Source organism: Streptomyces sp. F001 (genome assembly GCF_004187715.1).
Classification (GTDB): Bacteria; Actinomycetota; Actinomycetes; order Streptomycetales; family Streptomycetaceae; genus Streptomyces; species Streptomyces flavusporus.
Window position 1 is genome coordinate 57,233 of sequence record NZ_QZWF01000004.1, and the last position, 115,343, is coordinate 172,575.

The window sequence follows — 115,343 nt, forward strand, 5'->3', positions numbered from 1 at the left end:
GCCGCTTCTCCAGGTCCTCGACGACCTTGCGCACAACGGCTCGTGCCGTCTCCTTCGTCGTCTCCGGCATCGCCTTGTTCAGCGACAGCAGCGTGCCGACAAGGTGCACGTCCGCCTCCACGGCCTCCAGCATCTCCGGCTCCAGCAGCAGGGCGGACAGCCCGAGCCGGTCGATGGCGTCGCGCTGCATGACCTGCACGACGGACGACGGGAAGTACGTACGGATGTCCCCGAGCCAGCGGGCCACGGACGGCGCCGACGCCCCGAGCCCCGCCGAACGGTCCTTCCCCGTCTGCGGTTTGTCCCCCTTGCCGTAGAGCGCGGCGAGCGCCCCGTCCATCGCGGCGTCCCGCCCGCCGAGCGCACACCCCGTACCGTCCGCCGCCTCGCCCCCCAGCACCAGCCGCCAGCGCCGCAACCGCTCCCGGGCGGCGTCGTCCGACTCGGCCACGGCCGTGGACTCCGTCGTCATACGTGCTCCTCCCCCACGCGCTCCCCCGCCCGGTCCACCGGTGCGGCCGTTCGACTCGTCCTGCGTCCGCCGATGCTCCTGCTCATCCCGCCACCTCCACCAGGCCGGCGCTTTCGTCTGCTCCCGACCCGTCCAGCCCCAACAGCAGCCGCACCAGCGGCTCCACTGCTGTGGCGCGTTCGGCGTCGAGACCGGGCCCGAACCCGGGTATGCCCGCTCCCGCCGCCTGTGTGTTCCCCCGCTGTCCCGGCCCGCGCCGCACCAGCTCGCCGAGCGTTCTGCGCACCCCCGGTTCGTACGCCGAGAAGGTGCGCCGCAGCAGGGGCAGCACGTCCGTGAACGCTTCTGCCGGCACTCGGGTCAGCCAGCCGTCGACCAGTCCGAGCAGCCGCTCGTCGTGGACGAGCAGCATCCCGCCCCCGCCGCCTCCGCCGACGAAGCCCTCGATCCACGCGGCCGCATCCGCCGGCGCCGTCCCCGGGGAGAGCGCCAGCCCCATGAGCCGCGCCGCCTCCTCCTGGGCCAACTCCCCGTCGTCCAGCAGCAGCCGCACCGCCCGCCCCTGGATGACGCCGGGCACGGTGTCCCGAGCGGACAGGACCCGCAACACCGCATGCCAGCGTCCGCGCAGGCCATCGTGTTCCGGTGTGCCGGCCTCGCCGAGCAGCCCCACGGCGGTGTGCACCGCGTCCACATGGCCCCGCATCTCCTGGGCCGCGTCCGCGTCGAGAGCGGCACAGGCTGGGGGCAGGCCGACGAAGATCCGCTCGGCGAGGCCGGCGGCGACCTCGGTCAGCGCTCCCGTGTCGGTGCCGCGCACATCGCCGTAGCGCAGCGAGCGGACCAGGGCTGGCAGCGCCTGGGCGAGGTGGCCGACGTCAGTGTCGAGCGCCGCGCGGTCGGCGAGGATCCGCATCACCGCCGGGAGAGCGTCGGGCAGTTCGGCCAGCAGACAGCGTTCGGCGAGCCCGGTGACCTCGACGAGGCCCTGTGCCGCGGTCGCGTCGGCCTCCGCCTTGGCGGTCGCCGCGGCGAGCACGGTCGTCCCCCACACCCCGGCTTCGGCGACCCGCACGGACAGCTCCGGCTCCCAGCGCAGCCGCCACGTCTCCCGGAAGGTCCCGGTGCTGCCGCGCGACACCGTCGGCTCGCCCCAGGCGACGCCGAGCAGCCGCAGCCGGTGCAGCAACCGACTGCGCCCGGCGTCGGTCTCCTTGCGCAGGTCGAGCTCCAGCTCCCGCTCCAGCGCCTCCGGTTTGAGCCGCAGCCGCCGCTGGAGCCGGGCGAGGTCGCGTTGCAACGGCACCGCAGGCGCCGCCTCCGGCACCTCCCCCAGCACATCCCCCACGACCAACCGGTCGTGCACCAGCGCCAGCGGCACGTCCGAGCCCTCACACATCACGGCGCGCACGGCGTCGGTGGTTTCGCCGAGGCCGGCCAGCGGACGCCCGCGCATCGCCGCGAGCGTCTCGGCCAGCCGCACCGCCTCGATGACATGCGCCGAGGAGACGATCCTGTCCTCCGCACGCAGCAGCCCCGCCACCTTGGTCATCCATCGCTCCACCGGGCGGTCCGGCGCCGCGAACAGATGGCCGTACCATCCCGGCGAGTCAATGCCCGCGCCGTATCCGCTCGCCCGGGCCAGCCGGCGGTACGTCCACGGCACCCAGGTCATGTCGGCCTTGACCTTGGGCAGCCCCTTCACCAGAGCCCGGTCGGCGGCGACGGTGGCCTTCTGCCGCAGTGCGGGCACGTGCCACGCCCCGCACACGACCGCCACGCCACCCCCGAACTCCCGCTGCGCGGCCCGCACCTGGAGCCGCATGTACGCCTCCCGCACGAGATCCCGCTCGTGCCCGCCGCTCCCGTACGCCTCCCGCAAGGCCCCCATGGCCTCCTCGAGCACGCCGAACGGAGCGAACGCATCCCTCTCGCCCAACCCCCGGTGCTCGACGACGTCCTCCCACCAGCGCTCGGGATCGTCATAACCTGCGGCATCGGCAAGCACGGCGAGCGGATCGACCCGAACGTCCGTCTCGGTCATCTCCGGTTCGGCGGCGTCGCCGGCATCCGCCTCGTCCGCCTCCGGTACGGCAGCGCCCCCGGCATCCGCCTCGTTCGCCTCCGCTTCCGCGACGTCGGTGGCCTCCGCCTCCCCCTCGGGATTCGTCACCGTCTCCCCGCCCCACACCAGCGTGTGCGTGACCGGAAGATCGATGAAGCGAGCCGGCACCTCGTGCTCCAGGGCCCACCGGATCGCCACCCACTCCGGCGAGAACTCGGCCAGCGGCCAGAAGGCCGAACGGCCGGGATCGTCCACGGCGTGGGCGAGGAGGGCGACCGGTGGGCGCATGTCCTCGTCGGCGGCCAGCGGGATCAGCGTGTCCGCCTCGGGCGGGCCCTCGATCAGCACCACCTGCGGCCGGGCCGCGTCCAGCGCCGCCCGCACGGCCCGCGCCGAACCCGGCCCGTGATGCCGCACACCGAGCAGCAGCGGCTCGGCCCCGGGCCGCCTGCTTCCTGCCCTCTCAACGCCTGTCACGCCGTCCCCCTCGCCTGCGAGGCCACCCCAGGTCGTCGTCGACCGCTGCCCGGACGTCCCCCGTCACCTCCATCGATCCGCCCGCCGTCGAACTCCCCTGCGCGAAATCCCACCGGTTGTCGCTCACGCGCTCACCTCCCGGCAGGCCCGGTAGAAGTCCTTCCAGCCGTCCCGCTCACGGACGACCGCCTCCAGGTACTCCTGCCAGACGACCCGGTCGGCCGCCGGATCCCGGACGACGGCGCCGAGGATGCCCGCGGCGACGTCGCTCGGTCGCAGCACGCCGTCGCCGAAGTGCGCTGCCAGCGCAAGGCCGTTGGTGACGACGGAGATGGCCTCGGCGGTGGACAGCGTGCCGCTGGGCGACTTCACCTTCGTACGACCGTCGGACGTGACACCGTCGCGCAGCTCCCGGAAGACCGTCACCACACGACGGATCTCGTCGACGCCGTCAGGCACAGCGGGCAGATCGAGGGAGCGGCCGATCTGGTCGACGCGGCGCGAGACGATGTCGACCTCGGCCTCGACGCTCTCCGGCAGCGGCAGCACCACGGTGTTGAAGCGCCGACGCAGTGCGCTGGAGAGGTCGTTGACCCCTCGGTCGCGGTCGTTGGCCGTGGCGATCAGGTTGAAGCCGCGGACCGCCTGCACCTCCTGGCCCAGCTCCGGTATCGGCAGTGTCTTCTCCGACAGGATCGTGATGAGCGTGTCCTGCACATCGGCCGGGATGCGGGTCAGCTCCTCGACGCGTGCGGTCATTCCCTCGGCCATGGCCCGCATGACGGGGCTGGGCACCAGCGCGTCCCGGCTCGGGCCGTGGGCAAGCAGCTGCGCGTAGTTCCACCCGTACCGGATCGCCTCCTCCGGCGTGCCGGCAGTGCCCTGCACCAGCAGGGTCGAGTCACCGCTGACCGCTGCGGCCAGATGCTCGGACACCCAGGTCTTCGCGGTGCCGGGCACGCCGAGCAGGAGCAGGGCGCGGTCGGTGGCGAGCGTGGTGACGGCGACCTCGATGATGCGGCGCGGGCCCACGTACTTCGGTGTGATGACCGTGCCGTCGGGCAGGGCGCCGCCGAGCAGGTACGTCGCGACAGCCCACGGCGACAGTTTCCAGCGGGTCGGCCGCGGCCGGTCGTCCTGCGCGGCCAGCGCGGCAAGTTCGTCCGCGAAGGCGTCCTCGGCGTGCGGGCGCAGCGCTTCTGCCGCGGGCGCGGATGTGCGCGCGCCCGCGCTCGCGGTTGTAGGTGTCTCCACGCCCGTGTTCGCGGGCGCGGACCCGTTCTGGCTCGGGTCGACGGACGTCGGTTCTACGGACACAGGCATGGCTGAGTCCCCCTCCAGCTCGGCCGGTTCGGTTCTGGCATCCACGGTGCACCACACCACTGACAATGCGATATGACCTGCGAAAACGTGCCGGCGGCCGCGCTCGCGAGACCGATTGTCAGTGGGGGGATCTACCTTCGATGCCATGACTCAGCAGGGGGTGCGCTGGACTGCAGATCAGGTGCTGGCACTGGCGCCGGACGCGGCATCGCGCAAAGCGGGAAGCAAACTCGGTGCGGCGGGGCCGTGGTCCGAGGCAGGCAGTTCTGACGAGGGGACGCTGTGGGGGCTGTGCAAAGGCAGCGGCAGCAAGCCGTATCAGACGGTCATCGACATCGCGGACGCGTCCGGTCCCGCGTACAAGTGCAGTTGCCCGAGCCGCAAGTTCCCGTGCAAACACGCGCTGGGGCTGCTGCTGCTCTGGGCCGGCGGCGACGGCGCGGTGCCACCGGGCAAGGCGCCGGACTGGGCCGAGCAGTGGACAGCGGGGAGAAGGAAGCGTGCTGCGGAGAAACGAACGGCGAGCGCGGGCGGTTCCCCGTCCGGCTCCGCTGATCCGGAGGCGGCGCGGCGCCGGGCGGAGCGCCGGGCCGAGCGGATCACAGCGGGGACGACCGAGCTGGAGCAGCGTCTGACGGACCTGCTGCGCGGAGGGCTGGCCGCGGCGGAGCAGGCGGGGTACGGGCTGTGGGAGGAGACGGCGGCCCGCATGGTCGACGCCCAGGCTCCCGGACTGGCCGGCCGCGTAAGAGAGTTGGGTGCGATCCCGGCGTCGGGTCCGGGCTGGCCGGTGCGGCTGCTGGAGGAGTGCGCGCTGCTCCATCTCCTCGACCAGGGCTGGCTGCGTCGCGACGGGCTGCCCGAGGGACTGGCGGCGACGGTCCGTTCCCGCATCGGTCTGCCCGCCTCGGCGGACGGCCCGCCGGTGCGCGACCGCTGGCTGGTCCTGGCCCAGTACGACAGGGCGGACGCCCGTCTGACGACCCGCCGGATCTGGCTGTACGGCGCCGAATCCGACCGCACCGCTCTCCTTCTCTCCTACGGCGCCGCCGGCCGGGCCCCCGAGCTCGCACTGCCGGTGGGGCTGACCCTGGAGGCGGAGGTGTCCGCCTACCCGGGCGGGAGCCGGCAGCGCGCCGCCCTGGGGGAACGGTTCGCGACGCCCACGTCCACCTCGATACGTCCACCAGGAGTGACGACGACGCAGGCGGTAGCCCGCTACGGCGACGCCCTCCGCGCCGACCCGTGGCTCGACTCGGTCCCGGTGACGCTGGACCGGGTCATACCGACCCCGGACGGCGACTCATGGCAACTGGCGGACGCCGACGAGAACGCGGCACTGCCGCTCACGCCCACCGCCCGCTCCCGCCCCGGTCTCTGGCGGCTTGTAGCCCTGTCCGGCGGTGCTCCTGTCAAGGTCTTCGGCGAGTGCGGTCACCAGGGCTTCACCCCACTGACGGCCTGGCCGGCGGGCGCGGGCGAGGCGGTCCAGCTGTGCTGAGCCGCGGCCTCTCGGCGCCTCCGACCCGGCTCCAGGGGAAACGGCCCCCAGTGACGCCGCCCGCTCCGAACTGACCCACTCCGAACCACCGCACGGCATCCGCCCTTGAAAGGACCCTTGTGAACAGGACTTCCGCTCCTGTGGATTCGCCCACGTCGGGCGTCTGGGAGGAGCTCGTCACCACCGCACTGCTCGGCACGGACCGGCGTACGCCACCCGGCGCCGCGCCCGGCCGGGAGGCGCCCGTGGCGCTGCTGAACGCCGCGGCCATGGAGACCGTACGTCGCCGAGCCGGACTGCGCCCGGCGCGGCCGGCCCAGCGCCCGGCAGCAGCCCCCGAGGACCCGCGCCCTCCGCTGCCCGCACCGGCGGCCCACAGGCTCGCGATGCTGCTGGCCGACCGTCCCGGCACCGCGGGCGGCGGACGCAGAGGCACCGCACCGGACCTCATGGAGCTGCTGCCCCAGTGGCTCGCAACAGCGAACGCCCGCGGTTTCATGGCACCCCCGGAGGCCCTGCCCGCCCTGCTGGACGCGGCCCGGGGCCGTACGGATCTGCGGCCGGCGGCGCTGACCTTCGCCGGCCCACGTGCCCTGTGGCTCGCCCGGCTCAACCCGGACTGGCGATTCGCGCTGCGCGCGACACCGGGCGGAGGCACGTCGCTGCCGCACCTCGACGACACGGACAAGGTGCAACAGCTGTGGCAGGAGGGCCTGTTCGCCGAACGCGTGGCTCTCCTGGCAGCCATACGCGCCCATGAACCCGGCACCGCACGTGAGCTGCTCGCGACAACCTGGGCGACGGAGCGGGCCGAGGACCGGCTGATGTTTCTCGACTCACTGCGTACGAATCTCGGCGACGAGGACGAGGCGTTCCTGGAACAGTCCCTGTCCGACCGCAGCCGCAACGTCCGGGCGACGGCGGCGGAGTTGCTGTCGGCGCTGCCCGGCTCGGCGCTGGCCGCACGCATGGCGGTGCGGGCCGGTGCCTGCGTGGCCGTCGACCACACGCGGGACACCCCGACGATCACCGTCGAGGCGCCGCACGAGTGCGACGCGGGCATGGAGCGGGACGGGGTCGTCGCCAAGGCGCCGGCAGGACGGGGTGAACGGTCCTGGTGGTTCGGCCAGTTGGTCGAGGCGACCCCCCTCGAAACGTGGCCGGGCCGGCTCGGCGGCCGGACGCCCGAGGAGATCGTCGCTCTGCCGGTCACGGACGACTGGCAGGGCGAACTCCACGCCGCCTGGTGCCGGGCGGCGGTAAGACAGCGGAACGCCGACTGGTCGCGGGCCCTCCTGGGGGCGCCCCGGGCACCCGAGGCCGGCGGCCCGGGGGCGGTGTCCCTGGCCGAGCGGGCCAAGCTGCTGAGCACGCTGGGCACCGACGAACGCGCCGAGTGGGTGGCCGGCTTCATCGCGACGCACGGTCTGTCCGAGGCGTTTCAACTGCTGGGCGTGTGCGACGTGCCATGGGCGCCGCAACTCGGGCGCGCGGTCGTCGACGCGCTCAACATCGCGCGGGACGCCGGGAGTTATCCATGGAGTTTCAGCGGAGTGATGGGCCTGGCCGAACGCTGTCTGTCCCCCTCCGAGGCCAACCGCCTCGACGGGCTGCTGGCGGTACCGGACGAACCCGAGAACGCGTCACCAGGAGCCGGCGGCTACTGGGCCGAGGCCTTCCAGCGCCTGGTCACCACGCTACGTTTGCGTGCCGCCATGGCCGAGGAACTGGGAGCGGAACAGGAGGAGGGGCTGCGGGGCCTTGCCTGAGCGGCGGACCGGCCGCCATCCGGATCCGCACCCGCAAACAGGCCGGCACCCAGACACGCCCCCAAACGGACCGCTGTCCGGCCACGAGCCACTCCCACGGCTCATCACCCGCACACCGTCACTCCAACGGCCCACCGCCGAAACCGAGCCACACCAACAGACCACGCCCGGACACACCACACCAACGACCCACCGTCCAGGCCCGGCCCACGCCAACGACCCACCGTCCGGACCCGGCCCACACCAACAGACCACGCCCGAACACACCACACCAACGGCCCACCGTCCAGGCCCGGCCCACACCAACAGACCACCGCCCAAACCCGAGCCACACAACCAACGCGAACGCCACCCACGTCCGCCCCGGGCCTACGCCCCCGTCGTCTGCCGTACGTTCGCCCGTACCCAGTCCACGATCGACGCGGTCGTGGCCCCCGGCGTGAAGATCTCCGCGACGCCCTTCTCCTTCAGCACAGGGATGTCCCCCTCGGGGATGATCCCGCCGCCGAACACCAGGATGTCCTCCGCTTCGCGCTCCTTGAGCAGGTCGATCACGGCTGAGAAGAGCGTGTTGTGCGCCCCGGAGAGGATGGACAGCCCGATCGCGTCCGCGTCCTCCTGGATCGCGGTGTCGACGATCTGCTCGGGCGTCTGGTGGAGGCCCGTGTAGATGACCTCCATACCGGCATCCCGCAGCGCCCGCGCGATCACCTTCGCCCCCCGATCGTGGCCGTCGAGTCCCGGCTTGGCCACCACCACGCGGATCGGACCGGCTGCCACACCCATCACTGCCTCCAAGAAGCGATTACATCCACCCGTACCGACAAGTACCGGCCACTATCGACAAGTACCGCACAGAACGGCGCCCACCAGAACAAGGCCACCCACCCCGCAACCACCGGGGAAGTGAACGAACGTTATCTCCAGCATCCCGCAACCGGCAGTTTCGCGAGGCAGACCGAGGGGGAAATCACACAGTGGGACATATTCGCCGCGCAGTGTTCCAAGTCTCCGCGGCCACCCCCGCGCACCCACGCGGACCAGGGGGCGTGGAGGGGAACACGCGCAAAGAGAGCCGCAACGAGGTCGCCGTACCTCCACGCCGCAGGCCGCGCGGCGTGGGGTGCGGCGCATCGACCGGAAACGAAGGGCACGACAAGCAGACAGGGCACGTAGGGCAGGCCCCCCACCCCATCCCCAACGGCGCCGTATACGCCGTACCGGGGCCGGCCCCACTCACCCACCGGAACAACCCCACTCGCGCCCCGTCACCACCTCCGTCGCGGCTCGCACGGGCGCACACGGGGGACAGAGCCGTCCTCCGCGTGCCGACAGGAGGTCGGCCATGAAGGTCACGCAGGTCACCAGGGCACTGCTGCCCTTTCAACCGCTCTGCCACCGCCTGCTCCCGAACAGCCTGGCGGGGCTCTCACTGGCCATCCTGAAGGCGGCCGCCCTCGAGGTCGCGATCCTCGCGGGCCACCTCCTCCTCTACCCCTCCGGCATCATTCAGGAGCGCCGGACGCCGCCCGCCCTGGTCCCCTCCCAGGACGGCGCGGCGCGCCTGCCGACGCGGGCCAAACCCCCGGTGGTCCTCCTGCACGGTTTCATCGACAACCGCTCCGTCTTCGTTCTGCTGCGCCGTTCCCTCGCCCAGCACGGCAGGCAGCACATCGAGTCACTGAACTACTCCCCCCTGACCTGCGACATCCGTACGGCGGCCAAGCTGCTCGGCCGGCACATAGAGGAGATCTGCGAGCGCACGGGCAGCACGCAGGTCGACATCGTCGGACACAGCCTCGGCGGACTGATAGCGCGCTACTACGTCCAGCTGCTCGGCGGCGACACCCGCGTCCGGATCCTGGTCACGCTCGGCACCCCGCACTCCGGCACCCGAGTGGCCCCCTTGGCGAACGCGCACCCCATAGTGCGCCAGATGCGCCCCGGCTCAGCCGTCATCGAGGAGCTGGCCGGCCCGACACCCGGTTGCCGTACGCACTTCGTCAGCTTCTGGAGCGACCTCGACCACCTGATGGATCCGCTGGAGTCCGCCTGCGTCGACCACCCCGACCTGCTGGCGCAGAACGTGCGGGTGAGCGGGATCGGCCATCTGGCCCTGCCCGTGCACCCGGCCGTGGCGGCCGGAATACGGCAGGCCCTGGACGGCGCCTACGACACCACCCCGCAGGGAAGCGGGCCTGCAGCGCACTCCGACGACCTCACCGTGGCCTGACAACACGACCGTGGCCGGCCAGTACGACCTCGAACAATCTTCGAACACAAACCCAAACCCGTGCCCGCAGTCCCCCGAAACACGGCCGATTGCCCGTTTCCTGCGCGCGCGAAACCTGCCGAAGATTGTCGCGCCCGCGTACCGCCGGGTACAGTCGCCGCACTGCTCTGCCAGCCCCTGTTGTCGAGGCGAAAGAGAAGTTGGTGAACGACCGTCACCCGTCGGGGACCATGACCACCCCGGCTCCGGCTTCCGAAGCCGCCTCGGCGTCTTACGCGCCGTACGGCACGCAGGAAGCCCAGTACGGCGACCTCACCACGTACGGCGCCTACACCGCCAACGGATTTGACACCGGCAGCCACGCCACCGCGGCCACCACCACGACGTTCGAGACCGACCCCCTCTTCGGCGATCTCACGGGCAGTGGTCACGACACCGGCGCGTACGACGCCACGCAGTGGTCCACCGGCAGCCACCAGACCCTCCACTACGACCCGTACGCGGCCCAGCATCATGCCGCCTACGACACCGGCGCCTACGACACAACCGCCTGGACCACCGGCCATCAGCAGCTCCCTCTCATCCCGCAGCAGGCGGGAGCGCCCGACGCCAGCGGCCAGTGGGACGCGAGTGCATGGGTCCAGCCGGAGCAGCAGCCCGGCAGCCCCGCCGACCAGACCCACCAGTGGGAATGGGGCACGCAGACCTTCGACTCCGGCGCGTACGACGCCACGCAGTGGAACTCCGACGGCACCACGGCCGACGCCTACGAGCAGCACGCCGAACCCTTTCCGCAGCAGGCCGAGTCCTACGAGCACCACGCCGAGAACTTCGGCTCGCACGCCGAACCCTTCGACCAGCAGGCGACCGCCACCTTCGAGCACGTCGACTACGACGAACCGAACGCGGGTGACGGCGAGTCGGGCGTGACCGGCGAGATGCCCACCACGACCCCGTCCCTCCTCGACGACCAGGAGGAGGTCACCCCGGCCCCGGTCTCGCGGGCGGCCTCCCGCAGCGGGGCCCGCTCCCGTCGCCGTACGCCCGCGAAGCGATCCGCACTGCTGACCGTCGCCGTGCCCTCGGCGTGTGTCATGGGCGTGGCGGGCATCGCCGCCGCCTCCGTCGGCAACCTCGGCGGCGACGACCAGGAGGCGTCGACGACCGCGGCGGACGCCCCGGCGGTGAAGCCGTCGGCCGCCAACAACCAGTTGGACACCCAGCTCGAGAGCCTCACGGCGGAGGCCGACGACTTCGCCGACCGGGCCAGCCGTACCCAGGAGCGCATCGACCTCAAGGCGCAGCAGGCGGCCGAGAAGAAGAGGGCGGCGGCGGAGGCAGCCCGCAAGGAGCGGCTGCGTCCCAAGTACGCCCTGCCGGTCGCACAGCACGGGCTCAGCGCCTACTACGGCCAGGCCGGCATCAACTGGATGTCCGTGCACACCGGCATCGACTTCCCGGTCTCGTACGGTTCGACCGTGATGGCCGCGACCGACGGCACCGTCCGTACGGAGTACAACAGCGCGTACGGCAACATGATGATCGTGACGGCGATGGACGGCACGGAGACCTGGTACTGCCACCTCTCCAGCTACCAGGTCGCCTCCGGTACGACCGTCAAGGCCGGCGACCCGATCGCGCTCTCCGGCAACTCCGGCAACTCGACCGGACCGCACCTGCACTTCGAGGTGCGGCCGGGCGGCGGTTCGGCGGTCGACCCGCTGGCCTGGCTGCGCAGCCACGGCCTCGAGCCGGCGTAAGCACCGAAGCTTCCCCTGAGCCCCCGCCGATTGAGCGGGGGCTCACTTCGTACCGCCCGGAACAGCTACAGCTTCTCCACCGGTGCGTACCGCAGAAGCAGTCGCTTCGGCTTGGTGTCCCCGAAGTCGATCGTCGCCTCCGCGTTCGCGCCGGTGCCCTTCACCGCGACGACGGTCCCGAGCCCGAACTGGTCGTGCGTCACCCGGTCCCCCACCGCGAGGGAGACCACGGGCTTCTCTGCGGTCCGGCGCGTGGCGAACCCGGACGCGCCCGACGCCGACGAGCGGGACGACGACAGCGACGCCGCCACGCCCGAGACCGGGCCCGCCGGAGCCAGGGAACCACCCGTGCGCTTCCAGTCCACATGCGCCGCCGGGATCTCCTCCAGGAAGCGGGAGGGGGGGTTGTACGAGGGCTGCCCCCAGGCGCTCCGCATTGCCGAGCGCGTCAGATACAGCCGCTCACGCGCGCGCGTGATGCCGACGTACGCCAGGCGGCGCTCCTCCTCCAGTTCCTTGGTCTGGCCGAGGGCACGCATGTGCGGGAAGACGCCGTCCTCCAGGCCGGTCAGGAAGACGACCGGGAATTCGAGGCCCTTGGCGGTGTGCAGGGTCATCAACGTGATGACGCCGTCGCCCTCCTCCTCGTCCGGGATCTGGTCGGAGTCGGCGACCAGCGCGACCTGCTCCAGGAAGTCGGCCAGCGTGCCCTGCTCGCCCTCGCTGCGCTCCTGCTCGAACTCCAGGGCCACGGCGGCGAGTTCCTGGAGGTTCTCGATCCGGGTCTCGTCCTGCGGGTCGGTGGAGGCCTGCAACTCGGCGAGGTAGCCGGTGCGCTCGAGCACTGCCTCCAGGATCGTCGCGGGGCCGGCGCCGGACTCGACGATCGTCCGGAGGTCCTCCATGAGCGTGTTGAACCGCTTGACGGCGTTCGTGGAGCGCGCGGCCATGCCGTACGCCTCGTCGACGCGCTTCAGTGCCTGCGGAAAGCTGATCTTCTCCCGCTGGGAGAGGGCGTCGATCATCGCCTCCGCGCGGTCGCCGATGCCCCGCTTGGGGACGTTGAGAATACGGCGCAGCGGGACCGAGTCCTCCGGGTTGGCCAGCACGCGCAGGTAGGCCAGTACGTCCCGGACCTCCTTGCGCTCGTAGAAGCGCACGCCGCCGACGACCTTGTAGGGCAGGCCGACGCGGATGAAGATCTCTTCGAAGACACGGGACTGGGCGTTCGTCCGGTAGAAGACGGCGACGTCCCCGGCCTTCGCCTCGCCCGCGTCTGTGAGGCGGTCTATCTCGTCGGCGACGAACTGGGCCTCGTCGTGCTCCGTGTCGGCGACATAGCCGGTGATGCGCGCGCCCGCGCCCGCGTTGGTCCAGAGGTTCTTCGGGCGGCGGGACTCGTTGCGCTCGATGACGGCGTTGGCGGCGGAGAGGATCGTCTGGGTGGAGCGGTAGTTCTGCTCCAGCAGGATCGTCGTCGCGTCCGGGTAGTCCTCCTCGAACTGGAGGATGTTGCGGATGGTCGCCCCGCGGAAGGCGTAGATCGACTGGTCGGCGTCACCCACCACGCACAACTCGGCGGGCGGCAGGCCGCCCTCGCTGGGTGGTACGTGCTCGCCGTGCCCGCCGGTGCCGACGAGTTCGCGTACGAGGGCGTACTGGGCGTGGTTGGTGTCCTGGTACTCGTCGACGAGTACATGACGGAAGCGGCGGCGGTAGTGCTCGGCAACATCCGGGAAGGCGCGGAGCAGATTGACCGTCGTCATGATCAGGTCGTCGAAGTCGAGGGCGTTCGCCTCGCGCAGTCGCGACTGGTACAGGGCGTAGGCCTGGGCGAGGGTCTTCTCGAAGCCGTCGGTGGCCTGGGCGGCGAAGTCCTCCTCGTCGATCAGCTCGTTCTTGAGGTTGCTGATCTTGGCGCTGAAGGACTTGGGCGGGTAGCGCTTGGGATCGAGGTCCAGGTCGCGGCAGACCAGGGCCATGAGTCGTTTGCTGTCGGCGGCGTCATAGATCGAGAACGACGACGTGAAGCCGAACTTCTTGCTCTCCCGGCGCAGGATGCGCACGCACGCGCTGTGGAAGGTCATGACCCACATCGCGTTCGCACGCGGACCGACGAGCTGCTCGACGCGCTCCTTCATCTCGCCGGCTGCCTTGTTGGTGAAGGTGATCGCGAGGATCTGGCCCGGGTGCACGCCCCGCTCGGCGAGGAGGTGGGCGATGCGGTGGGTGAGCACGCGGGTCTTGCCGGAGCCGGCGCCGGCCACGATGAGCAGGGGGGAGCCGGAGTGGACGACGGCGGCGCGCTGGTTGTCGTTCAGCCCCTCCAGGAGCGCTGCCGCGTCCATGGCCGGACGCGCGGCGCCGTCGCGGTAGTACATGTCCCGGTCCGGGGGCACGTCGAACTTCCCGCCGAACAGATCGTCCGGGATCGGCTCCGGAACGTGATCGTCCTCGGGCGGCGGCGGGTGCTCCTCGTGGGCCCGCTGGGCCTGGAGGTCCGCCAGGAAGCTGTCGTCAAAGAGGCTGCTCATCGCTCTCCGAGTCTAGGGCGCCCCACCGACAACCCGCGGCCGCCCCGAGAACATCCCCGGCCCGGAATACCGTCGATCTTGGTGGTGCGACCGGAATCACATCGGATGCAGCGGCCGGCGACCTTCCATCCCTACCCACCCCACGTCGGCTCACTCTCCGAGCCCACCCCGATACCACCCGCGACCACTGACTGAAAGTCACGAAAATGTATCGGGCATATCACCCACCAACCTTCACACGCACCACACGAGTTGGCTACCGTTCCGGGCAGGCCGTACGACCCCCACCGGCGAACGTCGCCGGGCCGCACGGCCTCCGCCGAGTCCGGTGCGCCCCTGTGGCTGCCGGAGCCGGGGACCCAACCGACTCTGGGGTGAATCGGTCCGACTCCCTTTCCGGGAGGGGACCGTAGGGCAACCCTTCCGAACCACCCGCCCGAACCCGACAGCTAACCCGGTAGGCGGCCCATGGAAGGAGTCGCCTCCCTTGGCGTCGCACCGTAAGTCGCGTCCCACGGGCGCGCGCGTCGCAGGCATACGGACCCCCGCGCTTGCCACGGCTGCCCTCACGTCTGTGGCCCTGCTCTCCCAGACGGCCAATGCCACCCCCTCGGCCGACGACAAGCCGAGCCTGGAAGAGGTCGAGAAGAAGGTCGACGACCTCTACCGCCAGGCGGAGTCGGCGACCGAGAAGTACAACGCAGCCAAAGAGAAGACCGAGAAACAGCGCAAGCAGGTCGACACCCTTCTCGACGACGTCGCCCAGCGCACCCAGAAGCTCAACGAGGCGCGCGAGGAGCTGGGCTCGTACGCGGCGGCGCAGTACCGGACCGGCGCCTCCGCCCCCGACACCGCGACCTTCCTGCTCGCGGACTCGCCGCAGGACTACTTCGACCAGACCCAGCTGATGGGCAGGCTGACCAGTCGTCAGAAGGGCGCGGTCGACGACTACTTCACCCAGCAGTCCGCGACGGTGGAGAAGCGCCAGGAGGCCACCGAGAGCCTCGAGACGCTCACGGAGTCGCAGAGCGATCTGAAGACGGCCAAGGCCACCGTCCAGAAGAAGCTCGCCGACGCGCGCGAACTGCTGTCGCAGCTGACCGCCGAGGAGAAGGCGCGACTGGCGGCGATCGAGAAGAAGAAGCAGGAGGAGGCCGAGCGCAAGGCCGCGGAGCTCGCCCGGCAGCAGGCGGAGGAGGAGCGGCAGCGCCAGGAGGCCGCCGCGCAGCAGGAGCAGGAGGCCGGAAGCGGCTCCTCCACGGAGACGGGCACAGGAACCGAGTCGGGCTCCGGCACCTCGGCCCCCGACTCCTCGTACGCCACCAAGGCCGAGAAGGCGCTCGCCTTCTCCCGCGCGCAGATCGGCAAGCCGTACGTCTGGGGCGCGACCGGCCCCGACTCCTACGACTGCTCCGGCCTCACCCAGGGCGCGTGGAAGGCTGCCGGCGTCTCCCTCCCGCGCACCACCTACGACCAGGTGAACGCGGGCACCACGGTCTCCCTCGCGGCCGCCCAGCCCGGCGACCTGGTCTTCTTCTACGACGACGTCACCCACGTCGGCATCTACATCGGCAACGGCATGATGATCCACGCCCCGAAGCCCGGCACGTACGTGCGCGAGGAGTCGATCTACTACGACGGGGAGTCGTCCATCCACAGCGTGGTACGACCGGCCTGACGGGCGGAGGCAAGGGGCGGGCGGGACGGCACGCCCCGGGGGGACTTCCGTGGGCACGCGCGCGTGGTGGCGTTTTTCGCAGGCACGCGCGCGTGGGGGTGCTGTCAGGCAGGCGCGTACGAGAGGCGCGCCTGCAGGCTCGCGCGCCCGCCGAAACGGCCCACGCTCGGTGTGAGCCCGTTGCCGCGCGCCCGCGTGGTTTTCCACGTGCCCGCGCGCGTGGCCCGCTCACGCGGCGCAGGGGGCTCCTTAGCATCGGCGCATGCCCGGCTCCTCCTCCCTCCGCGCCTGGTGGGCGCAGCATCCGCCGGCGGCCGGGGCCGCCGTCATGGCGACCGGTACCGTCTCGGTCGGCCTGCATCTGACGGGCTACGAGGTCCTGTCCCGGATCCTCCTCGTGGCGGCCTGCGCGGCATGGCTGGCCCTGGCGGCGGACGTCGTCACACGGCTGCTGCGGCAGCAGGAGCGCTGGATGACGGAGGCGGGAACACCGGCGGTGCTCACCGCCGTCGCCGCGACCGCCGTGCTGGGGACCCGTTTCTCCGCGCTGGACCGGCAGCCCCTGGCCGCGGCGCTGCTGGCGCTGGCGACGCTGCTGTGGCCGGTGCTGCTCGTGCCCGTCGTGCGGCACCGGCAGCGGCGGCGTATGCCAGGGGCGGTGTTCCTCGGGACGGTGGCGACACAGGGACTCGCCGTGCTCGGTGCGACCCTCGCGCAGGCCGAATCGGCGGCGTGGCTCGCACGTGCGGCGCTCGTACTCTTCTGGCTGGGCCTCGTGCTGTACGGCCTCGCCCTGGCCCGCTTCGATCTGCGGCAGGTGATCGAGGGGCCGGGGGACCAGTGGGTCGCGGGCGGCGCGGCGGCGATCTCGGCGCTCGCCGGGGCCCAGCTCATCGCCGCCGACGGACCGGGCCTGTACCTCTGGAACGACGACAACAGCGGCGTCCTGCGGACCGTGACCGTCGCCCTGCTGGTCCTCGGCCTGGGCTGGTACGCCGTACTGCTCGCCGGCGAGGTGGTCCGGCCGCGTCTGCGCCACGACGTGCGCCGCTGGTCCACGGTCTTTTCGATGGGTATGGCGGCAGTGGCGGCCCTGGCTGTCGCCGCCGCTGTCAACATCTCATGGCTCGAGTGGCCCGGGGAGATGCTGCTGTGGATCGCGGTGGCGGCGTGGCTCGCGGTCGCGGTCGGGGCGGTCGCGGCCGCCCGGGAGGCCGTACGCCCCACGGCGCCCGGGCACCCCGGACCGTGAGCCGCGGCCCTCGGCCGGGGCTCAGGTCCAGAGCACCGCGATGAAGACGTTCGCCGTGGTCAGCAGGCCCACCAGGCCGAACAGACCCTTGTCCACCTGCTCCTCGTCCCGCTTCACGTAGACGAGACCGAGGATCACGATCAGCAGAGCCAGCTTCACACCGATCTTGATGTTGTTGACGGACTGGTCGTCGGCCTGGTTGAGACCGACCAGGATCACACCGGTGACCAGCATGGTCAGCGCACCGTGCAGCATCCCCGGGCCGAATCGGGCGGTGCCCTCACCCATCGCCTTCATCTGGGAGAAGAAACCGCCGAGCAGGGCGGCGATGCCGATGATGTGCAGGCCGACGAAGAGGTTGATGAGTACGTCCATGGAGCCGGAGCCTAATCAGGGCCCGGGCACCACTCGGCACCGGCCTGCCGACCCGGCGCCCGGCGGCCGGCGGCCTGGGACGCGGGACGCGGGACGCGGATGCATATATGCGCGCCATAGCACCTCCGCATGCACGCATGCCCCGTAAATCGCACATCGGTCATCGCGCTGCGTGAAGGCGACGGCCACGGATCGGGATCACGGTCATATCCGGTCGCCCCGCGGTCCCCTCATGTCAGTTCCGCACAATGCGTTACCGGTCCGACACACCCAGGTCTAGCGTCCTGCATCAGGTGACCGGCTCCCCACCGCCGTCCGGGCCAGGGGCGGCAGCCGGACACCTCCGCCGAGAAGGTCCGGCGGCGGCCCCACTCCCCCTGCGCGGGGCGCCGCCGGACGCGGAGACCGCATCGGAGCGGTCAGCACGGTCCGCCCGGTGGCCGTACGGACCAGCGGTCGTCCAGGTCGTCCGAGTCGTACGAAAGGACGTGCAGTCCAGTGGCAGCGCATCGCAAGCCCCGACAACGCTCGGCGGGCGGAACCAGGGCCCGTACGGCGGCGACGATCGCTATCGCGGGAGCGGCGAGCGCGACCGGCGTCAACAGCATCGGGCACGCCGAGCCGCAGCTGACGCCGGGGCAGGTCAAGGCCAAGGTGGACAAGCTGTACCAGGAGGCCGAGGTCGCCACCGAGAAGTACAACGGGGCGAAGGAGAAGGCCAAGACGGCGGAGGAACGGCTTCAGTCGCTGCAGGACGAGGCCGCCCGCAAGGAGGAGCAGCTCAACTCGGCGCGGGCTGCGCTCGGTTCGTTCGCCGCGGCGCAGTACCGGAGCGGTGGCCTCGACCCTGCGCTGCAACTCGCGCTCTCCGAGAACCCCGACCGGTACCTCGAGGGTGCCACGTTCGCCGAACGTGCGGGCAACCGGCAGTCCGCCGCCGTGGCGCGGGTCCGCAGACAGCTGCGCGAGATCGAGCAGTTGCGCGGCGCCGCCCGCGTCGAGCTGACCTCACTGCAGTCGCGGCAGGCCGAGCTGAAACGCCACAAGAAGACCATCACCGGGAAGCTGGACGCGGCTCGGCGGCTGCTGTCCCGGCTGACGGCCGAGGAGCGGGCGCGACTCGCGGAGGGCGAGGGCACGGACCGCGCCTCGCGGGCCGCCACGCCCGGACGCGACAGCCTCTCCGCCACGGCCGCGGCACCCAACTCCCGTTCCGCGGCGGCAGTCTCGTACGCCTACCAGAAGCTCGGCAGCCCCTACGTCTGGGGCGCGACCGGCCCGGACGCCTTCGACTGCTCGGGCCTGATCCAGGCCGCGTACCGCTCCGCCGGTGTCTCCCTGCCCCGCACCACCTACGCCCAGATCGATGCCGGCCGCCGCGTCTCCCGCTCCGAACTCCTCCCCGGCGATCTGGTGTTCTTCTACTCCGGCATCAGTCACGTCGGCATCTACGTCGGCAACGGCCAGATGATCCACGCCCCGAACCCCTCGGCGCCGGTACGGCTGGCCCCGATCGACGAGATGCCCTTCGCGGGGGCGACCCGGGTCGTGTGAGGGAGTCCGGCGCTGCTAATGAAGCATCGACAGGGCTCACCAAGCTGCTGTTCTCAGGCAGTGCCCGTCTCTACGATCTGCCCGAGCCACAACCGTCGACCAAGGTCGTCGAGCTCCATCTTCCTCGCATCACAGTCCGGGATGGCGCACCTGAGAAGAGTCCACTCGACGTGATCGTGCCCAGAGCGGCCTCCGATCCGCTCGCGGCGACGAGCAACTGCACAGGTGCGAAGAACTCGGGCACTCCGCTCGACCGGTCGTGCGGCTCCCGCGTGTCGTCCAACGACACCCCGGCGTAGGCCCGAAGATCCTGGATGGCGGAGCCGATCGGGTCCTTGCGGTCCGGGCTCTTGTACTCGACGACGGCGACGGGGATGCCGTTGACGAAGAGGACGAGGTCGAGCAGGATGTCCGCCCCATCGGCGGCGCGGACCCTCAGCTGGTCGACGTGGATGTGCTGCCACCCCATCGTCTTCAACTGGTCGATGATCGGCTGCTCGACCTCGTCCCGCTCGACCGTGCCCCGTGCCATGCGCTCGCGTCTCTCCCCATGTGCCCCTGCCGCCGACTGCTCTGATCTGTTCTGGGTTGTTCCATTCTGCGCCGGGCGGAGCGAAAACAAAGTGGGGAGATGGCAGGCCACACGCTGATCTACGGAAGCCAGTCCATATGGGGCGGGGGAAGAACTCACGCTCCTGTCACGGGCAGCAAAGGCGCGCCGAGGCCGTGATACTCCTTGGCCTCCAAGGTGGCGACCTCCCAGCCGGTGGTCATGCTCACCGCAGCAGCGTGCAGGATCGGCCACCCCTGCTCAGGGAAGAACGAGGCGGCGATCCGCCCCATGGTGTCGGCGACGATCCGGTCGATCGACGCCACCTCCACTGCAGGAAGCTGCGCCAGATGGGTCGCGATGCCGGGGCGGCTCCTCGTCGCCTCAGCCAGACACAGAGCCGGGACGATCACCGTGTAGAGCGGATCCTCATGGGCCGCCACAATAAACCCGGACAGCACGCGGTGCCCCCGCCCCAAGGCCAGCAGGGCGTGATGGTCCAGGACGATTCCGTCGCTCACGCCGCCGCGCCCCTGCGGCGGGCGTCGGAGCGGGCTTTGCTCGCGGCCAGCATGCCGCGCGCCTCAACGAGTTCCTCGTCTGTCAGCGGCCGCCCGCCCAGCAGATTCTCCTCGACGTACTGCCGCGCCTGCTCGGCACGCCGCTGCCGCTCGACGCGGCTGCGCATGGTCTCGTTGATCAAGGCGGACAGAGACGAGGCCTCGCCTGCCTCGACAAGCCGCTGCAGCTCCTCGAGCACTTCGGGGTCGAGGGTGACGGAGATCGGCTTCTTGGGTGCCATGATGCGAGGGTATCGCATAGTCATCGGAGGTACTCCTATTGCGGGTAGGGCGTGGAGGGCGGCAGGTTGCGTACGGGAGTGCACCGGCCGCCGGAGGGGTGGCGGAATCAGGTCCGCTGCGGCGCGCGGATCGAGGCGCGGATCTGAGCGGCGAAAGCGCGTACGACTGCGGGTGACATCCCCGTCGGCCCTTCGGGGGCGAGCCCGTTCCAACCATCACAGGCACGGCAAAGGCCTCCGGGCAAGGCTTCTGGTCGGCCGGGTACGCCGCAGTTGGTGCACTCCATGAGGGTGCGGGTGCGCGGGCTTCGGGGGTGGGCAGTTCGGGAGGCAGCTTGTCGACGAGCCTGCGCCGGACAAATGCTCGAGGTGAGTGCACCTGGTCGGGAAGGCCGGCGACGAGGACCTGCGTCAGGCGCTCGGGGGTGGTTCCGCGGGCCAGCCAGTCGGCGGCCAACTGCTCCAGGGCGGAGCAGTCGGCGGAGGAGAGGGCCAGGCGGGGGTCGTGGAGGCCGAGTCGGGCGAGGGTGATGTAGGCGGTGGAGAGGTGGGGGTCGCCGGGCGAGTGTGACGGTTTGGGTTGCGCTGGTACGTCGGTGGGGGCGGCCTCGGGCGATGAGGGCGGCAGCGTCTCGGTGGGCGATTCGGAGGTCACGTCACCGTCGAGGAACCGGGCCCACCATTCGTTGTCCCGCGCGGTCCGTGACCAGTAGGTGTGGAAGACCCAGCGGGTTCCGCTCTCGCCTTCACAGGGCTCAATACGACGACGTACGCGGCGCAGGTGCCCCACCCTGCCGAGCTCGTTGAGCGCGGAGCGGACGGCCTGCTGGCCGTACAGGGGCTGTGCCTTGGCGATGGTCTTGGCGTCCATGGCCGCGTTCTCGAAGAGCTGGTCGAGCAGGCTCGCGAGGTACGCCTCACGGGCGGGGAGGTGATCGAAGTCACCGGGCCGGGGAGGCAGCTGGTCCGGGGCGGAACGCTTGCCGTAGCCGGGCTTGGCCATGGGATGCGCTGCGAGCGACAGCAGAGCAGCGCTAGAGTTTTCGTAAGCCACGAGATCGCCCAATCCGATCTTGAGGTGAGACCCCGGCGGGTGTTGGTAGCACCCGACCGGGGTTGTTTGTTGCCGCGAACGCTAGACGGTCGCGACGGCGCGTCGCAAGCCGATCACGAAAAGTCACGTGCGTAGGCCTGCACGGCAGTTGAGGCGTTGGGAGAGGAGGGAGGGTGGGTTGAGTCTTTCCGCCCGTTCCTTGGAAAAGGGGCTCGAGTCTCGCAGCCCGGAGCCCGAGGCTCAGGCCTCCCGAGAGGCGTACGCCAGGAACGCGGTCCAGGCTCCGGCGGGGACGGCGAAGCGTGGGCTTCGAGCGCCGAGCTTCGAGTCGCGGACATGGACGGTGTGAGGGCAGGCGGCGACTTCCACGCAGGCGTCCTCGAAGTCGCTGCTGTGGCTGGACTTGCGCCAGGTGTAGGCGACTTCGAGACAGGCGCTGCCCGACGAGTCGCTGTAGCTGGACTTGAACCACGACAGTTCGGCGCTCATAGCTCCTCCGCCAATTTCTTGATGAACCGGGCAGACTCCTCAACGCTAAGCGCCTGCATACGGATCATGCCATGCCGTTGAGTGAGGATGCTGAGCTTGTCCCCACCGCCGTACAGCGCGCCTGTCTCCTGCCCGTCGGCGAACGCATACTGCTCGTGGTCGGCTGTCTCGACCAGCACGATTGGCCCGCTGAGCGCTGCCGGCGGGGCGGACTTGAAGGGCAACACCTGGATCGAGACGTTGCGTTGTTGCCCCTCCTCCAGCAGGTGCTCAAGCTGCCTGCGCATCACCCCTTCATCGCCGACCACGGCGCGTAGCGCGGCCTCATGGACGACGAAGCTGAAGAGCGCGAGCGGCTTACTGGTCAGCTTTTCCTGTCGCTTGAGCCTCGCTGCGACCCGTTCCGCCACCGTTTCCTCATCGAGCGGTGGGCAGTCGTTACCGATCAACTCCCGCGCATACTCCCCCGTCTGCAACAGCCCTGGGATCAGCATCGGCTCGTACCACTGCACTGTGATCGCCTCGGCCTCCACCAGCACGTAGTGCTGTGTACGCTACGGAAACGGCTCCGGCTTCAAGTGCTCGTGCCCAGCGATCAACTTCCCTCTCGCACCGCACAGTTGATCAGCTGCCTGCAACAACCTGAGCGTCGGCCTCCGCCGCCCACACTCCATCGACTTGATGTACTCGTAGTCGTAGCCGGCCTCGTTGGCCAGGTCCTGGCGACTGACCCCGGCCTCCTCCCGCCACAGCTTGATCTGCCCACCGCAGTACCGCCAGTTCTGCTGCGCCTGCTGAGACTCCCCCGAGGCCACGCGCTCATCCGCCCTCCCGTCGACACACCGTGTACAAGCACGCTGTGTACCCAAGCCGATACTCCCGAGGCTAGGCGCCAACCACCAGCCTGATCTCGGCAAATGACGGAGAATCACACGCAAGGAACCGCACACGCATGCCGATGTCATCGAGAGGCCCCGTTCCCTACCCCTCCCCCTCCGCAATCCCCCAGGACATCGAGTGGCGCTTCCCCCGCCACGCCCGCAGCGTGGGCCGGGCCAGAACCCTCCTCCGCGAACAGGCCTCGTCCTGGAAGCTCCCGGACGAGGTGACGGAAACGGCGGTGCTCCTGCTCAGCGAGCTGATGACGAACGCGTACCGCCACGCGAAGGTCTCCCCCGGCCGCGAGATCTGGGCCCGCTGCGTCCTGGATGCTGACCGCCTTCGCGTCTCGGTGGCGGACGCGAACGACACGCTGCCAACACCACGAGACGCCTCACTGAACGACGAATCCGGCCGTGGCCTGGCCTTGGTGGCCTCGCTGGCGGACGAGTGGGGCGCGGAGCCTCGTACCGTCGGCTTCGGCAAGACGGTCTGGTTCGAGCTGGTTCACCGCCAACCGTGCGAACCGCGTCCCCGTCTGACGGGGTCAGACGGTGAGAGCATGCGTCAACGCTTCTCTGATCAGTCTTAGACGCCATCCGCTTATCGATCACGGGGCTGGTTTGGTCGAACAGGGTTCCTGTTCGGGTGATCGCGCGAGAACCGGCGCATGACAGCAGGGCCTCTTGGTAGCTCGGGGGTGCGAACCAAACCGATCACCAGGAGGCCCTGTTGTCGCAGTCTTTCGCGCTCGCGGGTGTGGAGTCCAACTCGCCTTCCCCGTCGTGTGACTGCCTCGCGCACAGGTTCGGCAATGCTGCAGACCGGCCGGACCGCACCCCGTGCTACGTCTCCGACATGACGGACGCGGAGTGGCAGGTCGTCCGGGCGGTGCTGCCGGTCCCGGCCTGGCTGGAGGGGCGGGGCGGGCGGCCGGAGGGCTTCTGCCACCGGCAGATGATCGACGCAGTCCGCTACGTCGTCGACAACGGAGTCAAGTGGGCCAACCTGCCCACGGACTTCCCACCGTATCGACGGGTGCACGCCTTCGCCCGCCGCTGGCAGGTGACGGGCCTGCTCGCCGAGCTCCACGACCGGCTGCGGGACCGCGTCAGGCAGAAGGAGGGCCGCACGGTGGACCCGAGTGCGGCGATCGTGGACTCGCAGTCACTGCGGGCGGCGGCGAACATCCCGCGCTCGACATCCGGTTGGGACGGCGGGAAGAAGGTGGGCGGCCGCAAGCGGCACCTGGCGGTCGACTGCCTCGGCCTGGTTCTGGTGGTGTTGGTGACCGCGGCGAGCGTGCAGGACCGGGACGCCGCAGTGCCGCTGCTGGAACGGCTGCGCAAGCTGTACTTCTCCGTCCGCCTCGTCTGGGCGGACGGCGGCTATGCAGGCCGGCTCGTCGACTGGGCGGCCGAGAAGCTCCAGCTCACCCTCGACATCGTCAAACGCTCCGATACCACCACGGGCTTCGTGGTGCTCCCGCGCAGGTGGGTGGTGGAGAGAACGCTGAGCTGGCTGATGCGCTCGCGTCGCCTGGTGCGCGATGTCGAGACGCTGCCCGCCATGCACGAGGCCATGGTGCTGTGGTCGATGACCATGCTCATGAGCGGTCGCCTGGCCGGACGCCGCCGAGGTGGCTTCAGCCGGCCGGAACCGCGAGCGCGGTGAACACCCCGGGCCGCACCTGGAGGGCCCATCCCCGCTCCACCAGGCGTTTCGCCTTCGACCGCAGCCCCTCGACCTTCGCAGGGACCGCCTCCAGCCCCAGAGCCGTGGCCAGCTGCTGGCAGCGCATGCCCGCCTGTCCCGCTTCCGACTCCAGCACCGACACAATCCGCTGGTAGTCCGGCGCGAGGACCGACGCCGCCATGCCCTCGGTCCGGTGCGGCACCAGGGACCCCGCCACGGCGCTGCGCACCGGCTCCGCAACCGCGGAGGGTGGCTCGGCCAGTACCTCGGCCACTGTGATCCGGGCATCCGCCAGCCGCTGAAGCGTGCGTTCTGCCTCCCTGAGCGCGGCCTGCACTCGCTCAGCCTCCTCCCGCAACCGCGCGACCTCTTCCCGGACCTTCTTCTCCCGGGCCTCCAGCAGACCAAGCACCGACGACACCAGCCACCTCCACGAGCGAGACGAGCCAACGAACACGCTCATCTCTCCCGCCACCGAACGGAGTTCATGCCCGCCCACCCCGAACCAAAAGATCACGTTCGGAAAGCGGATGGCGTCTTAGTTTGGCCAACTGACGCTGACGTACCCGCTGCTGCTCGTGCAGCGTCTCGGCCTGCTTCTCGAACTCCCGTTGGTCCACTCTGCTCGGCAGCTCCATTTCCACGTCAAGCAGCCGGGCCGCGTTGAGGACCGTCATGTCGTTCACCGAGGTCCGTGCCACCTCGTAGATACGATCCTGCGCGCGGGGCAGCCGCAGCCATGCCGCCAGATAGTCGGACGACAGCAGATCCGCCCTGGGCCTGAGGCGGATGACCTGGGCCCCGAATGTAGCGAGGGCCAGTTGTCCCTGCCACACCGCCGCCCGGAAGCCGTGATCCGTCCTGACGGCGGCGAGCAGCACGTCTCCTGGCTCCAGCAGGGCGCCAGCCTGGCGGGCGGACCCCAGGTCGATACGGCGGAGCCGGGACGGGTCAAGGTGAATCCCTCCCGCGGAGAGATTGCCCAGGCCGATGACCGGGATCCCGCCGTCCGACTCGCGGGCGCGGGCCCAGTTCCCGCCCTGCGCGGACACCAGGACGTCACGCAGCGGCCGACGTGCCGCTCCGTCCTCCCCCGCCGCGCTGGGGTCCAACAGCGCGAGCGGGCCCCACAGTGCGGCGAACTCCAGTTTGGCCAGCGCTCCTTCGACGGTCTTCTCCGCGTCGATCAGCTCATGGACGGCGGCCACGATCTCCTGCCGCCCGGAGGCGGTTCGCGCACTGTTCGCCGTGAGGTTCCAGGCGCGCCGCTGTGACCAGGGGTTGTTCTGGACCGTGCCGTCGGACAGCTGGTTGTCGATCTCCCGGAACGACAGCCGGTACTTCTCCTGCCATCTCTCGTACGCCTGGACGAGCTCCTGCCGCCGTCCCGCGACCAGCTCCTCCAGCCTGCTCGACAGCGTGTTCCGCAGGGTGTCGAGGACGACGTCCCGCTCTCCGTCCACCGTGGCCAGCGCACGACGCGCGCCTTCCAGTCGCGCCAGAAACTCCTCCTCCAGCAGAGTGATCGCCTTCCGGGCCTCGGTCCGCTGCCGTTTGAGCGCACGCCTTCCGGCCTCGTCGAACGCCGGCGCCGCCGAAGGGCCTGTCTCATCGGGCTCCCCTAGCTCTCCCGGGGTCTCGGCCAGGGCCTGTGCCTGCGCTTTCTCCGCCTCCGCCGCCTCTGCGGTCAGATCGGCGTACGTTCTCTCCGCCCGGGCCAGCTCTTCCAGGAACTCCGGTACGAGGGCCGCGACCGCCTTGTGCTGGTACGCCTGCCGCCGCTCCGCCACCGTACGTGGGCTGGACCGGCCCGTGAGGGGGTCCCCTTCCCGGACCAGCATCCGCTCGACCGTCTCCACCCAGCCGTCCACGACGCCGGCGAAACCGGTTGCCGACAGCACCTTGAGCTCGTTCTTCACGTCGTGCCACCAGCCGATCACCGCGCCGCCCAGTGCGTACTGGTCGAGGAGGCCGACCGTAAGCAGCCGCTGCACCAGGGATTCGGTCATTGTCCGGCGCAGCTGGGCGAGTTGGGCCTTGCGCCCGGGTTCCGTGCGGTCGTCGTCCGCCGTGGGTAGCAGTGCCGCGATCTGCTCCGCCTCGGCCTTCCACCAGTCCTCCACGGCGACCCACAACTGCTGCTCGCGTCCGTGGGCGAGTTCGGCCAGTGCTGCCAGGTCCGGCTGTTCGTCCGATGGCCGGAAGTCGACGTAGGCGGGGTCGTCGGCGCGTACGGCGAACAGGTCCGCCACCTCGATGCCGTACGCGTCCAGAAGGGACCTGCTGTCCTCAATCTCGACGACCGGGACTCCGCCCTCCATGTAGGCCTTGATGTCCTGCCGCTCCGGAGGCGGTGTGCTGTCGACGTACCGGCGGATGGTGAGGTTGGAGTCGCTGTCACGCAACTCCTCGCTGGACACGACCCGTGCGAAGCCCTCGACGTCCTCGAAGGCGTGGAAGGCGGAGGCGATCTTCGCGATGTGTTCGGGGAGGAGGACGTTCCGGGCGCGCTCCGCATGGAACTCGCGGTCGGCATTGATGAACAACACCTTGCCGCGCCGCGCGGGCACCTTCCGGCCCGGTGCTCGGAGCACGAGGACGCAGGCCGGGACTCCGGTGCCGTAGAACAGGTTCGGCGCGAGGCCGACGACCGCCTCAATCAGGTCGGCCTCCAGCATCCTCGCCCTGATCTCCTTCTCCCGGCCGCCGCGGAACAGGACTCCGTGGGGCACGACGGTGAACACCGAGCCACCGCGCCGCTTCACCATGTCCAGCATGTGCTGGACGAACATGAGGTCGGCCTTGCCGCGCTCCGGGGCGAGGCCGTACGGCATCCGCTCCGGAAGGCCAGGGATCTCGGACAACCTGTAGTTCATGGAGAACGGCGGATTACTGAGCGCGAGGTCGAAGTCGCGCTCAGGATGGAGGGGGTTGGTGAGGCTGTCGCCGGTCTTCAGGGAGAAGTGCTTGGCGCCATGGAAGAGCATGTTCATGGTGGCCATGACCCAGGAGCCGCTGTTGGCATCCTGCCCGGCGAGCAGCAGGTCGTCGGGGTCCTCGCCGTGCTCATCGATGTACTCCCGGGCATGGAGAAGCATTCCGCCGGAGCCCATACACGGGTCGTAGACACGCATGCCGGGTTCCGGGCGCGCCAGTTCCACCATCAGGCGGACGACGGGGCGGGGTGTGTAGAACTCCCCACCCTTGCTGCCAGCGGAGTCCGCGAAGTTCTTGATCAGGTACTCGTACGCGGCACCGATCATGTCCGGAAACTCGAGGTCCTCGTCGCGCAACCGGATGCGGTCGAAGTGCGCGATGAGCGCTGTGAGTCGCTGCTCGACGACGGCTGTACGGCGGACGTCAACATGGGCAAACAGGCCGTACAGCGCGGCGTCCTGCGCTTCGAGCGCGTCGAGGGCGTGCTGGAGGCGTGCCACAGCCCCGTCGTAGACGTCTCCGGTCAGCTGCTCCCAACGCGCCCGCTGAGGGACGAAGAGGACACCGCGCTCGATGTACGGCTCCTGCCGCTCGGCCTCGCGCTCCGCATCCCCGGCGCTGTCGCCCGCCGCCAGCCACTCCCGGACGATCGCTTCCCTGGTCGCCTCGAACCGGTCGTTGACGCGCTTCAGAAACAGCAGCACGGAGACGAGGTCGCGGCTGTCGGCAGCGTCCACAGCGCCGCGCAGAACGTCGACGGCGGCGAAGAGATGGCGCTCCCACTGCGCGAGCGTGAGCTTGGCCACGTACGGCTCCCCCTGTGATGTCTGGCCTTCTAGTAGTCGACGACGTCCAGCCCGTCCTCGACGAATTTCCATATGTCCGTGTATGCGTCCCAGGTGTTCTGGTCCGGTCGGCCCCCGTGTCGCGCGACGGTGCCCTGCGCATAGCGCCGTGCGGTCTTGTACCGGCCGGTGAGCTGCGCGGGCATGACCCTCTTGGGCTCGAACCTGTCCTTTGGATAGGTCTGCACGAACCCCGGCTGCTGGCGCAGCCTGTCCGCCGCCTTGTCGCACACTCCGCCGAAGCTGCTCGTGTAGTCCTGGTAGTGCAGCAGGCGCCAGAGTTCGAAGCAGGGGTGGGAGTACGCAATGTGCAGCTTCGCCTTCTTGGCTCTGGCAAAGGCCGTGGATATGTCCTCGTGCTGATCGCGGTCGAACAGGCACCACACCTGCGGCCAGTTCCAGTGCTCGGGTTCGATGCCGGCCTTCTTCGCGGCGCGCTGGACCTCGTCCCACTTCCGGATGGCGTCCTCCACGAGCGGAAGAGGCTTGCGACGCTTGGTCGGCGCACTGCGATTCTCGACCGTGCAGGCGATCTTATGCGGTGTCCTGCGAGTGCCGTTGTGCGTCACGAAGCTGATGAAGCTTGGCTCGGTGACCTCACCTTCCGTGAAGACGTACACCTCCCGGCGGAGTTCCTTCGTCTTCTTGACACGTACCAGATCGTCCCGTCCCCTGCGCCTTGCCATCAGGAACTCTCTGCCTCCCCTGTCAGTGCCATGAGCACCATGCGTCCGATCTGGCCCTGGTCGACCTTCGGAACAGCTCCGTAGGCGCCTGCGAGGTAGGAGTCCTCCAAGTCCTCCTCTGGGCCGGGGTTGAAGTCGCTCAGCGGATACAGCTCCGTCGCCCCGCGCTTGTCCTTCTCCGTCAGCCAGATCTGGCCCGGTTCCAGGGACCGGCCGCCCCTCGGGGTCTTGAGCAGCGACGCGTCGTGCGAGGTGAACAGCAGTTGAGCGTTGGCCCTGTTGGACCAGGGCGCCTGGAAGAGGCGTACCACCTCCGACGCGAACCGCGGATGCAGGCTGGCGTCGAGCTCGTCGATCAGCAGGACGGCACCGCTGTCGATGGCCAGCAGCAGCGGGCCAATGAGCGCGAACCAGGAACGCGTGCCGAACGACTCCTGCTCCCAGTCCAGGGCCACGGCCGTACCGCCGTCGGTGCCGTGCAGCAGCCACCACTTGAGCGCCGTCCCACCCGGCTGCCGCTCCACCTCGGCTCCCTGAATACCGAGGTCGGCCACCTTGAGGAGCTCTCGTACGCGGTCCCTGGTCCGCTCGTCCAACAGTTGCCGCGCGGTGTAGGCCTCACGCTCCCTGAGCTCCGTCTCGGGTGTGATGTCCCAGAGATTCGACCTGAACCAGGAGTAGATCTTGGACAGTTGGGGGTGGTTGTCGCTTGCCGCCCTGCTGAGCAGCAGAGCGTTGGGACGCGTAGAGCGCGCCAGGCGGGCCCGGTCTTGGACTCGATCGCCGGGGAAGTCGTAGGTGTGCTCCCGTGAGGCGTCACGGTCCAGCCATACCTGACGCCGTCCCTTCGGGTAGGCGTGGAGCCATTCCGACTCGACTCTGCTGTCGCCGAGTTCGAACCCGTAGGTCCAGCGCACGCCGTCATCCAGGACGAAATCGACCTCGTAGAACGTGCTCTGCGCTGCCGACTCGGCGTCGAGGGCGAAGGGGTCACGGTCAGGGACACCCGTGTACGAGGTCCAGGGTCCGTAGGAGTTCAGAACCGCTTCTCGCATCTTCTTCAGCGCCGTGATGACATTGGACTTCCCGGAGGCGTTCGCCCCGAAGACGCCGAGGACCGGATAGACCTGCAGCTGCTTGCCGTCGGACAGCTCGATCGCGCGGGCCGCCTCGGGCTCCTCACCTGGCGGCACAACGAAGGACAGCTCCTGCTCGTCGCGCAGCGACCGTACGTTCGCCGTGCGGAACCGCAGCAGCATGCAGCCCTCCCTTCTGGCACACAGAGTAACCGGGTGATCGCATACGCGCCTACCGATCGTTCACACCAGCCGTCGTGCCGTCGCCCACCGCGTCAGCTCGTGCCGGTTGGAGAGCTGGAGCTTCCGCAGGACCGCCGAGACGTGGGACTCGACCGTCTTCACGGAGATGTACAGCTGCTTGGCGATCTCCTTGTACGCGTAGCCACGGGCGATAAGGCGCAGGACCTCCCGCTCACGCTGGGTGAGCCGGTCCAGGTCCTCGTCGACCGGCGGGGCGTCGGTGGAGGCGAAGGCGTCGAGGACGAAGCCGGCCAGACGCGGTGAGAAGACCGCGTCGCCCTCCTGGACCCGGAAGATGGAGTCGACCAGGTCCGTACCCGTGATCGTCTTCGTCACGTACCCCCGGGCGCCGCCCCGGATCACACCGATCACGTCCTCCGCCGCGTCCGAGACGGACAGGGCGAGGAAACGGACCGGCTGCTCGGCGTCGGCCATCAACGCGGCGCAGCGGCGCAGCACTTCGACCCCGCCGCCACCCGGGAGGTGCACGTCGAGCAGGACGACCTCGGGCCGGGTCGCGGTGATGACCGTGACCGCCTGGTCGACGTCCGCGGCCTCGCCGACGACCTCGACGCCGGTCTGCTCGGTCTGTCCGATCTCGGCCTGGACTCCCGTGCGGAACATCCGGTGGTCGTCGACGAGCACCACGCGCACGTGACGCCGCCCGGCACCGCTGCCCGGCGGCTCAGCGGACGCGGCCGCCTCCCCTGCCGTGCCGTTCGCCTCGGTCGGGTCGCTCATGACGTCTTCTCCGCCCTCTCCATCTCCAGCTCGACCTCGGTGCCGCCGCCCGGCACCGCCCGCAACCGGGCCGTACCGCCGTTGCGCTCCATGCGGCCGATGATCGATTCTCTGACGCCCATGCGGTCGGCGGGTATCGAGTCGAGGTCGAAGCCGGGTCCGCGGTCCCGCACGGACACGAAGACCGTCTTCCCCTCGACTTCGGCGTAGACCTGCACGGCGCCGCCCTCGCCACCGTACTTGGCGGCGTTGACCATTGCCTCGCGTGCGGCCTGCATCTGTGCGCCGATCTTCTCGTCGAGCGGGCAGTCGCCGACCACGACGACCTCTATGGGGACGCCGTGCTTGTCCTCGACCTCGGCGGCGTTGCGCCGCACCGCGTCGGCGAGGGCGGTCGGCTCGTCGGCCTCGTCCTTGCCGGTGCCCTCGGGCTTGTACAACCAGGTGCGCAGGTCGCGCTCCTGGGCGCGGGCGAGGCGGCGCACCTCGCCGGCGTTCTCCGCGTTGCGCTGGATCAGGGTCAGGGTGTGCAGCACGGAGTCGTGGACATGGGCGGCGACCTCCGCCCGCTCCTGGGCGCGGATGCGCATCAGACGCTCCTCGGAGAGGTCCTGGGTCATGCGCACGAGGTAGGGGCCGGCGAGGAGCGTTATCCCGACGAGGACCGCGAGAGCCGCCTGCAGGACGGAGCCGAGGTGGGCTGCGGAGCCCTGCAGCACGAAGATGCCGGTGACACCGGCCGTGACCAGCAGGACGCCGGCCACTGCGCGCAGCAGCGTGAGCGTGCGTTTGCGGCGGCCGACCTCGACCCAGCGGGCCCGGCGGGCGTTGTCGGCCTGGCGCCACACCAGGGCGACGCCCGCGCCGACGAGCACGGTCGGCCAGAGGTAGGCCTGGGCGCCGGTGCCCAGGTTGACATTGCCCACGAAGACCATGGCCACGACGACCATGAGCAGCAGGGCGACTATCTGGCCCTTGTCCGGCTTGCGGGCCATGAGTTTGCGCCGGCCGTCGGGAGAGGTCTCCGTGGTGACCAAGGACGGTGGCTTCTGTGCTTCGACGCCACCGACGCCGAGCGGCACGAAGAACCAGAACGCGGCGTAGAGCAGCGCGCCGAGGCCGTCGGCCATGAACAGGCCGACGAAGACCAGGCGTACCCAGATCACGGGCAGGCCGAGGTGCCCGGCGAGCCCCCGCGCCACGCCACCGAGCCAGCGTCCGTCACTGCTGCGGTAGAGCTTGCGCGGCGGCCGCGGTTCGGTGAGTGGCGCTGCTGCGGTTGCGGCTTCCGGCATGCCATCGATGGTCACACGGTCGGCGGGCGGGAGCATCAGGGTCGACCCCCGAGACTCCCCTGATCTTCGACGGGCCGGTCCGTCGAACGCCTCCCCGGCGTCGGCTCAGGGGCGATATCAGGGTCCGGCCAGGGTCATTCCGACTCCCGCCACGGCGGCTCGCCCGTCACCATGGACTCATGACTGATCACCAGCACGCCGCAGACGCCGTGCCCGACGCGGATGCCCTGCCCGCAGCGGCCGCCCCGTCCGACGCGGCGCCCGCGACGGGCACAGGTGAGGAACCGCGCGCGCACGACGGCGCGGGCGCACCCGAGCAGACGAGCACGCAGGGCGAGGACGGACAGCCGGGCAGGCCCGACGAAGGGGCCGGCGCGGCAGGAGAGACGAGCGGGACCGGGCACATGAACGGGAAGACGACGACCGGCGGCGCCGGAGCGCCTCACGCTGCCGGAGCGCCCGAGGATGCCGAGGTGTCCGAGCCGCCCCTGAGGCTCCGGCGGGACCGACGGCACAAGGTGTTCGCCGGGGTGTGCGCCGGTCTTGGGCGGCAGTTCGACATGGACCCGGTGATCTTCCGGATCACACTCGCGGTGCTCGCCGCGACCGGCGGTCTCGGTCTCATCTTCTACGGCTTCGCCTGGCTCTTCGTCCCGTACGACGACGAGGACCAGAACGAGGTGCACAAGCTCCTGACCGGCCGTGTCGACGGGCAGGCGCTCACGGCGGTGCTGTTCGCGCTGGTCGGCTGCGGTGTCTTCCTGACGATGCTGAACAACGGCGGCGTGCTGACCTTCGCCGTCGTGCTGTCCCTCCTCCTCGCGGGCGCCGGGTACTGGTCGCAGCGCCGCGGCGCCCCCGACCCCGACCCGCTGGCCGCCCAGGCGGCCGCCGACGCGCCGCCGGAGGCCCAGGCTCCCCCGGTTGCGGCCGCCTACCCGTCCTGGTGGCGCGACCCGATCGTCAAGGACGGCACGCATGTCGGAGGCACCGGCTACCTCTGGGGACCGCACGAATCCCGCGACCGTGACATCGCGGCGGCCGTCAACATCAGCACCCGTGGGAGCGGCCACGAGGACCTTCGCATCCCGCGCCCCGCGCCCCCCAGACCGCGCGGCCCGCGCTGGATAGGCGGCTGGGTCTTCCTGTTCGCCCTGCTCGCCGGTGCCCTCGGCACCCGCGCGACCTGGGACGAGCAGCCGCTGGGCACCAGTCTGCAGACCGGCCTGGCCTGCGCGCTGGCGGTCATCGGTCTGGGCATCGCGGTGAGCGCGTTCCTGGGCCGTACGGGAGCGGGGTCGATCTTCCTGGCGGTCATCACCGCGGGCCTGCTGGCCGGGGCAGCGACACTGCCCAAGGAGATCGGCACGGAGTGGGTACGGACGACCTGGCGGCCGGCCGCAGTGGCGGACGTGGCGCCGGCCTACGACCTCGGCACCGGCGTCGGCACCCTGGACCTGACCCGGCTGAACCCGGCCAAGGGCCAGACGGTGTCCACGGACGCCGATGTGGGCGCCGGTCGGCTGCTGGTGATCGTCCCGCCGGACGTGACCGTGAAGGCGAGCATCGACGTGGGGTTGGGTGACATCCAGTTGCCGGGCGAGAGGACACAGGACGTGGATGTGCAGCCGGGCAGGTACCAGGAGGTGACGCTGAAGCCGACCTCGGGCACCAGGAGCGCGGGGACGGTCGAACTGGACCTCCATGTGGGCGTCGGACAGGTGGAGGTGAGCCGTGCTGCGTCATGAGTTCCAGCCCGGGAGGCTGGTCGCCGGTTTCTTCGTCACCGTCGCGGGCGTCATCTACGCCGGTGACGCGGGCGGCGCCTGGGAGACACCGTGGTTCGTGGTGATCCCCGTGGTCGTGGGCGGCCTCTGCCTCGCCGGGATCGCAGGGATGGCCGGCCGCGCCATACGCCGGCGCCGCGGAACGGACCGCGCCCCCCGGCAGGACACGCCCGTCGACGCGCCCCGCTGACAGTGCCGGTCGTTTGAGCGGCCGGGGTACCGCCCGGCCTCGAAAGTCGGCCTACCGATAGGCCCGTCGGCGTCGCCGGGAGCGGAGTGCCGCGTCCAGCGAAAGCATGGGCGCGCCCGCGAGGACGAGGGGGAGCCAGGCCATGAGGTAGGGGAGGTCGTTGCCGTAGTAGTAAGGGTCGGAGGCCCAGCTGACCGTCAGCCAGAGGCTGAGGGAGATCAGTGCACCGCCGAGGGCGGCGAGGCGGGTGAGGAGGCCGAGGAGGGTGCCGATACCGACGGCGAGTTCACCGAAGGCGATGGCGTAGCCGAAGGCGACGGGGTTCTCCAGTGCCATGTCGACCAACGCCGGGATGGCCGAGGAATCCCGCACGGTGCGCATCATGTCGCCGATGGAGCCGGAACCGGCGTCCTTCATGAAGGCGCTGTCGGTGAGTTTGTCGAGGCCGGCGTAGATGAAAGTGACGCCGAGGAAGATGCGCAGGGGCAGCAGGGCGTAACGGGTGGCGGTGTCCCGCCAGTCGCGGTCGCCGTTGAGATGGGGGGTGTGCGTGTCCATACGAATACCGTGAGTCATCGCTGATAGCCGCCTCTCGGACGCCGTGCCGTGGGCCCTCATCAGACGATACGTACGCAAGGGAGGACCGGCTCAATCGCGTTCCGGCCGGATTTCGGTGAACTGGCCTCAGCAGCAACGCCCGGCTCTTGGCGGGGACGTCGGCCCTTCTGTCACTCCGTCACATCGATCGCATACGCATTCGTCTCGACCCCGGCCGCGGTGACCACGCGTACCTCCACCCGTCCGGGCTCCACATCCGCCGGCACGGGCACGGTCAGCAGGCTGTCCGTGGGGTTGCTGAAGCCGCCGGCCACGGGGACGAGGGGGACGTGGACGTGGACCGCGCCGATGCGGACCACCATCCGGGACAGGCGGTCGGCACCGTCGGCACCTGGTGGGACGAAGCCCGCGCCGCGGATCTCGATGTCCTCGCCGGTGCGGATCGGTGCGTCCAGGTCACCGGCCTCGCGGGCGCGGACGACGGAGAGGACGACCGGGCGGCCGCCCTCGGCGTACTTGCCGGCCAGGTAGGTGGCCGCCGACACCAGCACCACCACCGCGAGCCCCCAGGGCAGGTCGGGCAGTTGGTCGGGGCGGCGGGCCAGCCGTACCGCCGCGAAGAGCAGGGCGACGGCGCTGATGACGACGTACTGGATGTCGGCGAAGGTGCCGCGCCCCGAATCGTCCGTCAGCAGGTCGGCAGCCCTCGGCCGGTCCGCGCGGACCTTCTGCAGCCGTTGCCCGAGGACGCGCAGGCCGACCACCCGCCGCACCAGTACCGCAATCGCACACGTGACGGCCAGGACGGTCACCACCCCGGCGCCGCGGGCGAGTTCGAGCCCGGCGATCAGCGCGTCGCGCTCGGCGGGCGCGGCGGCCGCCGCCAGCTGCCCCGCCAGCACGAGCACCGCGTAGGCGACGAACAGCACCCAGAGTGCGGCCACGGCACGGGAGGTGGACAGGCGGTTGTCCTCGCCGATGACCGGGGCCAGTACCCCGCCGCGCGTCCGGTGGAACCAGGAAGCCGCCGTCAGCACCCCCGCCACCACCAGGGCGGCGCACAGCCCGGCCGTGCGGGCCGTCGTCCAGCCCGCGCCGATCGCGGTCAGCGACTGCATCAGCAGCAACAGCAGGACCAGCGCCCAGGCCACGCAGGCGGTACGGCGCCACAGGCGCGCCAGCCAGGCCTCGCCCTCCGCCCGGCCGCGTTCGGCGACGTCCGCCGCGGACTGGGTCAGTTCCTCGGAGACCCACTGCCGGGAGGCCGAGACCGAGTGGGCCACGGCCGCCGGCAGACCCTGCCCGGCCGCGAACTGATCGCGCTTCAACAGGAATTCGGCGACGGCCCGCCGGTGTCCCGTACGCGCCCCGTGCGGGCAGTCCCCGCAGGTGCAGCCGCCCCCGTGGGCGCCCGCGCGCGCACTCGCGTCCGCGTCCTGTCTCGCTTCCTGCACCGCCACGCCCGACGCCTGCCTTCCCGCGCATCACCGTAGAACGGAGTCGTACATCCAGGTCGTACAACTCCTGTGCGACGACAGCGAATTGTGCCCTACGCCAACCCGGCTCGGGTCCAGCAGGTCTGGTCAGCGCGGGTGAAAGGACAGCCGCCGTGTTGACCCGACCAGGAGAATTTCCGCAAGGCCGAGATCATTCAGCGTGACGGAACCCGAACCCACGCCAGGAACCGTTCGCTACGACACTACGACAGCAGATCCGGCTCACCGCGGCTGATGTCCTGCCACAGCGGCTGGTAGTTGATCCACGCGACCAGGTCACCGCCGAGCTGCTCACGCGTCGCCACCGCCGACTTGTGGTCGATGAGCACGGGGCGCCCGGCCGCTGTGGCCGTGAGCTGCACCTGGCAGGAGCGTTCCATCGACAGGAACCACCAGGCCGCCGCATCCACCGAGTCGCCGACGGTCAGCAGTCCGTGGTTACGCAGGACGAGCGCCTTGTGCGAGCCGAGCGCGGCGGCGATCCGGCGGCCCTCCGCGAGGTCGACGGAGACACCGGAGTAGGCGTCGTACAGGGCGTGGTCCTCATAGAAGGCGCAGCTCTCCTGGGTGATCGGGTCGAGCAGGTCGCCGAGCGCGGACAGGGCGCGGCCGTGCACGGAGTGGCAGTGGGCGACGGCGACGACATCCGGGCGGGCGGCGTGGACCTGGGCGTGCACGGTGAACGCCGCCTGGTTGACGTGGTAGCGGCCGTCGACCACCTGCCCGTCCTGGTTGGCCAGCACCAGGTCGCTCACCGTGACGTGCTTGAACGGCATCCCGAACGGATTGACCCAGAAGCAGTCGGTGTGCTCCGGGTCGCGGGCGGTGATGTGCCCGGACACGCCGTCCTCGAACCCGTACCGCCCGAAGATCCGCAACGCCCCGGCGAGCCGTTCCTTGCGGTGCCGGCGTTCGTCGTCGAGCGACTCGTACATCGGCGGCATCGCGAACTGCAGCCGGTCGGTGGGCAGGGGCTGGGGCGGGATGGGCGCGGGCATGGGACCTCCGGCGCTGGGTTCCGGTACGGAGCGGAAGTTACCCGCGGTCAGCGCAGGAGAACAGGGCTTCGGCGACTTAGGTGAATCACGACAGAAGATGTCGGGTTTCGGCGGCACACTCGTCGTATGACAGCAAACTGGGCATCGTTCGTCGCCGCCGAACCCGACCTCGCGAAGACCGTCGAGGAGCGCTTCAAGGCGTTCACCCATCACGTCCTCGCGACCCTGCGCACGGACGGTTCACCGCGGACCACCGGCCTTGAGGTGCGGTTCCTGAACGGCGAGTTGTGGCTCGGCATGATGCCGGACTCCCGCAAGGTGCTCGACCTGCGCCGCGACCCGCGCTTCGCGCTCCAGGCGAACCCGGGAGAAGGCACCGGGATGGGCGGCGGGGACGTACGGATCAGCGGGCGGGCGGTCGAGGTCGACGATCCCGAGACGAAGGCCGCGTACGGCGAAGAGGTGGAACCGCCGGAGCCGTTCCACCTCTTCCGCACCGAGCTGACGGAGGTCGTACGGACCTACGTCGAGAACGACACCCATCTGGTCGTCCAGGTCTGGAAGCCCGGCGAAACCCTGCGCACGATCAAGCGCACCTAGGGATCACTCCCACTCGATCGTCCCCGGCGGCTTCGACGTCACGTCGAGGACGACGCGGTTGACGTCCCGGACCTCGTTGGTGATCCGGGTGGAGATCTTCGCGAGGACGTCGTACGGCAGCCGCGACCAGTCGGCCGTCATCGCGTCCTCGGACGAGACCGGGCGCAGCACGATCGGGTGGCCGTACGTCCGGCCGTCGCCCTGGACACCGACGCTGCGGACGTCCGCGAGCAGGACCACCGGGCACTGCCAGATGTCCCGGTCGAGACCGGCCGCGGTCAGCTCCTCGCGGGCGATGGCGTCGGCCTCACGGAGCAGGTCGAGCCGCTCCTTCGTCACCTCGCCGACGATACGGATGCCCAGGCCCGGGCCCGGGAACGGCTGGCGCTGGACGATCTCCTCCGGAAGGCCGAGCTCCTGGCCGACCATCCGGACCTCGTCCTTGAACAGCTTGCGCAGCGGCTCGATCAGCTGGAACTCGAGGTCCTCGGGCAGGCCGCCGACGTTGTGGTGGGACTTGATGTTGGCGGTGCCGGTGCCGCCACCGGACTCGACCACGTCGGGGTAGAGGGTGCCCTGGACGAGGAACTCGACCGCGGGACCCTCGTCCGCGATGATCTCGGCCTGCGCCTGCTCGAAGACCCGGATGAACTCCCGGCCGATGATCTTCCGCTTCTCCTCGGGGTCGCTGACCCCGGCGAGCGCCTTGAGGAACCGCTCCTCGGCGTCGACGACCTTCAGGTTCACCCCGGTCGAGGCCACGAAGTCCTTCTCGACCTGCTCGGTCTCCCCCTTGCGCATCAGGCCGTGGTCGACGTAGACGCAGGTCAGCTGGGAACCGATGGCCTTCTGGACGAGGGCGGCGGCGACGGCGGAGTCCACACCGCCGGACAGACCGCAGATCGCGCGCTTGTCGCCGACCTGCGCGCGGATCGCCTCGACCTGCTCCTCGATGACGTTGCCGGTCGTCCAGGACGGGGTGAGGCCGGCACCGCGGTAGAGGAAGTGCTCCAGCACCTGCTGGCCGTGCGTGGAGTGCATGACCTCGGGGTGGTACTGGACGCCGTACAGCTTCTGCTCGTCGTTCTCGAAGGCGGCGACCGGGACGACGTCCGTGGACGCCGTGACGGTGAAGCCCTCGGGGGCGGCGGAGCAGGCGTCGCCGTGCGACATCCACACGGCCTGCTCGGCCGGGGTGCCCTCGAAGAGGGTGGAGGACGACTTGGAGACGTGCAGATCGGTACGGCCGTACTCGCGGGCGCCGGTGTTGTCGACGGTGCCGCCGAGGGCCTGGGCCATCAGCTGGAAGCCGTAGCACATGCCGAAGACGGGGACACCGGACTCGAAGATCTCGCGGTCCAGGCGGGGCGCGCCCTCCTCGTACACGGACGAGGGCCCGCCGGAGAGGATGATCGCCGCCGGGTTCTTGGCGAGCATCTCCTGAACCGGCATGGTGCTCGGCACGATCTCGCTGTAGACCCGGGCCTCGCGGACGCGTCGGGCGATGAGCTGGGCGTACTGCGCACCGAAGTCGACGACCAGGACGGTGTCGGGGGCGGCGGGGGTCGCTGATGACACGGGTTGCCTTCCGGCGGCTTGAAAGGGGCTGTACCACCGATTCTAACGGGGCTGCCACAGGTGGCTCCCGTCTCAACATGCGAACAGGGTTGGCCGTCACCTGAGGTCACGGCATACTGACCCCATGCTCACGCACTCGACCTTCCTCTTTACCTATGGCAACCGGCCCGCCGGCTGCCATGGTCGTGCCGCTTGAGCAACTGACAAGCGACTTCCCAGGCGCCCCGGGCCGACAAGGTCCGGGGCGCCTGGCGTTTTCCGGGGCTTGTCAGTTCCGGGGCCACCTTCCACGAGGAGCCCACGACATGACTGCCACCACAGCGGAGAAGACCGGCGCGCACACGCCCGAGGCCGCCGACGTGATCACCGGCGCGCGCGAGCGCATCGACGCACTCGACGACCGGATCATCGGCCTGATCCAGGAACGGATGGCCGTCTCGGCCGTCATCCAGGAGGCCCGGATCACCTCCGGCGGCCGCCGGGTGAACCTCTCCCGGGAGATGGAGATCCTCGGCCACTACCGGGAGGCGCTCGGCAAGCCCGGTACGACGCTCGCGATGACCCTGCTCGAACTGTGTCGCGGCCGGATCTGAATCGGCGTTCCGTGTACGCACGTGCGCATGCCTCTCACCCGTACGGCGCGTGACCGCCGCGCGAGACGCTTCGTTGGTCCCGGTGTCCGTGCCAGCCAGGGGCGGGCCCGAAAGAACCACGCGTGGCTCGCTGGAGCGATGAGACGTACGGATCGTGCCGTGCGTCGTGGGACCTCGCTCCAGGGAAGTGACCGGACGGCAGGGGACAGCAGGCCGGTCACCAAGAGAACGGTCGGCCCCGGGGACGCCCGGGGCCGACCGGCGGAACTGTCCAAGGCTTCATCAAGGCCAGCGGCGCAACCCCCCGGCGTCGCTCCCAGGCACCGGCGCAGCCCTGACGCCGGTGCTGACGAAAAGAAGGGCCCCGCGGCTCCGTCCCGCGGGGCCCTTCGCGTGTGTGCAGCCGGACCGTCGTGAGTGACTCAGGTCACATAAGAATTATGTGAAGTGCGGGACAACCATTCACAGGCCTCGTGGATCAAACCTGCTGAATCAAGGGTCACACCCGCGCCCCACACGCGGAGCCCTCCGCCCACGCGTGCTGCGACGCCGCAGCACACCGGACTTCTTGAGGACTTCATGAAGCTTCGCCGTGCCTTGGCAGCGGCCGCCGCGACGGCAGCGATAGCCCCGATGGCGCTGCTCGCGGCACCGGCCGCGTACGCGACCGAAGACACGGGTTCCGCGTCCCCGTCCGTGACCGCGACGGACTCCGCGACCGCCACGCCCACCGAGGAGCCCTCGGCGCCCGCGACCGAGACGGCCACCGCCACGCCGACCGAGTCCGTGACCGAGACGGCGACCGAGGAGCCGTCGGCGCCCGCGACCGAGACGGCCACCGAATCGGCCACGGCCACGCCGACCGGTTCGGCCTCCGCGTCGGCGTCCGCCTCCGCCACGCCCAGCCCGAGCGCCTCCACCCCGGAGGAGGAGCCCGACCTCTGCGAGAACGCGGACGACGAGTCCGTCGGCCTCAGCGAGGACCTGCGCAGCGGTCTGTCGGGGCTGCCCGAGACCATCGTGGCCGGCAGCGGGTGGACCGGGTTCTCCTTCAACGTCTCCAACAGCGGTGACGAGGAGATCAAGAACATCAAGCCGCTGATCGGCGTGGCCGCGCTCGGCTGGGACGAGCAGGACTACTCCGGCCAGATCACCGTCCAGGTCTACGACAAGGCCACCGGCTCCTGGAAGACGCTCGCGGACGCGGCCGGCGAGGGCGCAACCTTCGACGCGTTCTCGCTCGGGGCGGGTCAGTCGACCTCGTACAAGCTGCGGCTGAGCGTCAGCGGCAAGGTTCCCGACGCCATCGGTCTGACCGGCGGCTTCGCGCAGTACTCGGACGCCGACGGCTGCTGGCTCGCCGACGACCCGAACGGATGGGTGTACTTCTTCGACATCCTCGCCGCGGGCTCGGACGCCGGTAACCCCGGTGACGCCAAGCCGCAGGGCGGGATGGCCGACCTGGACGACGTGAACTCCGTCGACGCCACCGGCAGCCTCGCCGAGACCGGCTCCAGCTCCGCGCTGCCCATGATCGGCCTGGTCGGCGGTGTCGCCGTCGTCGCCGGTGCGGGTGCGGTGTTCGTCGTGCGGCGCAACAAGGCGGGTGCGCAGGCGTAAGGCGCCTGACGCGGCCCGGTAGGGCTTCACCGCAAGACAGAGAGAGGGACCTGCGCTCGGAGGGGGGCGCAGGTCCCTCTCTCTGTTGCCTTACGGCTTGGGCGGCACCGCCGGTATCCCCAGGAACGGCAGCTTCAGCGCGCCGAAGGCCTCCGCCGGGACCGCCGGGGACTGCGGCTCCACCGGCTTCAGACGTTCGTACGCCGCTTCCTGCGCCGGACGCGGGTCGGCCTCGCCCTTGTTGGGCCAGAACGACATCGCGCGCTCGGCCTGCGCGGTGATCGTCAGGGACGGATTCACGCCCAGGTTCGCGGAGACCGCCGCCCCGTCGACGACCGAGATGCCGGGGTGGCCGTACAGGCGGTGGTACGGGTCGATCACGCCGGTCTCGCGGGAGTCGCCGATCGGGCAGCCGCCGAGGAAGTGCGCGGTGAGGGGGGTGCCCATCAGTTCGCCGATGTTGCTGCCCGGGAACCCGTTGATCTCGGCGGCGATCGCCGACGCGCCCTCCGAAGCGGCCCTGATCTGCTTGGGGTTGGGAGCGCCGTGGCCCTGGCGGGCGGTCAGCAGGCCCTTGCCGACGCCGTCCGGCTTCAGATACGTCGTCAGGGAGTTGTCCAGCGACTGCATCACCAGGCCGATGATCGTCCGCTCCGACCAGCGGTGGTTGTTGAGGGAGCGGAGCATCATCAAGGGGTGACGGGCGGCGTTGCGCAGGAAGGCCAGGACGCGGGACGAGCCCTCCGTGTACGGGATCTGGAGGATCGCCAGGCCGCCCATCGAGTTGGAGCCCTTGCCGTAGCGGACCGGTTCGATGTGGGTGTTGGCGTCGGGGTGCACCGAGGACGTGATGGCGACGCCACGGGTGAAGTCGACCTTCTTCTCGCCGGTGACCTTGCGGTAGCGGCGGTTGGTGGTCTGGGCACCGACCAGGGCCTCGGAGTTGGTGCGGGTCAGCTCCCCGAGCCGGTCGGAGACGTACGGGAGCCGGCCGGTCGCCTTCATCCGGTGCAGCAGTGTCTGGGTGCCGTAGGTGCCGGCGGCCAGCACGACCTGACGGGCCCGGAAGGTGCGGCCCTTGGCCTTCTTACGATTGTCCGTGGGGAGGGTGGTGACGGCGTAGCCGCCGCGCGAGTCGTCCGTGACCGACACGACCGTCGTCAGCGGGTGCACGACCGCGCCCGCCTTCTCGGCGAGGTGGAGGTAGTTCTCGTTGAGGGTGTTCTTGGCACCGTGGCGGCAGCCGGTCATGCACTCGCCGCACTCGTTGCAGGCGTTGCGGGCGGGGCCCGCGCCTCCGAAGTAGGGGTCGGGCACCTGCTCGCCGGGGCGGGCCGTGGCCTTTCCGTCGGCGTCCTTGCCGTCGCCGAAGAACACTCCGACCGGCGCGAGGTGGAAGGTGTCGCCGACACCCATCCGCTGGGCGGCCTCCTTCAGATGGACGTCGGAGGGCGTCATCGTCGGGTTCAGGCGGACGCCGAGCATGCGTTGCGCCTGGTCGTAGTACGGCGCCAGCTCCTCCTGCCAGTCGGTGATGTGCCGCCACTGCGGGTCCTCGAAGAACGGCTTCGGCGGTACGTAGAGGGTGTTGGCGTAGTTGAGGGAGCCGCCGCCCACTCCGGCGCCGGCCAGGACCATGACGTTGCCCAGCAGGTGGATGCGCTGGATGCCGTACATGCCGAGCTTGGGGGCCCAGAGGTAGTTCTTCAGGTCCCAGGAGTTCTTGGGGAGGGTTTCGCGGGTGAAGCGGCGGCCGGCTTCCAGGACGCCGACGCGGTAGCCCTTTTCGGTGAGGCGGAGGGCGGTTACGGAACCGCCGAAGCCGGAGCCCACGACGATGACGTCGTAGTCATAGGCATCCTGTGGCACGTGCGTTCTCCCCTTTGAGTGTGCGGTGCGGGCCGTCTGTGGTTTCTCGCGCCCACGCGGCGGAGCCGCATATTGATACAGCCCCGCGCCCCTAGGTGGGTTACCTGAACCTCAGTGACTTCATCAGCCGCAGGCTTCGGCTCATGAACTGCGCGTACTTCTCGTCGTCCATGCCCAGCGACGGCGCCATCGGAAGCAGCCGCTGCTGCGCGACCGTCTGGGCCTCCGTGTACTTGAGGATGCCCTCCGAGCCGTGGCGGCGGCCGAGACCGGAGTCCTTCATGCCGCCCATGGGGGACTGGACGCTGCCGTAGGCGGGGGCGTAGCCCTCGTTGATGTTGACCGTGCCGGTGCGCAGGCGGGCGGCGACGTCCCGGCCGCGTCGGCCGTCCTTCGTCCAGACCGAGGAATTCAGGCCGTACGGCGTGGAGTTGGCGTGCTCGATCGCCTCGTCGTCCGACGTGAAGCGGTAGAGGGAGACCACCGGGCCGAAGGTCTCCTCCGTGCAGACGGCCATGGGTGCCTCGACGCCGTCGAGGATGGTCGGCTCGTAGAAGTACGGGCCGATGTCCGGGCGGGCCGTCCCGCCGGCCACCACCTTCGCGCCCTTGGCCACCGCCTCCTCGACGTGCCGCTGGACGGTCTCCAGCTGGCGTTCGCCGACCAGGCTGCCCATGTCGGCGCCGTAGGCGAGGGACCTGCCGAGGCGCATGGCCTTCGTGCGGGCGGCGAAGCGCTCCAGGAAGGCGTCGGCGATCGACTCGTGGACGTACAGCCGCTCGATGGAGATGCACAGTTGGCCCGCGGAGGAGAAGCAGGCACGCACCGCGCCCGCGGCCGCCTTCTCGATGTCGGCGTCCTCCAGCACCAGCATGGCGTTCTTGCCGCCGAGCTCGAGGGAGACGCCGACCAGGCGGGCGGCGGCGCCCTGGGCGACCTCGCGGCCGGTGCGGGTGGAGCCGGTGAAGGAGACGTAGTCGGCGTGCTTGACGACCTCGGGGCCGACGACGGGGCCGTCGCCGAGGACGACCTGGAAGACCTCTGCGGGCAGTCCGGCCTCGATGAGGAGGTCGCGCGCCCACAGCGCGGTCAGGCAGGTCTCCGTGTCGGGCTTCATCACGACCGCGTTGCCCGCGACGAAAGCGGGGAGGGCGTCGCCGACCGACAGCTCCAACGGGTAGTTCCAGGGGGCGATCTGGCCGACCACGCCGCGCGGGTGGCGCAGTTCGGTGACGCGCGTGAGGGTGGGCATGGCGCCGGCGTGCCGCTTGGGACGGAGGTAGGCGGGCGCCTTGCGACCGTAGTGGCGGGCGGCCACGGCGACCGCCTGGACCTCCTCGTGCGCGTGCAGGCGGGCCTTGCCGGTCTCCAGCTGGATCAGGTCGAGAACCTCGGCCTGGCGCTCCAGGACCAGGTCGTGGAAGCGGAGCAGGACGGCGGCGCGCTGCCGTACCGGCGTCTGCGCCCAGACGGCCTGGGCCACACGGGCCGCGTCGAACGCCTGCTGGACGTCCTCCGGCGTGGACTCGGGCAGGTCGGCCAGCTTCTCGCCGGTGAACGGCGTGTGGTTGGCGGTCCGTCCGGAACCGGCCACGCCTTTGGTGAGCTGGGCGACCAGCTCCGGCGTGACCACGTCGGCGGCGGTACGGGCGCCCTCCGGGGCGGGGGCGAGGGGGTTCGTGCCGGTCTTGGCCGGGGCCTGCGCGTCCGTCATGAGGCGCAGGGTATGCCGGAGCGCAGGCTTTGTGTACCCGTCGGTAATCGGGATTCACGGAGTGCTCACACATCGCCAGTGATCACTGGCAACGAATGCGCTGATCAGGGCGTTGAGCAAGGTCGATCAGCAGTACGTCGGTGACTGCCGATGACTTTCGATCTCGAGCGTCAGTTCCCGCCGATCTCCAGGCGATCGCGGGCTCCCTTGAACACGGCGGTGCCCTTCTTCTCGTCGGCCGTGCCCTTGGGCATGTCGACGCGGAGCTCGTACATACGGCTGTCGTCGGTGAGGATCATCAGCTCCATGACACGGATCGGGTTCTTCTCCAGACTGAAGGTGGTGTCGGCGAGGACCGCCTCCTGGCCGTGGAAGCTGGTGCGGGTGTACTGAGTGCGTGCATCGCCGTTGTAGCTGTCCCATCCGGCGTGCGCGTCCTGGGCCTGGCCCATCGGGGAACGGGGTGCCCGGTCCCACTGGGTGAGGCGGACCGAGATTCCGTCCTTCTCGTAGATGACGATCCTGGGCTGGTAGCTCGCGCCGCCCTGACGGGCGAACTCCTCGTAGTCGCCGGGGACGGAGAGGACGGCGTCCATGGCCTGCTCGCGGTGCGGGGTCCATGGCTGCTGTGTGGGAGTGGGCGTGGGCGTGGTTTCGGAGACGGTCGGGGCCTGGGTCAGCGTGGCGGCCTGCTCTCTGGCTCCCTTGCCGTCGACCTCGGTGAAGGACGATATGCCGAACCAGACGCCGCCGACGAGGAGAACGCCGAGCAGGGCGAGGGGCGGGACGGCGGGGTGGGCGGGGCTTGGGTGGAGGGTTGGGGTGGTTTGTGGTGTGGGGGTGGATTCGGGCTCCGGTTCGGTGTCGGCCTCAGGCCCGGATTCGGGTGCCCGGTCCGTTCGGGGTTCATCCGGTGTACCCATGACCCCCAGTCGGACCGTCCCGGCATCGTCCGCGAACCCCTCCAGATCCGCGGCTTCCTGAGCCTCCGCCACGTCACCGTCGGGCACCTCCGGCCAGCCCTTGGCCACCGCCTCCAGACCCACGGCGACCTCCTCCGCCTCCGGCCGCCGCTCGGGGTCCTTCACCAGCAGCCGCACGATCAGCGGCCCGAGCGGCCCGGCGTGCTGGGGTTCGGGCGGGTCGGCGGCGAGGATCGCGGCGAGCGTCGACTCCAGGGTCGTACGGCGGAACGGGGACCAGCCCTCGACGGCGGCGTACAGCAGTACGCCCAGCGACCACAGGTCGGAGGCCGGTCCGGTGCCCCGGCCCGACATCCGCTCGGGCGCGATGAACTCCAGCGAGCCCACGAACTCGCCGCTCATGGTGAGGGATTCCTCGCCCTGGACGTGGGCGATGCCGAAGTCGGTGAGGACGACGCGGCCGTGCTGCCCGAGCAGCACGTTGGCGGGCTTGACGTCGCGGTGCACGATGCCGACGGCGTGCGCGGCGCGCAGGGCGCCGAGGACGGCGAGGCCGATATGGGCGGACTCGGCGGGCGGGAGCGGGCCGCGCCCGAGGACCTCGTGGAGGGACTCGCCCCGGATCAACTCCATGACGATCCAGGGGATTCCGTCCTCCTCGACGACGTCGTGGATGGAGACGGCGGACGGATGATCGACGCGCGCGGCGGCCCGGGCCTCACGGTGCAGCCGGTGGGCGGCCCGCCGGTGCCCCTCGCCCTCCGGGTCACCGGGCAACCGGGGCTGCTTGACGGCGACTTCCCGCTCGACGAGTTCGTCGTAGGCCCGCCATACGGTGCCCATCCCGCCGGAGCCGACGCGCTCGATCAGCCGGTAGCGCCCGCCGACCAGCCGCCCGTCGCGCTGGTGTTCACCGCCGTCACTCATGTCCCATGACTACCGTGCGGAACACCTCTTTGTCGACGCGGGTCAGAGCTTGTCGACGTCCAGGTTCGCGATCGCGATCCGGGCCACCTCGCGGCCTCGCTCGGTGAAGTCGCCCTGGCCCGGGTAGCTGATGGTGAGCTTGTACATGTCCCCGCCGGCCTTGGCGGAGGTCTTGTAGTAGAAGGTCTGCAGCTCGCGGGGGCGAGGCTTCTGACTGTCGGTCGTCTTGTAGACGACGGTCATCTGCGCGGCGTCCTTGCCCTGGTACTTCGCCTCGTCGTCCGGCTTCGTCGTCGGTTTCGGTTCCTGGGACATGCCGAGGTCGTAGCTGCCGCTCTCCTTGAAGGTCGCGTTGTCCTCGTACATCTCGTCGTCCGCGGAGTCCTTGATCTGGTCGCTCGTGTCCTCGGACTTCTTGTAGAGGCTCAGGCCGATCCAGATGCTCCCGCTCGGGTCGGTGTACGCCACCCAGTGGCCGTCGTCCGTCTCCTCGGGCACGGTCCGCTCATAGCCGTCGGGCGCAGCCAGGGTCGCGGCGACGTCCTTCTCGGCGTGCGTCTTCCAGTCGTCCGGCAGCGGGCCCGCGAACGGGTCCGCGATCACGAAGTACGCCGCCACCGCCGCGGCGACGACCGCCGCGCCGAGCCCGAGCAACGCCTTGCGGCCGAGCCGGATGCCGCCGCCCTGCCCGCCGCCGCTCCCGGCGACCGTCACGACCTGCGTCGGCACCGGCTGGGGCGGATTGGCGGCCGCCTCCAGCAGCGCGCGGACCTGGGCCGCGTTCGGGCGGTGTGCCGGGTCCTTCTGGAGCAGGCCGTTGATGGCGTCGGCGAGCGGGCCGGAGGCCGAAGCGGGCGGTGCGGGCGTGGCGTTGAGGACGGACTGGAGGGTGGCCGGGGTGTTGCTGCGGCGGAAGGGGGACACGCCCTCGGTGGCCGCGTACAGCACCACTCCGAGCGACCAGAGGTCCGAAGCAGGTCCCGGGCGCTGGCCGAGGACCCGCTCAGGCGCGATGTACTCGGGCGAGCCGACGAAGCCGCCGGTGTCGGTCAGGTTCGTCTCGCCCTCGATCTGCGCGATGCCGAAGTCGGTGAGGACGACGCGGTCGTGGCGGCCGAGGAGGACGTTGTCCGGCTTGACGTCGCGGTGCAGGATGCCGGCCGCGTGCGCCGCCTCGAGCGCGCCGAGCACCTCCAGGCCGACCTTGGCCGCCTCGCGGGCGGACAGGGTGCCTTCCTGCAGGGCGGCGCCGAGGGAACGGCCCTGCACCAGCTCCATCACGATCCACGGCTGGCCGTCCACGACGGCGACGTCGTGCACGTTCACGACCGACGGATGGTCGAGCCGGGCTGCAGCGCGTGCCTCGCGGCGCATCCGCTCGAAGGCGTTGGCGCGTTCACGCTCGGGAAGGTGGTCCGGAACCCGCGGTTCCTTGACCGCGACCTCACGGTCCACCGTCTCGTCCTTGGCGCGCCACACCGTGCCCATGCCGCCGTGCCCGAGCTTGGCGAGCAGCCGGTAGCGGTCGGCGATGAGCCGCCCGGTGCCGGGGTCCTGCGGGGCCTGAGGCGCGGGCTGCGGTGCAGCGGGCTGGGGCGCGGACTGGTGTTGCGGGACGACCTGCGTGGGTGCCGCGTACGGGTTGTTCGGATGCGGTACCGCGGCGGGCTGACCCGGCGGTTGCAGACCGAAACTTGTTGGCTCGTCGGACCCGTAGTGGGCTCCCCCGTTGTTGCTCATGCGTCCATGCATATCGCGGCAAGCGCTTCTGCATCCACTGCGGTCACAGACCCGTGACTCAGGTCGTCGCTTATCTCCTATTTATGCGTCCTGTTGCCTGCTCTAGGTGCTGGGAGACGGGGACGGCGACGGCGTTGTCCCCGTCGTACTCACGGACGTGCTCGGCGCCGGACTCACCGGCGCACCGCCCCCGCCGCCACCGCCCCCGCTCAGCAGCAGCGCCACCGCGGACAACCCTGCCGCCGCCATCGCAGCCACCAGCAGCGCCGTCACCAGCCTGTCCCGCGAGGAGCGTTGGGCACGGGACGGAGCCGACGGCGTACGGCCGGTCTCCCGGAAGGCCCGCAGCATCCGCTCCGCCTGCGCCGCGTCCAGCCGTCGCTGTGGATCGCGCTCCATCAGTCCCTGTACGACGGGCAGGAGCGGGCCCGTCTGCGCGGGCGGCCGGATCTCGTCGGACAGGACGGCGTGCAGGATGCCGCCCAACGAGTCGCGGTGGAACGGCGAGCTGCCGCTGACCGCCGTGCACAGCAGCACGCCGAGCGACCACAGGTCGGAGGCCGGACCGGTGCCGGACCCCGAGATCCGCTCGGGCGCGGTGTATTCGGGCGAGCCCACGAAGGAGCCCGACTCGGTGAGGGTGCTGGCGCCCTCGACGTGGGCGACGCCGAAGTCGGTGAGGACGACCCGGCCGGTGCCGGACTCGATGAGGACGTTCGCCGGTGTGAGGTCGCGGTGCAGAACGCCGGCCGCGTGGACCGCGCGCAGGGCGCCGAGCAGGGCGATGCCGATCCGGGCCGCCTCGTACGCGTCGACCGGGCCGTGTCCGGCGATGCGGTCGGCGAGGGAGCCGCCGTCGATCAACTCCATGACGATGTAGGGGCGTTCGTCGTCCTCGACGACGTCATGGACGACGATGACGTGCGGATGGCGCAGCTGGGCCAGGGCCCGTGCCTCGCGCAGTGTGCCCTCGCGCCGGGACCGGGCCTCGGCGGCCGAACGGGAGTCGTCCTGGGCGATCTCCTTGACGGCCACCTGCCGGCCGAGCAGCTCGTCGGTGGCCTGCCAGACGACGCTCATGCCGCCGCGCCCGAGCCTCGCCCGAAGCCGGTACCGGCCTGCGATGATTCGCCCGCCCTCCCCCTCGCTGCCCATACGCCCCATCATGCCCCGCCGGAGGCGGTCCTTCCGGGAGGAGGCGACGGGGTTGGCCGACAAACGCCCCCAGGCAGCGGGTGCCTGTCAGGGCCTCAGGAGGAGCCCGGCCGCCATCCCCGCAGCACCGCGTCGAACTGTTTGCGGGTTTTCTTCCAGTCCTCCGCCGGCCCGGACATGTAGATCGCGTACTCGACGCCGTCCCGGGCGATGTACATCTGGTCGATCGCCCGCCGCGGGCCTGCGTGGACACCTGGGTCGCTCTCCAGCGCGGTCCAGGTGTACTCCCACAGGGCGCCCTTGCAATCCCGGTAGAGGTTCTCCTCCATGGTCACCCGGTTGTAGTCGACCAGCCCCTGGAGCTGCTCCTCCAGATCGCGCTGGTGCTCGATCGGGTCGTCGAAGTCCGGGGAGGTGTCGACGGCGATGCGGATGAAGTGGATGCCGCCGTCCGGCGTGTAGTCGATCTGTGTGAGGTCGCCGTCGACGCCGTGCACCTTCCGCGTCCAGTCCTTGCTGGGCACGGAGAGACCGAAACCCACCGGGTCGTCGACCCGCTCCCAGCTCGGGCTCGGGCTCGGGCTCGGGTGTGCACTCGTCGGTGAGGTGGTGGCGCGGTTCTGGCTGCGGCCCGCGTCCCATTTCTGCAGCCCCACCGCGGCGCCCCCGCCGACCAGGGCCGCGAGGGCGACCACGAGGGCCAGGGTGCGCAGCCGGCGCCGTCCGGCCGGAGCAGGGGCCGGGACAAGGGCGGTCGGTCCGGAGTGGACCTGGGTGTCCTGGCCGATCGGGCGGGTGTCCGTGTGCCGGACCGTCGGCTCGTACACCTCCGTCACCTGCGGTCGCCGTCCCTCGGCCACCTCGGCGAGCAGCCGCTCGGCCTCCGCAGAGTCGGGCCGTGCGGCCGGTTCCTTGCGCAGGAGTGCGGTGATGACGGGCCCGAGCGGGCCGGCGTACCGGGGTTCGGCGGGCTGCTCCTCCACGACGGCCTGCATGGTGGACAGCGGCGAGGTGCGGCGGAACGGCGAGGTACCCTCCACCGCCGTGTACAGCGTCGCGCCGAGCGCCCACAGGTCTGCGGCGGGTCCCGGATCGTGTCCGCGGACGCGTTCGGGGGCGAGGTAGTCGACGGATCCGACGACCTCTCCCGTACGCGTGATGGTGCTGTCGCCCTCGATCTGGGCGATGCCGAAGTCGGTGAGCAGGACGCGGCCGTCGTCGCCGAGGAGGACGTTGCCGGGCTTGACGTCGCGGTGCAGGACACCGGCGGAGTGCGCGGCGCGCAGGGCGCGCAGTACCCACAGGCCGATCCGGGCGGCCTCGGTCGGCTCGACGCGGCCGTCCTGCCTGACCGCGTCGGCGAGTGAACGGCCCTCGACCAGCTCCATCACGATCCACGGCCGGGCGTCGTGATCGAGCACGTCGTGCACGGTGACGACCGCGGAGTGGTTGATCCGCGCCGCCGCGCGCGCCTCCGCCCGGGTGCGGGCGAGGAGCCGCTCCTGGTCGCTCTCGGAGACGAAGTGCGCGGCGGTCAACTCCTTGATCGCGACGACCCGGTGCAGCACCTCGTCATGGGCGCGCCACACCCGGCCCATGCCACCGCTGCCGATGGCGTCGGTGAGCCGGTAGCGGCCCCCGAGGAGCAGGCCTTGCATCTGATTCACGTTTCCCCGCAATGTTCTTGACAGGGTCAGCGTAAGGACCGGTCCGCGAACGGGGAACCACCGGGGGCCTCAAGGAGACAGCACTGTGACGGTTGTCGCTTTCGGGGACAGGAGGGAACCGCGTACTACGCGCGCTGCTCAGCCGGTGGACCGGTAGGTCGCCGACGCCTGCTCGAACAGCCGCGTCACCTCGTCCCGTTCGGCCTCCGGACCGCGGAGCTGCACCACGTGGTAGCGGTCGTCGATCAGGATCGCGAGGTTGCGCACGAACAGCTCGCGCCCGTCCTCGTCGGTCCAGGTGAACTGGCCCTCGGCCATGGTCCGACCGCCCACCTCGATGGTCTTCAGGCCGGTGGAGGTGGCCCAGCTCGACTCGCGGTACGGCCGCAACTCCGGCTCCCGCTCGCGCTGGTACGTCATCGGATCGCTGCCGTACTCGTCCGCGCCGTCCCGGCCCGCCACGACGATCAGCTCGAAATCGCCCTTGCCGTACACGACCTGGCCGCTGCCGTTCTCCGGGGTGCGCTGCCAGCCCTCGGCGACGGCGACGCGGAAGCCCTCCGGGTCCGTACGCAGCGTGAAGCCGTCGGCGACGTCGGGGGCGTCGGTCTGGGTCTCGGTGTCGGTGGAGCCGGCCGACTCCGCGGGACCGTCGGACGCGTTCTGGTCGGGCCGTGGCTCACTGCTCGCGTCCGGCGTCTGTGCGGGCGCCTGGTCGACCTGGCCGGCGGCTCCGGTGCGGTCGGCGCCGTCCGCGCCACTGCCGGTCTCGTCGGCCTTCGGCATGAACAGCATGGCGTACGCGATCGCGCCGGCCAGCGCGAGCAGCACCAGCAGAAGCAGGGTGCGGCCCAGGCTGCGCGGCGAGCGGGCCTTCGGCCTGTTCCGCTTGTGCCGCCCGTGCGGCGCGGGCAGCCCGGCGCGCCGTCGGCGCACCAACTCGCCCTTGTGGCGCACGATCGGCAACCGACTCGCATCGGGCGGCGGCGCGGCGACGACATGCACGCCGGCCTCCGGCTCGGGCGCGGAGCGCACCAGCGAGCGCAGCCAGCCACGCAGTTCCTCGAAGTCGAGGCGCTCGGTGGGATCCTGGCGCAGCAGCGACTCCACGACCGGCCGCAGGGGTCCGCACTCCTCCGCGAACGCCGGCGGCTCGGCACACACCATCTGCACCAGCTCGGCCGTCGACTCCTCCGGGTACGGCGCATGCCCCTGTACAGCCCTGAAGAGCAGCGCCCCCAGCGCCCACAGGTCGGTCGCGGGTCCGATGGGCGGCGCCAACTGCCAGTTCTCGTGCACCGGCCCCGCCTGCTCGGGCGCCCACCGTTCCGTCACCGGCCCGACCACGGCCATCCGCGCCTGCCGCGCCCGCTCGGCGGCCAGGGCGGTGGCCGGTCCCCGCCGCGGAGCGGGCGTCCCGGCAACGAGGTCGTCCCAACGGCTGGGCGGCGGGGCATCGGCGGCGGGCCCTGCGGGCGGGAGAGCGGTACGAGCCGGCTGGGTTTCCTGACCTGGGACCGGCCCGGCCTGCGTGTGCCTGTTGGCGCCGGCCGCACCGCGGGGTGCGGCGCCGTGCCAGGGCGTGGCGCGTACGCCGTAGGGGTCGGCGATCTGGCCGGGCGGCGTGCCGTCAGGCGTGCGCTGCGGGCCGGGTCCGGAGGCATACGGCGCCTCGACCACGTCGCCCTCGGACCGGGCCCCGGGCAACGCCGGCCGGTTCTGCTGCACGGCTGGACCGGAGGCGTACGGCGACTGCGCCACGCCGCCCTCGGCCGCCGGACGCGCCCCGGGCAACGCCGCCCGCCCGCTCTGCTGCGTCTCCTGGACCTGGGCTGCCGCCCGCGCCCCCGCGCGATAAGCGGCGATCGCCCCGGCTCGTGCGGCTCGGATGTCCCCGCCGGTCTCCTGCGCCCTGCGGGCGGGCGCGGCCGAGCCCCCGGCCCCGTGAGCCCCGTCCTCACCCGGCACCGGCAGCCCGCCGGCCGCCCGCGCCTCGATGGCGGCACGCCGGGCGGCCTCGGGGTCCCCGCCGCCGAAGCCACCGGGCCCAGCAGCCCCACGGGACTCCCCGGACACACCAGCACCGGTATCGCCCCCAGGAACTCCGCCGTCGCCCTCACCCCCGTCGTACATCCACGCCGGCACGGGGTCGTACCCGCACAGCGCCTCCTCCGCCGCCCCGACCGCCAGGCCGGTCAGCATGACGCGGCCGTCGTCGCAGACGAGGATCGTGCGGGCGGTGATGTTCCGGTGCACCCAGCCATGCGCATGCAGCACCCGAAGCGCCATCAGCACATCGGACGCGACCTCGGCAGCCCGGTACGGCGTCAACGGCTGCTCCGCCAGCAGAGCCGCCAGCGGCCGGGCCGCCACCAACTCGCTGACGATCCACAGCGAACCGCCCTCGGCGAACACGTCGAAGACCTGGTCGAGCCGCGGATGGTCGGGGATCCGGGCCGCCGCCTGCGCGGCCTGCACCGCCCGCCGAACCGCCGGATCGGTCGGCCGCCGAGCCCCCGTACGCGCCGTCGGCCCTCGCCGCGCTCCTCGGTCCCGTGCCGTGAAACCCTCCGGCAGCCCCTCCGCGTCGAGCACCTCCGCCTCGACGACCTCCGGCAACGGCACCTGCCTGATCAGGACTTCCTGCCCGCTGTAGGTGTCGAAAGCCCGGGTCTCGGTGAGTTCGTACTCATCGGACGGCGGCAGCGGCAGGCGGTAGCGGTCGGCGAGCACCCGGCCCGCATAGTCGTCCACATTGCCTCCCCCGGCCGCCCGGCTGGTCAATTCCGTTCGTCTGGCGTCCCGTTCCGGATGCGTACGGTTCGCAAGCACTCACGATACGTGCCGGAGGCAACCCGCACAGAGCGGACGGGAGATCTCACATCCCCAACCCGCATGCCGCCCCGATCACTTCTTCGGTTCAAAGGTCTTCGTCAGCGTCCGCCATGTGGTCCGGCGCAGTTCGCCGTCCCATGCCGCGGCCTTCGCCGTGTACATCAGTGCGTAGCCCTGCTGGTCGTTCACCACGAACCCGCGGTCGATCGTCCGGTACTTCGTTCCCCCGTCGACATAGGTGAACTCCCAGTCGGCCGTGTTCCAGTCGCGGTAATCCACCTTCTCGATGCGGATCCGGTCGTACTGCGAGCGCGTCATGTAGCGCTCCTGGTTCTTCCAGTCCGCGACGGGGTCGCCCTTGGGCGTGGACGTCCAGGCGACCAGCAGCTTCTGCCCGTTCGGTCCGGTGAAGCGGTCGCCGGCCGCGTCCGACGACTGGTACTTCCATCCCTTGGGCAACCCGATGGAGTAGCCCTGGCCGCCCTGGTACGTCGACACCGCCGAAGTGCCGTCGAAGGAGTCGGAGGCGTCGTCCGAGCCCTTGTCGCCTTCGGCGCCCGCACCGCCGCTTGCACTCGGCGTGTTGTCCGGTGTGGCGCCCGCCGTCGCCGACTGCTTCGCCTCCGGGTCCGTACGGACTCCGCCGTCGTCGTCCGTCTTGGTGTCGGCGCTTCTGCTCGCCTCGGCGACGGCCTTGTTGCCACCGCCGCCGGCCCCGTCGGACCCCTTGTCGTCCCCGCCGAGCGAGACGGCCAGCACGATGCCGAGCACGACGACCAGCACGGCCACCGCGATGATGACCAGCGTCCGCCGGGGCACCACGTCGGTGAGCGGCGCCCTGGGCGCGGGCCGCGGCGGCAGGTCGGGCGGCGTCATCACGGGCCACCCCGAACTCCGGCCGTCGGAAGCGGCGTTCGCGGCCTGCTTGCCCTGTGCGCCCTTCGTCGCCTGCTCACCGGCGTCGGACGACGCCGGGGAGGCAGTCACGGGCGCGCCGGCCTCCGCCGATGCGGAGCTCGTGGTCTTCGTACGGGCCGAGGTGGCCGCACCCGCCGCGGCCTTGCGCGCCGAGCGCAACGCGCCGCGCAGCCGATCAGCCGCCTCCTTACCACCGGCCCCCGCCGAACTTCCCTGCGTCGCGGGCGGCTGCGGCGGCAGCGGAACGACCTTCGTCGCATCGGCCGGCTCAGCCGTCTTCGGCTCGGGGGCGTGGATGACCGCGTTGAGCATCGCGCGGGCACCCGCGTCGTCGAGCCGCTCGGCGGGGTCCTTGGTGAGCAGTCCGTGGATGACGTCCTTGAGGGGTCCGGCGTTCTTCGGCTCCTCCAGCGGCTCGGTCATCACCGCGGTGAGGGTCGCGATCGCAGAGCCCTTGTCGTACGGCGGCACGCCCTCGACCGCCGCATACAGCAGACCGCCGAGCGACCACAGGTCGGCGGCCGGGCCGGGCTTGTGTCCGCGGGCGCGCTCCGGCGAAATGTAGGAGGGGGCGCCCACGAGCATGCCGGTGGAGGTGATGGACGGGTCGCCCTCGACCTGGGCGATGCCGAAGTCGGTGAGCACGACCCGGCCGTCGTCGGCGATCAGTACGTTCGACGGCTTCACGTCGCGGTGCAGGATGCCCTCGCGATGCGCCGAGCGCAGTACGTCGAGGATGGCGAGGCCGACCTCGGCGGCGCGCCTCGGTTCGAGGACGCCGTCCTCGCGGATGGCCTCCGCAAGGGACTTGCCCTCGACGAGTTCCATCACGATCCACGGCCGGTCGTCCTCCTCGACCACGTCGAAGACCGTCACCGCGCTGTTGTTGCGGATCCGCGCAATGGCCTTGGCCTCGCGCAGCGTGCGCGTGATCAGTCGGCGCTTCTCCTCCTCGTCGATGTTCGACGGGAATCGCAGCTCCTTGACGGCGACCGTCCGGCCGAGCGTCTCGTCCTCGGCGCGCCACACCGTACCCATGCCGCCGCGGCCCAGTACTTCACCCAGCCGGTACCGCCCCGCGAGAAGACGCTCGCTCTTGTCCTGACGAGTGTCCTGACGGGATGTCCCCGCCCGCTCCGCCTCCGACATGCGTCCCCTCATGCAACCCGCCCTGACAGAGCTTCCATTGTCCCTCACCCGACAAGTGCCCGACGCCCAGGGTGCCCCCGCGCCGCCGCTGCCCCGCCCACGACTGTCCGTGCGTGCGCCCGACGCCCTCCTCTCCCTGACCGCCGGCATCCCGCCCCCCTCTGAGCGACCCCTGCGAGAAGCGACTAGAGCGGCACGATGTCCGGCGCCCCCAGCCGCGCCGCGTCCGCCGTCAGGTCGTCCGGCTGGCGCTGCGACTCCCGCTCCGCCTCCACCCGCTTGTTGTAGTGCTCGATCTCCCGCTCGATGTGGTCCTTGTCCCAGCCGAGCACCGGCGCCATCAGCTCGGCGGCCTCACGGGCGCTGCGGGTGCCCCGGTCGAAGGTCTCGATGGAGATGCGGGTGCGCCGGGTCAGTACGTCGTCCAGGTGCCGCGCGCCCTCGTGCGAGGCGGCGTACACGACCTCGGCGCGCAGATAGTCGTCCGCCGCGTGCAGGGGCTCGCCCAGCGAGGTGTCGGCGGCGATGAGCTCGAGCAACTCCTCGGCCAGCGACCCGTACCGGTTCAGCAGGTGCTCGACGCGCACCACATGAAGTCCGGTGCGCGCGGCGATCCGGGCCCGCGCGTTCCACAGCGCCCGGTACCCCTCGGCGCCGAGCAGTGGGACGTCCTCGGTGACGCACTCGGCGACCCGCAGGTCGAGTCCGTGCACGGCCTCGTCGACCGCGTCCTTGGCCATCACGCGGTACGTCGTGTACTTGCCGCCCGCCACCACGACCAGCCCCGGCACGGGGTGCGCGACGGTGTGCTCGCGGGACAGCTTGCTGGTGGCGTCCGACTCGCCGGCGAGCAGCGGCCGGAGTCCCGCGTACACGCCCTCGACGTCGTCGCGCGTGAGCGGCACCGCCAGCACCGAGTTCACACGCTCCAGCAGATAGTCGATGTCGGCGCTGGACGCGGCCGGGTGCGCCTTGTCGAGGTCCCAGTCGGTGTCGGTGGTGCCGATGATCCAGTGCCGGCCCCAGGGGATGACGAACAGCACGGACTTCTCGGTACGCAGGATCAGGCCGGTGGTGGAGTGGATCCGGTCCTTGGGCACGACCAGGTGGATGCCCTTGGACGCCCGGACGTGGAACTGCCCCCGCTCCCCCACCATCGCCTGGGTGTCGTCGGTCCACACGCCGGTGGCATTGACGATCTGCTTGGCCCGGACCTCGTACTCCCCGCCCGCCTCGACGTCCTGCACCCGGGCGCCGACGACGCGCTCGCCCTCGCGCAGAAATCCGGTCACGCGCGCACGGTTGGCGACTTTCGCGCCGTACGACGCTGCCGTACGCACGAGTGTGGCGACGTAACGGGCGTCGTCCATCTGGGCGTCGTAGTACTGCAGGGCTCCGACCAGCGCCTCCTTCTTCAGGGCGGGGGCGATGCGCAGGGCGTGACGGCGGCTCAGGTGGCGGTGCAGGGGCAGGCCCCGGCCGTGGGTGCGAGCCATCGACATGGCGTCGTAGAGCAGGACACCCGAACCGGCGTACAGACGCTCCCAGCCCTTGTACTGCAGCGGGTACAGGAACGGCACCGGTTTCACCAGATGCGGAGCCAGCCGCGACACCAACAGCCCGCGTTCCTTCAGTGCCTCCCGGACGAGCGTGAAATCGAGCATCTCCAGATAACGCAGGCCGCCGTGGATCAGTTTGCTGGACCTGCTCGACGTGCCCGACGCCCAGTCACGCGCCTCGACCAGACCCGTGGACAGCCCACGTGTCACGGCGTCCAGCGCGGTGCCCGCGCCGACCACGCCACCGCCCACGACCAGCACATCCAGTTCCCGCTCGGCCATTGCCGCGAGTGACTCGGCCCGCTGCGCCGGCCCCAGTGTCCCTGTCCTCACCACTGCCTCCCGCTGATCGCCCGACCCGTATCCCCATGCCCAGATTCTGACCGGGTTGCCCGACTTCAGCCACCACGCGCCCCAGCTTGTGGACAACACTCGCGGAAACGCGCCCGATCAATCCCGCAAATCGGTCATATTTACTCCTAGTGTGACATTGCGCTGCGTCCTGAACTGTCCACAGGGCTTGCGCACCTGTCCCGCTTCGGTTACTGGGAAGGACGGCCCACGCCATGCCCGCAGATCTCGCCGTCATCGGACTCGGCCCGCTCGGCCTGCCGCTGGCCCAGGCCGCCGTCGCCGCCGGCATCCCCACCGTCGGCTACAAGACCGGCCCGGAGCCCGGCTCGCTCAGCCCCGCCGAACTGCGCCGGATGCTCTCGGGGGGCTTCCGGCACGCCGCGGGACCGGCCGAGCTCGGCCGGGTGCGCACCGCGGTCATCTGCGCACCGGCGCCCAGGAGCGCGGACGGCGGGCTCGACCTGAGCCAGGTGGAGATGGCCGCCCACATCCTGGCAACCCGGCTGCGCCCGCACACCACGGTCATCCTGGAGTCGCCCGTATCCCCGGGGACGACGGAGGAATTCCTGCGCCCGCTCCTCGAGGAGGGCTCGGGCCTGCGCGCGGGCCGCGACTTCCACCTCGCCTACTCACCCAGTCGGGTCGACCCCGGCAACCGCGACTTCACCCCGGCCGGCACCCCGAAGGTCATCGGCGGCCTCACCCCGGCCTGCACGGAGTCGGCCGCCACCTTCTACAGCCGGCTCACCGACAAGGTGGTACGCGCGCGTGGACTCCGCGAAGCCGAGACCGTGCAGCTCCTGGAGACCAACTACCGGCACGTCAACATCGCCCTGGTCAACGAGATGGCCGTCCTGTGCCACGACCTGGGCGTCGACCTGTGGGACGTCATCCGCTGCGCGGAGACCAAGCCGTTCGGCTTCCAGGCCTTCCGCCCCGGCCCCGGCGTCGGCGGCCACGCCGTCCCACAGGACCTGACCGGCCGCTCGGGCCGCGGGCTGCGCATGGTGGAGCTGGCCCAGCAGGTCAACAGCCGGATGCCCCGCTACGTCGTCCAGCGCGCCGCCACCCTCCTCAACGAGCACGGCAAATCGGCCCGCGGCGCGCGCGTGCTGCTGCTCGGCGTCACCTACAAGCCCGACCTCGCCGACCAGCAGGGCACCCCGGCACAGGAGATCGCGACCCGCCTGATGGAGCTCGGCGCCGCCGTCAGCTACCACGACCCGCACATCCCGTCCTGGAGCGTCCTCGACCGCCCGGTCCCCCGCGCGGACTCCCTCTACGAGGCCGCCGCCGACGCCGACCTCACGATCCTGCTCCAGAACCACCGCACGTACGACCTCCAGGGCCTGTCGGTGAAGGCCCAGCTACTGCTGGACACGCGGGGGGCCACGCCCACGGGGGCGGCGCACCGGTTGTGAGCGGGGGCGCGCGGCGACCCGGGCTCCGGGGGCTGCTGGCACGCGGCACTCGCCGCGGGTACCGTACAAAACAGGTGGAGCCCACCGCAGCGGCCACTGCAGCGGGCTCCTGATCGGTGAACGGAGTGTCCACCCCTAGTTCACATAGGGGTGGCCGCTCACCGACCGTGAATCCGCAAGATCCACCTCCTCCGGAACTTCACCAGCCGAAGCCGAATGCGGTCCCAGCGAGTGGGCTTGCGGTGACGGCCCATGGGCGCGCCCCCTTCCACGACGCCACCCGTTGGCCCGGTAGGCAGCACGTCGGAGTTCGGGCCGGGCCCCGAGGGCAGGGTCCGGAACCGTGTCCTTGGAAGGGGGCGCCCCAGAGAACCGGGTCGCCGATCACGGACACTACCGCCCGCCTACGCCCGTTCAGCCCACGTTCGCCCCGAACGCAACCACGCGCCCCCTCCCGCACAACACGCCCCCAAACAGGCACCCTTGGGCGCGCAAAAGGGCCGGTCACCCACCCGGATGACCGGCCCTTCCCCGTCGTAGCAGCTAGCGCCGATGCTGCGAGTCCGCCACCGTGACCTCGACCCGCTGGAACTCCTTCAGCTCGCTGTACCCGGTCGTGGCCATCGCCCGCCGCAGCGCACCGAAGAAGTTCATCGAACCGTCGGGCGTGTGCGACGGCCCGGTGAGGATCTCCTCTATGGTCCCGACCGTGCCGAGGTCGACCTTCTTGCCGCGCGGCAGCTCCTCGTTGACGGCCTCCATGCCCCAGTGGTGGCCCTTGCCGGGGCCGTCCGTCGCGCGCGCGAGGGGGGAGCCCATCATCACCGCGTCGGCGCCGCAGGCGATCGCCTTGGGCAGGTCGCCGGACCAGCCGACGCCGCCGTCCGCGATCACGTGCACATACCGCCCGCCGGACTCGTCCATGTAGTCCCGGCGAGCCGCCGCCACGTCGGCCACCGCGGTGGCCATCGGCACCTGGATGCCCAGGACGTTGCGCGTGGTGTGCGCGGCGCCGCCGCCGAAGCCGACCAGGACGCCGGCCGCGCCGGTACGCATGAGGTGCAGGGCCGCGGTGTAGGTGGCGCAGCCGCCGACGATCACCGGGACGTCGAGCTCGTAGATGAACTGCTTCAGGTTCAGCGGCTCGTGCGAGGACGAGACGTGCTCCGCGGAGACCGTCGTACCGCGGATGACGAAGATGTCCACGCCCGCGTCCACCACGGCCTTGGAGAACTGGGCCGTGCGCTGCGGGGAGAGCGCGGCGGCGGTGACCACGCCGGAGTCGCGCACCTCCTTGATGCGCTGCCCGATCAGCTCCTCCTTGATGGGAGCGGCGTAGATCTCCTGCAGGCGACGCGTCGCGGCCTCGACCGGCAGGCCGACGATCTCGTCGAGCAGCGGCTGCGGGTCCTCGTACCGCGTCCACAGGCCTTCGAGGTTCAGCACGCCGAGGCCGCCGAGCTCGCCGATGCGGATCGCCGCGGCCGGCGAGACGACCGAGTCCATGGGGGCTGCCAGGAAGGGCAGCTCGAAGCGGTAGGCGTCGATCTGCCAGGCGATCGAGACCTCCTTCGGGTCCCGCGTACGGCGGCTGGGGACGACGGCGATGTCGTCGAAGGCGTACGCCCGGCGGCCGCGCTTGCCGCGCCCGATCTCGATCTCAGTCACTTGTGAGGCCTTTCCCTGATGCGTTGCAGCGCCTTCCAGTATCCCCGACAGGTACGACAAGGGCGGCCCCGGAGCACCCGGTGCCGCCCTTGGACATGCTTCACGCCCGCGTGCGCCTCACTTACGGCTGTAGTTCGGCGCCTCGACGGTCATCTGGATGTCGTGCGGGTGGCTCTCCTTCAGGCCCGCCGACGTGATCCGGACGAACCGGCCCCGCTCCTGCAGCGCGGGCACGTCCCTGCCGCCGACGTAGAACATCGACTGGCGCAGACCGCCCACCAGCTGGTGGACGACGGAGGACAGCGGGCCGCGATAGGGCACCTGGCCCTCGATGCCCTCGGGGACCAGCTGCTCGTCGGAGGCGACGCCCTCCTGGAAGTAGCGGTCCTTGGAGAACGACTTGCGGTCGCCGCGGGTCTGCATCGCGCCGAGCGACCCCATGCCGCGGTACGACTTGAACTGCTTGCCGTTGATGAACATCAGCTCGCCCGGCGACTCCTCGCAGCCCGCGAGCAGCGAGCCCAGCATCACCGTGTCGGCGCCCGCGACCAGGGCCTTGGCGATGTCGCCGGAGTACTGCAGACCACCGTCGCCGATCACCGGAACGCCGGCGTCCTTGGCGGCGAGCGCGGCCTCGTAAATGGCCGTGACCTGCGGGACACCGACGCCGGCGACCACGCGGGTAGTGCAGATGGAGCCGGGGCCGACACCGACCTTGATGCCGTCCACACCGGAGTCGATCAGCGCCTGGGCGCCGTCGCGGGTGGCGACATTGCCGCCGATGACATCGACGCCGGACGAGTTCGACTTGATCTTGGCGACCATGTCCCCGACCAGCCGGGAGTGGCCGTGCGCGGTGTCGACGACGATGAAGTCGACGCCCGCCTCGATCAGGGCCTGGGCGCGCTCGAAGGCATCGCCCGCGACACCGACCGCCGCGCCGACGAGCAGGCGGCCCTCGGCGTCCTTGGCGGCGTTCGGGTACTTCTCGGCCTTGACGAAGTCCTTGACCGTGATCAGGCCCTTGAGGACACCCGCGTCGTCGACCAGCGGCAGCTTCTCGATCTTGTGCCGGCGCAGCAGTTCCATGGCGTCCGTGCCGGAGATGCCGACCTTGCCGGTGACCAGCGGCATCGGCGTCATGACCTCGCGTACCCGCCGGGAGCGGTCGGTCTCGAAGGCCATGTCGCGGTTGGTGACTATGCCGAGCAGCTTGCCGGCCGGGTCGGTGACCGGGACGCCGCTGATCCGGAACTTGCCGCAGATCGCGTCGGCCTCGGCGAGCGTGGCGTCCGGGTTGATGGTGATCGGGTCGGTGACCATCCCGGACTCGGAGCGCTTGACCAGGTCGACCTGGTTGGCCTGGTCCTCGATGGACAGGTTGCGGTGCAGCACACCGACGCCGCCCTGGCGGGCCATCGCGATCGCCATGCGCGACTCGGTGACCTTGTCCATGGCGGCGGACAGGAGCGGGATGTTGACCCGCACGTTCTTGGAGACGTACGAGGCGGTGTCGATCTCGTCGGGTGCCATGTCCGACGGGCCCGGCAGCAGCAGCACGTCGTCGTAGGTCAGCCCGAGTGTCGCGAATTTCCCGGGCACTCCGTCGACGTTGGCAGTCATGACACCTTCCCCAAATGGCCTTGATCGGTGCGGATGTCCATGCTAACGGGAAGCATGGCTCTCTCATTCCTCGGTGCTGGGCCGCCGCGGGCTTCGTATGTTCGTACGGAACCGAGCAGAAGCCTGTTCATCCGTGGCCGGCTTCACTGCTCGGCCAGGGCCCTCAGCCTGCTCAGCGCCCTGTGCTGGGCCACCCGGACCGCGCCGGGTGACATTCCCAACATCTGTCCAGTCTCCTCCGCCGTGAGACCCACGGCGATGCGGAGCAGGATCAGTTCGCGCTGGTTCTCCGGGAGGTTGGCCAGCAGTTTCTTGGCCCACGCGGCGTCGCTGCTGAGCAGCGCCCGCTCCTCCGGCCCCAGCGAGTCGTCCGGACGCTCCGGCATCTCGTCGGACGGGACCGCCGTCGAGCCGGGGTGCCGCATCGCGGCCCGCTGCAGGTCGGCGACCTTGTGGGCGGCGATGGCGAAGACGAAGGCCTCGAAGGGGCGCCCGGTGTCCCGGTAGCGCGGCAGGGCGAGGAGGACGGCCACACAGACCTCCTGGGCCAGATCCTCGACGAAGTGGCGCGCATCACCCGGGAGGCGGGACAGCCGGGTGCGGCAGTAGCGCAGGGCCAGTGGGTGGACATGGGCGAGCAGATCGTGCGTGGCCTGCTCGTCCCCGTCGACCGCGCGGTGGACGAGCGCACCGATCGCCCCTTGGGCAGTGGCCGCCTCGTCGTCACGCATCGGTCCATGGTGCCCTGCGGCCGGGTACTCCGCGGCACTGCCTCCGTTGTTGTGCACCGAAGCGTTATGAGCAGGTGCGCTGGAACTCATCCCCTGCGCCCTCCCCTTCCGCTCGACCGACTCGTCCCCGAGGAACTCCACACCTCAAGGATGCGGCATCCGCGCCGAAACGAGCAGCGGCCACCGAACAGCCTGCCGATCCGACCGTCCACCACCGCGCCCCGCCAGGGGGCGTCAGGGGCGCGAGCAGTACCGAAATGCGGCTCCGCCGCATGGGTGCGCCCCGCCACAGACGCCCCGCAGCCAACAGAGACCCGCAGCCCACAACGACGACCTGCAGCCCGCAGACGACCCGCGGCCCGCAGACGACCCGCGGCCCGCAGATGAGTCGCAGCCCGCAGATGAGTCGCAGCCCGCAACGACCCGCAGCCCGCAGATGAGTCGCACCCCCACAACCCGCAGCTCACGAAGAACGACCCGCAGCCCGTAACCGCCCGACCCAGCGGAGCGCTACCGCACCAGACCCCACCGGAACCCGAGCGCCACCGCATGTGCCCGGTCCGAGGCACCGAGCTTCTTGAAGAGGCGACGGGCGTGGGTCTTGACGGTGTCCTCGGAGAGGAACAGCTCGCGGCCGATCTCGGCGTTGGAGCGGCCGTGGCTCATGCCTTCGAGCACCTGGATCTCGCGCGCGGTGAGCGTGGGCGCGGCGCCCATCTCGGCGGAGCGCAGCCTGCGCGGGGCGAGCCGCCAGGTGGGGTCGGCGAGGGCCTGTGTGACGGTGGCGCGCAGCTCGGCGCGCGAGGCGTCCTTGTGCAGGTAGCCGCGGGCGCCGGCGGCGACCGCGAGGGCCACGCCGTCCAGATCCTCGGCGACGGTGAGCATGATGATGCGCGCACCGGGGTCGGCGGACAGCAGCCGCCGCACGGTCTCGACGCCGCCCAGTCCGGGCATGCGTACATCCATCAGAATGAGGTCCGAGCGGTCGGCACCCCAGCGGCGGAGGACTTCCTCGCCGTTGGCCGCCGTCGTCACGCGCTCTACACCGGGCACGGTCGCGACCGCGCGGCGGAGCGCCTCTCGGGCAAGCGGGGAGTCGTCGCAGACGAGGACGGAAGTCATGGCCGCCCTCCGCAGCTGATGCGCGTCACCTTGAGCCTCCAGGCTGGTACGAAATCGTCACCTGTGCGGTCGACCGTCTCGGACGCCTGCCCGAGCGCTTGTGTTTTCAACCGCCTCCGCACTCTCAACGACGGTCACTCGAAAGAGTTACGGGGCTGTGTGCCGTCTTCGGCACTCTACGTGAGGGGGCGGACACGCGGCAGGCGCGCGCAGTGGACCCTCAACGTTTCATCACAACCATGCCCCATTTAGCCCTATTTCTTCCCATTCGTTGGTGTCTGAGGCTAGATTCGCAATGAGTCATATTTTCATCTCCTTAGATCGTAGTTGTACGGTCGTGGGCACTGTATCCACCCAGAACGGCTACAAGGGGTCACGCAATGGCAGATTTCTCCCGCCTTCCCGGACCGAACGCGGACCTGTGGGACTGGCAGCTCCTGGCTGCTTGTCGCGGGGTGGACAGCTCGCTCTTCTTCCATCCGGAGGGCGAGCGCGGGGCGGCTCGGAGCGCTCGCGAGAACTCGGCCAAAGAGGTCTGCATGAGGTGCCCGGTCCGCGCGGAGTGCGCGGCGCATGCGCTGGCGGTACGCGAGCCGTACGGCGTGTGGGGCGGATTGACCGAGGACGAGCGCGAAGAGCTCATGGGGCGGGCACGGCACCGGCTGGTGTCGGCGTCGACGGCCGACGGAAGCACCGCCACGAGCAACTGAACATTTGAAGGAACGTTTCTGCAGGAGGACCCGCACCCACGTGCCCACACTTTTGACCCGACGTACGCCACGCCCAGGGGGGCTCAGCGCGCCGCCGCGCGCGTCAACTCGTCCAGCGTTGCCACCACCGCCGGCACCTGAGCCAGGTCGGGCAGCGTGAGGGCGACGATCTCCCGCCGTACCGCCGGCTCCAATGTCACCGCACGCGCCCCCCGCGGCCGTACCGACTCGATCGCGAGCTGGGGCAGCACGGCGACCCCCAGACCCGCGCCGACCAGGCCGACAACCGCCGGATAGTCGTCGGTGGCGAAGTCGATCCGGGGGGTGAAGCCCGCCCCCTCGCACACCTCGATCAGCTGACCGCGACAGCGTGGGCAGCCCGCGATCCACGGTTCCTCGGCGAGTTCGCCGATGGCGACGGACTCCGCGCGCGCGAGCCGGTGCCGCTCGGGCACCAGCCCCACCAGCCGGTCGGTCAGCAGCGGTCGTACCACCAGGTCGTCCCACTCCTCGGCGCCCGCCGCTCCCTCGTAGCGGAAGGCGAGCGCGATGTCGCAGTCGCCCTCGCGCAGCAGTTCGACGGACTTCGGCGGCTCGGCCTCCTCCAGGGAGACCCGGGTGCCGGGGTGCGCGGCGCGCAGGGCGGCGAGGGCGCTCGGGACGAGGGTGGAGCTGCCGCTGGGGAAGGAGACGAGCCGGACCCGCCCGGCGCGCAGTCCGGCGATCGCGGCGACCTCCTCCTCGGCCGCGGTGAGCCCGGCGAGGATGCCCGAGGCGTGCCGTACGAGCGCCTCGCCGGCCTGGGTGAGGCGCATCTCGCGGCCGCTGCGGACCAGTAGCGGCGTGCCGATGGAGGCCTCCAGGGCCTTCATCTGCTGACTGACGGCGGGCTGGGTGCAGCCCAGTTCGCGCCCCGCCGCCGAGAAGGAGCCGGTGGTGGCGACGGCGCGCAGGACGCGCAGATGACGGGCCTCGATCACCCTTCGAGGATAAGCGAGGCTTTGACACGACGCCGAATACTGGGTCGACTCTTTGACGGCGAGTCGCCTACCGTGCGCTCATGAAGCTTCTCTCAGTCAACCTGGGCCGTCCGAAGGCCGTGCCGTACACGGACCATCGGGAGGGCCTGACCGGCATCGACAAGCAGCCTGTGGAGGAGCCGGTGCGGGTGGCGGCGCCCGGCCCCAAGGGCATCGGCGGGAGCGGGCTGGCCGGGGATGCGGTGTGCAAGAGAGAGCACCACGGGGGCAACGACCAGGCCGTGTACGCGGTGGCGCGCGAGGATCTGGACGACTGGGAGCGCGAGCTCGGGCGACCGCTCGCCAACGGGTCGTTCGGCGAGAACCTCACCACTGAGGGCCTCGATGTGTCCGGCGCGCTGATCGGCGAGCGCTGGCGCATCGGTGCCGGGGTGGTGCTGGAGGTCTCCAGCGGGCGGATCCCCTGTCTCACCTTCCAGGGGCACATGGGCGAGAAGCGGTGGGTGAAGCGGTTCACGGAGAAGGGGGCGTCGGGTGCGTACCTGCGGGTGATCGAGCCGGGCGAGATCCGTGCCGGGGACCGGGTCGAGATTGTCCACCGTCCTGACCACGACGTGACGGTCGCCCTGCAGTTCCGGGCGGTCACCACCGAGCGGGAGCTGCTGCCCCGGCTGCTCGTGGCGGGGACGGCGCTGCATCCGGAGGCGCTGGCGGCGGCGCGCAAGTACGTGGAGCAGCACACTTCCTGACGGTTCGTCACAGGTGGTGTTCGCCGCAGGAGCCCCGAGCCGCCCTCACCCGCCCGCCGCGCACGGAATCTTCACCTCCGGGTCACTACTCTTGGTCCATGACAACGGCTCTGATTACGGGATCGACCGCGGGAATCGGCGCCGCGTTCGCGCGGCGGCTGGCGGCTGACGGACACAACCTGGTTCTGGTGGCCCGGGACACCAAGCGGCTCGGCGAGCAGGCCACCGAGTTGCACGACCGGCACGGCATCGAGGCGGAGGTGCTGACGGCGGACCTGGCGACGGACGACGGAATCGAGACGGTCACCGCCCGGCTGGGCGACCGCAAGAACCCCGTCGACCTGCTGATCAACAACGCCGGCTTCGGCAACAAGGGCCGCTTCCTCGACGTCTCCATGGCCGACGAGCTGAAGATGCTCAAGGTGCACTGCGAGGCGGTGCTGCGGCTGACGTCGGCGGCGGCGGAGGCGATGCAGGAGCGCGGGCGCGGCGGTGTCGTCAACATCGCCTCGGTCGCGGCGTTTCTGCCGCGCGGGACGTACGGCGCGTCGAAGGCGTGGGTCGTGCAGTTCACCCAGGGCGTGGCGCGCGATCTGGAGGGCAGCGGAGTGCGGTTGATGGCACTGTGCCCCGGGTTCGTGCGGACGGAGTTCCACGAGCGCGCCGGGATGGGAACGGACAACATCCCGGGCTGGATGTGGCTCGACGCCGACAAGCTCGTGGCGGCGGCGCTTTCGGATCTGGCGCGGGGGAAGTCGGTGTCGATTCCGGATCCGCGGTACAAGGCGCTGATGGGGTTGGTGAAGGTGGCGCCTCGGGGGCTGCTCGGAGGGATCAGTTCCCGGACGGGGCGGAAGTACGGGCCGCAGTAGCGGTCCGTGACAGGACTCCGTGGGGGGAGTCCGTAGGACAATGGAGCTGTTCAACCGGACCAGGGGGGCCGGGAGGTGGCTCCATGACATTCGTGCAGGTCATCGACTGCAAGACCAGTCGGTTCGACGAGATGAACCGGCTGATGGACACCTGGGTCGAGCAGACCAAGGGGAAGCGGACGGCGACGCACAGTGTGATCGGGAAGGACCGGTCCGACGCGTCGCATGTCATCGAGATCGTGGAATTCCCGTCGTACGAGGAGGCTATGCGGAATTCCACTCTGCCGGAGACCGATCGGATCTTCCGGGAGATGGTCGCCCTGTGCGACGAGATGCCGACGTTCACCGATCTGGACGTGGTGCGCGACGAGCAGTTGTACGCGGCGACCGTGCGGCGGTTCTTCGAGGTGATCGCCACGAAGGGTGAGCTGCCGCCGCTGAACGCCGTGATGGCGGAGCACTATCACGAGCACAATCCCGCGGATGAGCAGGACGTCCTCGGGATGGACCACGTCCGGCGCGAGTTGGACGAGTGGCGGGCGGCCTTCGACTTCGAGTTCAGCATCGAGGATCTCATCGCGCAGGGCGACCGGGTGTGCGCGCGGTGGTTCTGGAAGGGCACCCACAAGGGCGACTTCCTGGGGATCCCGGCCACGGGGAAGCAGGTCTCCATGACGGGGACGACCATCTTCCGGTGCGGCGGGGACGGAAAGCTCGCCGAGGGCTGGTGGGAGTACGACCGGATGGGGCTGATGACGCAGCTGGGCGCGTTCGAGGAGTTGGAGCGGTAGGGCCTGTCCGGCGGATCGGGTCGCAGGAAAGCCGCGGCACCTCGTCAGCGCAGGTGAGCGGGGCTTGGTGCGTCCGGCTGCAAGGCGGAGGAGGGCGTCGACGCAATAAAGGTCCCCCCGCTCGGGCGAAGCCGAGAGTGAGGGAGTCGGCAACCGACGACAACGCCGGTGGGGGCACCGCCCGCTCGAGCGAAGCCGAGAGTGGGGGAGGGCGTGCCAAGCCCCGCGTCTCCACATGATCCGCCGGACAGACCCTGGGCGGCACGGCAACGCGCAGGGCCCGGCGCCCCCTCACCGAGGGGACGCCGGGCCCTTGTCGCCGGGTGGCGGCCGACGTCAGTGCGCGTGGCCGTGACCGTGGCCCGCGGCAGCGGCCTCCGGCTCCTCTTCCTTCTTCTCGACGACCAGGGTCTCGGTCGTCAGCAGCAGGGAGGCGATGGAGGCGGCGTTCTCCAGGGCGGAGCGGGTGACCTTGACCGGGTCGATGACGCCGGCCTTGATCAGGTCGCCGTACTCGCCGGTGGCGGCGTTGAAGCCCTGGCCCTTCTCGAGCTCGGCGACCTTGGAGGTGATGACGTAACCCTCCAGGCCGGCGTTCTCGGCGATCCAGCGCAGCGGCTCGACGGCGGCCTTGCGGACGACGGCGACACCGGTGGCCTCGTCGCCCTCCTTGCCGAGGTTGTCCTCCAGCACCTTCACGGCGTGGACGAGCGCGGAGCCACCACCGGAGACGATGCCCTCCTCGACCGCGGCGCGGGTCGCGGAGATGGCGTCCTCCAGACGGTGCTTCTTCTCCTTCAGCTCCACCTCGGTGGCGGCGCCGACCTTGATCACGCACACGCCGCCGGCCAGCTTGGCGAGGCGCTCCTGGAGCTTCTCGCGGTCCCAGTCGGAGTCCGTGGCCTCGATCTCGGCCTTGATCTGGGCGATGCGGCCCTCGACGTCCGCCTTGTTGCCGGCACCGTCGACGATCGTGGTGTCGTCCTTGGTGACGGTGACACGGCGGGCGGTGCCGAGGACGTCGACGCCGACCTGGTCGAGCTTGAGGCCGACCTCCTCGGAGATGACCGTGGCGCCGGTGAGGACCGCCATGTCCTGCAGCATCGCCTTGCGGCGGTCGCCGAAGCCGGGGGCCTTGACGGCGGTGGCGTTGAAGGTGCCGCGGATCTTGTTGACGACGAGGGTGGACAGGGCCTCGCCCTCCACGTCCTCGGCGATGATCAGCAGCGGCTTGGAGGAGTTGGTCTGGATGATCTTCTCCAGCAGCGGCAGGAGGTCCGCGATCGCGGAGATCTTGCCCTGGTGGATGAGGATGTACGGCTCGTCGAGGACGGCCTCCATGCGCTCCTGGTCCGTCACGAAGTACGGCGACAGGTAGCCCTTGTCGAAGGCCATGCCCTCGGTGAAGTCCAGCTCCAGACCGAAGGTGTTGGACTCCTCGACGGTGATGACACCGTCCTTGCCGACCTTGTCCATCGCCTCGGCGATCAGCTCGCCGACCTGCTGGTCCTGGGCGGACAGCGCGGCGACGGCGGCGATGTCGGACTTCTCGTCGATCGGCCGGGCGGAGCCCAGCAGGTCCTCGGAGACGGTGGCGACGGCGGCGTCGATGCCCTTCTTCAGGGCGGCCGGGGAGGCACCGGCGGCGACGTTCTTCAGGCCCTCGCGGACCAGCGCCTGGGCCAGCACGGTGGCGGTGGTCGTACCGTCACCAGCGATGTCGTTGGTCTTGGTCGCCACCTCCTTCACCAGCTGGGCGCCGAGGTTCTCGTACGGGTCCTCGACCTCGACCTCACGGGCGATGGTGACACCGTCGTTGGTGATGGTGGGGGCGCCGAACTTCTTGTCGATGACGACGTTGCGGCCCTTGGGGCCGATCGTCACCTTGACCGTGTCGGCGAGCTTGTTGACGCCGCGCTCGAGGGCGCGACGGGCGTCCTCGTCGAACTTCAGGATCTTCGCCATGACAGCGTGAGCCCTCTCGGAAATCTTGGATGAAATGACACTGCGCCCCGGGCGCCCGGCTTCTCAGTGGTCGCGGGGCCAGGGGCGCAGCTCAAAAACTTGAGGTGGTCTTACTTCTCGATGATCGCGAGCACGTCGCGAGCCGAGAGGACGAGGTACTCCTCGCCGTTGTACTTCACCTCGGTGCCGCCGTACTTGCTGTACAGCACGATGTCGCCGGTCTTGACGTCGAGCGGAAGGCGCTCGCCGTTCTCGAAGCGGCCCGGGCCCACGGCCAGGACGACGCCCTCCTGGGGCTTCTCCTTGGCTGTGTCCGGAATGACCAGGCCAGAGGCCGTGGTCTGCTCGGCGTCCAGCGGCTGGACCACGATGCGGTCCTCGAGCGGCTTGATGGCAACCTTGGAGCTGGCGGTCGTCACGATCCGACCTCCCCCTTCGGAGATCTCACGGGGTTAACTGTCTGAGGTGGCGACCAGGTCGATCCGTCGTCGCGGGTGCCGGACCTGCCCGTCGCTTTGTTGGCACTCTCCTGTGTCGAGTGCCAGAGCCGAGACTATGACCGGGGTTAGCACTCGGTCAAGCGGAGTGCCAATTGCCGCGCGGCGCGGCGCGGGGTTTCTGTGGCCGACGGTTGTCCGGTGCCCTGCGCCGGAGTGACCTGGGGGCTGCGCCCCAGACCCCCTTTCGGCCTGAACGGCCTCGTCCTCAAACGCCGGACGGGCTGATGGATGCCGGCCTGCGCCACAAGAGCTACAGGTAATCCTCCAGCCGTCCCACCGTCAGGCCCGCCTGCTGGATCAGGCGCAGCAGGCGGGTCGTGCGGGACCGCAGGGTCGGGGTGGGGGTTTCTGTTGCGGGGACGGAGATGATGTCGCCGGGGTGGAGGCGGGGGGCTCCGGCGGTGTACGCGCGGTGTCGGCGTTCATGGTGGCGCGCCAGAGGACCACGGCGGCGATGCCGCAGTCGGCGGCGGCGCGCAGGGTGGTCGTGTCGTACGTGCCGTAGGGCGGGCGGAAGAGGCGGGGGCGGATCCCGAAGCGGGATCGGAGTTTGTTCTGCTGGCCGCAGATCTCGGCGCGTTGACCGGCGTACGGCAGTCCGCGCAGGGCGGCGTGGTCGAGGGTGTGGTTCTGGACGCTCGCGCCGACCGAGCGCAGGCGGGCGAAGTGGCCGTAGCCCGGTCCGACGACGCTGTCCGTGAGGAACATGCTGACCGGCAGGCGCAGTTCGCGGACCATGTCGACGAACCGCGGGTCCTTCTCGGCGCCGTCGTCGTAGGTCAGGAAGACGACCTTGTCGCGGGTCCGGACGCGGTCGACGACGGGTGGGAGGCTGCCCGGGCGTCGGGAGGGGAGAGACAGGGACGGTTGCGGGGCCGGGGCGGGGGTGGTCAGGCCCCAGCGGACGTGGGGTGGGGTTTTCCGAGGGGGAACCGGGGGCTCCCGCCCAGTCCGACGGCCCCTTGGCGGAGCGCTCAACGGGGGTGACGGTCAGGGCACAGCCGGTCAGCAGGATCAGCAGCAGTGCGGGGCCGGCCAGCCGTCTGCGCCCAGGGCCTGTCCGGCGGATCATGCCGCAGACGCGGGGTCCGGCACGCCCTCCCCCACCGGCGTTGTCGTCGGTCGCCGACTCCCCAGCCGCCGGACAGGCCCTGGTCACAGGTAGTCCTCCAGCCGGGCCACCGCGTACCCCTGGGCCGTGACCTTGTCGAGGAACCGGCGGATCATGTCGGGCATCGTGCCCTCCCAGTCGTCCCGGCCGCGGAAGTGGCTGAGGACGATGTCGCCGGGGTGCAGGTCCTGGTCCCATTCGCGGTAGTCCCAGCGGTCGACGAACACCTCCTCGTTCCAGAGGGGGGCGTACTTGATGCCGCAGGCCTTGGCGGCGTGCAGGGTGTCCTTGTTGTAGTTGCCGAAGGGCGGGCGGAAGAGGAGCGGGCGTTTGCCGTAGTGCTTCTCGATGACGTCCTGCATGCCGCAGATCTCGCGCTTCTGGTCGTCGTAGGAGAGGCCGGGCAGGTACGGGTGGTTCAGGGTGTGGTTGTGCAGGGCCACACCGTTGTCCTGCATCCGCTTGAAGTAGGCGTAGTCCTCGCTGATCAGGTAGTCGCTGAGGAAGGCCGTGTACGGGACATCGAGGTCGTTCATCATCCGCAGGAACGCCGGGTCCTTCTCCGCACCGTCGTCGATGGTGAGGAAGACGATCCTGTGCTGGGTGGGGATGGTGGTGAAGACCGGTGGGAGGTCGTCCTCGAGGTGGCCGTCGACCTCGAAGCCCTCGCGCGTCGTGATCCTCGGCTTCTTCGCGGGGGGCAGCGGCGGCTTGAGGGGGATCTCCTTCAGACCCCAGCGCTTCGCGGCGGCGGCGCGGGCGGCGTGCTCGGCGCGGAGTTTGGCGGCGTAGCCGTCCAGGGCGCGGGCCGGGGGCGCCTTGAGCGGCGGTGGCTGGCCGGGAGCGGGCGGTACCTCCGAGCCGCCCTGCACGCAGCCGGAGGCGATGGCGGCGAGGGCCAGTGCGGCGACCGAGGCCCTGGCCCCCGGACGCCAACGCGACCGGTTTTTGTCATTTTGTAGTACTACTCGCATGCTTGCGGATCCTCGCAGGACCGGCTCGCGAACCCCGGCCGACACCGCCGCCGGAGGCGCACCATCCACCGACTGGCCGACAATGGCCCGGTGAACGACCTCCTCGCTCCCCTGCTCACTCCCGAAGGCCGGGCCCTCCTCGACGAGGTGCGCGGCACGGACCCCGCCCAGGAACTCGCCGTCGCGACCCGGCTGCGTCGCGAGCACCCGGCCGAGTTGGTGTCGGCAGCCCTCGGCCAGGCGCTGCTGCGGCAGCGGGCGGTGGCGAAGTTCGGGGCCGGGGACGCGGAGCGGATGTTCTTCACACCGGACGGGGTGGAGCAGTCGACGCGGGCGAGCGTGGCGGCGTACCGCGCGCGGAGGTTCCAGGAGCTGGGCGTGACCTCCGTGGCCGACCTGTGCTGCGGGATCGGCGGCGACGCGGTCGCGCTCGCCCGGGCCGGAATCCGGGTCCTCGCCGTGGACCGGGATCCGCTGACGGCGGCGGTGGCGCGGGCGAACGCCGAGGCGCTGGGGCTCGACGGGCTGATCGAGGTGCGCGAGGCGGATGTCACGGAGGTGGACGTCTCGGCGTACGACGCGGTCTTCGTGGACCCGGCTCGGCGGGGAGGACGATCAGGAGGGGCCGCGCGAAGCGCGTCGATGAGGGGTGGTGGCCGGGCGACGGGCGGGCGGATCTTCGACCCGGAGGCGTACTCGCCGCCGCTGTCGTGGGCCGTACAGGCGGCCGCCCGGGCCCCGCACGCCGCGCTGAAGGTCGCGCCGGGCATTCCGCACGAGGCCGTGCCCGACACGGCCGAGGCCGAGTGGATCTCGGACGGCGGGGACGTGAAGGAGGCGGTGCTGTGGTTCGGCACCGAGCCCGGCCTGGTGCGGGCCACCCTGCTGCCGGGGCCGCGCACACTGCGCTCCCGCGGGCTGCCGAATCCCCCCGTGCGGCCGGTCGGGCGCTTTCTCTACGAGCCCGACGGCGCCGTCATCCGCGCCCATCTGGTCGCCGAGGTGGCCGACGAGCTGGGCGGCGGGCTGGTCGACGAGACCATCGCGTACGTCACGGCCGACGAGGCACGTACCACGCCGTACGCCTCCGCCTACGAGATCACCGACCAACTCCCTTTCAGCATCAAGAAGTTGAAGGCGCTGCTACGGGAGCGGGAGGTCGGGATCCTCACCGTCAAGAAGCGGGGCTCAGCCGTCGCGCCGGAAGAACTGCGCAAGAAGGTCAAGCCCCACGGCCCCAACGCGGCCACCGTCTTCCTGACCCGGGTCGCGGGTCATCCGGCGATGCTGGTGGGCCACCCGTTGGGGTGAGTGAGCCCCACGCGCTCCTACCGCAACGACTCCCACAGCTCCCCCGCCTCCGGCTCCTGAGCCACCACCCGGTTGCGGTCCGCGGCCGGGACGACCGGCATGGTCACCGTCTCGACCCCGTCGGCGGACAGGCCCTGCAGGCTCTGGCCGAGGCTCACCAGTTCGCCGAGGGAGTCGAGGCCGGTGTCGGTGGTGAGGCTGCCGGTGACGGCGTCCGCGACCTCGTAGAGCCGGGTCGGGTCGGAGAGCAGACTCGTCGATGCGATCTGCTCCAGCAGCGCCTTCACGAGCTGTTGCTGGAGGCCGATGCGGCCCAGGTCGCTGCCGTCGCCGATGCCGTGCCGGGTGCGGGCCAGACCGAGGGCCTGTTCGCCGTCCAGGTGGTGGGTGCCGGCCGGCAGGGTCAGGTGGCTGTCCTCGTCGTCGATGTCCTGGTCCGTGGTGACGGTGACCCCGCCGAGCGCGTCCACCAGCTTCGCGAAGCCGGAGAAGTCGATCTCGATGTAGTGGTCCATGCGGACGTTCGTCATGGACTCGACGGTCTTCACCGCACACACCGGACCGCCCACCGAGTACGCGCTGTTGAACATCGCGTTGTACGCCTCGGCCGTCTCTCCGCCGGACGCCAGCGGACAGGACGGCCGGGTGATCAGGGTGTCGCGCGGAATGCTGACCACCGTGGCATCGGTGCGTCCGGCGTCCAGGTGCACGACCATCGCCGTGTCGGACCGGGCGCCGCCGGAGCTGTCGCCGCCGCCGAGCGCCTGGTTCTCGGCGCCGCTGCGCGAGTCGGAGCCCAGCACGAGGATGTTGAGGGCCTCGCCGGGCGGCAGCGAGGCAGACGGGGACACGGAGGGCGTCGGCTTCGGCGGACGGTCGTCGCCGAGCGCGCTGTTGATGTCGACGCTCTCGATGTTGCCGTTCAGGTGCCAGTAGACCCAGCCCCCCGCGGCGGCGCCCAGCAGCAGGACGCCCGCCAGTGCGAAGCCGGCGGCCTTCCACCCACCCGACCGCCGGCCCGCTCTTCTGCCGTCGTCCCCGCTCTCGTCAAGTCCCGTCACAGGGAGGAACGTAAGTCCGAATTATTGCGAGCAGGGGCGTCAGACCGTGTTTTCTTCCGAAAATCTCATATTCCGCTGCGGGTTCTCAGCCCAGGGTCACCACGGGCACCGTGTTGCTCCCGTTCCACGTCCCGTTGAACCCGAGCGTCACCGATCCTCCGTCCGGCACCGCCCTGTTGTAGGAGGCGTTGGAACAGCTGACCGCCGCGCCCGACTGTGTGCAGGTCGCGTTCCAGGCCTGGGTGATGCGCTGGCCCGCGCCGTACGTCCAGTTCACCTTCCAGGACGACAGCGACGCGCCCGAGCAGGCGATCCTGACCTGCCCGGTGAAGCCGGTGCTCCACTGACCGGCGATGCCGTACGTCGCTGTGCACCCGCCGGTGGGCGTGCCGCTCCCGCCCAGGGACTCGGTGATCGCGTGGTACGCCGGTTTCGGCGCGGAGTTCTCGTCGTACGGGGTCGCCGCCCCGTAGCCCTCGAAGACGTCCGGGATCCAGGAGTCGGAGTCGGTGAAGCCCCAGACGGTGACACCGGTGCAGCGGGACACCGCCAGACACGCGTTCATGACCGCCCGGTAGTCGGCGGCCTGCTGGGCCGGCTTCGCCTCCGTGGCCGGCAGTTGCATCCGGATGTCCAGCTCGGTGATGGCGACGTCGACCCCGAGGTCGGCGGAGCGCTGGATGTTCTGCTGCATCGTCGAGGGCACCTGCCCCAGGATCAGGTGGGCCTGCAGGCCCACCCCGTCGATCGGGACGCCGCGCTCCTTCAGCGACTTGACCAGGTTGTACAGGGCGGTGCTCTTCGCGTTCACGCCCTCGACGTTGTAGTCGTTGATGTACAGCTCGGCGGCCGGGTCGGCGGCCTTCGCCCAGGTCAGGGCCTGGGCGATGTAGTCCTGGCCGAGGTTGTCGTACCAGAGGGTCCGCCGGTAGGTGCCGTCCTCGTTGAACGGCTCGTTGACCACGTCCCAGGCGGCGAGGCGGCCCTTGTAGCGGGTGACCTCGGTGATGATGTGGTCCTGGAGGATGGTGCTGAGCTGCGCCGGCGTCCAGGAGCCGTTCGTCAGCCAGCCGGGGTTCTGGCTGTGCCAGACGAGGGTGTGGCCGCGCACCCGCTGGTCGTGCGCCTCGGCGAAGTCCACGATCCGGTCGGCCTCGGCCCAGTTGTAGGTGCCGCGGCTCGGCTCGGCCGACTCCCACTTCATGGCGTTGCCGGGGTGAGCGAGTTGAACTCGCGGCCCGCGAGGTCGCCGTAGGTGCCGGTGAGCTTGGAGCCGGTGACCGCGGTGCCGATGATCTTGCCTTTGGCGTCGGCGAGGTCGCGCAGCGGGGCGGCGGCGTGCGCCGAGGGGGCGGCGACAGTTAAGGCGCCGAGCGCGGCGAGGCCGGTGAGCAGCGACGCCAGGGACCGGCCTGATCTCAGAGATCTCATGTGCGGGTGCATCCGAAAGTTTCGGTGGTGCATCCGATTGGCTTCGGAGGAGTGTTGAGGCAGTCGTCCCATGCGTCAATACGTCAGCTTCCGGCCACTCCCGCCCGTCCCGTCACGAGGCCGGCGGCGCCGTACTGCTGCGCACCACCAGGCTGGTCGCCAGCTCCACCCGGGTGGCGGCCTGAGCCCCCTCCCCGCGCCCCAGCTCCAGCACCAGCCGGGCCGCCGCCTCGGCCATCTCCGTCAGCGGCTGCCGTACGGTCGTCAGCGGCGGCCCCACCCAGCGCGCCACCGGCAGATCGTCGAACCCGACCACGCTCAGGTCCTCCGGCACACGCAGCCCCAGCTCGCGCACCGCCTCGTACAGCCCGAGCGCCTGGAGGTCGTTCCCGGCGAAGACCGCGGTCGGCCGGTCCGGGCGGCGCAGCAGCTCCAGACCCAGCCGGTAGCCGGACTCGTGGTGGAAGTCGCCGGCCGCGACGAGCGAGTGATCCACCGGCAGCCCCGCCGTCTCCAGCGCCGCCCGGTAACCGTCCACCCGGGCCCGGCTGCACAGCATCCGCGACGGCCCGCTGATCGCGCCGATCCTGCGGTGCCCCAGCTCGACCAGATGGCGGGTGGCGGCCAGTCCGCCCTGCCAGTTGGTGGCGCCGATCGACGGCACGTCGGCGCCCGGATCGCCCGCCGGGTCCATCACCACGAACGGGATGGACCTGCTGGTCAGCAGTGCACGCTGGGCCTCGTCGAGCTCGGAGAGCACGAGGATCACGCCGTGCGGACGGCGGGCGGCGACCTGGTCGGCCCAGGTCCGCCCCGGGGTGAGCCGGCCCGCGCTCTCGGAGAGCACGACGCTCAGCCCCGCGTTGCTGGCCACGTTCTCCACGCCCCGGATGACCTCCAGCGCCCAGGCACTCTCCAGCTCGTGGAAGACCAGGTCGAGCAGGGGCGAGCGGGACGACTCGGCCCGGCGCCGCCGGTAGCCGTGGGTGCGCAGCAGTTCCTCGACGCGGTTGCGGGTGCCCGGGGCCACGTCGGCCCGGCCGTTGAGGACCTTCGAAACAGTCGGAGCGGAGACGCCGGCCTCGCGGGCGATCTCGGCGAGCGTCGCGGTCTGTGCGGACCGTCCTGTCGTCTGGGTTTCTGCACGTTCCGGGGGAGTCATGGCGGCGATCGTATCTCTGCGCGACCTCTTGACGGGCCCCCTGCACCGCCATAAGTTCCCGGAACATTCGAGAAGATGCACAAAACATTCGAGAAGTGCGTGCTGTCATGGGGTCCACCATGTCGTCCAACGGCGGGCGAACGTTCAGCAGGCGCTGGGTGTTCGGCGCCGACGCCACCCTGCTGCGGGGTCGCTGGCCCCGACACCTCCGGCTTCGAGGAGGCGGTGGCACGGGCGGCGGAGGCGGATGTGTGCGTGGCGGTCCTGGGCGACCGGGCGGGCCTGTTCGGCCGCGGCACCTCCGGCGAGGGCTGTGACGCCGCCGACCTCGGTCTGCCCGGTGTCCAGGGCGATCTGCTGGACGCGCTGGTGGCGACCGGCGTCCCGGTGGTGCTGGTCCTGCTCACCGGCCGGCCGTACGCCCTGGGTCGCTGGCACGGTCGGCTGGCCGCGTCTGTCCAGAGGCGTTCTTCCCCGGCGAGGAGGGCGGCCCGGCGGTGGCGGGAGTCCTGTCGGGCCGCGTCAACCCGTCCGGCCGGCTCCCGGTGAGCGTCCCGGACCTGCCCGGCGGGCAGCCGTGGACGTACCTCCAGCCGCCGCTGGGCCTGGCGGGCGAGGTCAGCAACCTGGACCCGACCCCGCTGTACGCCTTCGGACACGGCCGCTCGTACACGACGTTCGCCTGGGAGCCGGTCGAGGGCACGCATCCCACCATCGGCACGGACGGCTCGTACGACATCCCGGTCGTCGTCCGCAACACGGGCGACCGCGCGGACGCGGAGGTGGTCCAGCTCTACCTGCACGACCCGGTGGCCTCCGTGACCCGCCCGGACGTCCGTCTGATCGGCTACCGCCGGGTGGAGCTGGAGCCGGGGGACGCGGCTCGCGTGACCTTCCGCTTCCACGCGGATCTCTCGGCCTTCACCGACCGGACCGGCCAAAGGGTGGTCGAACCGGGCGCGCTGGAACTGCGGTTGGCGGCATCCAGCGCGGACGTACGGCACACGGCACAGCTGACTCTCACGGGACCGGTGAGGGTGCTGGGCCCGGATCGCCGACTGCGCTGCGAGACGGAGGTGTCCGGCGTGGGGTGACCTCCTGCACGCCGGTCAGTCCGCCCGCACCGACTCGAACCGCCATCGATGCACCGCCCGAGTGACCAACTCCCCGTCCGGCTCCGGCAGTTCGGGGAGGTCGGCATCATAGGGCGCGTCCCACCAGGTGATGACGAGGACGCGGTCCTGCGGGGCGCGGAAGGTCTCGCGGCGCAGCGGCTGCTCGGGGAGCTGCTGTGCGGCGGCCCAGGCCAGCAGGTCCGCCCCGCGCCCGGGAACCGCCCGCGCCTCCCACATCAACGCCACCGTCACGAGTACAGGTTCTCCTTGCTGACCTCGTGCACGTGATCGTGCCCGGGCACATGCGGGTCCGTCACCGGCAGCGACGAGTCCGCCGACAGGTCCCAGCTCGACGCCGGCCGGTTGCGTGCCACCATCTCCGCGCCCAGCGCCGCGACCATCGCGCCGTTGTCCGTGCACAGCTTCGGCCGGGGCACCCGCAGCCGGATCCCGGCCGCCTCGCACCGCTCCTGGGCCAGCGCCCGCAGCCGGGAGTTGGCGGCCACACCGCCGCCGATCATCAGGTGGTCGACGCCCTCGTCCTTGCAGGCCCGTACAGCCTTGCGGGTCAGCACGTCCACGACCGCCTCCTGGAAGGACGCCGCCACGTCCCGCACCGGCACCTCCTCCCCCGCCGCCCGTCTGGCCTCGATCCAGCGGGCCACGGCCGTCTTCAGTCCGGAGAAGGAGAAGTCGTACACCGGATCGCGCGGGCCGGTCAGACCGCGCGGGAACACGATGGCGTCCGGGTCGCCCTCCTTCGCGTACCGGTCGATGACCGGGCCGCCCGGGAAGCCGAGGTTCAGCACCCGGGCGATCTTGTCGAAGGCCTCGCCGGCCGCGTCGTCGATGGTCGCGCCCATCGGGCGGACGTCGGAGGTGATGTCGGAGGAGAGAAGCAGCGACGAATGCCCGCCGGACACCAGCAGCGCCATCGTCGGCTCCGGCAGCGCCCCGTGCTCCAGCTGGTCGACGCAGATGTGGGAGGCGAGGTGGTTGACGCCGTACAGCGGCTTGCCCAGCGCGTAGGCGTACGCCTTCGCCGCCGAGACCCCGACGAGCAGCGCGCCCGCGAGCCCCGGACCTGCGGTCACCGCAATGCCGTCGAGGTCCTTCGCGCTGACCCCTGCCTCCTTCAGCGCCCGGTCGATGGTCGGCACCATCGCCTCCAGGTGCGCGCGGGACGCGACCTCCGGCACGACCCCGCCGAAGCGGGCGTGCTCGTCGACGCTGGAGGCGACGGCGTCCGCGAGCAGGGTGGTGCCGCGGACGATGCCGACGCCGGTCTCGTCGCAGGAGGTCTCGATCCCCAGGACCAGGGGTTCGTCAGTCATGGATCTCGGTTCCTTGTTCAGAGGGTGCAGAGGGGGCAGCGGGGCAGAGGGGGCAGCGGGGGCAGCGGGGCCAGAGGGCACGCCCGCGGCGGAGCCGCTGTCGGACGCGGTCGACAGACGCATCACCACGGCGTCCACATTCCCCGGCTGGTAGTAGCCACGCCGGAAGCCGATGGGCTCGAAGCCGAAGCGCTCGTACAGCTTCTGGGCGCGGACGTTGTCCACCCGGCACTCGAGCATCACCTCGGTGCACTCGAAGGCGGTCGCGGCCTGCAGCAGCTCGGTCAGCAGCCGCCCGCCGAGTCCGGTGCCCCAGTGGTCACGGGCGACGGCGATCGTCTGGACGTCCCCGATATCACCGGCGGAGGCGAGGCCCGCGTACCCGACGATCCGGCCGGCCTCGTCCTCCGCCACCACGTACCGCCGGGTCGCCCCGGGGCCGCGCGCATGAGCGAGCTCGGACCAGAACATGCCCCGCGACCAGGCGTCCTCGGGGAACAGGTCCCGCTCCAGCTCCAGCACGGGATCGATGTCCCACCAGCGCATCTCACGCAGCACCGGCGTCACGGGCGTCACGGGCGCGGTCACTTCGGGGTGACCACCTTGTAGTTCTTGGGCACCTGGGCGTCGGGCCGACGCAGATACAGCGGGCGGGGCACGGGGAGTTCCTCACCCTTGCCGAGTCTCTCGGCGGCCAGCCGGGCGAGGGCGGCCGCGGACACGTGCTCGGGCTCGTGCACGACCGGGAAGGTGTCCGGGTACAGCAGCGCGCCCGCACCGACCGCGGGCACCCCCTCGACCTGCGCGGCGATGTCGGCGGGGCGGGCGACGGCCGGGTCCGTGACGCGGGTGCGGGAGTCGGCGTACCGCGCCCAGTAGACCTCCTTGCGCCGGGCGTCGGTCGCCACGACGAAGGGGCCCTCCATGTCGGCGGCGTAGGCGAGGCCGTCCAGCGTGCACACGCCGTGCACCGGCACGCCGAGCGCGAGCCCGAAGGTGTCGGCGGTCATCAGGCCGACGCGCAGCCCGGTGTACGGGCCCGGGCCGATCCCCACGACGATCCGCGTGACGGCGTCCAGCGTGAGCCCCGCCTCGCCGAGCACACGGTGGACGGCCGGCAACAGCAGCTCACCGTGCCGGCGGGCGTCCACCTGGCTCGACGAGGCGATGACGTCCGTACCGTCGTGCAGCGCGACGGTGACGGCGGGAGTTGCGGTATCAAGAGCGAGCAAGAGCACGCAAACAGCCTACGGCTCCTCGGGGCACCCCGGCCCACGTCTCCACTGCTGCTAGCGTCACCACAGATGTGGACAAAACGACCCGGAGGTGGACGTCCGTGTCCAGCACCAGCGCCGGACTCGTCACCGGTCTCACGGCGGTGGCCCTCGTGACGGTCGGGTATCTCGGCTATCAGGCGTCGGCGAACATCCCGGCGGAGCTGAGCGCGGCGGGCGACAGATCGGCGGCTGCATCGAAGGCCCCCCGGGACAGGAACAACCCCACCGCCCTGCCCGGCAACTCCGGCACCGGCGAACGGGTCGTGTACTCGCTGGACGACGACCGGGTGTGGCTGGTCGGCCCGGACAACAGGGTCGTGCGCACCTTCCGGGTCACCCCGAGCACCGTCGACCCCGCCCCGGACACCTACTACGTCACGTCCCGCTCGGGCGCGGTCACCGGATCCGACGGCATCCCCGTCGAGCACGTCGTCCGCTTCACCAGCGTGGACCACGTGCCCATCGGTTTCAGCGCGGCGAAGAACGGCCTGACCCCACCGCCCGACCCGAAGGCGCGGACCGGCGGCATCCGCCAGTCCCGCGCGGACGGCAACGAAATGTGGAAGTTCGCGACGATCGGCCAGAAGGTCGTCGTCATCCGATAGAGCTACGCCGCCTCGCGGTGGCCCTCGGAGGCCTGACGTACGTGCGGTACCTGCGGCACCCTCGGGTCGGGGTCGCGCGGCGGCGTCGAGATCGCGTGCGCGGCGGCACAGGACGCCAGCAGGTCGCGCATCGACACCCCGGCCACCACGCGCGGCACCGTCTCGTCTCGTTCCGTAGCCGACATGGACGCCTCCTGAGGCCCGGGGGCGGACGTAGTTAGGTAGACCTAACTACGGACTGGATACCATGTGACCACGCCGGAGCGGCCGGACGCAACATCTTGCCGACGCATTGTCGGAACGTTCATGAAGTTCCCAGGCCACCCGGCCTCTCAGGCCGAGAGCACACTCAGGTCCACCGCAGCCCAGCGCTCCCCGATCCCGGTGAGCGTCACATGCCGCACCTCGTCCGTCGTGTCCCCGACGGCCCGGTGGATCACGACATGCAGTCGGTCGTCGGTCAGTTCCTCGACCTTGCCCTCGCCCCACTCCACGATGATCACCGACTCGGGCAACGAGACATCGAGGTCGAGATCCTCCATCTCGTCCAGACCGCCGCCCAGCCGGTACGCGTCGACGTGGACCAGCGGAGGCCCGTCTCCCAGGGAGGGGTGCACCCGGGCGATCACGAACGTCGGCGAGGTGACCGCGCCGCGCACCCCGAGGCCCTCGCCGAGTCCGCGGGTCAGCGTCGTCTTGCCCGCGCCGAGCTCACCGCTGAGCAGCACCAGGTCGCCGGCGCGCAGCAGCTTGGCCAGGCGGCGGCCGAGCTCGCGCATCTGCTCGGGCGAGTGGACGATCAGCTCGGTCTCAGCCGGGTTGTGCGGTGGTGCTTCCATAGCCACCCACGGTAGCCCCTGCGGGAACGGCACCCGCGCGGGTGAGCAGGTCGGCGAGCCGGTCGGTGACCACTTCCGGGTGCTCCAGCATCACCAGGTGCCCGGCGTCCGGCACGAGCACCAGCTCGGCCTCCGGCAGCAGATCGGCTATGGCCTCGCTGTGCTCGCTCGGCGTGACGAGGTCCTTGACCCCGGCCAGGACGAGCACCGGCAGGTCCTGGAAGAGGACGAGCGCCTCCGTCTTGTCGTGGTCGGTGAACGCCGGGTAGAACTCGGCGACCACGTCGATCGGCGTGCCCTCGATCATCCGCTCCGCGAACCGGGCGACCGCCGGGTCGACGTCCCGGGAGGCGAAGGAGTAGCGCTTGATGATCCCGGCGAACAGATCGGCGGTGGCCCGCCGCCCCTTCTCCACCAGCTCGGCCTGCTGCCCGAGCGCCCTCAGCACCCCGGGGAGCACCCGCCGCACCGCGTTGACGCCCGCGACGGGCAGCCCGAAGTTGACCTCGCCGAGCCGCCCCGACGACGTACCGACGAGCGCCACGGCGACGACCCGCTCACGGATCAGCTCCGGAAACCGGTCGGCCAGGGCCATCACCGTCATCCCGCCCATGGAGTGCCCGACCAGCACGATCGGCCCCTCGGGCACGGCCGCGTCGAGGACGGCCTTCAGGTCGCTGCCGAGCTGGTCGATGCTGACCGGCACGCCGTCCTGCACCTGCCCCGCCCCCCGACCCGACCGGCCGTGGCTGCGCTGGTCCCAGTGGACGGTCCGTACGACACCGCGGAGCGCGGCCCGCTGGAAGTGCCAGGAGTCCTGGCTGAGGCAGTAGCCGTGGCTGAAGACGACGGTGACGGGCGCGGGCGCCTTGCGGCCGAAGAGACGACGGCGGCGCGGCGCCACTCCCGCCTCGGCCTCGACCTCGTCGACCTCGTAGTACAGCTCGGTGCCGTCCTCGGCGTAGGCCCGGCCGGGCGTGCCGCGCAGGGCGCCGTACGGCCCCGCCGAGTCGAGGGCGAGCCGCGCCTTCTTCCGCATGCCGCGGCCGACGGTCATCCGTTCTATCGCGACGCCGGCCGCCGCGCCCGCGGCGATGACTCCTATGGCGGCGCCCGCTATGCCGGTGACCTTGCGCCAGTTGCCGGCCGCCCCCGTTGCGGAGGCGACGGCCGCCGCGGCGGCGCTCGCTACGCCCTCCGCACTGCTCTCGCTCACGTACCGCTCCTCTTCGCCGGGCTGGTGGGTCGGGTGGTTCCGGTGCCGGTCACACACGATGCCGATGTACTGCTGCGGGACCTCTGGGCGGGTTACCCGTCCTGCTCCCCGTTCACATAGACGCGGGGAACACGTGTTCCGATGCGCGTGACGATTTCGTACGCGATGGTCCCCGCGGCCTGCGCCCAGTCCTCGGCGATGGGCTCCCCGCGGTCGCCGGGCCCGAACAGTACGGCTTCCGCCCCCGGCCCGGGCACATCGCCCCCCAGGTCGACGACGAACTGGTCCATCGCGATCCGCCCCGCGACGGTCCGCCACTTGCCGCCGATCAGCACCGGCCCGGTCCCCGAGGCGTTGCCCGATGCCGTACCCTACCGACGGACAGGCCGAGAGTGTCTCCCGGGGTGGTGTACCGATGCCCGTAGCTGACCCCGTGTCCCCCGGGCACTTGCTTGACCAGCGCCAGCGAGGCCGACAGCGTCATCACGGGGCGCAGCCCGAAGTCGGCCGGGGTGCCGATCTCGGGGCTGGGCGAGATGCCGTACAACGCGATCCCGGTCCGTACGAGGTCGAAGTGGGCCTCGGGAAGCGTGAGCGTGGCCGGCGAGTTCGCGATGTGCCGCACCTCGGGCCGCAGGCCCGCCCTCTCGGCGTACGCCACCATCTCCCGGAACCGACCGAGCTGGAGGGCGATGGACGGATGCCCGGGCTCGTCGGCGCAGGCGAAGTGCGACCACAGGCCGGTGACCCGGACGAGCCCCTCGGCCTCCGCCCTGACCGCCTGCCCGACGAGCTCGGCCCAGTCCTCGCCCGGCTGACAGCCGCCCCGCCCGAGCCCGGTGTCGGCCTTGAGCTGCACCCGCGCCGGCCGGCCGGCCCCGCGCGCCGCCTCGGTGACCTCCCGCAGGGCCCACATCCCGCTGACGGAGACGTCGAGACCGGCCTCGATCGCCTCCCGCCAGGGCCCGCCGGGCGTCCACAGCCAGCACATGATCCTGACGTCCGCCGGCAGCCCGTCCGCCGCGCGCAGCGCCAGCGCCTCCTCGGGCGTGGCCGTACCCAGCCAGGTCGCCCCCGCGTCCACCGCCGCGCGGGCGCACTGCAGCGCCCCGTGGCCATACGCCTCGGACTTCACCACGGCCATCAGAGCCGCACCGGGCGCCTGCGCACGCAGGGTACGCACATTGGCCCGAAGGGCCCCCAGATCGATCTCGGCCCGGGCACGCAACGGGGCGCTGGGCAGGTGTGCAGTCGTACTCATCGCGCTTAGTGTCTCAGAGCGGTCGGACATCCCTTCGACACCGTGCTAGCGCAGCTGCGGGCAGTCGCGCCGCACGCAGCTGCGGGCAATCGTGCCGCTGGGGCGGCACGGGTGGGCGCTGGGGTCCCCCTCTGGGGAGCACCCCGCAAGCGCCGGGTTGCGCACCCACCCGCCGCCCACTGTCCCGGCGGTCACCCACTCAGTCGCCGGGTGACGCACCCCACCCACCGCCAGCCGCCCCCACTCACCCACACACATCCCGCCAAGCCCCCCAATCGCCCCCGCCACATCATGCGCCCCCACCGCGCCCCATCCGCCGCATACCGTCCGGCCAGCCCATGCAGATACGCCGCCACACTCCCCGCATCCACCGCAGAAAGCCCCGCCGCCAACAGCGACCCGGCAAGCCCGGACAGCACATCCCCGCTCCCCGCCGTAGCGAGCCACGGCGTCCCCGTCGGATTCACCCGTACGGGCCCACCCCCACCCCGGCAACCAACGTCGTCGACCCCTTCAACAGCACGGTCGCCCCGTACCGCCCCCCAACTCCCGCACCGCGCAAGCCGAGCCCCTCGACCTCCTCCCGCGCAACCCCAGCAACGCCGCCGCCTCCCCGGCATGCGGAGTCATCAAAGTCGGCGCACCACGCCCCCGTACCGCCCCGGCGTCGGCCAGCCGCAGCCCGTCCGCATCCACCAGCACCGGCACATCGGCCGCCAGCACCTCCGCCACCGTCCCCGCGTCGTCCCCGGCCCCCGGCCCGACGACCCACGCCTGCACCGCCCCGCCCGCCAGGCCCCTGAGCGGACACGAGCGTCTCCGGGAACCGCGCGATCACCGCATCCCCGGCCGGCCCCACATACCGCACGGCCCGCCCACCCCGCAGGGCCCCGGCGACGGCGAGCACCGCGGCGCCCGGATACCGCGCCGATCCGGCGGCGATCCCCACAACGCCCCGCCTGTACTTGTCGCTCTCCGCCCGCGGCGTCGGCAGCAACGCCGCCACATCCGCGTGCTGCAACGCCTCCAACTCGGCCTCGGCAGGAAGCTCCAGCCCGATGTCGACGAGCCGCACCGACCCGGCGTACTCCCGCGCCGGATCCACCAGCAGCCCCGGCTTGTGCGTCCCGAACGTCACCGTGAGATCGGCCCGTACGGCCGCCCCCCGTACCTCCCGGTGTCGACATCGACCCGCTCGGCAGGTCCACGGCAACCACGGGGGCCCGCCCCGCGCCGCCGCCTCCGCCAGCGGCACCGCCTCCGCCCGCAGCCCGCCCTTGCCCCGATCCCGACGATCCCGTCCACGACGAGGTCGGCCCGCCCGATCAACTCCTCGGCGCCACCGACCCCCGCGACGACACCCCCGCCCGCTGCAACGCCCCGAGCCCACCCGCATGGGCCCGCTCGGGCGACAGCAGCACGGCCGTCACCCCCGCACCACGCCGGGCCAGCCGCGCCCCGGCATACAGCGCGTCACCCCCGTTGTCCCCACTGCCGACCAGCAGCACGACCCGGCTGCCGTACACGCGCCCCAGCAGGTCCGCGCAGGCAGCGGCGAGCCCGGCGGCCGCCCGCTGCATCAACGCCCCCTCCGGAAGCCGCGCCATCAAGTCCCGTTCAGCCGCCCTGACCGTCTCCACGCTGTACGCAGTCCGCATACGCCCGAGTCTCCCCCACATCACCAACCTCGTCGCACCCGTTGACGCTTGGCCACCGCGTTGCCAAACTCACCGGCCCCACAGGATGAATCGATTCAATCGAACGGTTCGACGAGAGGACCCAACCCCCATGGGACGCAGAGCCGCACTTCTCGCCGCCACCGGCGCGGTCGCCCTCCTCACCACCGCAGGCACGCTCACCGCCCCCGCCCGGCCACCGCCGCTCCCTCCCGGGCAGCCGCCGCCTGCGGCGAGGGCTCGTACCAGGCGGAGGCCGTGCAGAGCGGCAGCACCTGGACCGCCCGGCGCGGCGGCAGCGTTGTCCACACGGGCACCGACATGCGGGCAGCGGTCCAGGCGGCCGTGGGCAGCCTGACCGCGGGTCGCACTTCCAAGGAGCGCGTGGTCGTACGCGGCTCAGGCTCGATGTCCGCCGGATCCCGCATCTCCCTCCCCAGCTACACCGTCCTCGACGTCTGCGGCACGATCAACGTCACCGGCACGGGCTCCGGCGACCAGGCGCCGGTCTACTCCCGCGGCACCCGGGACGTGGAGGTCCAGCACCTCAACGTCACCGGCAGCCCGCTGTACGGCGTCTTCCTGCGCAACGTCCAGAACGTGATCCTCGGTCAGATCGACATGCGCCTGTCGGCCGGCCTCGGCATCCGCATCGACAACCGAGGCGACACCAGCCAGTGGACCCGCAATGTCCGCATCGACAACGTCTACGTCTCCGGCGCGAGCAGCCACGCGGTCGAGACGTACGGCGTGGACGGCATCACCATCGGCACGGTCACCGCCCGCAACGTGGGCGAATCGGGACTGTTGCTGAACCAGACGATCAACGCCACGGTGACCAAGGTCGACGCGGACGGCGCGGGCACCGGCACGGGGTACGCCGCATTCCGCATGGCCAACCGCAACGGCCGGGTGGGCAGCGGCTATCCCACCAACATCCGCGTGGGCGAAGTGATCGCCCGAGGCGGCGGACGCGGCGTCTTCTGCGTCTCGGAGAGCGGCGGAGCGGTCATCGACCGGGTGAACATCTCCAACACCGGCAACAACTCGATCCTGATCGAGAACTGCTACAACGTGAACATCGCCGCTCAGAGCGGCACGGTCACGGGCGGCGGCGAGATCCGCCTCGCGGCCCGCACGGAGTTCCCGAACAACTCCGACATCACCATCCAGAACCTGACGGTGACCAACTCCGCGAGCCGCGAAAGCCCCTGCGGAACGAACACCACGTTCCGCAATAACACGCTGGTGAACAGCACCCAGTCGATCTGCTGACGGACGCCCGAGGAGCGGCCTCGGCGAGGCTCACCCCTCCGCGATGACGACCGCCGAGGCCACTCCCGCGTCATGGCTGAGCGACACGTGCCAGGACCGTACGCCGAGTTCGGCGGCCCGCGCCGCCACGGTCCCCTTCACCCGCAGCCGAGGCTGCCCACTGTCCACGACGTAGACCTCGGCGTCGGTCCAGTGCAGTCCGGGAGGCGCACCGAGCGCCTTGGCGAGCGCCTCCTTGGCGGCGAACCGCACAGCGAGCGAGGCAACACCCCGCCGTTCCCCGCTGGGCAGCAGCAACTCGCTCTCCACGAACAGCCGTTGAACCAGTCCGGGCGTACGCTCCAGCGACGCCGCAAACCGATCGATCTCGGCCACGTCGATACCGACCCCGATGATGCTCATGGCGGGCACTCTACGGGGGTACGGCACCGATGCCGCTTGGTTACGGCGGCTGAGCTGGGCGTCTCGGGCCGACCTTGCTACCCGGCGTTTTCAGGTGACTGTCGGGGCCGCTCGCTTCTTGGCCAGTGTCGTGCTTCCACGGCCCGCGTCAAGGGCGCTTCGCGTCGCCTGACGGCGATCGGCCTTCGGCCGACCCTTGACCCGGTCCGTTCCAGCACGGGGAAGAAGCGAGCGAGCGGCCCGGAAAGGCGGGTGCCCCAGGTCGGCTGACCATGCGGGTGGGCTGGGTGGCCGGCCGGGGTTGGGAGCGCATCAGCGCCTCACATGCACGCCGGGCAGCTGGGCGGCTTGCGGCCGGCGGGCGGTGGGGCGCGGCAGCGGGATGGCGGCACACCGGCCAGGCTCAGCAGCTAGCGGCCGGCGGGCGGTGGGGGCGCGGCAGCGGGATGGCGGCACGCCGGCCAGGCTGGGCGGCTTGCGGCCGGCGGGGCCGCGTCCGGGGTCTCTGACTGGTAAGCCTGGCGGACTGGCCTGCGGCCCAGGGGGCCACGGTGTACGGTCCGGAGAATGTGACACTTTCGCGGAAAATGTCACATTCCCACGGCTGACTACCCGGCCGCAGCGGATTCGCCACCAGCGTCAGTCCGCGCCGGGGGCCGCGCGAAGACCCGGCCCCAACCTCCCGCCGGGTGGCTGGGCGGACGCGGCAGTCCGTCCGGGCACGCCGGCTCGGCTCAGCGGCAAGAAGCCCGGTGGGTGGTGACGGCCACATCAGCAGAGTGGGGGCACGCCGGGTGGGCTCAGCGGCTTGCGGGTGGCGGCGGTTGCGTCGTCCGGCGTCTGTGACTGGCAATCCGGCCCCCGGGGCTCCGATGCCGGGCGCTGGCTCAGCAATTGGCCGATTTGGCTCACCCAGCGGGAGAGAAAGCCCAGGTGGGACTGCCTACCAGTGAGCCAAATCGGCCAATTACCTCTTGGGTGCGGCCCGTGAGGCTGGTGTGACATCCGTGACTTGCCCGGGCCACCGGCGAGTCCGCGCCCCGTCCTTCTCCCGCCTCCCGTCGGGGGAAAGCCGCCAAGCCGACCCGGCCTGCGCCGACCACCTGGCGCACCCCAACCACCCACCGCCCGCAGGCCGCTGAGCCCGCCGGCATGCCCCACGCCGCCGACGCGACCGCCACCACACGCCCACCGATCGCCGCCAAGCCCACCCGGCGTCCCGCCACCCCAGCCACCCACTCGCCGCTCGCCGCTCGCCGCTCGCCGCCAAGCCCACCCGGCGTGCATGCGAGACGCGACGCGCCCACCGCACCCCCACCCACCCGCAAGCCGCCAAACCGACCCGGCGTCCCCCACCCCGCCGCCGCGACCCCCACCACAAGCCCACCGCTCGCCGCCAAGCCACCCGGCGTGCATGCGAGGCGCGACCGCGCCCGCCAACCCCGGCCCGCTCCGCAGCCGACGGCGGTGGCCGCCCGCCTCGGCCACCGCCTTTCCGGGCCGCTCGCTCGCTTCTCACCCGTGCTGGAACGGACCGGGTCAAGGGTCGGCCGAAGGCCGATCGCCGTCAGGCGACGCGAAGCGCCCTTGACGCGGGCCGTGGAAGCACGACACTGGCCAAGAAGCGGGCGGCCCCGACAGTCACACCGCCGCCAACGGCTGGGCAACAGACCCGTGGATCAGTCCAAGCCGGGCTTCTCCTGTGGAACGTCCGGGTCGTCGGCGAACAGATCCTCCGCCCGCTTGACCGTGCGGGAACGCTCCAGCCAGGCGTCCATGCGGTCGAGATCGGTGCAGGTGGTGATGCGCTCGCGCGCACTGTCCGGTACGGGGATGCCACGCACCTCCAGCACGGCCAAAGTCCCCTTTGCCTTCCCGTTCGCCAGGCCGACGGCGTAACCGGAGGCCCACTGCTCGGCGTATCCCGGTGGCCACTTCTCGATCTTCCCCCGCAGATACGCGATCTCCTCAGGAGACAGACCCTCCCGCTTGATGATCTGCTTGAACCTTCTGTGGAGTTCGGCCATGGCTTTCTCGGGTGGGAGCCCTATGGCGATGGCTGCCACCAGTGATGTGGTCATCCCCGAGATCTCCTCGTGCAGTTCCGGGTTCACGCCGCGGCCACCTCGCACCACACGTACTTGCCCCGGTTGCCCTCTCTGGCCAGCGGTTGCCAGCCCCATACGTCGGCACAGGCCCGGACGAGCGCCAGCCCGCGCCCCTCCTCCAGGTCGGCAGCTTGGTCGAACCGCGGAGGCTCAGGCGACCTCGGATCTGCGTCCCACGCCCCGATCCGCAGCACCCCTGCCGACCAGCGCACACGCAGGGCAGCGGGCCCCTTGGTGTGGCGTACGGCGTTGGAGACGAGCTCGGTCGCGAGGAGTTCGGCGACGTCCACGAGGCGGATCAGGCCGTGCATGGTGAGGATTAGCCGGAGGGTGCGGCGGCTGACGGTGACCGCACGCAGGTCGTTCGGGATATAGAGGGAGTACTCCCAGGACTCGTTTTCGGGCATGCGTGAACTCCTGCTGGGTGAAGGGGAGTCAGGGATAGGGCGGCGATGGGGAGCGGTGTCATTGCCGCATCCGTCATGGCAGGACGGAGCGGTGCACTTCCGCAGCGTGTACGTCGCATCACCGACGGTAGGGATTACATGTAACGCAAGGCAAGCCGATCGCGTAATCTGACCCCGAACGAGCCGCACTGACGGGCACGTTGAACCAAGGAGCAGTGGATGGTCCCGAGGCGCGAACCAGCTGCGCGTCAGATGCGTCTGGCGGTCGAGCTGCGCAGGCTCCGCGAGGCGTCAGGGCTCACCACCATCGAGGCAGCAGCGCTGCTTGGGGTGAATCGAGTCCAGATCAGCCAAATCGAATCTGGGATCACGGGCGTGAGCGAGCAGCGACTGCGCCGCCTCGCGTCCCATTACGCCTGCACGGACGATGAGTTCATCAACGCGCTGGTCGCCATGGCCACGGACCGAACACGCGGCTGGTGGGAGGAGTACCGGGGTCTGCTACCCACGTCGTTCCTGGATCTGTCCGAGCTGGATCACCACGCTCGGTTTGTACGCAACGTGGCCACCCTGTACGTGCCCGGCCTGCTACAGACGGAGGACTACGCCCGTGCCGTGTTCTCCGACAGGATCCCCGAACTCACCGAAGACGAGCTCGAGTTGCGCGTCCACCACCGAATGAGGCGCCAGCAGCAGATCGCCGTCCCCTACGAGGGGGTGATCCACGAAGCGGCGCTGCGCATCAGGGTCAGCGACCGTGCGACGTCACGCGCCCAGCTCATCCGTATCCTGGAACTCTCCGAAGGGAATCACATCACGGTGCGTGTGATCCCCTTCGACCTGGATGGCTTCGGCCTGGCCGCGAGCACGATGACCTACGTGAGTGGTCCCGTGCCCAAGCTGGACACGGTGGTACGCGACGCTCCCCATGGCACCGTCTTCATCGATTCCAAAGCTCAACTCAGCGCCTTCCGAAGGCTCTTCCGTAAAGTGGAGGCCGTGTCGCTCGAGCCCGAGCGCTCACGTGACTTCATCCTCAGGTTGGCGAAAGAGCTGTGAGGTACCCGATGACCACCCCCGAGAACTGGCGGAAGGCGTCCTACTCCGGCGGCGGCGACGGCAACGACTGCGTGGAGATCGCGAACTCGCCCACCCGCGTCGCCGTACGCGACTCAAAGGCCCCGGCCAGGGCAACCCTCACTTTCCCAGCCGGAGCCTTCGCCCCCTTCCTCGACGCTCTAAAGTCGGCTCACTCCACCGTCACCGACTTCGCCAGGTTCCGCGGCTGATCCACCTCGTTCCCCCGCGCAGTAGCCAACTCGCACGCGAACACCTGCAGCGGCACCGTAGCCACCAGCGGCTGAAGCAACGTCGGCGTCACCGGAATCCGTACGAGATGGTCGGCGTACGGCACCACCGCCTCGTCCCCCTCCTCCGCGATCACGATCGTCCGCGCACCCCTCGCCCGGATCTCCTGGATGTTGGACACGATCTTGTCGTGGAGCACGGACCGACCCCGCGGCGACGGCACGACCACCACCACCGGCAGGTCCTCCTCGATCAACGCGATCGGACCGTGCTTCAGCTCACCCGCCGCAAACCCCTCGGCGTGCATGTAGGCGAGTTCCTTCAGCTTCAGCGCGCCCTCAAGGGCGACCGGATAACCGACATGCCGGCCCAGGAAGAGCACCGTGTTCTTCGAGGCGAGCGAGCGCGCCAGCTCCCGTACCGGCTCCATGGTCTGAAGGACCTGCCGGACCTCACCGGAGATCCTCGACAACTCCCGGATGACGTCCCGGATCTCGTCCGCCCACTTGGTGCCCTGCACCTGCGCCAGATACAGCGCCACCAGGTAACACGCCACGAGCTGCGTCAGAAACGCCTTGGTGGACGCAACCGCCACCTCGGGCCCGGCATGCGTGTACAGCACCGCATCCGACTCACGCGGAATCGTCGACCCGTTCGTGTTGCAGATCGCCAGCACCTTCGAGCCCTGCTCGCGCGCGTGCCGTACAGCCATCAGCGTGTCCATGGTCTCGCCGGACTGGGAGATGGCGATGACCAGGGTCTGCTGATCGAGAATGGGATCCCGGTAGCGGAACTCGCTCGCCAGCTCCACCTCGCACGGGATGCGGGTCCAGTGCTCGATGGCGTACTTCGCGATCAACCCGGCGTGGAAAGCCGTACCGCACGCCACGATGACGACCTTGTCGACCTCCCGCAGCACCCCCGGAGGGATCCGCACCTCGTCCAGCGTCAGTGAGCCGGCCGCGTCGATGCGCCCCAGCAACGTATCGGCGACCGCCTTGGGCTGCTCGGCGATCTCCTTGAGCATGAAGTAGTCATAGCCCCCCTTTTCCGCGGCCGACGCGTCCCAGTCGACGTGGTACGACCGGACCTCCGCCGGCCGGCCGTCGAAGCCGGTCACCGTCACCCCGTCCCGGCGCAGCTCCACCACCTGGTCCTGACCCAGCTCGATCGCCGACCGCGTGTGGGCGATGAACGCGGCGACGTCCGAGGCGAGAAAGGCCTCGCCCTCTCCAACGCCCACCACCAGCGGCGAGTTCCGCCGCGCCCCCACCACCACATCCGGCTCGTCGGCATGCACCGCGACCAGCGTGAACGCTCCCTCCAGCCGCTGGCACACCAGCCGCATCGCCTCCGCGAGATCCGCGCACGACGAGAACTCCTCGGCCAGCAGATGCGCGACGACCTCGGTGTCGGTCTCGGACGTCAGCGAGTGCCCCCGCTCCTCCAACTCCGCGCGCAGACAGGCGAAGTTCTCGATGATCCCGTTGTGCACGACGGCGACCCGCCCGGCATTGTCGAGATGCGGATGCGCATTCGCGTCCGTCGGCCCGCCATGCGTGGCCCACCGCGTGTGCCCGATGGCCGTCGTGCCCGTCGGCAGCGGCCGGTCCGCCAGTTCCTTCTCCAGGTTGACCAGCTTCCCGGCCTTCTTCGCCGCCGCCAGTCCGCCGTCCGCGAGCACGGCGACGCCCGCCGAGTCGTATCCCCGGTACTCCAGCCGCTTCAGCCCGGCCGTAACGACCTCGAGCGCCGACTGCGCTCCCACGTATCCCACGATTCCGCACATGACCGGCAGCCTACGATCGTTTCCGGCGCCGAACCGGTCGCAGCGTGCCCGAATTCGGAAATTCCCACGCCGGTACGAACACCGAAACGACACCGGACCGCCGCGCAGCAGCCCAGGAGCCGCGTGACGGATGCCACGCCACCGTCCGTTCGTCCTCCCGTAACAATGGACTGTGATCTCTCCGGTCTCCTCGATACCCCGGAGCGCCCACCGGCCCAGGCCGGAGGCGACTCCCTACGTCGACCTCACCCGCTCGGAGTGGAGCGCGCTGCGGGACAAGACGCCGCTGCCGCTCACCGCGGAGGAGGTCGAGAAGCTGCGCGGTCTCGGCGATGTCATCGACCTCGACGAGGTGCGGGACATCTACCTCCCGCTGTCGCGGCTACTCAACCTCTACATCGGCGCCACGGACGGCCTCAGAGGCGCGCTCAACACCTTCCTCGGCGAACAGGGCTCGCAGTCGGGCACCCCCTTCGTCATAGGCGTCGCCGGCTCGGTGGCCGTGGGCAAGTCCACCGTCGCCCGCCTCCTGCAGGCCCTGCTCTCCCGCTGGCCCGAGCACCCGCGAGTGGAGCTGGTGACGACGGACGGCTTCCTGTTGCCCACCAAGGAGCTCCAGGCCCGCGGCCTGATGTCGCGGAAAGGTTTCCCCGAGTCGTACGACCGCCGCGCCCTGACCCGCTTCGTCGCCGACATCAAGGCCGGCAAGGACGAGGTGACGGCCCCCGTCTACTCGCACCTCATCTACGACATCGTCCCCGGCGAACGCCTCGTGGTCCGCCGCCCGGACATCCTGATCGTCGAGGGCCTGAACGTCCTCCAGCCCGCCCTGCCCGGCAAGGACGGCCGCACCCGGGTCGGCCTCGCCGACTACTTCGACTTCAGCGTGTACGTCGACGCCCGCACCGAGGACATCGAGAGCTGGTACCTCAACCGGTTCAGGAAACTGCGCGCGACCGCCTTCCAGAACCCCTCCTCGTACTTCCGCAAGTACACCCAGGTCTCCGAGGAGGAGGCGCTCGACTACGCCCGCACCACCTGGCGCACGATCAACCGCCCCAACCTCGTCGAGAACGTCGCTCCCACCCGCGGCCGCGCCACCCTCATCATCCGCAAGGGCCCGGACCACAAGGTGCAGCGCCTGAGTTTGCGCAAGCTCTGACCGTTACGCTGCCGCCATGCTGCATCTGCGCCTGATCACGCCGTCCGACAGGACCGACGACGTGGTCCGCCTCATCGAGAAGACGGTCGGCACCACGCACCTGGTCGTGATGCCGGGCGCCGCCCGCAACCCCTCGGGGGACGTCGTCATGTGCGACGTGGCGCGTGAGGCGGGCGACGAGCTGCTCACCGGACTGCAGCGGATGGGCCTCGACGACACCGGCTCCATCGCCGTCGAGAACATCGACCTCTCCCTGTCCAAGCGGGCCGAGAAGGCCGAGGAGGAGGCCCCGGGCGAGCCCGCGGACGCCGTGCTGTGGGAGCACCTGACGGAGGCGACGCACGAGGAGTCGACCCTCTCCGTCACCTACCTCGCCTTCATCACGCTGGCCACGATGATCGCGGCCTGCGGTGTCGTCCTCGACAACGCGATCCTGATCGTGGGCGCGATGGCGGTCGGCCCGGAGTTCGGCCCGCTGGCGGGCATCTCCACCGCGGTGGTGCAGCGCAGGCCGCCCCTGGCCCTGCGCTCACTGATCGCGCTGCTCGTGGGCTTCGCGGTGGCGATGGCCGTGACGGTGGGCTTCAGCCTCTTCATGGACGCCGTCGGACTGTTCACCAAGGAGCAACTGGAGGGCGAACGGCCGCAGACCGGCTTCGTCTACGCCCCCGACTGGTTCTCCTTCGTCGTGGCGGTCCTCGCCGGCGCCGCCGGCACCCTCTCCCTGACGTCCGCCAAGTCGGGCGCGCTGGTCGGCGTCGCCATCTCGGTGACGACGGTACCGGCGGCTGCCAATGCCGCAGTGGCCCTCAGCTACGGCGACACCAAGCAGACCTGGGGCTCCACCGAGCAACTCCTGCTGAACCTGCTCGGCATCATCCTGGCGGGAACGCTCACGCTGCTGACCCAGAAGTGGCTCTGGTCCAAACAACGTCAGCGCAAGAACGCCGCTTAGGGGCAATGCCCTAGGGGCGTGGGGCTCTGCCAACATGCGGCTCCGCCGCGCGGGCGCGACCAGCCCCAACGAACCCGCAGCCCGCCGCGCACCGAACCCCCACCCCGAACCCGGAACCAGGAACTACCCCAGCGCCGACTTCACCGCATCCGCCAACCGCCCCGCCACAGACCGAGCCTGATCAATATCCGCCGCCTCGACCATCACCCGCACCAGCGGCTCAGTCCCCGAGGGCCGCAACAGCACCCGCCCGGTGGACCCCAGCTCCCGCTCCGCCTCAGCAACGGCAGCAGCGAGGTCGGCCGAGCTCCCGACCCGGGACTTGTCCACATCCGGCACATTGATCAGCACCTGCGGCAGCCGCTCCATCACGCCCGCCAGCTCGCGCAGCGTACGACCCGTCTCGGCGACCCGTGCGGCCAGCATCAGCCCGGTCAGCGTGCCGTCGCCCGTCGTCGCGTGATCCAGGATGATCACGTGCCCGGACTGCTCACCACCGAGCGCGAAGCCGTGCTCCTTCATCTCTTCCAGCACATACCGGTCACCGACCGCGGTCTGCACCAGCGCGATACCCTCACGCTCCATGGCCAGCTTGAAGCCGAGGTTGGACATCACGGTCGCCACCACGGTCTCGGCCCGCAGAGCGGAACGTTCCCGCATCGCCAGCGCGAGCACGGCCAGGATCTGGTCGCCGTCGACTTCCTCACCGGTGTGGTCCACGGCGAGGCACCGGTCCGCGTCACCGTCGTGCGCGATACCGAGATCGGCCCCGTGCTCGACGACCGCGGCCTTGAGCTGCCCCAGGTGCGTCGACCCGCACCCGTCGTTGATGTTGAGCCCGTCCGGCTCGGCCCCGATCGTGACGACCTCGGCACCGGCCCGCGCGAACGCCTCCGGCGAGACCCCCGAGGCCGCGCCGTGCGCTTCGTCCAGGACGATCTTCAGCCCGTCCAGCCGGTTCGGCAGTACGTCGAGCAGGTGGCCGACGTACTGGCCGAAGCCCTCCTCGTAGGACCGGACCCGCCCGACACCGGCCCCGGTGGGCCGCTCCCATGGCTCGCCGTGCCGGTGCGCCTCGTACACGGCCTCGATCTTGTCCTCGAGCTCGTCGGCGAGCTTGTGCCCGCCGCGGGCGAAGAACTTGATGCCGTTGTCCGGCATGGCGTTGTGGCTGGCGGAGAGCATGACACCCAGGTCGGCCCGCAGCGCACCCGTCAGATACGCCACGGCCGGCGTCGGCAGCACGCCGACGCGCAGCACGTCCACGCCGGCGCTGGCGAGGCCCGCGACCACGGCGGCCTCCAGGAACTCCCCGGACGCGCGCGGGTCACGCCCGACCACCGCCGTGGGCCGGTGGCCTGCGAAAGTGCCCGCCTCGGCCAGCACGTGGGCCGCCGCGACCGACAGACCGAGCGCCATCTCGGCCGTCAGATCCGCGTTGGCGACACCGCGCACGCCGTCCGTGCCGAAGAGTCGTCCCACTTGTCCTCCTGAGGAAGCGTCAGTTCCGGTCGCCGTGCGGGTGCGGCCCGCGCACATGGCTCCCGTGTCCCAGGCATTCGATGCCTGGCCATCCGATCACACCAGCCTTTGAGCGTCTTGTGCCGTTATACGCCTGTGGGCTGTGATAAACGAACGCCCCGGCGGCACAGTGGCGTGCCGCCGGGGCGTTCGGAGTACGTACGAGGTACGTACCAGCAGGCAGCGAAGCTTAGCGCTTGCTGTACTGCGGAGCCTTGCGGGCCTTCTTCAGACCGGCCTTCTTGCGCTCGACCGCACGGTCGTCGCGGCGGAGGAAGCCGGCCTTCTTGAGCGGGCCGCGGTTGTTGTCGACGTCGGCCTCGTTCAGCGCACGGGCGACACCGAGACGGAGCGCACCGGCCTGACCGGAGACACCGCCACCGGCGATCCGGGCGATGACGTCGTAGCGGCCCTCGAGCTCGAGCACCTTGAAGGGCTCATTGACTTCCTGCTGGTGCACCTTGTTCGGGAAGTAGTCCTCGAGGGTGCGACCGTTGATCTTCCACTTGCCGGAGCCCGGAACGATCCGGACGCGGGCAATGGCGTTCTTGCGACGGCCCAGGCCGGCGGCCGGCTGGGGCTCGCCGAAGCGGGAGGCCATGGACTCCGAGGTGTACTCGCCCTCGACGGGGACCTCGGACTCGGTGGTGTAGCTGTCGATGTCAAGCTCTTCGAGCGGCTGCTCGGCAGTGGTCTCGGCCACGATTCTCCTCAGATTCTCTTCGGTCTTAGGGGGTGGCCGGACTTACTGCGCGACCTGGGTGATCTCGAACGGAACCGGCTGCTGAGCAGCGTGGGGGTGGTTCTCGCCGCGGTAGACCTTCAGCTTCGAGAGCATCTGACGGCCCAGGGTGTTCTTCGGGAGCATGCCCTTGACGGCCTTCTCGATGGCCTTCTCGGGGTTCTTCTCGAGCAGCTCGTCGTAACGGACGGAGCGCAGACCACCCGGGTAGCCGGAGTGGCGGTACGCCATCTTCTGGGTCCGCTTGTTGCCGGAGAGGTGCACCTTGTCGGCGTTGATGATGATGACGAAGTCACCGGTGTCGACGTGGGGCGCGTAGATCGGCTTGTGCTTGCCCCGCAGAAGGGACGCGGCGGTGGTGGCGAGACGACCCAGGACAACGTCCTGAGCGTCGATGACGTGCCACTGGCGCGTCACATCGCCGGGCTTGGGGCTGTACGTACGCACGGTTCGTAGCCTTCGCTTCGAGTGAATGGTCCTAAACAAGGTCACCGAAACGATCACGACAGCCTGGACCGCACGGCGGCGACGCAAACCGCGTACGTGGGGTCGCTGGTCATCGGCCCGGTGGACCGGTGTAAGGGCCCGTCCCGTGAGAATGAGCAAGCCAATACACAACGAACATGCAGGATACCTGCGGCGCGCCCACCCGGTCAAAACGGGTCGACACCGCCCGGCAACCTGTTCGCCCCCCAGTTTAGGACCTCGCGCCCGCACCCAGGACCGCGATCGCCGCGACACAGAACGTGACCGCCCGCCTCAGGCGCCTGCGCAACCCGGGCGACCAGCAGCGGGACACCAACGGGACGCAGTAGCCGTACGACGAGCAGGCCGCCGGGACCCCGGAGAGCAGCACCCCCACCACGACGTCGACGAGCACCGCACGCGCCAGCCACGAAGCCCTTCGCACCAACCACCCGGAGATGCCGCATTTGCCCGTCCTCATGGAGCGAACGCTAGGGGCTTCAGGGCCGGTTGAGACGGACCAGCACACCCCTCGGCCCGTCTAAGATGCGCCCCATGAGCTTTGGGCAGGGGGGACCCCAGTCCCAGTGGGATCCCTGGAAACCGCATTCGCAGCAGCCCTGGAACGACGCCGGTGGCCAGAGCCCGGACTGGGCTGCCCTCGCCGAGGCGTCCGAGGCGCGCAACAAGCGCCGCAGACTGCTGCTCATCGGCGGCGGAGCAGTCGCCACCGTGGCGATAGGTGCTGCCGTCGCCGTGGCCGTCGTCTCGGCGAACGGCGACAGCCAGGCCTCGAACCGGCCGAGCTCCCAGCTGCCGGCCACCGTCGACCTCCCGAGCGAGTCCGCCACGGCCCCGTCGTTCGCGCCGACCAGCGCCCCGCCGCCGCTGGACCCGAAGGACTTCGTCTCCAGCAAGAACAAGGACAAGGCCCCGCTCAGCGCGGACCGGCTCTTCCCGGGCACCCAGCTGACCATGGGCGAGACCGTGTACAAGAAGGGCCCGACGGCCGACACGAAGAGCTGCGCCAACGCGGCCAGCGGGACACTGCCGAAGGTCCTCGACGCGAACGACTGCACCCGTCTGCTCCGTGTCACCTACACCAAGGGCAGTGTCGCGGTGACGGTCGGTGTGGCCGTCTTCGACACCGAGGCCCAGGCGGCCAAGGCCAAGGCCGAGGCCGACAGCAAGAGCAGGGTCAAGTCCCTGTCCGGCGGCGGGATCAAGGACTTCTGCAACGCCGCGGTCTGCCGCACGACGACCAACTTCTACGGCCGCTACGCCTACTTCACGATCGCCGGCTACACCAACGGCAACGATGTGACGCCGAAGAACACGGAAGTCTTCTCTTCCGGCGACGACCTGGCCGAGTTCACGTTCCGCCAGATCCGCCGCCGCGGCGAGGCCCAGGCGTCGGCGGCGGCCAACGAGTGACCCGTCCCACCAGCCCGCGCGCCCACTCCGGTACGTGACGCGATGCGGATGCGCGGGCGCCTCGGGCTGATCGGCGCCGGGGTCGGCGCGGCGCTGCTCGCGCCGCTCGGGATACGGGCGGCCTGGCCGGACGGGGAAACGGGCGCCGACGAGAGCAGGTCGGTACCCACCGACCTGCGGAAACGGGACCCGCACGCCACCCCTGCCGCGCGCCGGGTGTACGCCCTGCTGGCGACCCTGGAGAACGACGCGCGCCGGGGTCGGCCGAGCCGCACGGTGATCGGCCAGCACGTGGAGCTGCACAACGAGCGGTACAACCCGGCGTACGGCGACTACCGGGGCACCAAGCAGCCGGGCTACTACTACCGCAAGGCCCGGGACATCACCGGCCGGCTGCCGGGCTTCGTCGAGCTGGACCTCGGCCCGGGCTACGGCCAAGCCGGTTGGGCGGTGGGCCGGACCCGCTCCTACTCCGGCGCATGGCCGGGCTGCCGCCGGTACTGGGGGTACGTGGACGACGCCGTCGACCTGGCGGTCGGCGTGTGGGCGGGCCTGCCCCGGCCGGCCGACGGCTCCTACCGCCCCTCGGGCACGCACACGGACTGCGCCTCCGGCGGCGAAGTGTCCCTGCCGCACAACGGCGGCGGTCCGTCGGGCCTGGTCGGCTTCTCCTTCCACCAGCCGTACCCGGGCAGCCCGGTCAAGGGCTTCGAACAGACCAAGCACCGCAACTCCCCCGGCGCACGGGATCCCGACTGGTTCACCCGGGTCGTCACCCCGGGCACCACCGAGCACGGGGCGCTGCTCCACGACCTCGGCTTCCTCGCCGACCATCTGGGCTACCTCGCCGACCGCGGGGTGCCGGTGCTGCTGCGGCCGTACCACGAGATGAACACGGCGCCGGGTCGGGGCTTCTGGTGGGCGGGTCAGGACCCGGCCGCGTTCCGGAGGCTGTGGCGTCTGACGTACGACTACCTCGTGGGCCGCCGCGGACTGCACAACCTGATCTTCGTGTGGGCGCCGAACTCCTGGGACGGCCGCTACGGCAAGGAGCCCCGGCCCTACTACCCCGGCGGCCGCTACGTCGACGTCGTGGGCGTCGACGACTACAGCGACACCCCCGCCCGGCCGTTCCGCGGCGAGGGCTGGACCGAGGTCTGGTACCGGGGCCTGGAGCCGTACGGCAGACCCCGTGCCGTCACCGAGTCCTTCCACGTCCCGCTCAACGCGGCCCAGCCGAGCACCCTGGCCAGAACCCCGTGGGTGCTGTGGACGGTGTGGGGGCAGGCCCTGACGTACGACAACGTCTCCGAGCCACGGGGCAAGAACACCGGCGCCGATGTGAAGCGCACGTACGGCTCGAGCCGGGTGATCAAGGGCGGGTCGACCCAGACCGGCGGATTCGACATCAGATCACCACGTCAGACCTAACTTGGTTAACTTTTGAACACATCCCCCTCACAGGTGTTCACATGTCCGCCTGCATATGCCAGGATCGTGCACCTGTTTGGCACGTAGTTCTGGGCGCCTGGGGGGGCATCTGAGCGGCGCGTGCCGTACGCCAAGGGTGGCGTCGGGGGGCAGAAACCCGGAGCAAGGCTGTCGCGGTGCGCTGCGCCGTGCCATGACCGAGATCTGTTGCCTCAACGCACTATCGATCTCACGGGAGTTCCGCAGTCGTCATGGCATCGACACTGGTCGACGGGGGTATGCCGCATTCGCGGCACAATACGAAGCTGGCAAAACGCACCGCCGCGTGGAAACCGGGGATCCTCCCGTTCCTCCTGCCCTTCGTCCTGCTGGTCGCGTTCGGGCTCTACAGCTACCGGCCCAGCTCGTCCCTGCTGAGCTGGGTCCTGACCGTCGTCTGGTCCCTGCCGGTGGCCGGTGTGCTGGTCGGCATCCAGGGAGCCCTGCTGATCCGCCGCCGGGTCCGCAAGAACGGCAAGATGATTCCGCCCGCCCCGGCCGAGCAGGACTTTCTGATCGTCCTGTGCCCGACCATCGGCCGGCACGACACCTACCCGGCCCTGGAGCGCTCGGTCCTCAGTTACGTCGAGCACCTGCCGGAGTGGTTCCCGTACATGCGGGTCGACATCCTCACCGAGGAGGGCTGCGAGGCGGCGGAGGACATCGACCGGCTCGCCGACTCCCACCCGCTGATCCGGGTGATCACCGTCCCCAAGGACTACGTCCCGGCCAACGGCACCCGCTTCAAGGCCCGCGCCAACCACTACGCCCACGAGCTGCGCATCGAGGAGGGCGAGGCCCTCGACTACGTGTGGGTGCTGCACATGGACGACGACACCGGCGTCGGCCCCGACACCGCGTCCTCGCTCGCCCAGTTCATCAACCGCCAGCGCCGTGCCCACCCCGACGAGGCCAAGCACATGGCGCAGGGCATCCTCACGTATCCGCGCGAGAACGCGGTCAACATGTTCACCTGGCTCGCGGACGCCGTGCGCCCCGCCGACGACATCGCCCGTTTCCGTGCGCTGACCGGCATGGGCACCCCGGCCGCCGGTGTGCACGGCGAGCTGCTGGTGCTGCGCGCATCCATCGAGGCCGAGATCGGCTGGGACTTCGGTCCCAAGGAGATCGTCGAGGACGCCCGCCTCGCCCTGACCTTCTGCCGCAAGTACCCGGGCCGCAGCGACTGGTTCAACGGCCGCTGCTACGGCGCCTCCCCCGCCAGCGCGGCGGACTTCGTCAAGCAGCGCGACCGGTGGGCCTGGGGCCTGGTGGCGCTCTGCTTCAACAGGGCCGTGCCGCTGCGCTACCGCTGGTTCCTGTCGATCTGTGTGGCCACCTGGATCCTCGGCCCGCTCCAGCACATCGGCGCCGTACTGCTCGTGGGCTGGCTCATCAACGACATGAACACCTCGCCCGTGACCCAGTCCATCGTGATCCTCTGGGCCCTCAACTTCGCCTACGTCATCTGGACCTACTGGGAGGGGCTGCGACTGAACGCGCTCGCGTCGGTCAGCGGCCGGCGCAAGTGGTGGGAGCCGATCGTGGTGGTCGCGCTCATCCCCGTCTTCTCCGTGCTGGAAGGACTCGGCGGCTTCAAGGGCTTCCTGAAGTTCGTCCGGCGCGAGGAGAACAAGTTCGTCGTGATCGCCAAGCCCGCCTGACCGCCCGGAAGACAACTGACATGCGCTCGCGACTGCCTCTGCTTGCCATCTTCCCGGTGACCGTTCTCACCATCGTGCTGGGCGCCCCGTTCGTCCTCGGCGACCACCCGGTGCGCTGGGAGTCGGGCTCGGCCCTGCCCAGAATCGTGAGGGGCGACGCCGAGGAATCCGCCACCCCGGCCGACAACGCCACCGGTACGCCGTCCGCGTCCTCCCCCTCTTCGTCGTCCTCCGCCGACGGCCTCCAGGTCGCCAAGCCCTGGAAGGCCGGCATGCCGCAGTGGGGCGTACAGCTCTACTGGGAGGAGGAGAAGGGGAAGGGGAAACGTTCCAGCACGTTCATCGAGAACCAGGCCCGTAAGCACGCCGAGTACCTCATCGGTCTGGGCGCGAACTCGGTGTCCGTCTCCTTCCCCTTCTTCACCGAGGGCACCACGTCCGACGAACTCTCGGCCGGAGCCAAGACACCGTCCCCTCAGCGCCTCCAGCGGGTGCTCAAGGTGTTCGAGGACGCCGGTTTCCGCACCACACTCCGCCCGATCATGGACGAGAAGTCCCTGAACCCGCCGGACGGCTGGCGCGGCAACATCGAGCCCGCCTCGCGCTCCGCGTGGTTCGCGTCGTACGAGGAGTTCCTCACCCCGTATCTCGAGGTCGCCGAAGAAGTGAAGGCGAACACCTTTGTGATCGGCACGGAGCTCAACTCCCTGGAGGGCGACCCGGGCTGGGACGCCCTGGTCGCCTCCGCCGAGAAGACCTTCTCCGGCGAGGTCGCCTACGACGCCAACTGGGACAACTACGTCGCCGGCCGCATCAACATGCCGGTCAGCCATCTCGGCGTCGACGCCTACTTCCCCGTCGAGGTCGAGGACACCGCGCCCGTCGAGACGCTGGTCGACGGCTGGAACGACTGGCTGGACAAGAAGGCCACCGGCCCGCTGCCCAACATCACCATCGCCGAGTCCGGCATCGGCGCCATGGACGGCGCCTACCACGCTCCCGGCGACTTCTACACCAAGCGCGCGGTCAATCCGACAGTGCAGGCCAACTGGTACACCGCCGTCTGCCGGGTCGTCCAGGAACGGCAGATGCAGGGCGTCTACTGGTGGTCGATCTGGTTCGACGACGACCCCAACACCAAGCCCGACGACAAGGTTGCCTCCCGGCTCGACTTCGCCGGACGCCCCCTCACCGAGAAGGCCATCAAGTCCTGCTTCACCTCTGACTACGCAGGTCCTGGGACCGACACCGCAAGCTGACCGAGCGAGGCAATCATGCAAGAAGCCATCATTTTGGTGGGCGGCAAGGGAACCCGCCTGCGCCCCCTGACGAACCACACCCCGAAGCCCCTGCTCAACGTGGCGGGCTCCTCCTTCATCCGGCACCAGATAGCCAAGCTGATGGATGCAGGCGTCGAGCACGTGGTCTTCGCCACCTCGTACCTCGCCAGCCTCTTCGAGGAGGAGTTCAAGGACTTCTCCCAGGACCTGGAGATCTCCTACGCCGTCGAGGAGGTGCCGCTCGGCACGGGCGGCGCGATCCGCAACGCCGGCCGCCTGCTGCGCGGTGCGGCCGACGCGCCGGTGCTGATCCTCAACGGCGACATCCTGTCCGGCCTGGATCTGCGGGACGTCCTGGCGCGGCACGAGGCGCGGGAAGCGGACGTGACGCTGCATCTCACCCGCGTTTCCGACCCCCGTGCCTTCGGCCTCGTGCCGACCGACGAGACCGGAAGGGTGCTGTCCTTCCTCGAGAAGCCCAAGACCGCCGAGGAATGCGTCACCGACCAGATCAACGCCGGTTGCTACGTGTTCCGCCGCTCCGTACTCGACGCCATCCCGGCCGACCGCGAGGTCTCCGTCGAGCAGGAGACCTTCCCGCAACTCGTCGCCCAGGGCAGCCGCGTGTTCGGCCACACGACGGACGACTACTGGCGTGACCTCGGCACACCGCTGGCCTTCGTCCACGGGTCCGCCGACCTGGTCACCGGCAAGGTCTCCTCTCCCCTGCTGCCGCAGCCGGGCGACACCCTGATCCACCCCACGGCCACCGTCGACCCGACCGCCCGCATCACGGGAGGCTCGACGATCGGACCGCGCGCCGTCATCGGTCCGCACGTGGTCGTCGATCGCTCCATCATCGGCGGAGGCGTCACCATCGCCCAGGGCGCGCAGATCTACGACTCCGTGGTGGACCACGACTCCTCCATCGGCACCGCGTCACTTCTTCGTGAAGCGGTGGTGGGCTGCCATGCGCACGTCGGCGCGGAGAACGAGCTGCCCTCCCAGCTGCGACTGTCCTGCGGCCTCCGCATTCCCGCCCAAGGAGTACGCGTCAGCGGCACGGCTGCCGCCTGCGCGACCGTCCACTGAAAGTCGCCTGTCCATCCCCGCGGCTCGACCGGACAGTCAGTTACTGGAGAAACATGTCCCGCCATCGCACCAAGGAAGTGAAGACAGAGCGTCTTCGCAAGTACCGGCCTGACATTCAGGGCCTGCGTGCCGTAGCCATCATGATGGTCGTCAGCATGCACTGCGGCATCCTCGACATCCACGGTGGCGTGGACGTGAGCTTCGTGCTGAGCGGCTTCCTCATCGGCAGCCAGCTCTTCGCGGAGATCGAGAAGACCGGCAAGGTGTCCCTGACCAAGTTCTGGGCACGCCGCTTCCGCCGTCTGACGCCGCCCATGGCCGTCGTCATCGTCGGCACCGCGGCCCTGGCGTGGATCTACGGAAGCCCGCTCAAGTTCCGCGACTTCATGGCCGACGGTCTCGCCGCCTCCCTCAGCTTCATGAACTGGCGCCTGGTCGAGACCGGCACCGACTACTTCGCCAACGACGGGTCGCAGTCCCCGTATCAGCACTTCTGGTCGCTGGCCATCGAGGAGCAGTTCTACGTCGTCGCCCCGCTCCTGCTCGTCGCGGTGGTCTGGGTCAGCCGCCTGATCTTCCGCAACCGCGCTCTGGTGGCGCTGTTCCTCATGGCTGTCATCGGCGGATCGTTCTACCTGGGCTGGTCTCAGACTCCCGAGAACCAGCCGCTCGCGTACTTCAGTACCCACACCCGGATCTGGGAGATCACCTGCGGCGTCCTGCTCGCCCTCGCCGCTCCGCTCGCCTCCCGCATGAACAGGGGCGTGGCCGCGGTCGTTTCGTGGCTGGGGCTCGGCACCGTGCTCGTCACGGCGATGCTCATCACCGAACACACGCCGCTGCCGGGGTACGCGGTGGCCGGCCCGGTCCTCGGCACCGTCATGGTCATCGCCGGTGGCTGCGCCAATCCCGGGTTCGGCGCGGAGCGGCTGCTCGACAACCCCGTCCTCGACTTCGTCGGCAACGTCAGCTACGGCTGGTACCTGACCCACTGGCCGCTCCTGGTGCTCTGGCCGTCCATCACCGACCGTGAGTTCGCCTTCCAGGACCGGCTGCGGGTCGCCGTCCTGTCGTTCCTGGTGGCCGTCGTCCTGCACTACGCCGTCGAGCGCAAGTTCAAGAAGAACGTGCAGTGGGTGGCCCGCCCCTGGAAGGGTGTCTTCACCGGCGGGTTCACCACCGCGGGCACGGCGGGGGCGATGGTCCTGGCCACGATCATCCCGCTGAACCTGGCGACCGCACCCTCGGGGAGCACGCTCGGGGTCGGGTTCACCAGCCAGGCCTCGGTCGAGGACGCCGTGCACCGCACGCAGCTCTCCGCCACCGTGCAGAGCGCTCTTCAGGACACGCCCAAGAACTTCGCCGAGCACGGCTGCATCGACGACTTCGAGGTCAAGAAGTTCGAGATGCGGGACGGCTGTGTCGCCGGTGACCCGAAGGGCAGGAAAACCCTTGTCCTCATGGGGGACTCCCACGCCTGGCAGTGGAACGACGTCTACCACGAGATCGGCAAGGAACTCGGCGTGCGGGTGGTGACCATCGCGAAGGGCGGCTGCTCGCCGCAGGTCTACCGCATCATCAACCCGAACGTGAACCGCGCGTACACCGAGTGCGACAGCTGGCGCGAATCCGCCTTCGCCGAGCTGAAGAAGATCCAGCCCGACGTCCTCGTCATCGCCGACCGGGCCCGCCGTGAGGCGAACCGGGCGGGCGCCGAGACCTCGTTCAAGGTGTTCAAGGAGACGGGCGCCAAGCTCGTCTACATGACGGACACCCCGCAGCCCGGCCAGAACGTCCCCGACTGTCTCGCCACGCACATCGACAACATCTCCCTCTGCAACCGCAAGCAGTGGCAGGCGCTCGAGTACCCGGAGTTCCGCACCATGGAGCGGGAGGTGGCCGAGAAGTACGGTGCGGAGATCATCGACACGACACCCGCGTTCTGCGCCGTGGACATCTGCCCGGCGGTGATCGGCGACCAGGTCGTCTACTTCGACAACAGCCACATCACGTCGACGTACTCGAAGACCCTGAAGCCCTTCCTCAAGCCGGCCCTGGAAGAGGTACTGGACAAGGCGTAGTCCGCATCCCGTCCCGCTCCGGCCACCCCGGCCGGAGCGGCCGGACCAGACCCGTCAGCCCGTTACTGCCCCCGGACGCGCACCCGCCGCGCCTGCCGCTGCCGCTCCGCGAGCTGGTCGTCCGGCGGGTAGCCGACCTCCTCCAGGGTCAGCCCGTGCGGCCGGACGACATGCACGGCGCTGTCGCGGACCCGCGCGTCGAGGACCTTCCGCGGCCACTCCACACCACGGTGCCCGTCGCCCACGAACAGCAACGCACCGACCATGGAACGTACTTGGTTGTGGCAGAAGGCGTCGGCGCGGACCTCGATCTCGACGATGCCGTCCGCGTGCCGACACACCCCGAAGTCGAGGATCTCGCGGATCGTCGTCGCCCCCTCGCGCTTCTTCGCGTACGCCGCGAAGTCGTGCTCCCCGACCAGGGTCTCGGCGGCCGCCTGCATCGCGTCGACGTCCAACGCCCAGTCGTGCCAGAGCACATGGTTGCGCAGCAACGGGTCCACGCCGCCGGGATTGTCGGTGACCCGGTAGACGTAGCGCCGCCAGATCGCCGCGAAACGAGCGTTGAAGCCACTGGGCGCCTCCCTGAGGGCCCACACCCGCACGTCCCTGGGCAGCCGCCCGGCGAGCCGCTTGAGCAGCTTCTCGTGATGCTCACGCCAGACAGCCTCCGGCAGATCCACGTGCGCCACCTGCCCGCGCGCATGCACCCCGGCGTCGGTCCGTCCGGCGACGGTCAGCTCGTAGGTGTCCCGCGACCGCGTGACGGTACGCAGCGCGTCCTCGACCTCCCCCTGCACGGTCCGCCGCCCGCCGGCCTGCTTGGCCCAGCCGGAGAAGTCGGTGCCGTCATAGGACAGATCGAGCCGTAGTCGTACGAACCCGGGCTGTACTTCGTCACTCACTCCTTGATCCTCTCAGGTACGCGAAAACGGGCCCGCCCCGTCAAGGGCGGACCCGCTCAGCGAGAGCTCAGCCTCAGGCGTCCTTGGACTCCTCGGCCGGAGCCTCGGCGACATCCTTGGTGACGTCGACCTTGGTCTCCTCGGCCTTGGCCTCCTCGGCCTCCTTGACCGCACGCTTGGTGGCGGCCTCGGCCTCACCCGTGGCCTCCTGCGCGACCGTCAGCGCCTCGACCAGCTCGATGACAGCCATGGGCGCGTTGTCGCCACGACGGTTACCGATCTTGGTGATACGGGTGTAGCCACCCGGACGGTTCTCGTAGCGCGGGCCGATCTCGGTGAAGAGCGTGTGGACGATGCTCTTGTCCGTGATCACCTGGAGCACCTGACGGCGGTTGTGAAGGTCACCCTTCTTCGCCTTGGTGACCAGACGCTCGGCGTACGGCCGCAGCCGACGAGCCTTCGCCTCGGTGGTGGTGATACGACCGTGCTCGAACAGCGACTTCGCGAGGTTCGCAAGAAGCAGCTTCTCGTGCGCGGCACTGCCGCCCATACGGGCACCCTTGGTGGGCTTCGGCATGGTGTTTCTCCTAGGTGTCTGCCCCGGCCGTGTCAGGTACCGGGGTCAGTATCTGAGCAGACGGTTGTCTGTCAGAGATCCGGGAGCCGCCCCGAAGGGCGCTCCCGGAAGGGGCGCGGGGAACTGCGCGATCAAGCACAGCGCACCCGCACCCCATTACGGACCGGACGGCCCGAGCTCTCAGTACTGCTCGGTCTCCACAAAGCCCGCATCCGCGTCGTCGTCCGCGCCGAAGGCGTCCGCGGCAGCGGTCGGGTCGAATCCGGGCGGGCTGTCCTTGAGCGCGAGACCCATCCCGGCCAGCTTCGCCTTGACCTCGTCGATCGACTTCGCACCGAAGTTGCGGATGTCGAGCAGGTCGGCCTCGGAGCGGGCGACCAGCTCTCCCACGGAGTGGATGCCCTCACGCTTGAGGCAGTTGTACGACCGAACCGTGAGCTCCAGCTCCTCGATCGGCAGCGCCAGATCGGCCGCGAGCGCGGCGTCCGTCGGGGACGGACCCATGTCGATGCCCTCGGCGTCGATGTTGAGCTCACGGGCGAGCCCGAACAGCTCGACCAGCGTCTTACCGGCAGAAGCCATCGCGTCACGCGGACGCATCGCCTGCTTGGTCTCGACGTCGACGATCAGCTTGTCGAAGTCGGTGCGCTGCTCGACACGCGTGGCCTCGACCTTGTACGTGACCTTCAGAACCGGCGAGTAGATGGAGTCGACCGGGATACGGCCGATCTCCTGGCCCACCTGCTTGTTCTGCACGGCGGAGACGTAACCACGGCCACGCTCGACCGTGAGCTCCATCTCCAGCTTGCCCTTGCCGTTGAGCGTGGCCAGGACGAGATCGGGGTTGTGCACCTCGACACCGGCCGGGGGCGCGATGTCGGCGGCGGTGACCAGACCCGGGCCCTGCTTGCGCAGGTACATCACGACGGGCTCGTCGTGCTCGCTGGAAACCACCAGCTGCTTGATGTTGAGGATCAGGTCGGTGACGTCCTCCTTGACGCCCGGCACGGTGGTGAACTCGTGCAGGACACCGTCGATGCGGATGGACGTGACCGCCGCACCGGGGATCGAGGACAGCAGGGTACGACGCAGGGAGTTGCCGAGGGTGTAGCCGAAGCCCGGCTCCAGCGGCTCGATCACGAACCGGGAGCGGAACTCGTCGACGACCTCTTCGGTCAACGAGGGACGCTGAGCGATCAGCATGTGTGGATCAGATCCTTCAGTCGTGGGCGCCCGCTATATGACGCCCGACGGAACCGCCCCCGGCACAAAGGGGCGGGTACTGCAAGGGTACGGGCGATACGGTCCCGGTTCACTCCGCTTGCGCGGGGAAGGGAGCCGTACCGCCCGAAACCGAACCGGCGACGAAGCAGCCGTGCGTCAGACGCGGCGGCGCTTCGGCGGACGGCAGCCGTTGTGCGGGGTCGGGGTGACGTCCTGGATGGAGCCGACCTCGAGGCCCGTGGCCTGCAGGGAGCGGATCGCGGTCTCACGACCGGAACCCGGGCCCTTGACGAACACGTCGACCTTGCGCATGCCGTGCTCCTGGGCGCGGCGGGCAGCCGACTCGGCGGCCATCTGCGCGGCGAACGGCGTGGACTTCCGGGAGCCCTTGAAGCCGACGTGGCCGGCGGAGGCCCAGGAGATCACGTTGCCGGACGGGTCCGTGATCGAAACGATCGTGTTGTTGAACGTGCTCTTGATGTGCGCGTGGCCGTGAGCGACGTTCTTCTTTTCCTTGCGGCGCACCTTCTTGGCAGCGCCCTGACGTCCCTTGGGGGGCATCCTTTAACTCCTACGGGAGGTGGTCGGTCCTACAGCGAAGACCGTGGACAGGTGTCCGCTGCGGACTACTTCTTGCCCGGCTTCTTCTTGCCGGCGATGGCGCGACGCGGGCCCTTGCGGGTGCGGGCGTTGGTGCTGGTGCGCTGACCGCGGACGGGCAGACCGCGGCGGTGCCGCAGACCCTGGTAGCAGCCGATCTCGACCTTGCGGCGGATGTCGGCCTGGATCTCGCGACGGAGGTCACCCTCGGTCTTGATGTTGTTGTCGACGTACTCGCGGATCGCGACGAGCTGCTCCTCGGAGAGGTCGCGGACGCGGGTGTTCGGGTCGACGCCGGTGGCGGCCAGCGTCTGCTGCGAAAGGGTCCGGCCGATGCCGAACACGTAGGTGAGGGCGACCTCCACGCGCTTTTCGCGCGGGATGTCAACACCGGAAACGCGTGCCATTCAATGGCTCCAGTTGATCTTCGGAGGTCTTCCGCAGAACCGACTCCCAGCCGCCGTACGAGGTACGAACTGGGTCCCCGGCCTCCGAACCGGGGGTGTCGAGCCGTAGGGCTCGGGCCCTGCGTATGAACATATTCAGCTCGCGTCGCGCGAATCTCTGCGCATGCAGAGGGAAATGGCCTGCGATCAGCCCTGGCGCTGCTTGTGGCGCGGGTTCTCGCAGATCACCATGACCCGACCGTGACGGCGGATCACCCTGCACTTGTCGCAGATCTTCTTGACGCTCGGCTTGACCTTCATGGGATGTGAGGTTCTCCGGGTCAGTTGCCGGCGGCCCCGCGGGGACCGCGGGACGTGGGGCAAGATCTACTTGTACCGGTAGACGATCCGGCCACGCGTCAGGTCGTACGGAGACAGCTCCACCACGACCCGGTCGTCAGGGAGGATGCGGATGTAGTGCATACGCATCTTGCCGCTGATGTGTGCCAGGACCTGGTGGCCGTTCTGGAGCTCGACCTTGAACATGGCGTTCGGCAGAGACTCGACGACAGTGCCCTCGATCTCGATGGCACCTTGCTTCTTGGCCACGCTTCGCCCTTCGGAATCGACTACCTTGATCGACCCCTGCACTTTCCCTTGCGGGGCGCATGCAGGCATGCGGGTGCACAAGAGCCGACGAGTCAGTCTACGTCAGCGCAACCGGAAAGACGAATCGGGGAAGTCTGCCCCGGCAGGCAGATCGTTAAGCGCCCCAAAGGGGCGCGGGGCTCTGTCGGCATGCGGCTCCTCCCCCACTCTCGGCTTCGCTCGAGCGGGGGGACCCCCACCGTGGGCGCGACCAGCCCCCACGAGCCCGCAGCCGCCAGTCGGCAGGACCGCCCTCCCCGGAAGGCGCTCAGGCCAGCGGATCCGGCGCAGCCACAACCCCGTACTCCGCCAGCTTCGCCTTACCTCCGTCGGGAGACGTCAGCACCAGCGGCCCCTGCTCGGTCAGCGCAACCGAGTGCTCCCAGTGGGACGACCACGTACCGTCGGTCGTGATCACCGTCCAGTCGTCCGAGAGGACTTCCGTCTTCGGGGTGCCCAGCGAGACCATCGGCTCGATCGCGAGGCAGAAGCCCGGCACCAGCTTCGGGCCCTTGCCCCGGCGCCGCTCGACATAGTTCAGCAGGTGCGGGTCCATGTGCATCTCGGAGCCGATGCCGTGACCGCCGTAGTCCTCGATGATCCCGTAGCGGCCACCGCCGGGCTTCGGCTGGCGGCGGATGTACGTCTCGATGGCCCGCGAGATGTCGACGAGCCGGTTCCCCAGCTTCATCGCGGCGATGCCGGCCCACATGGACTCCTCGGTCACCCGCGACAGCTCGATGAGCTCCGGAGCGTGACCGGATCCGACGAAGGCGGTGTAGGCGGCGTCCCCGTGCCAGCCGTCGATGATGGCGCCGGCGTCGATGCTGATGATGTCCCCGTCCTTGAGGACGACGTCCTCGGCGGGGATCCCGTGGACCACGACCTCGTTCACGGAGGTGCAGATCGTCGCCGGGAACCCGCCGTACCCCAGGAAGTTCGACTTCGCCCCGTGCTCCGCGAGCACCTTCCGCGCCACCTCGTCCAGATCCCTGGTGCTGGCCCCCGGCACGGCGGCCTCACGCGTGGCCGCGTGAATGGCGGCAACGACCAACCCCGCCTCACGCATCTTGGCGATCTGCTCGGGGCTCTTGATCTGCACCATGGGGACGACGGCCTTTCTTGGACCAGAGAGGGACGGACTGTTTCAACGATACGGGGCTGGCGTGGCTGCGAGCACACAGCAGCCGCGGCCCCCTGGCAGGGAACCGCGGCCGTAGCTGCTTACTGACGGTTACTTATTGTCACCCGCACGCTTCAGCGCCTCCAGCGCACGCCCCGTGACCTCGTCCACCGGCCCCATCGCCGAGATGGTCACGACCAGACCCTGCGCCTTGTAGTAGTCGATGATCGGCTCGGTCTGCGTGTGGTAGACCTCCAGCCGGGTGCGCACGGTCTCCTCCGAGTCGTCGTCCCGCTGGTACAGCTCGCCGCCGCAGACGTCACACACGCCCTCCTTCTTCGGCGGGCTGTACGTCACGTGGAACACGTGTGCGGAGTCCTTGCGGCAGATCCGCCGCCCGGCGATCCGCTTGACGACCTCGTCCTCGGGAGCCTCGAGGTCCAGCACGGCGTCCAGCTCGATGCCCTCGGTCTGCAGCAGCTCGTCCAGCGCCTCGGCCTGCGAGACGTTGCGCGGGAAACCGTCCAGCAGGAAGCCGTTCTCGGCGTCCGGCTGTTCCATGCGGTCCTTCGCCATGGCGATGGTGACCTCGTCCGGCACCAGATTGCCGGCGTCCATGTAGGACTTCGCCAGTTTGCCGAGCTCCGTCTGCCGACTGATGTTGGCGCGGAACAGGTCGCCCGTGGAGATGTGCGGGATCGACAG

The 115,343-nt window shown here is 70.3% G+C and carries 95 protein-coding genes, 7 pseudogenes and 1 riboswitch (2 of these 103 running past the window's edge); of the genes and pseudogenes, 33 read left to right on the forward strand and 69 right to left on the reverse strand.

Annotated features, from left to right (window positions below):
- The 3 genes from StrepF001_RS17405 to StrepF001_RS17415 all read right to left on the reverse strand — a co-directional run.
- A protein-coding gene (locus StrepF001_RS17405) for a VWA domain-containing protein (RefSeq protein ID WP_129799189.1) crosses the window boundary here: on the reverse strand, window positions 1–472 show its beginning. 710 nt of this gene lie to the left of the window's left edge; the window shows 472 of its 1,182 coding nt (coding positions 1–472); it begins with the start codon at window positions 470–472; its stop codon lies off the left edge, out of view.
- Between the two features lie 82 nt (window positions 473–554).
- Complete coding sequence (locus StrepF001_RS17410) at window positions 555–3,014, reverse strand: DUF5682 family protein (RefSeq protein WP_129799190.1); 2,460 nt, start codon at window positions 3,012–3,014, stop codon at window positions 555–557.
- A gap of 123 nt (window positions 3,015–3,137) precedes the next feature.
- Window positions 3,138–4,337 (reverse strand): AAA family ATPase, encoded by a 1,200-nt coding sequence (locus StrepF001_RS17415; protein WP_129799191.1) that lies wholly within the window; start codon window positions 4,335–4,337, stop codon window positions 3,138–3,140.
- A 145-nt stretch (window positions 4,338–4,482) separates the two neighbouring features.
- On the opposite strand from StrepF001_RS17415, the gene StrepF001_RS17420 reads away from it, so the two are divergent.
- Entirely contained in the window at window positions 4,483–5,838 is a 1,356-nt protein-coding gene (locus tag StrepF001_RS17420; RefSeq protein WP_129799192.1) for an SWIM zinc finger family protein, read from the forward strand.
- A 119-nt stretch (window positions 5,839–5,957) separates the two neighbouring features.
- A complete protein-coding gene (locus StrepF001_RS17425) occupies window positions 5,958–7,607 on the forward strand; it encodes a DUF5691 domain-containing protein (protein ID WP_129799193.1) in 1,650 nt (549 codons plus the stop codon).
- 369 nt (window positions 7,608–7,976) lie between these two features.
- Here the strand turns inward: StrepF001_RS17425 and StrepF001_RS17430 are convergent, their stop codons facing one another.
- The gene (locus StrepF001_RS17430; protein WP_129799194.1) at window positions 7,977–8,393 is read right to left on the reverse strand and encodes a cobalamin B12-binding domain-containing protein; all 417 of its coding nucleotides are present in this window, start codon (window positions 8,391–8,393) and stop codon (window positions 7,977–7,979) included.
- A gap of 559 nt (window positions 8,394–8,952) precedes the next feature.
- Between StrepF001_RS17430 and StrepF001_RS17435 the strand changes: the two genes are divergently transcribed.
- Together StrepF001_RS17435 and StrepF001_RS17440 are read left to right on the forward strand one after the other, a co-directional pair.
- Window positions 8,953–9,840: an alpha/beta fold hydrolase gene (locus StrepF001_RS17435; RefSeq protein WP_129799195.1), complete on the forward strand. Its 888-nt coding sequence runs from the start codon at window positions 8,953–8,955 to the stop codon at window positions 9,838–9,840.
- A gap of 203 nt (window positions 9,841–10,043) precedes the next feature.
- On the forward strand, window positions 10,044–11,600 hold the full coding sequence (locus StrepF001_RS17440) for a M23 family metallopeptidase (protein ID WP_129799196.1): 1,557 nt from the start codon (window positions 10,044–10,046) through the stop codon (window positions 11,598–11,600).
- 65 nt (window positions 11,601–11,665) lie between these two features.
- Here the strand turns inward: StrepF001_RS17440 and pcrA are convergent, their stop codons facing one another.
- Window positions 11,666–14,134, reverse strand: coding sequence for a DNA helicase PcrA (gene pcrA / locus StrepF001_RS17445; protein WP_129799197.1), 2,469 nt, complete (start codon window positions 14,132–14,134; stop codon window positions 11,666–11,668).
- Between the two features lie 307 nt (window positions 14,135–14,441).
- Window positions 14,442–14,614: riboswitch (cyclic di-AMP (ydaO/yuaA leader) on the forward strand.
- Window positions 14,615–14,621: 7 nt separating this feature from the next.
- On the opposite strand from pcrA, the gene StrepF001_RS17450 reads away from it, so the two are divergent.
- Both StrepF001_RS17450 and StrepF001_RS17455 read left to right on the forward strand, forming a co-directional pair.
- The gene (locus StrepF001_RS17450; RefSeq protein WP_129799198.1) at window positions 14,622–15,812 is read left to right on the forward strand and encodes an NlpC/P60 family protein; all 1,191 of its coding nucleotides are present in this window, start codon (window positions 14,622–14,624) and stop codon (window positions 15,810–15,812) included.
- A 262-nt stretch (window positions 15,813–16,074) separates the two neighbouring features.
- Window positions 16,075–17,064, forward strand: coding sequence for a tellurite resistance/C4-dicarboxylate transporter family protein (locus StrepF001_RS17455; RefSeq protein ID WP_129799199.1), 990 nt, complete (start codon window positions 16,075–16,077; stop codon window positions 17,062–17,064).
- 21 nt (window positions 17,065–17,085) lie between these two features.
- On the opposite strand, the gene StrepF001_RS17460 is transcribed toward StrepF001_RS17455, so the two are convergent.
- Window positions 17,086–17,439, reverse strand: a complete 354-nt coding sequence (locus StrepF001_RS17460; RefSeq protein WP_129799200.1) for a hypothetical protein — start codon at window positions 17,437–17,439, stop codon at window positions 17,086–17,088.
- Between the two features lie 498 nt (window positions 17,440–17,937).
- Between StrepF001_RS17460 and StrepF001_RS17465 the strand changes: the two genes are divergently transcribed.
- Complete coding sequence (locus StrepF001_RS17465) at window positions 17,938–18,993, forward strand: C40 family peptidase (RefSeq protein ID WP_129799201.1); 1,056 nt, start codon at window positions 17,938–17,940, stop codon at window positions 18,991–18,993.
- Window positions 18,994–19,063: 70 nt separating this feature from the next.
- Here StrepF001_RS17465 and StrepF001_RS17470 read toward each other — a convergent pair whose 3' ends face one another.
- The 6 genes from StrepF001_RS17470 to StrepF001_RS50095 all read right to left on the reverse strand — a co-directional run bounded on the left by StrepF001_RS17470 (window position 19,064) and on the right by StrepF001_RS50095 (window position 22,703).
- A complete protein-coding gene (locus StrepF001_RS17470; RefSeq protein WP_129799202.1) occupies window positions 19,064–19,525 on the reverse strand; it encodes a type I restriction endonuclease in 462 nt (153 codons plus the stop codon).
- Window positions 19,526–19,680: 155 nt separating this feature from the next.
- Window positions 19,681–20,064, reverse strand: coding sequence for a hypothetical protein (locus tag StrepF001_RS17475; protein WP_129799203.1), 384 nt, complete (start codon window positions 20,062–20,064; stop codon window positions 19,681–19,683).
- Entirely contained in the window at window positions 20,061–20,345 is a 285-nt protein-coding gene (locus StrepF001_RS17480) for a ribbon-helix-helix domain-containing protein (RefSeq protein WP_240797555.1), read from the reverse strand. Before StrepF001_RS17480 ends, StrepF001_RS17475 begins: the two co-directional genes overlap by 4 nt.
- A gap of 1,294 nt (window positions 20,346–21,639) precedes the next feature.
- Window positions 21,640–21,888: a DUF397 domain-containing protein gene (locus tag StrepF001_RS17490; RefSeq protein WP_129799205.1), complete on the reverse strand. Its 249-nt coding sequence runs from the start codon at window positions 21,886–21,888 to the stop codon at window positions 21,640–21,642.
- Entirely contained in the window at window positions 21,885–22,427 is a 543-nt protein-coding gene (locus tag StrepF001_RS17495; protein ID WP_346656951.1) for a DUF5753 domain-containing protein, read from the reverse strand. The genes StrepF001_RS17490 and StrepF001_RS17495 overlap by 4 nt, the downstream gene beginning before the upstream one ends.
- A gap of 15 nt (window positions 22,428–22,442) precedes the next feature.
- A complete protein-coding gene (locus StrepF001_RS50095) occupies window positions 22,443–22,703 on the reverse strand; it encodes a helix-turn-helix transcriptional regulator (RefSeq protein ID WP_346656952.1) in 261 nt (86 codons plus the stop codon).
- A 137-nt stretch (window positions 22,704–22,840) separates the two neighbouring features.
- Here StrepF001_RS50095 and StrepF001_RS17500 point away from each other — a divergent pair, with 137 nt between their 5' ends.
- Together StrepF001_RS17500 and StrepF001_RS17505 are read left to right on the forward strand one after the other, a co-directional pair.
- Complete coding sequence (locus StrepF001_RS17500; RefSeq protein WP_240797556.1) at window positions 22,841–23,359, forward strand: ATP-binding protein; 519 nt, start codon at window positions 22,841–22,843, stop codon at window positions 23,357–23,359.
- 140 nt (window positions 23,360–23,499) lie between these two features.
- Window positions 23,500–24,441: an IS5 family transposase gene (locus tag StrepF001_RS17505; protein ID WP_206306859.1), complete on the forward strand. Its 942-nt coding sequence runs from the start codon at window positions 23,500–23,502 to the stop codon at window positions 24,439–24,441.
- On the opposite strand, the gene StrepF001_RS17510 is transcribed toward StrepF001_RS17505, so the two are convergent.
- The 6 genes from StrepF001_RS17510 to StrepF001_RS17535 all read right to left on the reverse strand — a co-directional run bounded on the left by StrepF001_RS17510 (window position 24,413) and on the right by StrepF001_RS17535 (window position 32,285).
- Window positions 24,413–24,883, reverse strand: a complete 471-nt coding sequence (locus StrepF001_RS17510) for a hypothetical protein (RefSeq protein WP_129799206.1) — start codon at window positions 24,881–24,883, stop codon at window positions 24,413–24,415. The genes StrepF001_RS17505 and StrepF001_RS17510 overlap by 29 nt on opposite strands.
- A gap of 64 nt (window positions 24,884–24,947) precedes the next feature.
- Entirely contained in the window at window positions 24,948–28,205 is a 3,258-nt protein-coding gene (locus StrepF001_RS17515; protein ID WP_165396295.1) for an N-6 DNA methylase, read from the reverse strand.
- A 29-nt stretch (window positions 28,206–28,234) separates the two neighbouring features.
- Window positions 28,235–28,930: an RloB family protein gene (locus tag StrepF001_RS17520; RefSeq protein WP_129799208.1), complete on the reverse strand. Its 696-nt coding sequence runs from the start codon at window positions 28,928–28,930 to the stop codon at window positions 28,235–28,237.
- Window positions 28,930–30,189: an ATP-binding protein gene (locus tag StrepF001_RS17525; protein WP_129799209.1), complete on the reverse strand. Its 1,260-nt coding sequence runs from the start codon at window positions 30,187–30,189 to the stop codon at window positions 28,930–28,932. Before StrepF001_RS17525 ends, StrepF001_RS17520 begins: the two co-directional genes overlap by 1 nt.
- A gap of 60 nt (window positions 30,190–30,249) precedes the next feature.
- On the reverse strand, window positions 30,250–30,990 hold the full coding sequence (locus StrepF001_RS17530; protein WP_129799210.1) for a response regulator transcription factor: 741 nt from the start codon (window positions 30,988–30,990) through the stop codon (window positions 30,250–30,252).
- The gene (locus tag StrepF001_RS17535) at window positions 30,987–32,285 is read right to left on the reverse strand and encodes an ATP-binding protein (protein ID WP_129799211.1); all 1,299 of its coding nucleotides are present in this window, start codon (window positions 32,283–32,285) and stop codon (window positions 30,987–30,989) included. The genes StrepF001_RS17530 and StrepF001_RS17535 overlap by 4 nt, the downstream gene beginning before the upstream one ends.
- Window positions 32,286–32,464: 179 nt before the next feature.
- On the opposite strand from StrepF001_RS17535, the gene StrepF001_RS17540 reads away from it, so the two are divergent.
- Window positions 32,465–34,033, forward strand: a complete 1,569-nt coding sequence (locus StrepF001_RS17540; protein WP_129799212.1) for a PspC domain-containing protein — start codon at window positions 32,465–32,467, stop codon at window positions 34,031–34,033.
- Window positions 34,020–34,262, forward strand: coding sequence for a hypothetical protein (locus StrepF001_RS17545; protein ID WP_129799213.1), 243 nt, complete (start codon window positions 34,020–34,022; stop codon window positions 34,260–34,262). The genes StrepF001_RS17540 and StrepF001_RS17545 overlap by 14 nt, the downstream gene beginning before the upstream one ends.
- 51 nt (window positions 34,263–34,313) lie before the next feature.
- Here the strand turns inward: StrepF001_RS17545 and StrepF001_RS17550 are convergent, their stop codons facing one another.
- The 3 genes from StrepF001_RS17550 to StrepF001_RS17560 form a co-directional block, all read right to left on the reverse strand.
- Window positions 34,314–34,838: a DoxX family membrane protein gene (locus tag StrepF001_RS17550; RefSeq protein WP_129799214.1), complete on the reverse strand. Its 525-nt coding sequence runs from the start codon at window positions 34,836–34,838 to the stop codon at window positions 34,314–34,316.
- A 152-nt stretch (window positions 34,839–34,990) separates the two neighbouring features.
- Entirely contained in the window at window positions 34,991–36,280 is a 1,290-nt protein-coding gene (locus tag StrepF001_RS17555; protein ID WP_129799215.1) for a hypothetical protein, read from the reverse strand.
- Window positions 36,281–36,519: 239 nt separating this feature from the next.
- On the reverse strand, window positions 36,520–37,314 hold the full coding sequence (locus tag StrepF001_RS17560) for a class II aldolase/adducin family protein (protein WP_129799216.1): 795 nt from the start codon (window positions 37,312–37,314) through the stop codon (window positions 36,520–36,522).
- 126 nt (window positions 37,315–37,440) lie between these two features.
- Between StrepF001_RS17560 and StrepF001_RS17565 the strand changes: the two genes are divergently transcribed.
- Entirely contained in the window at window positions 37,441–37,914 is a 474-nt protein-coding gene (locus StrepF001_RS17565) for a pyridoxamine 5'-phosphate oxidase family protein (protein ID WP_129799217.1), read from the forward strand.
- Between the two features lie 3 nt (window positions 37,915–37,917).
- Here StrepF001_RS17565 and guaA read toward each other — a convergent pair whose 3' ends face one another.
- The gene (gene guaA, locus StrepF001_RS17570) at window positions 37,918–39,492 is read right to left on the reverse strand and encodes a glutamine-hydrolyzing GMP synthase (RefSeq protein WP_129799218.1); all 1,575 of its coding nucleotides are present in this window, start codon (window positions 39,490–39,492) and stop codon (window positions 37,918–37,920) included.
- A gap of 305 nt (window positions 39,493–39,797) precedes the next feature.
- Between guaA and StrepF001_RS17575 the strand changes: the two genes are divergently transcribed.
- A complete protein-coding gene (locus tag StrepF001_RS17575) occupies window positions 39,798–40,085 on the forward strand; it encodes a chorismate mutase (RefSeq protein ID WP_129799219.1) in 288 nt (95 codons plus the stop codon).
- A gap of 579 nt (window positions 40,086–40,664) precedes the next feature.
- Window positions 40,665–41,705: an LAETG motif-containing sortase-dependent surface protein gene (locus StrepF001_RS17580; protein ID WP_129799220.1), complete on the forward strand. Its 1,041-nt coding sequence runs from the start codon at window positions 40,665–40,667 to the stop codon at window positions 41,703–41,705.
- 90 nt (window positions 41,706–41,795) lie between these two features.
- Here the strand turns inward: StrepF001_RS17580 and StrepF001_RS17585 are convergent, their stop codons facing one another.
- From StrepF001_RS17585 to StrepF001_RS17625, 9 genes are all read right to left on the reverse strand, one after another.
- On the reverse strand, window positions 41,796–43,574 hold the full coding sequence (locus StrepF001_RS17585; RefSeq protein ID WP_129799221.1) for a GMC family oxidoreductase: 1,779 nt from the start codon (window positions 43,572–43,574) through the stop codon (window positions 41,796–41,798).
- Between the two features lie 100 nt (window positions 43,575–43,674).
- Window positions 43,675–45,288, reverse strand: coding sequence for a succinic semialdehyde dehydrogenase (locus StrepF001_RS17590; RefSeq protein ID WP_129799222.1), 1,614 nt, complete (start codon window positions 45,286–45,288; stop codon window positions 43,675–43,677).
- A gap of 170 nt (window positions 45,289–45,458) precedes the next feature.
- Window positions 45,459–47,138: a serine/threonine-protein kinase gene (locus tag StrepF001_RS17595; protein WP_129799223.1), complete on the reverse strand. Its 1,680-nt coding sequence runs from the start codon at window positions 47,136–47,138 to the stop codon at window positions 45,459–45,461.
- A gap of 42 nt (window positions 47,139–47,180) precedes the next feature.
- On the reverse strand, window positions 47,181–48,878 hold the full coding sequence (locus StrepF001_RS17600) for a serine/threonine-protein kinase (protein WP_129799224.1): 1,698 nt from the start codon (window positions 48,876–48,878) through the stop codon (window positions 47,181–47,183).
- Window positions 48,879–48,980: 102 nt separating this feature from the next.
- A complete protein-coding gene (locus StrepF001_RS17605; RefSeq protein ID WP_346656954.1) occupies window positions 48,981–50,033 on the reverse strand; it encodes a serine/threonine-protein kinase in 1,053 nt (350 codons plus the stop codon).
- A gap of 95 nt (window positions 50,034–50,128) precedes the next feature.
- Entirely contained in the window at window positions 50,129–51,691 is a 1,563-nt protein-coding gene (locus StrepF001_RS17610; RefSeq protein ID WP_129799601.1) for a serine/threonine-protein kinase, read from the reverse strand.
- A 147-nt stretch (window positions 51,692–51,838) separates the two neighbouring features.
- Window positions 51,839–54,454 carry a protein kinase gene (locus StrepF001_RS17615; RefSeq protein WP_129799225.1) on the reverse strand — a complete coding sequence of 872 codons (2,616 nt, stop codon included), beginning with the start codon at window positions 54,452–54,454 and terminating at the stop codon, window positions 51,839–51,841.
- A gap of 153 nt (window positions 54,455–54,607) precedes the next feature.
- Window positions 54,608–56,602 carry a serine/threonine-protein kinase gene (locus StrepF001_RS17620; protein ID WP_129799602.1) on the reverse strand — a complete coding sequence of 665 codons (1,995 nt, stop codon included), beginning with the start codon at window positions 56,600–56,602 and terminating at the stop codon, window positions 54,608–54,610.
- A 185-nt stretch (window positions 56,603–56,787) separates the two neighbouring features.
- A complete protein-coding gene (locus StrepF001_RS17625) occupies window positions 56,788–58,494 on the reverse strand; it encodes a glycerol-3-phosphate dehydrogenase/oxidase (RefSeq protein ID WP_129799226.1) in 1,707 nt (568 codons plus the stop codon).
- 233 nt (window positions 58,495–58,727) lie between these two features.
- Here StrepF001_RS17625 and StrepF001_RS17630 point away from each other — a divergent pair, with 233 nt between their 5' ends.
- Window positions 58,728–59,936, forward strand: a complete 1,209-nt coding sequence (locus StrepF001_RS17630) for a nucleotide sugar dehydrogenase (protein ID WP_129799227.1) — start codon at window positions 58,728–58,730, stop codon at window positions 59,934–59,936.
- A 543-nt stretch (window positions 59,937–60,479) separates the two neighbouring features.
- On the opposite strand, the gene StrepF001_RS17635 is transcribed toward StrepF001_RS17630, so the two are convergent.
- The 4 genes from StrepF001_RS17635 to StrepF001_RS17650 all read right to left on the reverse strand — a co-directional run bounded on the left by StrepF001_RS17635 (window position 60,480) and on the right by StrepF001_RS17650 (window position 65,080).
- Window positions 60,480–61,604, reverse strand: coding sequence for a GuaB3 family IMP dehydrogenase-related protein (locus tag StrepF001_RS17635; RefSeq protein ID WP_129799228.1), 1,125 nt, complete (start codon window positions 61,602–61,604; stop codon window positions 60,480–60,482).
- 117 nt (window positions 61,605–61,721) lie between these two features.
- Window positions 61,722–63,227, reverse strand: coding sequence for an IMP dehydrogenase (guaB, locus tag StrepF001_RS17640; protein WP_129799229.1), 1,506 nt, complete (start codon window positions 63,225–63,227; stop codon window positions 61,722–61,724).
- A 143-nt stretch (window positions 63,228–63,370) separates the two neighbouring features.
- Entirely contained in the window at window positions 63,371–63,958 is a 588-nt protein-coding gene (locus tag StrepF001_RS17645) for a sigma-70 family RNA polymerase sigma factor (RefSeq protein WP_129799230.1), read from the reverse strand.
- 510 nt (window positions 63,959–64,468) lie between these two features.
- Window positions 64,469–65,080, reverse strand: coding sequence for a response regulator transcription factor (locus StrepF001_RS17650; protein ID WP_003948568.1), 612 nt, complete (start codon window positions 65,078–65,080; stop codon window positions 64,469–64,471).
- 380 nt (window positions 65,081–65,460) lie between these two features.
- Here StrepF001_RS17650 and StrepF001_RS17655 point away from each other — a divergent pair, with 380 nt between their 5' ends.
- Window positions 65,461–65,790, forward strand: a complete 330-nt coding sequence (locus StrepF001_RS17655; RefSeq protein WP_129799231.1) for a WhiB family transcriptional regulator — start codon at window positions 65,461–65,463, stop codon at window positions 65,788–65,790.
- 83 nt (window positions 65,791–65,873) lie between these two features.
- Here the strand turns inward: StrepF001_RS17655 and StrepF001_RS17660 are convergent, their stop codons facing one another.
- Window positions 65,874–66,770 (reverse strand): LysR family transcriptional regulator, encoded by an 897-nt coding sequence (locus tag StrepF001_RS17660; protein ID WP_129799232.1) that lies wholly within the window; start codon window positions 66,768–66,770, stop codon window positions 65,874–65,876.
- Between the two features lie 80 nt (window positions 66,771–66,850).
- On the opposite strand from StrepF001_RS17660, the gene StrepF001_RS17665 reads away from it, so the two are divergent.
- The 3 genes from StrepF001_RS17665 (at window position 66,851) to StrepF001_RS17675 (ending at window position 69,182) form a co-directional block, all read left to right on the forward strand.
- Complete coding sequence (locus tag StrepF001_RS17665; RefSeq protein ID WP_129799233.1) at window positions 66,851–67,519, forward strand: MOSC domain-containing protein; 669 nt, start codon at window positions 66,851–66,853, stop codon at window positions 67,517–67,519.
- A gap of 98 nt (window positions 67,520–67,617) precedes the next feature.
- Window positions 67,618–68,391: an SDR family oxidoreductase gene (locus tag StrepF001_RS17670; RefSeq protein ID WP_129799234.1), complete on the forward strand. Its 774-nt coding sequence runs from the start codon at window positions 67,618–67,620 to the stop codon at window positions 68,389–68,391.
- A gap of 83 nt (window positions 68,392–68,474) precedes the next feature.
- Window positions 68,475–69,182 carry an ester cyclase gene (locus tag StrepF001_RS17675; protein WP_129799235.1) on the forward strand — a complete coding sequence of 236 codons (708 nt, stop codon included), beginning with the start codon at window positions 68,475–68,477 and terminating at the stop codon, window positions 69,180–69,182.
- 336 nt (window positions 69,183–69,518) lie between these two features.
- Here the strand turns inward: StrepF001_RS17675 and groL are convergent, their stop codons facing one another.
- The 4 genes and pseudogenes from groL to StrepF001_RS17695 all read right to left on the reverse strand — a co-directional run bounded on the left by groL (window position 69,519) and on the right by StrepF001_RS17695 (window position 73,732).
- On the reverse strand, window positions 69,519–71,147 hold the full coding sequence (gene groL, locus StrepF001_RS17680; protein ID WP_129799236.1) for a chaperonin GroEL: 1,629 nt from the start codon (window positions 71,145–71,147) through the stop codon (window positions 69,519–69,521).
- A gap of 110 nt (window positions 71,148–71,257) precedes the next feature.
- Complete coding sequence (gene groES / locus StrepF001_RS17685) at window positions 71,258–71,566, reverse strand: co-chaperone GroES (RefSeq protein WP_055493212.1); 309 nt, start codon at window positions 71,564–71,566, stop codon at window positions 71,258–71,260.
- Window positions 71,567–71,897: 331 nt separating this feature from the next.
- Window positions 71,898–72,719 (reverse strand): annotated as a pseudogene (locus tag StrepF001_RS17690) (polysaccharide deacetylase family protein).
- Window positions 72,720–72,802: 83 nt separating this feature from the next.
- On the reverse strand, window positions 72,803–73,732 hold the full coding sequence (locus StrepF001_RS17695; RefSeq protein ID WP_129799237.1) for a polysaccharide deacetylase family protein: 930 nt from the start codon (window positions 73,730–73,732) through the stop codon (window positions 72,803–72,805).
- Window positions 73,733–73,822: 90 nt separating this feature from the next.
- Here StrepF001_RS17695 and StrepF001_RS17700 point away from each other — a divergent pair, with 90 nt between their 5' ends.
- Entirely contained in the window at window positions 73,823–75,043 is a 1,221-nt protein-coding gene (locus StrepF001_RS17700) for a class I SAM-dependent methyltransferase (protein WP_129799238.1), read from the forward strand.
- 17 nt (window positions 75,044–75,060) lie between these two features.
- On the opposite strand, the gene StrepF001_RS17705 is transcribed toward StrepF001_RS17700, so the two are convergent.
- The 3 genes and pseudogenes from StrepF001_RS17705 to StrepF001_RS17715 all read right to left on the reverse strand — a co-directional run bounded on the left by StrepF001_RS17705 (window position 75,061) and on the right by StrepF001_RS17715 (window position 78,697).
- Window positions 75,061–76,104 carry an LCP family protein gene (locus tag StrepF001_RS17705; RefSeq protein WP_129799239.1) on the reverse strand — a complete coding sequence of 348 codons (1,044 nt, stop codon included), beginning with the start codon at window positions 76,102–76,104 and terminating at the stop codon, window positions 75,061–75,063.
- Between the two features lie 85 nt (window positions 76,105–76,189).
- Window positions 76,190–77,535 (reverse strand): annotated as a pseudogene (locus tag StrepF001_RS17710) (endo-1,4-beta-xylanase).
- A gap of 112 nt (window positions 77,536–77,647) precedes the next feature.
- Window positions 77,648–78,697, reverse strand: a complete 1,050-nt coding sequence (locus StrepF001_RS17715) for a LacI family DNA-binding transcriptional regulator (protein ID WP_129799240.1) — start codon at window positions 78,695–78,697, stop codon at window positions 77,648–77,650.
- Between the two features lie 183 nt (window positions 78,698–78,880).
- On the opposite strand from StrepF001_RS17715, the pseudogene StrepF001_RS17720 reads away from it, so the two are divergent.
- Window positions 78,881–79,791: pseudogene (locus tag StrepF001_RS17720) on the forward strand (glycoside hydrolase family 3 C-terminal domain-containing protein); the annotation flags it as partial.
- Between the two features lie 15 nt (window positions 79,792–79,806).
- Here the strand turns inward: StrepF001_RS17720 and StrepF001_RS17725 are convergent.
- From StrepF001_RS17725 to tsaB, 4 genes and pseudogenes are all read right to left on the reverse strand, one after another.
- The gene (locus StrepF001_RS17725) at window positions 79,807–80,064 is read right to left on the reverse strand and encodes a hypothetical protein (RefSeq protein WP_129799241.1); all 258 of its coding nucleotides are present in this window, start codon (window positions 80,062–80,064) and stop codon (window positions 79,807–79,809) included.
- Window positions 80,061–81,146, reverse strand: a complete 1,086-nt coding sequence (tsaD, locus tag StrepF001_RS47990) for a tRNA (adenosine(37)-N6)-threonylcarbamoyltransferase complex transferase subunit TsaD (RefSeq protein ID WP_240797587.1) — start codon at window positions 81,144–81,146, stop codon at window positions 80,061–80,063. The genes StrepF001_RS17725 and tsaD overlap by 4 nt, the downstream gene beginning before the upstream one ends.
- A 132-nt stretch (window positions 81,147–81,278) precedes the next feature.
- Window positions 81,279–81,692: pseudogene (gene rimI / locus StrepF001_RS47995) on the reverse strand (ribosomal protein S18-alanine N-acetyltransferase); the annotation flags it as partial.
- Between the two features lie 38 nt (window positions 81,693–81,730).
- On the reverse strand, window positions 81,731–82,384 hold the full coding sequence (gene tsaB, locus StrepF001_RS17735; RefSeq protein WP_129799243.1) for a tRNA (adenosine(37)-N6)-threonylcarbamoyltransferase complex dimerization subunit type 1 TsaB: 654 nt from the start codon (window positions 82,382–82,384) through the stop codon (window positions 81,731–81,733).
- Window positions 82,385–82,482: 98 nt separating this feature from the next.
- Here tsaB and StrepF001_RS17740 point away from each other — a divergent pair, with 98 nt between their 5' ends.
- Window positions 82,483–83,028 (forward strand): hypothetical protein, encoded by a 546-nt coding sequence (locus StrepF001_RS17740; RefSeq protein ID WP_129799244.1) that lies wholly within the window; start codon window positions 82,483–82,485, stop codon window positions 83,026–83,028.
- Window positions 83,029–83,030: 2 nt separating this feature from the next.
- Here StrepF001_RS17740 and StrepF001_RS17745 read toward each other — a convergent pair whose 3' ends face one another.
- The 5 genes and pseudogenes from StrepF001_RS17745 to StrepF001_RS49545 form a co-directional block, all read right to left on the reverse strand.
- Window positions 83,031–83,213, reverse strand: a complete 183-nt coding sequence (locus StrepF001_RS17745; RefSeq protein ID WP_129799245.1) for a hypothetical protein — start codon at window positions 83,211–83,213, stop codon at window positions 83,031–83,033.
- A gap of 147 nt (window positions 83,214–83,360) precedes the next feature.
- Window positions 83,361–83,867, reverse strand: coding sequence for a tRNA (adenosine(37)-N6)-threonylcarbamoyltransferase complex ATPase subunit type 1 TsaE (gene tsaE / locus StrepF001_RS17750; RefSeq protein ID WP_129799246.1), 507 nt, complete (start codon window positions 83,865–83,867; stop codon window positions 83,361–83,363).
- Window positions 83,839–85,083: an alpha/beta hydrolase gene (locus StrepF001_RS17755; RefSeq protein ID WP_129799247.1), complete on the reverse strand. Its 1,245-nt coding sequence runs from the start codon at window positions 85,081–85,083 to the stop codon at window positions 83,839–83,841. The genes tsaE and StrepF001_RS17755 overlap by 29 nt, the downstream gene beginning before the upstream one ends.
- Window positions 85,084–85,175: 92 nt before the next feature.
- Window positions 85,176–86,344, reverse strand: a pseudogene (gene alr / locus StrepF001_RS17760) (alanine racemase).
- A gap of 244 nt (window positions 86,345–86,588) precedes the next feature.
- Window positions 86,589–88,002, reverse strand: a pseudogene (locus StrepF001_RS49545) (NAD(P)H-hydrate epimerase).
- Between the two features lie 130 nt (window positions 88,003–88,132).
- Here StrepF001_RS49545 and StrepF001_RS17770 point away from each other — a divergent pair.
- Window positions 88,133–89,295, forward strand: a pseudogene (locus StrepF001_RS17770) (hypothetical protein).
- Window positions 89,296–89,325: 30 nt separating this feature from the next.
- Here the strand turns inward: StrepF001_RS17770 and StrepF001_RS17775 are convergent.
- The 3 genes from StrepF001_RS17775 to StrepF001_RS17785 all read right to left on the reverse strand — a co-directional run bounded on the left by StrepF001_RS17775 (window position 89,326) and on the right by StrepF001_RS17785 (window position 92,212).
- Window positions 89,326–89,697 (reverse strand): holo-ACP synthase, encoded by a 372-nt coding sequence (locus tag StrepF001_RS17775; RefSeq protein WP_129799248.1) that lies wholly within the window; start codon window positions 89,695–89,697, stop codon window positions 89,326–89,328.
- A 1,679-nt stretch (window positions 89,698–91,376) separates the two neighbouring features.
- On the reverse strand, window positions 91,377–91,811 hold the full coding sequence (locus StrepF001_RS48010; protein ID WP_240797558.1) for a hypothetical protein: 435 nt from the start codon (window positions 91,809–91,811) through the stop codon (window positions 91,377–91,379).
- Window positions 91,808–92,212 (reverse strand): ATP-binding protein, encoded by a 405-nt coding sequence (locus StrepF001_RS17785; RefSeq protein ID WP_129799249.1) that lies wholly within the window; start codon window positions 92,210–92,212, stop codon window positions 91,808–91,810. The genes StrepF001_RS48010 and StrepF001_RS17785 overlap by 4 nt, the downstream gene beginning before the upstream one ends.
- Before the next feature lie 219 nt (window positions 92,213–92,431).
- Here StrepF001_RS17785 and StrepF001_RS17790 point away from each other — a divergent pair, with 219 nt between their 5' ends.
- Both StrepF001_RS17790 and StrepF001_RS17795 read left to right on the forward strand, forming a co-directional pair.
- Window positions 92,432–93,271 carry a helix-turn-helix transcriptional regulator gene (locus StrepF001_RS17790; protein ID WP_129799250.1) on the forward strand — a complete coding sequence of 280 codons (840 nt, stop codon included), beginning with the start codon at window positions 92,432–92,434 and terminating at the stop codon, window positions 93,269–93,271.
- Between the two features lie 8 nt (window positions 93,272–93,279).
- On the forward strand, window positions 93,280–93,501 hold the full coding sequence (locus tag StrepF001_RS17795; RefSeq protein WP_129799251.1) for a DUF397 domain-containing protein: 222 nt from the start codon (window positions 93,280–93,282) through the stop codon (window positions 93,499–93,501).
- Here the strand turns inward: StrepF001_RS17795 and glmS are convergent.
- Window positions 93,462–95,309 (reverse strand): glutamine--fructose-6-phosphate transaminase (isomerizing), encoded by a 1,848-nt coding sequence (gene glmS, locus StrepF001_RS17800; protein ID WP_129799252.1) that lies wholly within the window; start codon window positions 95,307–95,309, stop codon window positions 93,462–93,464. The two genes, StrepF001_RS17795 and glmS, sit on opposite strands and share 40 nt — an antisense overlap.
- Window positions 95,310–95,481: 172 nt before the next feature.
- Here glmS and coaA point away from each other — a divergent pair, with 172 nt between their 5' ends.
- Window positions 95,482–96,471 (forward strand): type I pantothenate kinase, encoded by a 990-nt coding sequence (coaA, locus tag StrepF001_RS17805; RefSeq protein WP_129799253.1) that lies wholly within the window; start codon window positions 95,482–95,484, stop codon window positions 96,469–96,471.
- A gap of 16 nt (window positions 96,472–96,487) precedes the next feature.
- Window positions 96,488–97,426, forward strand: coding sequence for a DUF389 domain-containing protein (locus tag StrepF001_RS17810; RefSeq protein WP_129799254.1), 939 nt, complete (start codon window positions 96,488–96,490; stop codon window positions 97,424–97,426).
- Window positions 97,427–97,549: 123 nt separating this feature from the next.
- On the opposite strand, the gene glmM is transcribed toward StrepF001_RS17810, so the two are convergent.
- The 4 genes from glmM to StrepF001_RS17830 form a co-directional block, all read right to left on the reverse strand.
- On the reverse strand, window positions 97,550–98,908 hold the full coding sequence (glmM, locus tag StrepF001_RS17815) for a phosphoglucosamine mutase (RefSeq protein ID WP_129799255.1): 1,359 nt from the start codon (window positions 98,906–98,908) through the stop codon (window positions 97,550–97,552).
- Window positions 98,909–99,137: 229 nt separating this feature from the next.
- A complete protein-coding gene (gene rpsI, locus StrepF001_RS17820; protein ID WP_129799256.1) occupies window positions 99,138–99,650 on the reverse strand; it encodes a 30S ribosomal protein S9 in 513 nt (170 codons plus the stop codon).
- 42 nt (window positions 99,651–99,692) lie between these two features.
- Window positions 99,693–100,136 carry a 50S ribosomal protein L13 gene (gene rplM / locus StrepF001_RS17825; RefSeq protein ID WP_129799257.1) on the reverse strand — a complete coding sequence of 148 codons (444 nt, stop codon included), beginning with the start codon at window positions 100,134–100,136 and terminating at the stop codon, window positions 99,693–99,695.
- Window positions 100,137–100,386: 250 nt separating this feature from the next.
- Window positions 100,387–100,635: a hypothetical protein gene (locus StrepF001_RS17830; protein ID WP_129799258.1), complete on the reverse strand. Its 249-nt coding sequence runs from the start codon at window positions 100,633–100,635 to the stop codon at window positions 100,387–100,389.
- A 74-nt stretch (window positions 100,636–100,709) separates the two neighbouring features.
- Here StrepF001_RS17830 and StrepF001_RS17835 point away from each other — a divergent pair, with 74 nt between their 5' ends.
- The 6 genes from StrepF001_RS17835 (at window position 100,710) to StrepF001_RS17860 (ending at window position 109,175) form a co-directional block, all read left to right on the forward strand.
- The gene (locus tag StrepF001_RS17835; RefSeq protein ID WP_129799259.1) at window positions 100,710–101,588 is read left to right on the forward strand and encodes a hypothetical protein; all 879 of its coding nucleotides are present in this window, start codon (window positions 100,710–100,712) and stop codon (window positions 101,586–101,588) included.
- 48 nt (window positions 101,589–101,636) lie between these two features.
- Window positions 101,637–103,019, forward strand: a complete 1,383-nt coding sequence (locus tag StrepF001_RS17840) for a glycosyl hydrolase (protein WP_129799260.1) — start codon at window positions 101,637–101,639, stop codon at window positions 103,017–103,019.
- 251 nt (window positions 103,020–103,270) lie between these two features.
- Window positions 103,271–104,722: a glycosyltransferase family 2 protein gene (locus tag StrepF001_RS17845; RefSeq protein WP_240797559.1), complete on the forward strand. Its 1,452-nt coding sequence runs from the start codon at window positions 103,271–103,273 to the stop codon at window positions 104,720–104,722.
- 56 nt (window positions 104,723–104,778) lie between these two features.
- The gene (locus tag StrepF001_RS17850; protein ID WP_240797560.1) at window positions 104,779–105,981 is read left to right on the forward strand and encodes a hypothetical protein; all 1,203 of its coding nucleotides are present in this window, start codon (window positions 104,779–104,781) and stop codon (window positions 105,979–105,981) included.
- A gap of 15 nt (window positions 105,982–105,996) precedes the next feature.
- A complete protein-coding gene (locus tag StrepF001_RS17855; protein ID WP_129799261.1) occupies window positions 105,997–107,094 on the forward strand; it encodes an NDP-sugar synthase in 1,098 nt (365 codons plus the stop codon).
- Between the two features lie 53 nt (window positions 107,095–107,147).
- Entirely contained in the window at window positions 107,148–109,175 is a 2,028-nt protein-coding gene (locus StrepF001_RS17860) for an acyltransferase family protein (RefSeq protein WP_276322830.1), read from the forward strand.
- A 62-nt stretch (window positions 109,176–109,237) separates the two neighbouring features.
- Here the strand turns inward: StrepF001_RS17860 and truA are convergent, their stop codons facing one another.
- From truA to StrepF001_RS17905, 9 genes are all read right to left on the reverse strand, one after another.
- Window positions 109,238–110,080 carry a tRNA pseudouridine(38-40) synthase TruA gene (gene truA, locus StrepF001_RS17865; RefSeq protein ID WP_129799263.1) on the reverse strand — a complete coding sequence of 281 codons (843 nt, stop codon included), beginning with the start codon at window positions 110,078–110,080 and terminating at the stop codon, window positions 109,238–109,240.
- 73 nt (window positions 110,081–110,153) lie between these two features.
- Window positions 110,154–110,657, reverse strand: coding sequence for a 50S ribosomal protein L17 (gene rplQ, locus StrepF001_RS17870; protein ID WP_129799264.1), 504 nt, complete (start codon window positions 110,655–110,657; stop codon window positions 110,154–110,156).
- A gap of 180 nt (window positions 110,658–110,837) precedes the next feature.
- Window positions 110,838–111,860, reverse strand: coding sequence for a DNA-directed RNA polymerase subunit alpha (locus tag StrepF001_RS17875; protein WP_003966937.1), 1,023 nt, complete (start codon window positions 111,858–111,860; stop codon window positions 110,838–110,840).
- 177 nt (window positions 111,861–112,037) lie between these two features.
- A complete protein-coding gene (rpsK, locus tag StrepF001_RS17880; RefSeq protein ID WP_003956432.1) occupies window positions 112,038–112,442 on the reverse strand; it encodes a 30S ribosomal protein S11 in 405 nt (134 codons plus the stop codon).
- Window positions 112,443–112,507: 65 nt separating this feature from the next.
- Window positions 112,508–112,888 (reverse strand): 30S ribosomal protein S13, encoded by a 381-nt coding sequence (gene rpsM, locus StrepF001_RS17885; protein ID WP_037858429.1) that lies wholly within the window; start codon window positions 112,886–112,888, stop codon window positions 112,508–112,510.
- Window positions 112,889–113,074: 186 nt separating this feature from the next.
- Window positions 113,075–113,188, reverse strand: a complete 114-nt coding sequence (gene rpmJ, locus StrepF001_RS17890; protein WP_003998809.1) for a 50S ribosomal protein L36 — start codon at window positions 113,186–113,188, stop codon at window positions 113,075–113,077.
- 66 nt (window positions 113,189–113,254) lie between these two features.
- On the reverse strand, window positions 113,255–113,476 hold the full coding sequence (gene infA / locus StrepF001_RS17895; protein WP_003948620.1) for a translation initiation factor IF-1: 222 nt from the start codon (window positions 113,474–113,476) through the stop codon (window positions 113,255–113,257).
- Between the two features lie 307 nt (window positions 113,477–113,783).
- Entirely contained in the window at window positions 113,784–114,620 is an 837-nt protein-coding gene (map, locus tag StrepF001_RS17900; RefSeq protein ID WP_129799265.1) for a type I methionyl aminopeptidase, read from the reverse strand.
- A gap of 129 nt (window positions 114,621–114,749) precedes the next feature.
- A protein-coding gene (locus StrepF001_RS17905; RefSeq protein WP_129799266.1) for an adenylate kinase crosses the window boundary here: on the reverse strand, window positions 114,750–115,343 show its 3' portion. Its footprint extends 69 nt past the window's final position; 594 of the gene's 663 nt are visible here — the last part of the coding sequence; its start codon lies off the right edge, out of view; the stop codon is at window positions 114,750–114,752.

Coding starts and splice junctions, on each gene's coding strand:
- StrepF001_RS17415 (WP_129799191.1), bottom strand. CDS start 4,337: ATGCCTGTGTCCGTAGAACCGACGTCCGTCGACCCGAGCCAGAACGGG.
- StrepF001_RS17420 (WP_129799192.1), top strand. CDS start 4,483: ATGACTCAGCAGGGGGTGCGCTGGACTGCAGATCAGGTGCTGGCACTG.
- StrepF001_RS17430 (WP_129799194.1), bottom strand. CDS start 8,393: ATGGGTGTGGCAGCCGGTCCGATCCGCGTGGTGGTGGCCAAGCCGGGA.
- StrepF001_RS17435 (WP_129799195.1), top strand. CDS start 8,953: ATGAAGGTCACGCAGGTCACCAGGGCACTGCTGCCCTTTCAACCGCTC.
- pcrA (WP_129799197.1), bottom strand. CDS start 14,134: ATGAGCAGCCTCTTTGACGACAGCTTCCTGGCGGACCTCCAGGCCCAG.
- StrepF001_RS17455 (WP_129799199.1), top strand. CDS start 16,075: ATGCCCGGCTCCTCCTCCCTCCGCGCCTGGTGGGCGCAGCATCCGCCG.
- StrepF001_RS17460 (WP_129799200.1), bottom strand. CDS start 17,439: ATGGACGTACTCATCAACCTCTTCGTCGGCCTGCACATCATCGGCATC.
- StrepF001_RS17470 (WP_129799202.1), bottom strand. CDS start 19,525: ATGGCACGGGGCACGGTCGAGCGGGACGAGGTCGAGCAGCCGATCATC.
- StrepF001_RS17480 (WP_240797555.1), bottom strand. CDS start 20,345: ATGGCACCCAAGAAGCCGATCTCCGTCACCCTCGACCCCGAAGTGCTC.
- StrepF001_RS17490 (WP_129799205.1), bottom strand. CDS start 21,888: ATGAGCGCCGAACTGTCGTGGTTCAAGTCCAGCTACAGCGACTCGTCG.
- StrepF001_RS17500 (WP_240797556.1), top strand. CDS start 22,841: ATGCCGATGTCATCGAGAGGCCCCGTTCCCTACCCCTCCCCCTCCGCA.
- StrepF001_RS17520 (WP_129799208.1), bottom strand. CDS start 28,930: ATGGCAAGGCGCAGGGGACGGGACGATCTGGTACGTGTCAAGAAGACG.
- StrepF001_RS17525 (WP_129799209.1), bottom strand. CDS start 30,189: ATGCTGCTGCGGTTCCGCACGGCGAACGTACGGTCGCTGCGCGACGAG.
- StrepF001_RS17530 (WP_129799210.1), bottom strand. CDS start 30,990: ATGAGCGACCCGACCGAGGCGAACGGCACGGCAGGGGAGGCGGCCGCG.
- StrepF001_RS17535 (WP_129799211.1), bottom strand. CDS start 32,285: ATGCCGGAAGCCGCAACCGCAGCAGCGCCACTCACCGAACCGCGGCCG.
- StrepF001_RS17540 (WP_129799212.1), top strand. CDS start 32,465: ATGACTGATCACCAGCACGCCGCAGACGCCGTGCCCGACGCGGATGCC.
- StrepF001_RS17550 (WP_129799214.1), bottom strand. CDS start 34,838: ATGACTCACGGTATTCGTATGGACACGCACACCCCCCATCTCAACGGC.
- StrepF001_RS17560 (WP_129799216.1), bottom strand. CDS start 37,314: ATGCCCGCGCCCATCCCGCCCCAGCCCCTGCCCACCGACCGGCTGCAG.
- StrepF001_RS17565 (WP_129799217.1), top strand. CDS start 37,441: ATGACAGCAAACTGGGCATCGTTCGTCGCCGCCGAACCCGACCTCGCG.
- StrepF001_RS17575 (WP_129799219.1), top strand. CDS start 39,798: ATGACTGCCACCACAGCGGAGAAGACCGGCGCGCACACGCCCGAGGCC.
- StrepF001_RS17580 (WP_129799220.1), top strand. CDS start 40,665: ATGAAGCTTCGCCGTGCCTTGGCAGCGGCCGCCGCGACGGCAGCGATA.
- StrepF001_RS17590 (WP_129799222.1), bottom strand. CDS start 45,288: ATGACGGACGCGCAGGCCCCGGCCAAGACCGGCACGAACCCCCTCGCC.
- StrepF001_RS17595 (WP_129799223.1), bottom strand. CDS start 47,138: ATGAGTGACGGCGGTGAACACCAGCGCGACGGGCGGCTGGTCGGCGGG.
- StrepF001_RS17600 (WP_129799224.1), bottom strand. CDS start 48,878: ATGAGCAACAACGGGGGAGCCCACTACGGGTCCGACGAGCCAACAAGT.
- StrepF001_RS17605 (WP_346656954.1), bottom strand. CDS start 50,033: ATGGGCAGCGAGGGGGAGGGCGGGCGAATCATCGCAGGCCGGTACCGG.
- StrepF001_RS17610 (WP_129799601.1), bottom strand. CDS start 51,691: ATGCAAGGCCTGCTCCTCGGGGGCCGCTACCGGCTCACCGACGCCATC.
- StrepF001_RS17620 (WP_129799602.1), bottom strand. CDS start 56,602: ATGTCGGAGGCGGAGCGGGCGGGGACATCCCGTCAGGACACTCGTCAG.
- StrepF001_RS17630 (WP_129799227.1), top strand. CDS start 58,728: ATGCCCGCAGATCTCGCCGTCATCGGACTCGGCCCGCTCGGCCTGCCG.
- guaB (WP_129799229.1), bottom strand. CDS start 63,227: ATGACTGCCAACGTCGACGGAGTGCCCGGGAAATTCGCGACACTCGGG.
- StrepF001_RS17645 (WP_129799230.1), bottom strand. CDS start 63,958: ATGCGTGACGACGAGGCGGCCACTGCCCAAGGGGCGATCGGTGCGCTC.
- StrepF001_RS17650 (WP_003948568.1), bottom strand. CDS start 65,080: ATGACTTCCGTCCTCGTCTGCGACGACTCCCCGCTTGCCCGAGAGGCG.
- StrepF001_RS17655 (WP_129799231.1), top strand. CDS start 65,461: ATGGCAGATTTCTCCCGCCTTCCCGGACCGAACGCGGACCTGTGGGAC.
- StrepF001_RS17665 (WP_129799233.1), top strand. CDS start 66,851: ATGAAGCTTCTCTCAGTCAACCTGGGCCGTCCGAAGGCCGTGCCGTAC.
- StrepF001_RS17670 (WP_129799234.1), top strand. CDS start 67,618: ATGACAACGGCTCTGATTACGGGATCGACCGCGGGAATCGGCGCCGCG.
- StrepF001_RS17675 (WP_129799235.1), top strand. CDS start 68,475: ATGACATTCGTGCAGGTCATCGACTGCAAGACCAGTCGGTTCGACGAG.
- groL (WP_129799236.1), bottom strand. CDS start 71,147: ATGGCGAAGATCCTGAAGTTCGACGAGGACGCCCGTCGCGCCCTCGAG.
- StrepF001_RS17695 (WP_129799237.1), bottom strand. CDS start 73,732: ATGCGAGTAGTACTACAAAATGACAAAAACCGGTCGCGTTGGCGTCCG.
- StrepF001_RS17715 (WP_129799240.1), bottom strand. CDS start 78,697: ATGACTCCCCCGGAACGTGCAGAAACCCAGACGACAGGACGGTCCGCA.
- tsaD (WP_240797587.1), bottom strand. CDS start 81,146: ATGACTGACGAACCCCTGGTCCTGGGGATCGAGACCTCCTGCGACGAG.
- StrepF001_RS17745 (WP_129799245.1), bottom strand. CDS start 83,213: ATGTCGGCTACGGAACGAGACGAGACGGTGCCGCGCGTGGTGGCCGGG.
- tsaE (WP_129799246.1), bottom strand. CDS start 83,867: ATGGAAGCACCACCGCACAACCCGGCTGAGACCGAGCTGATCGTCCAC.
- StrepF001_RS17775 (WP_129799248.1), bottom strand. CDS start 89,697: ATGAGCATCATCGGGGTCGGTATCGACGTGGCCGAGATCGATCGGTTT.
- StrepF001_RS17785 (WP_129799249.1), bottom strand. CDS start 92,212: ATGCCCGAAAACGAGTCCTGGGAGTACTCCCTCTATATCCCGAACGAC.
- StrepF001_RS17790 (WP_129799250.1), top strand. CDS start 92,432: ATGGTCCCGAGGCGCGAACCAGCTGCGCGTCAGATGCGTCTGGCGGTC.
- StrepF001_RS17795 (WP_129799251.1), top strand. CDS start 93,280: ATGACCACCCCCGAGAACTGGCGGAAGGCGTCCTACTCCGGCGGCGGC.
- glmS (WP_129799252.1), bottom strand. CDS start 95,309: ATGTGCGGAATCGTGGGATACGTGGGAGCGCAGTCGGCGCTCGAGGTC.
- StrepF001_RS17810 (WP_129799254.1), top strand. CDS start 96,488: ATGCTGCATCTGCGCCTGATCACGCCGTCCGACAGGACCGACGACGTG.
- StrepF001_RS17830 (WP_129799258.1), bottom strand. CDS start 100,635: ATGAGGACGGGCAAATGCGGCATCTCCGGGTGGTTGGTGCGAAGGGCT.
- StrepF001_RS17835 (WP_129799259.1), top strand. CDS start 100,710: ATGAGCTTTGGGCAGGGGGGACCCCAGTCCCAGTGGGATCCCTGGAAA.
- StrepF001_RS17840 (WP_129799260.1), top strand. CDS start 101,637: ATGCGCGGGCGCCTCGGGCTGATCGGCGCCGGGGTCGGCGCGGCGCTG.
- StrepF001_RS17845 (WP_240797559.1), top strand. CDS start 103,271: ATGGCATCGACACTGGTCGACGGGGGTATGCCGCATTCGCGGCACAAT.
- StrepF001_RS17855 (WP_129799261.1), top strand. CDS start 105,997: ATGCAAGAAGCCATCATTTTGGTGGGCGGCAAGGGAACCCGCCTGCGC.
- StrepF001_RS17860 (WP_276322830.1), top strand. CDS start 107,148: ATGTCCCGCCATCGCACCAAGGAAGTGAAGACAGAGCGTCTTCGCAAG.
- rplQ (WP_129799264.1), bottom strand. CDS start 110,657: ATGCCGAAGCCCACCAAGGGTGCCCGTATGGGCGGCAGTGCCGCGCAC.
- StrepF001_RS17875 (WP_003966937.1), bottom strand. CDS start 111,860: ATGCTGATCGCTCAGCGTCCCTCGTTGACCGAAGAGGTCGTCGACGAG.
- rpsK (WP_003956432.1), bottom strand. CDS start 112,442: ATGCCCCCCAAGGGACGTCAGGGCGCTGCCAAGAAGGTGCGCCGCAAG.
- rpsM (WP_037858429.1), bottom strand. CDS start 112,888: ATGGCACGCGTTTCCGGTGTTGACATCCCGCGCGAAAAGCGCGTGGAG.
- rpmJ (WP_003998809.1), bottom strand. CDS start 113,188: ATGAAGGTCAAGCCGAGCGTCAAGAAGATCTGCGACAAGTGCAGGGTG.
- map (WP_129799265.1), bottom strand. CDS start 114,620: ATGGTGCAGATCAAGAGCCCCGAGCAGATCGCCAAGATGCGTGAGGCG.